The sequence below is a fragment of the Dyella terrae genome (genome assembly GCF_004322705.1).
Classification (GTDB): domain Bacteria; phylum Pseudomonadota; class Gammaproteobacteria; order Xanthomonadales; family Rhodanobacteraceae; genus Dyella_D; species Dyella_D terrae.
In genome coordinates this window covers 801,992-917,334 of the sequence record NZ_SIZZ01000002.1, presented here as the reverse complement: position 1 = coordinate 917,334, position 115,343 = coordinate 801,992, and the positions used below count along the sequence as shown (strand labels likewise).

Annotated in this window: 88 protein-coding genes and 1 tRNA gene (2 of these 89 running past the window's edge); 50 read left to right on the top strand and 39 right to left on the bottom strand. The window is 64.6% G+C overall.

Translation table 11 applies throughout. From position 1 onward, the window contains the following. The 4 genes from EYV96_RS14865 to EYV96_RS14850 form a co-directional block, all read left to right on the top strand. Positions 1–560, top strand: the 3' portion of a protein-coding gene (locus tag EYV96_RS14865; RefSeq protein ID WP_131152309.1) for an AsmA family protein. 520 nt of this gene lie to the left of the window's left edge; the window shows 560 of its 1,080 coding nt (coding positions 521–1,080); the start codon falls outside the window, past its left edge; its stop codon occupies positions 558–560. Further along, complete coding sequence (gene mutY, locus EYV96_RS14860; protein WP_131152308.1) at positions 557–1,603, top strand: A/G-specific adenine glycosylase; 1,047 nt, start codon at positions 557–559, stop codon at positions 1,601–1,603. Before EYV96_RS14865 ends, mutY begins: the two co-directional genes overlap by 4 nt. 9 nt (positions 1,604–1,612) lie before the next feature. After that, positions 1,613–1,891: an oxidative damage protection protein gene (locus tag EYV96_RS14855; RefSeq protein ID WP_131152307.1), complete on the top strand. Its 279-nt coding sequence runs from the start codon at positions 1,613–1,615 to the stop codon at positions 1,889–1,891. 71 nt (positions 1,892–1,962) lie between these two features. Continuing rightward, positions 1,963–2,038: transfer RNA gene (locus EYV96_RS14850), tRNA-Phe, on the top strand. A 75-nt stretch (positions 2,039–2,113) separates the two neighbouring features. Here the strand turns inward: EYV96_RS14850 and EYV96_RS14845 are convergent. Then, positions 2,114–2,452, bottom strand: a complete 339-nt coding sequence (locus EYV96_RS14845) for a hypothetical protein (protein WP_131152306.1) — start codon at positions 2,450–2,452, stop codon at positions 2,114–2,116. A gap of 219 nt (positions 2,453–2,671) precedes the next feature. On the opposite strand from EYV96_RS14845, the gene EYV96_RS14840 reads away from it, so the two are divergent. After that, positions 2,672–3,436, top strand: a complete 765-nt coding sequence (locus tag EYV96_RS14840; RefSeq protein WP_131152305.1) for a bestrophin-like domain — start codon at positions 2,672–2,674, stop codon at positions 3,434–3,436. 8 nt (positions 3,437–3,444) lie between these two features. Here the strand turns inward: EYV96_RS14840 and EYV96_RS14835 are convergent, their stop codons facing one another. Then, positions 3,445–8,097 (bottom strand): dermonecrotic toxin domain-containing protein, encoded by a 4,653-nt coding sequence (locus tag EYV96_RS14835; RefSeq protein WP_131152304.1) that lies wholly within the window; start codon positions 8,095–8,097, stop codon positions 3,445–3,447. Positions 8,098–8,572: 475 nt separating this feature from the next. Between EYV96_RS14835 and EYV96_RS14830 the strand changes: the two genes are divergently transcribed. Continuing rightward, positions 8,573–8,989 (top strand): PepSY domain-containing protein, encoded by a 417-nt coding sequence (locus EYV96_RS14830; protein ID WP_131152303.1) that lies wholly within the window; start codon positions 8,573–8,575, stop codon positions 8,987–8,989. A gap of 117 nt (positions 8,990–9,106) precedes the next feature. Further along, entirely contained in the window at positions 9,107–10,759 is a 1,653-nt protein-coding gene (locus EYV96_RS14825; protein ID WP_131152302.1) for a M28 family metallopeptidase, read from the top strand. Between the two features lie 198 nt (positions 10,760–10,957). On the opposite strand, the gene EYV96_RS19035 is transcribed toward EYV96_RS14825, so the two are convergent. The 4 genes from EYV96_RS19035 to EYV96_RS14805 form a co-directional block, all read right to left on the bottom strand. Then, complete coding sequence (locus tag EYV96_RS19035; RefSeq protein ID WP_276320321.1) at positions 10,958–11,089, bottom strand: hypothetical protein; 132 nt, start codon at positions 11,087–11,089, stop codon at positions 10,958–10,960. Between the two features lie 131 nt (positions 11,090–11,220). Further along, entirely contained in the window at positions 11,221–12,909 is a 1,689-nt protein-coding gene (locus EYV96_RS14815) for a cation:proton antiporter domain-containing protein (RefSeq protein WP_131152300.1), read from the bottom strand. 197 nt (positions 12,910–13,106) lie between these two features. After that, on the bottom strand, positions 13,107–14,924 hold the full coding sequence (gene recQ / locus EYV96_RS14810) for a DNA helicase RecQ (RefSeq protein ID WP_131152299.1): 1,818 nt from the start codon (positions 14,922–14,924) through the stop codon (positions 13,107–13,109). A 90-nt stretch (positions 14,925–15,014) separates the two neighbouring features. Beyond that, a complete protein-coding gene (locus EYV96_RS14805) occupies positions 15,015–15,350 on the bottom strand; it encodes an MGMT family protein (RefSeq protein ID WP_131152298.1) in 336 nt (111 codons plus the stop codon). Between the two features lie 67 nt (positions 15,351–15,417). Between EYV96_RS14805 and EYV96_RS14800 the strand changes: the two genes are divergently transcribed. Then, positions 15,418–15,822: a hypothetical protein gene (locus EYV96_RS14800; protein WP_131152297.1), complete on the top strand. Its 405-nt coding sequence runs from the start codon at positions 15,418–15,420 to the stop codon at positions 15,820–15,822. 40 nt (positions 15,823–15,862) lie between these two features. Here the strand turns inward: EYV96_RS14800 and EYV96_RS14795 are convergent, their stop codons facing one another. Continuing rightward, entirely contained in the window at positions 15,863–16,984 is a 1,122-nt protein-coding gene (locus EYV96_RS14795; protein WP_131152296.1) for an inorganic phosphate transporter, read from the bottom strand. A gap of 10 nt (positions 16,985–16,994) precedes the next feature. Continuing rightward, the gene (locus EYV96_RS14790; protein ID WP_131152295.1) at positions 16,995–17,624 is read right to left on the bottom strand and encodes a DUF47 domain-containing protein; all 630 of its coding nucleotides are present in this window, start codon (positions 17,622–17,624) and stop codon (positions 16,995–16,997) included. Between the two features lie 150 nt (positions 17,625–17,774). On the opposite strand from EYV96_RS14790, the gene EYV96_RS14785 reads away from it, so the two are divergent. Beyond that, positions 17,775–19,094 carry a hemolysin family protein gene (locus EYV96_RS14785; RefSeq protein ID WP_131152294.1) on the top strand — a complete coding sequence of 440 codons (1,320 nt, stop codon included), beginning with the start codon at positions 17,775–17,777 and terminating at the stop codon, positions 19,092–19,094. A 103-nt stretch (positions 19,095–19,197) separates the two neighbouring features. Here EYV96_RS14785 and EYV96_RS14780 read toward each other — a convergent pair whose 3' ends face one another. Beyond that, the gene (locus EYV96_RS14780; RefSeq protein ID WP_131152293.1) at positions 19,198–19,971 is read right to left on the bottom strand and encodes an RNA methyltransferase; all 774 of its coding nucleotides are present in this window, start codon (positions 19,969–19,971) and stop codon (positions 19,198–19,200) included. A 145-nt stretch (positions 19,972–20,116) separates the two neighbouring features. Between EYV96_RS14780 and EYV96_RS14775 the strand changes: the two genes are divergently transcribed. After that, entirely contained in the window at positions 20,117–20,920 is an 804-nt protein-coding gene (locus EYV96_RS14775; protein ID WP_131152292.1) for an inositol monophosphatase family protein, read from the top strand. 73 nt (positions 20,921–20,993) lie between these two features. Here EYV96_RS14775 and hda read toward each other — a convergent pair whose 3' ends face one another. The 4 genes from hda to EYV96_RS14755 all read right to left on the bottom strand — a co-directional run bounded on the left by hda (position 20,994) and on the right by EYV96_RS14755 (position 24,587). After that, positions 20,994–21,695, bottom strand: coding sequence for a DnaA regulatory inactivator Hda (gene hda, locus EYV96_RS14770; RefSeq protein ID WP_131152291.1), 702 nt, complete (start codon positions 21,693–21,695; stop codon positions 20,994–20,996). Next, positions 21,692–22,870, bottom strand: a complete 1,179-nt coding sequence (locus EYV96_RS14765; RefSeq protein WP_131152290.1) for an AI-2E family transporter — start codon at positions 22,868–22,870, stop codon at positions 21,692–21,694. The genes hda and EYV96_RS14765 overlap by 4 nt, the downstream gene beginning before the upstream one ends. 79 nt (positions 22,871–22,949) lie before the next feature. Beyond that, positions 22,950–23,510: a CDP-alcohol phosphatidyltransferase family protein gene (locus EYV96_RS14760; RefSeq protein WP_165488690.1), complete on the bottom strand. Its 561-nt coding sequence runs from the start codon at positions 23,508–23,510 to the stop codon at positions 22,950–22,952. A 27-nt stretch (positions 23,511–23,537) separates the two neighbouring features. Then, the gene (locus EYV96_RS14755) at positions 23,538–24,587 is read right to left on the bottom strand and encodes a DUF2066 domain-containing protein (protein ID WP_240732579.1); all 1,050 of its coding nucleotides are present in this window, start codon (positions 24,585–24,587) and stop codon (positions 23,538–23,540) included. A 143-nt stretch (positions 24,588–24,730) separates the two neighbouring features. Between EYV96_RS14755 and purM the strand changes: the two genes are divergently transcribed. From purM to EYV96_RS14740, 3 genes are all read left to right on the top strand, one after another. Beyond that, on the top strand, positions 24,731–25,759 hold the full coding sequence (gene purM / locus EYV96_RS14750; RefSeq protein WP_131152288.1) for a phosphoribosylformylglycinamidine cyclo-ligase: 1,029 nt from the start codon (positions 24,731–24,733) through the stop codon (positions 25,757–25,759). Between the two features lie 68 nt (positions 25,760–25,827). Then, positions 25,828–26,493 (top strand): phosphoribosylglycinamide formyltransferase, encoded by a 666-nt coding sequence (gene purN, locus EYV96_RS14745; protein ID WP_131152287.1) that lies wholly within the window; start codon positions 25,828–25,830, stop codon positions 26,491–26,493. A 68-nt stretch (positions 26,494–26,561) separates the two neighbouring features. Continuing rightward, positions 26,562–27,275, top strand: a complete 714-nt coding sequence (locus EYV96_RS14740) for a DUF3108 domain-containing protein (RefSeq protein ID WP_131152286.1) — start codon at positions 26,562–26,564, stop codon at positions 27,273–27,275. Positions 27,276–27,422: 147 nt separating this feature from the next. Here the strand turns inward: EYV96_RS14740 and murA are convergent, their stop codons facing one another. Both murA and EYV96_RS14730 read right to left on the bottom strand, forming a co-directional pair. After that, positions 27,423–28,682, bottom strand: a complete 1,260-nt coding sequence (murA, locus tag EYV96_RS14735) for a UDP-N-acetylglucosamine 1-carboxyvinyltransferase (RefSeq protein ID WP_131152285.1) — start codon at positions 28,680–28,682, stop codon at positions 27,423–27,425. Positions 28,683–28,727: 45 nt separating this feature from the next. After that, positions 28,728–28,967: a BolA family protein gene (locus EYV96_RS14730; RefSeq protein WP_131152284.1), complete on the bottom strand. Its 240-nt coding sequence runs from the start codon at positions 28,965–28,967 to the stop codon at positions 28,728–28,730. Positions 28,968–29,211: 244 nt separating this feature from the next. Here EYV96_RS14730 and EYV96_RS14725 point away from each other — a divergent pair, with 244 nt between their 5' ends. The 12 genes from EYV96_RS14725 (at position 29,212) to ptsP (ending at position 39,378) form a co-directional block, all read left to right on the top strand. Beyond that, positions 29,212–30,225 carry a KpsF/GutQ family sugar-phosphate isomerase gene (locus EYV96_RS14725; protein ID WP_131152283.1) on the top strand — a complete coding sequence of 338 codons (1,014 nt, stop codon included), beginning with the start codon at positions 29,212–29,214 and terminating at the stop codon, positions 30,223–30,225. Positions 30,226–30,344: 119 nt separating this feature from the next. Next, positions 30,345–30,887, top strand: coding sequence for a KdsC family phosphatase (locus EYV96_RS14720; protein ID WP_131152282.1), 543 nt, complete (start codon positions 30,345–30,347; stop codon positions 30,885–30,887). After that, the gene (gene lptC, locus EYV96_RS14715) at positions 30,884–31,486 is read left to right on the top strand and encodes an LPS export ABC transporter periplasmic protein LptC (RefSeq protein WP_131152281.1); all 603 of its coding nucleotides are present in this window, start codon (positions 30,884–30,886) and stop codon (positions 31,484–31,486) included. The genes EYV96_RS14720 and lptC overlap by 4 nt, the downstream gene beginning before the upstream one ends. Continuing rightward, positions 31,443–32,030 carry a lipopolysaccharide transport periplasmic protein LptA gene (lptA, locus tag EYV96_RS14710; RefSeq protein WP_131152280.1) on the top strand — a complete coding sequence of 196 codons (588 nt, stop codon included), beginning with the start codon at positions 31,443–31,445 and terminating at the stop codon, positions 32,028–32,030. The genes lptC and lptA overlap by 44 nt, the downstream gene beginning before the upstream one ends. A gap of 3 nt (positions 32,031–32,033) precedes the next feature. Continuing rightward, the gene (lptB, locus tag EYV96_RS14705) at positions 32,034–32,753 is read left to right on the top strand and encodes an LPS export ABC transporter ATP-binding protein (RefSeq protein ID WP_131152279.1); all 720 of its coding nucleotides are present in this window, start codon (positions 32,034–32,036) and stop codon (positions 32,751–32,753) included. A 119-nt stretch (positions 32,754–32,872) separates the two neighbouring features. Further along, complete coding sequence (locus tag EYV96_RS14700) at positions 32,873–34,336, top strand: RNA polymerase factor sigma-54 (protein ID WP_131152278.1); 1,464 nt, start codon at positions 32,873–32,875, stop codon at positions 34,334–34,336. A gap of 169 nt (positions 34,337–34,505) precedes the next feature. After that, positions 34,506–34,829: a ribosome hibernation-promoting factor, HPF/YfiA family gene (gene hpf, locus EYV96_RS14695; RefSeq protein WP_131152277.1), complete on the top strand. Its 324-nt coding sequence runs from the start codon at positions 34,506–34,508 to the stop codon at positions 34,827–34,829. A 145-nt stretch (positions 34,830–34,974) separates the two neighbouring features. After that, entirely contained in the window at positions 34,975–35,925 is a 951-nt protein-coding gene (gene hprK, locus EYV96_RS14690) for an HPr(Ser) kinase/phosphatase (RefSeq protein WP_131152276.1), read from the top strand. Positions 35,926–35,929: 4 nt separating this feature from the next. Further along, on the top strand, positions 35,930–36,832 hold the full coding sequence (rapZ, locus tag EYV96_RS14685) for an RNase adapter RapZ (protein WP_131152275.1): 903 nt from the start codon (positions 35,930–35,932) through the stop codon (positions 36,830–36,832). Continuing rightward, on the top strand, positions 36,832–37,224 hold the full coding sequence (locus EYV96_RS14680) for a PTS sugar transporter subunit IIA (RefSeq protein ID WP_131152274.1): 393 nt from the start codon (positions 36,832–36,834) through the stop codon (positions 37,222–37,224). The genes rapZ and EYV96_RS14680 overlap by 1 nt, the downstream gene beginning before the upstream one ends. Then, entirely contained in the window at positions 37,217–37,486 is a 270-nt protein-coding gene (locus EYV96_RS14675) for an HPr family phosphocarrier protein (protein WP_131152273.1), read from the top strand. The genes EYV96_RS14680 and EYV96_RS14675 overlap by 8 nt, the downstream gene beginning before the upstream one ends. Before the next feature lie 161 nt (positions 37,487–37,647). Next, entirely contained in the window at positions 37,648–39,378 is a 1,731-nt protein-coding gene (gene ptsP / locus EYV96_RS14670; RefSeq protein ID WP_131152272.1) for a phosphoenolpyruvate--protein phosphotransferase, read from the top strand. A gap of 2 nt (positions 39,379–39,380) precedes the next feature. On the opposite strand, the gene EYV96_RS14665 is transcribed toward ptsP, so the two are convergent. Then, positions 39,381–40,265, bottom strand: coding sequence for a LysR substrate-binding domain-containing protein (locus EYV96_RS14665; protein WP_131152271.1), 885 nt, complete (start codon positions 40,263–40,265; stop codon positions 39,381–39,383). 87 nt (positions 40,266–40,352) lie between these two features. On the opposite strand from EYV96_RS14665, the gene EYV96_RS14660 reads away from it, so the two are divergent. Then, the gene (locus tag EYV96_RS14660; RefSeq protein WP_131152270.1) at positions 40,353–41,378 is read left to right on the top strand and encodes a YeiH family protein; all 1,026 of its coding nucleotides are present in this window, start codon (positions 40,353–40,355) and stop codon (positions 41,376–41,378) included. Between the two features lie 11 nt (positions 41,379–41,389). Here the strand turns inward: EYV96_RS14660 and tsaB are convergent, their stop codons facing one another. Beyond that, positions 41,390–42,079, bottom strand: a complete 690-nt coding sequence (gene tsaB / locus EYV96_RS14655; protein WP_131152269.1) for a tRNA (adenosine(37)-N6)-threonylcarbamoyltransferase complex dimerization subunit type 1 TsaB — start codon at positions 42,077–42,079, stop codon at positions 41,390–41,392. Between the two features lie 237 nt (positions 42,080–42,316). Between tsaB and EYV96_RS14650 the strand changes: the two genes are divergently transcribed. The 3 genes from EYV96_RS14650 (at position 42,317) to EYV96_RS14640 (ending at position 44,579) form a co-directional block, all read left to right on the top strand. Then, positions 42,317–42,742, top strand: coding sequence for a YciI family protein (locus EYV96_RS14650; RefSeq protein WP_131152268.1), 426 nt, complete (start codon positions 42,317–42,319; stop codon positions 42,740–42,742). 31 nt (positions 42,743–42,773) lie between these two features. Continuing rightward, positions 42,774–43,196, top strand: coding sequence for a VOC family protein (locus EYV96_RS14645; protein WP_131152267.1), 423 nt, complete (start codon positions 42,774–42,776; stop codon positions 43,194–43,196). A gap of 117 nt (positions 43,197–43,313) precedes the next feature. Next, positions 43,314–44,579, top strand: coding sequence for an RNA polymerase sigma factor (locus EYV96_RS14640; protein ID WP_131152266.1), 1,266 nt, complete (start codon positions 43,314–43,316; stop codon positions 44,577–44,579). 2 nt (positions 44,580–44,581) lie between these two features. On the opposite strand, the gene EYV96_RS14635 is transcribed toward EYV96_RS14640, so the two are convergent. Together EYV96_RS14635 and yoaA are read right to left on the bottom strand one after the other, a co-directional pair. Next, positions 44,582–44,956 carry a VOC family protein gene (locus tag EYV96_RS14635; RefSeq protein WP_131152265.1) on the bottom strand — a complete coding sequence of 125 codons (375 nt, stop codon included), beginning with the start codon at positions 44,954–44,956 and terminating at the stop codon, positions 44,582–44,584. 56 nt (positions 44,957–45,012) lie between these two features. Next, positions 45,013–46,938 (bottom strand): DNA repair helicase YoaA, encoded by a 1,926-nt coding sequence (yoaA, locus tag EYV96_RS14630; RefSeq protein ID WP_131152264.1) that lies wholly within the window; start codon positions 46,936–46,938, stop codon positions 45,013–45,015. Between the two features lie 231 nt (positions 46,939–47,169). On the opposite strand from yoaA, the gene EYV96_RS14625 reads away from it, so the two are divergent. Further along, positions 47,170–48,330, top strand: coding sequence for an amidohydrolase family protein (locus EYV96_RS14625; RefSeq protein WP_131152263.1), 1,161 nt, complete (start codon positions 47,170–47,172; stop codon positions 48,328–48,330). Between the two features lie 34 nt (positions 48,331–48,364). On the opposite strand, the gene EYV96_RS14620 is transcribed toward EYV96_RS14625, so the two are convergent. From EYV96_RS14620 to hrpA, 7 genes are all read right to left on the bottom strand, one after another. Next, on the bottom strand, positions 48,365–49,234 hold the full coding sequence (locus tag EYV96_RS14620; protein ID WP_240732577.1) for a LysR family transcriptional regulator: 870 nt from the start codon (positions 49,232–49,234) through the stop codon (positions 48,365–48,367). Between the two features lie 99 nt (positions 49,235–49,333). Then, complete coding sequence (locus EYV96_RS14615; RefSeq protein WP_131152262.1) at positions 49,334–49,864, bottom strand: tetratricopeptide repeat protein; 531 nt, start codon at positions 49,862–49,864, stop codon at positions 49,334–49,336. Positions 49,865–49,866: 2 nt separating this feature from the next. Then, a complete protein-coding gene (gene mrcB, locus EYV96_RS14610; protein WP_131152261.1) occupies positions 49,867–52,194 on the bottom strand; it encodes a penicillin-binding protein 1B in 2,328 nt (775 codons plus the stop codon). Positions 52,195–52,327: 133 nt separating this feature from the next. After that, positions 52,328–53,185 carry an SDR family oxidoreductase gene (locus EYV96_RS14605; RefSeq protein ID WP_131152260.1) on the bottom strand — a complete coding sequence of 286 codons (858 nt, stop codon included), beginning with the start codon at positions 53,183–53,185 and terminating at the stop codon, positions 52,328–52,330. Between the two features lie 4 nt (positions 53,186–53,189). Continuing rightward, a complete protein-coding gene (locus EYV96_RS14600; protein ID WP_131152259.1) occupies positions 53,190–54,875 on the bottom strand; it encodes a tetratricopeptide repeat protein in 1,686 nt (561 codons plus the stop codon). A gap of 71 nt (positions 54,876–54,946) precedes the next feature. Beyond that, positions 54,947–57,091 carry a RelA/SpoT family protein gene (locus EYV96_RS14595; protein WP_131152258.1) on the bottom strand — a complete coding sequence of 715 codons (2,145 nt, stop codon included), beginning with the start codon at positions 57,089–57,091 and terminating at the stop codon, positions 54,947–54,949. A 77-nt stretch (positions 57,092–57,168) separates the two neighbouring features. Continuing rightward, positions 57,169–61,197 carry an ATP-dependent RNA helicase HrpA gene (gene hrpA / locus EYV96_RS14590; RefSeq protein WP_131152257.1) on the bottom strand — a complete coding sequence of 1,343 codons (4,029 nt, stop codon included), beginning with the start codon at positions 61,195–61,197 and terminating at the stop codon, positions 57,169–57,171. Positions 61,198–61,318: 121 nt separating this feature from the next. Here hrpA and EYV96_RS14585 point away from each other — a divergent pair, with 121 nt between their 5' ends. The 7 genes from EYV96_RS14585 to EYV96_RS14555 all read left to right on the top strand — a co-directional run bounded on the left by EYV96_RS14585 (position 61,319) and on the right by EYV96_RS14555 (position 76,648). Beyond that, the gene (locus EYV96_RS14585) at positions 61,319–61,786 is read left to right on the top strand and encodes a Dps family protein (protein ID WP_131152256.1); all 468 of its coding nucleotides are present in this window, start codon (positions 61,319–61,321) and stop codon (positions 61,784–61,786) included. 203 nt (positions 61,787–61,989) lie between these two features. Beyond that, the gene (locus tag EYV96_RS14580) at positions 61,990–64,587 is read left to right on the top strand and encodes a glycosyltransferase family 2 protein (protein ID WP_131152255.1); all 2,598 of its coding nucleotides are present in this window, start codon (positions 61,990–61,992) and stop codon (positions 64,585–64,587) included. Between the two features lie 211 nt (positions 64,588–64,798). Then, on the top strand, positions 64,799–66,571 hold the full coding sequence (locus EYV96_RS14575) for an autotransporter assembly complex protein TamA (RefSeq protein ID WP_131152254.1): 1,773 nt from the start codon (positions 64,799–64,801) through the stop codon (positions 66,569–66,571). Positions 66,572–66,574: 3 nt separating this feature from the next. Beyond that, positions 66,575–70,363, top strand: a complete 3,789-nt coding sequence (locus tag EYV96_RS14570; RefSeq protein WP_131152253.1) for a translocation/assembly module TamB domain-containing protein — start codon at positions 66,575–66,577, stop codon at positions 70,361–70,363. Positions 70,364–70,492: 129 nt separating this feature from the next. Further along, on the top strand, positions 70,493–73,825 hold the full coding sequence (locus tag EYV96_RS14565) for a GH92 family glycosyl hydrolase (protein WP_131152252.1): 3,333 nt from the start codon (positions 70,493–70,495) through the stop codon (positions 73,823–73,825). 126 nt (positions 73,826–73,951) lie between these two features. Continuing rightward, positions 73,952–76,045, top strand: coding sequence for a M13 family metallopeptidase (locus EYV96_RS14560; protein ID WP_131152251.1), 2,094 nt, complete (start codon positions 73,952–73,954; stop codon positions 76,043–76,045). A 165-nt stretch (positions 76,046–76,210) separates the two neighbouring features. Further along, positions 76,211–76,648, top strand: a complete 438-nt coding sequence (locus EYV96_RS14555) for a universal stress protein (RefSeq protein ID WP_131152250.1) — start codon at positions 76,211–76,213, stop codon at positions 76,646–76,648. Between the two features lie 31 nt (positions 76,649–76,679). On the opposite strand, the gene EYV96_RS14550 is transcribed toward EYV96_RS14555, so the two are convergent. After that, positions 76,680–77,507, bottom strand: coding sequence for a helix-turn-helix transcriptional regulator (locus EYV96_RS14550; protein WP_131152249.1), 828 nt, complete (start codon positions 77,505–77,507; stop codon positions 76,680–76,682). A gap of 131 nt (positions 77,508–77,638) precedes the next feature. Here EYV96_RS14550 and EYV96_RS14545 point away from each other — a divergent pair, with 131 nt between their 5' ends. Then, complete coding sequence (locus tag EYV96_RS14545) at positions 77,639–78,616, top strand: alpha/beta fold hydrolase (protein WP_131152248.1); 978 nt, start codon at positions 77,639–77,641, stop codon at positions 78,614–78,616. A gap of 9 nt (positions 78,617–78,625) precedes the next feature. Here the strand turns inward: EYV96_RS14545 and murD are convergent, their stop codons facing one another. The 4 genes from murD to EYV96_RS14525 form a co-directional block, all read right to left on the bottom strand. Continuing rightward, positions 78,626–79,984: a UDP-N-acetylmuramoyl-L-alanine--D-glutamate ligase gene (gene murD, locus EYV96_RS14540; protein WP_131152247.1), complete on the bottom strand. Its 1,359-nt coding sequence runs from the start codon at positions 79,982–79,984 to the stop codon at positions 78,626–78,628. Between the two features lie 13 nt (positions 79,985–79,997). Continuing rightward, on the bottom strand, positions 79,998–81,341 hold the full coding sequence (gene murL / locus EYV96_RS14535; protein WP_131152246.1) for a UDP-N-acetyl-alpha-D-muramoyl-L-alanyl-L-glutamate epimerase: 1,344 nt from the start codon (positions 81,339–81,341) through the stop codon (positions 79,998–80,000). Positions 81,342–81,531: 190 nt separating this feature from the next. Continuing rightward, positions 81,532–84,219 (bottom strand): bifunctional aspartate kinase/diaminopimelate decarboxylase, encoded by a 2,688-nt coding sequence (locus tag EYV96_RS14530; protein WP_276320320.1) that lies wholly within the window; start codon positions 84,217–84,219, stop codon positions 81,532–81,534. A gap of 93 nt (positions 84,220–84,312) precedes the next feature. Continuing rightward, a complete protein-coding gene (locus EYV96_RS14525; protein ID WP_131152482.1) occupies positions 84,313–85,827 on the bottom strand; it encodes a fumarate hydratase in 1,515 nt (504 codons plus the stop codon). Positions 85,828–86,195: 368 nt separating this feature from the next. Here EYV96_RS14525 and EYV96_RS14520 point away from each other — a divergent pair, with 368 nt between their 5' ends. The 4 genes from EYV96_RS14520 to EYV96_RS14505 all read left to right on the top strand — a co-directional run bounded on the left by EYV96_RS14520 (position 86,196) and on the right by EYV96_RS14505 (position 92,649). Next, entirely contained in the window at positions 86,196–88,127 is a 1,932-nt protein-coding gene (locus EYV96_RS14520) for a S53 family peptidase (protein WP_131152245.1), read from the top strand. A gap of 261 nt (positions 88,128–88,388) precedes the next feature. Continuing rightward, positions 88,389–89,720 (top strand): APC family permease, encoded by a 1,332-nt coding sequence (locus EYV96_RS14515; protein ID WP_131152244.1) that lies wholly within the window; start codon positions 88,389–88,391, stop codon positions 89,718–89,720. Positions 89,721–89,845: 125 nt separating this feature from the next. Then, the gene (locus EYV96_RS14510) at positions 89,846–90,379 is read left to right on the top strand and encodes a (2Fe-2S)-binding protein (RefSeq protein ID WP_131152243.1); all 534 of its coding nucleotides are present in this window, start codon (positions 89,846–89,848) and stop codon (positions 90,377–90,379) included. After that, the gene (locus EYV96_RS14505; RefSeq protein WP_131152242.1) at positions 90,376–92,649 is read left to right on the top strand and encodes a xanthine dehydrogenase family protein molybdopterin-binding subunit; all 2,274 of its coding nucleotides are present in this window, start codon (positions 90,376–90,378) and stop codon (positions 92,647–92,649) included. Before EYV96_RS14510 ends, EYV96_RS14505 begins: the two co-directional genes overlap by 4 nt. A gap of 36 nt (positions 92,650–92,685) precedes the next feature. Here the strand turns inward: EYV96_RS14505 and EYV96_RS14500 are convergent, their stop codons facing one another. Together EYV96_RS14500 and EYV96_RS14495 are read right to left on the bottom strand one after the other, a co-directional pair. Further along, the gene (locus EYV96_RS14500) at positions 92,686–94,614 is read right to left on the bottom strand and encodes a hypothetical protein (RefSeq protein WP_240732575.1); all 1,929 of its coding nucleotides are present in this window, start codon (positions 94,612–94,614) and stop codon (positions 92,686–92,688) included. A gap of 138 nt (positions 94,615–94,752) precedes the next feature. Continuing rightward, entirely contained in the window at positions 94,753–95,754 is a 1,002-nt protein-coding gene (locus EYV96_RS14495; RefSeq protein ID WP_240732573.1) for a hypothetical protein, read from the bottom strand. Positions 95,755–96,017: 263 nt separating this feature from the next. Here EYV96_RS14495 and fusA point away from each other — a divergent pair, with 263 nt between their 5' ends. Together fusA and EYV96_RS14485 are read left to right on the top strand one after the other, a co-directional pair. Beyond that, a complete protein-coding gene (fusA, locus tag EYV96_RS14490; protein WP_131152240.1) occupies positions 96,018–98,057 on the top strand; it encodes an elongation factor G in 2,040 nt (679 codons plus the stop codon). Between the two features lie 69 nt (positions 98,058–98,126). Further along, positions 98,127–98,630, top strand: a complete 504-nt coding sequence (locus EYV96_RS14485; protein ID WP_131152239.1) for a GreA/GreB family elongation factor — start codon at positions 98,127–98,129, stop codon at positions 98,628–98,630. 12 nt (positions 98,631–98,642) lie between these two features. On the opposite strand, the gene EYV96_RS14480 is transcribed toward EYV96_RS14485, so the two are convergent. Then, positions 98,643–99,113 (bottom strand): SET domain-containing protein, encoded by a 471-nt coding sequence (locus EYV96_RS14480; RefSeq protein WP_131152238.1) that lies wholly within the window; start codon positions 99,111–99,113, stop codon positions 98,643–98,645. Positions 99,114–99,423: 310 nt separating this feature from the next. Between EYV96_RS14480 and EYV96_RS14475 the strand changes: the two genes are divergently transcribed. The 3 genes from EYV96_RS14475 to EYV96_RS14465 all read left to right on the top strand — a co-directional run bounded on the left by EYV96_RS14475 (position 99,424) and on the right by EYV96_RS14465 (position 102,322). Next, positions 99,424–99,906 carry a hypothetical protein gene (locus EYV96_RS14475; protein ID WP_131152237.1) on the top strand — a complete coding sequence of 161 codons (483 nt, stop codon included), beginning with the start codon at positions 99,424–99,426 and terminating at the stop codon, positions 99,904–99,906. Positions 99,907–99,948: 42 nt separating this feature from the next. After that, positions 99,949–101,724, top strand: coding sequence for an acyl-CoA dehydrogenase C-terminal domain-containing protein (locus EYV96_RS14470; protein WP_131152236.1), 1,776 nt, complete (start codon positions 99,949–99,951; stop codon positions 101,722–101,724). Between the two features lie 124 nt (positions 101,725–101,848). Continuing rightward, positions 101,849–102,322 carry a GNAT family N-acetyltransferase gene (locus EYV96_RS14465; protein WP_131152235.1) on the top strand — a complete coding sequence of 158 codons (474 nt, stop codon included), beginning with the start codon at positions 101,849–101,851 and terminating at the stop codon, positions 102,320–102,322. 85 nt (positions 102,323–102,407) lie between these two features. On the opposite strand, the gene EYV96_RS14460 is transcribed toward EYV96_RS14465, so the two are convergent. Next, entirely contained in the window at positions 102,408–103,160 is a 753-nt protein-coding gene (locus tag EYV96_RS14460) for a SapC family protein (protein ID WP_131152234.1), read from the bottom strand. A 238-nt stretch (positions 103,161–103,398) separates the two neighbouring features. On the opposite strand from EYV96_RS14460, the gene EYV96_RS14455 reads away from it, so the two are divergent. Beyond that, entirely contained in the window at positions 103,399–104,001 is a 603-nt protein-coding gene (locus tag EYV96_RS14455) for an HNH endonuclease (protein WP_131152233.1), read from the top strand. A gap of 12 nt (positions 104,002–104,013) precedes the next feature. On the opposite strand, the gene EYV96_RS14450 is transcribed toward EYV96_RS14455, so the two are convergent. Continuing rightward, on the bottom strand, positions 104,014–104,454 hold the full coding sequence (locus EYV96_RS14450; protein ID WP_131152232.1) for a low affinity iron permease family protein: 441 nt from the start codon (positions 104,452–104,454) through the stop codon (positions 104,014–104,016). Between the two features lie 184 nt (positions 104,455–104,638). Here EYV96_RS14450 and dxs point away from each other — a divergent pair, with 184 nt between their 5' ends. Then, positions 104,639–106,531, top strand: coding sequence for a 1-deoxy-D-xylulose-5-phosphate synthase (gene dxs / locus EYV96_RS14445; protein WP_131152231.1), 1,893 nt, complete (start codon positions 104,639–104,641; stop codon positions 106,529–106,531). A 57-nt stretch (positions 106,532–106,588) separates the two neighbouring features. Here dxs and prmC read toward each other — a convergent pair whose 3' ends face one another. The 3 genes from prmC to EYV96_RS14430 form a co-directional block, all read right to left on the bottom strand. After that, positions 106,589–107,416 (bottom strand): peptide chain release factor N(5)-glutamine methyltransferase, encoded by an 828-nt coding sequence (gene prmC, locus EYV96_RS14440; protein WP_131152230.1) that lies wholly within the window; start codon positions 107,414–107,416, stop codon positions 106,589–106,591. Beyond that, a complete protein-coding gene (locus tag EYV96_RS14435) occupies positions 107,409–111,518 on the bottom strand; it encodes a DUF2339 domain-containing protein (RefSeq protein WP_131152229.1) in 4,110 nt (1,369 codons plus the stop codon). The genes prmC and EYV96_RS14435 overlap by 8 nt, the downstream gene beginning before the upstream one ends. A gap of 142 nt (positions 111,519–111,660) precedes the next feature. After that, complete coding sequence (locus tag EYV96_RS14430) at positions 111,661–114,345, bottom strand: M1 family metallopeptidase (RefSeq protein WP_131152228.1); 2,685 nt, start codon at positions 114,343–114,345, stop codon at positions 111,661–111,663. A 329-nt stretch (positions 114,346–114,674) separates the two neighbouring features. Between EYV96_RS14430 and oxyR the strand changes: the two genes are divergently transcribed. Beyond that, positions 114,675–115,343, top strand: partial view of a DNA-binding transcriptional regulator OxyR gene (oxyR, locus tag EYV96_RS14425; protein ID WP_131152227.1) — the 5' portion only. It continues 246 nt past the right edge of the window; 669 of the gene's 915 nt are visible here — the first part of the coding sequence; the start codon lies at positions 114,675–114,677; its stop codon lies off the right edge, out of view.

The window sequence follows — 115,343 nt, the reverse complement described above, 5'->3', positions numbered from 1 at the left end:
AGCCCTTCCCTCTGAGCCTGTCCGCCAAGGGCGCGGATGGCACCCCGCTTCAAATGCGCCTCAGCGCGACACCGCGCGTCAAGGGCGACGCGCTTCAACTGAACGATATCGCCCTGCACTTCTCGCAAGGGGCCATCATGACCCTGCAGTTGTCCGGCCAGGCCCGCTGGCACGGCGCCGCCGACGCGTCGCTTAGCCTGGCCGGTACGCTGGATCACGCCGATGCGGGGAGCTACAACACCTCTTTTGTTCTCACCCCGGCCAACGACGTGGATCCGCTCTTGCTGGCGGTGAAGCTGGACGGGCCTGAGAATCACGCCGACCTGCGCATTCCGCCCATCGCGCTGGCCGACTGGTGGAGCCAGCTCGACCATCCCCAGGGCCCGCGCCTGAGCGTCCCGCCCGGTAGCGGTCAGGCCCAGATTGCCAATCTGGACATCGGCGGCATGAACGTCGAGGGCCTGACCATCCAGACCGGCGTTGAGCCCGAGCCGCCCGCCGCCAGCGAAAAAGCTACGACCACCAAGGCCGCGGGCGGCAAGTCGACGAAGAAGCCATGAGCAAGCCAAAGAAGCTTTCCTTCGCCGACCGGTTGCTGGGGTGGTTCGACGTGCACGGTCGCCATGACCTCCCCTGGCAGTCACCACGCGACGCTTATCGCGTCTGGCTGTCGGAGGTGATGCTGCAGCAGACGCAGGTCGCCACTGTCATTCCTTACTTCGATCGCTTCATCAAGGCATTGCCGACCCTGCCGGACCTGGCTGAAGCCGACGAAGACACCGTGCTCGCCCTGTGGTCCGGCCTGGGCTACTACCGCCGAGCCCGCTTTCTGCACGCCGCCGCCAAACAATGCGTTGCCCTGCATGGCGGTGAGCTGCCGCGCGATTACGACGCGCTGGCGGCATTGCCCGGCATTGGTCGCTCCACGGCGGGCGCGATCCTGGCGCAAGCGCATGGCCTGCGTTTTCCGATCCTCGACGGCAACGTCAAGCGCGTCATGACCCGATTCCACGGCATTCATGGCCATCCGGGCCAGAGCGCGATCGAAAAGCAGCTATGGGCGCTGGCGGATAAACACACACCGGCAGCGAGGGCAGCCGACTACACGCAGGCCATCATGGATCTGGGCGCCACGCTGTGCGTACGCAGCCGACCCGCCTGCGAGGAGTGCCCGATGTCGGTCGATTGCGTGGCCTTCCGGGACGATCTCACGGGGCAACTGCCGAGCACGAAACCCGGCAAGGTCACGCCCACGCGCCAGACGGTGATGCTGGTCCTGCGCGATGCGCAGCAGCGCGTCTTGTTGGAACGGCGCGGCGAGCAAGGCGTCTGGGCGGGCTTATGGAGTCTTCCGGAAGCACTCGACAGCGAGGACGCCTGGAAAGCGGCGGAACGCCTCGCGCGCATCGATGACGCGCGCGCGCTGGCGCCCTTCACGCACGTCTTCAGCCACTACAAGCTCAAGGTCGAGCCACTGCTGTTCGATGAGGCGACAGCACATGCTGCCATCGCCGATAATCCCCGCTTGCGCTGGTGCGATACCGGCGACATCGCTGCGCTGGGCCTCCCTGCCCCCGTGCGCAGCCTGCTGCAAAGTCTTTGAGGACACCCCATGAGTCGCATCATTCATTGCGCCAAACTCGGCACTGACGCCGAAGGCCTCGATTTCGCCCCCTGGCCGGGCCCGCTGGGTCAGCGCATCTACGCGGAAATCTCCAAGCCCGCGTGGCAGCAGTGGCTGGCCCACCAGACCATGCTGATCAACGAGTACCGCCTGAACCCGCTCGATCCCAAGGCTCGCCAGTTCCTCAGCGCGGAAATGGAGAAATACCTGTTTGGCGGCGACGTGGCCCAGCCGGCCGGCTACACCGCCCCCGACGCGGAATCTTGACGGCGACCGCCACATCCGGTTTAATGCACGGCTCCACGCGGTAACGATGACCTAAACGGTCATTGGCCCATGGCCGAGTAGCTCAGTTGGTAGAGCAGGGGATTGAAAATCCCCGTGTCGGCGGTTCGATTCCGTCCTCGGCCACCATCGCATTCAACAAAAAAGCCCATCCGACTGGATGGGCTTTTTTGTTGGTCGGCTTCCCGATGCGATGAAGCAGGCTCAAATGCACCCGCGCGCATCTTCGACGAACGCATCGGCCTTGTCCTTGGGCCACGCATCCGAGTGAATGTCTACGTTGGTCAGCGAATCGGTGGTGATCGCATCCAGCGTGGCAGCGGTCTTGCCTTTTGCCGTGACGGTGATGCGCTTGCCATTGGGCGCATCGGCGACCGCGAGGTGCGCCGAGCGTCCCTCCCACTTCGTGGCGACACATTTGACGTAATCGGCAGCCGTCCTGCCCGTCTCGCCGTGATAGATCGACTTCGGCTCGCTGGCCGTGGACGTGACGGAATAGCCGACCAGGGTGATGGCGACGGCCATCGAAATGATGCGGAGCATGTGCACTCTCCCAGAAGTGGATGACGCGCCGGGTCTCGCGAGAAGTTGCGACTCCGGACGGGCGACATATAGCCATCCAAACATCAAATTCAAATGATGATGCGCCACTTTTCACGGCATCCAGTATTTCTACTGATGACTCGACCGTAGTTTGTCGGATCGATGGACGAACATCGTCAGCCAGACTACAGATTGTCGATCCCAAGGCCATGCGTACCCATGCTCGCCCTGCTCATTTCCCTGGCCATCTTTATCGCTGCATGCGCCAGCCTGCACGCTGGCCGGAGCATCGCCGCCCGCATGCCACAGGTTCACCTGACATACGAGGCGCAGAAGTCCGCACAGTTCGGCATTGGCATGATGGCGACACTGATGGCCCTCGTACTGGGCTTCATGGTGACGTCCGCGCGCGCTACGTTCGATCGCGCCAATGAAGATGTCATTGCCGTGGCTACGAACCTCGTGCTCGCCGATCGTGCACTTTCCGGATATGGCGAACAGGCGCAACCCATGCGCGTACAGTTGCGCCATTTTCTGGACACTGCCGCTTCGGGGCTTGAGGCAGATGACAAGACGCGCGGCGTGATCTTCCGCACGCCGCACACCAATCTCAGCCTGATCACGCAACTGCAGGGCAACATTCTCACGCTGGAACCGCACAGCGATGCGCAGCTGTGGTTTCGTGGCCGGGCACTTCAGCTGACCACTGATCTTGCGCACGCACGCGTGCTGACGTCGGAAGACGGGCACTCCTCGGAGCCCGTCCCCCTTCTGTGCGCGATCGGTGTGTGGGTCGTACTGATCTTCATCGGTATCGGCATCTACTCCACTCATAACCGCGCGGTCATGGTCGTGATGTTGTTCTGCGCACTGGCTTATGCAGGCGCGATCTTCCTGATCCTCGAACTGGAAGATCCCTACGGAGGCATCCTGCGGGTTTCGGGTGAACCCCTGTTGCACGCCACGGCTGAGCTGAAGCTCTGATGCCTGCACTATCCGGCGCCGGCCGACGGCGGCGTGGAAGTTTGCGCGAGCTGCCAGTCAAACCTGTCCTCCCTGTTGCGGCTGCGTGGCAGATCGCCACTGACCCGAACGCCCGGAATCGGCTCCCATGGGGTGGCACTCCATACTTCGCCAGGCGCCCAGGGCAAGGCTCCTGCCGGTCCCGCCACGTCGACGGGCACGACAGGCCGCGTAGGTAGCGGCGGCGCATAGCCCCATTGGAATGGATTGTTTGCGGACGTCAGGGCGAGCCACTCCTGATCGACTGGTGAGTACCAGTCATAGCCTCCGACAGATCGTCTGAAGGCGATCTGATGGCCCAGCGCATCGCGGCGATGCATTTCCTGACGGAACCTGTCGCGGTAGCTCGGTGCGGGACAGATGATGTCGAGCCAGGGATCGTAGACAAAAAGGCTCTCCCACCCCGGCTCACCGAACGAGGCGCTTGGCATTCCGGAAGGCACCGCCCCAACCACCACGAAGGTGTGCGCCCCGGGCATTTGCCAGGTCACCGCCGCGCCACCCGCGTCCACAATGGCGCGTGCCGCTGTCAGCGCCAGGTCATCGCAGTTGCCGGCACCCGCGGCCAGGACGATGTCGTAATAGTTTGGACTCCTCTCCCGCGCTTCCAGCGTAGCGGCGTTGGCGCTCCCCGGTGGTCGGTAAAGGATCGAGGCAGCGGGATCGGTGCGTTCCCGATAGATGGCCTGCACAAACAGGACCATCGGCACCGCGCGCGCCTGCCTTGAATCATTCGGACCGCTTCGAATGTTCGCCATGCGTATCCCCGTGGCACGAAGGTGCCCTTCCAGCATCTGACGCGCTCCATTCGCGAAGTGGCTGTTGAAGGCCAACGTGGACGCGCGCGCGCTTTGCGGCGCAGGCGAAATCGCCACCATGTGACTTGGTGAGGCATGCGCGTCGATGTCCATGGGGTGCCAATCCCCGATATGACGAACCAGGGCTTCTCTCGTCACCCGCTCATCCAGGAACCGCGAGTACTCCCATCGAATCCTCTCCACCTGCTGAGGACTCCACCCGCGACTGACCATCAGGTCACGCAGCTCCTGGATTTCAGGAATCCTGATAAACCATTGCGGCATCGGTGCGGCGGAGCGCCCTCTGGACAAGGCATCCCAGAGGTGGACATGCTGGGAGATCATGTCCTGATGTTGCTCCCAGCGTAACCTGCGGAACCTCAGCGTCGTGTGACTCAGGTCGGCCACTGGGGTCGGCGAATCCGGCATCTCGAACTCGCCCTCAAGAAACTCGCCCGGCATCGGCTGACCAACGAGGCGAAACCGGCGTTGACTGATCCAATGACCCGTGAAACGAATGATGCGTTGGTCGTTCACTCCCTCCACGACGCCATCGAGCATCACGGTGACGGTCATCTGCTCGATCTCATTGGCCCACGCCACGGTTCCGGGAACCATGCTCGTCACACGTCCAAAATGCGGCTGGAAGACGATCCGACCTGTAACCACCTCGCGCGGCACAAGCGTTTCGCCACCTCCGGTGGCACCTGGCTGCATTTCGCGCGAAAGGCCGGTGGTGTGATTGATAACGATCAGCCGATGGTTATGTGCGTAAAGCGACCCTTCGGCCATTTGTTGAGGAAGAATGATCTGGTGATTCAGGGACTGGGCAATGTAGTCATCGACGGTCTCGAGATTGTTTCGAATGGCTGTTTGTAGCTGCGTGCACCGTCCATCCCTCCTGATTCGCTCCTGCTCGCAGGTCGCCGCGCCGGTACTCATGAGTGCCGGCTCGCGCGGTTCCTGCAGGGAGCTCCTACGGAAAGCCGGATGGGAAAAGGGAAACAGAACGACGGCGTTTGGTGCAACGAGGTAGATCTCACCCAACTGTGCCATGGACGGCTCACGAGACACCGTGACATGCCGGATGCGCGCATCCACCTGGCGGGCGAGTCCAGCAATCAACTGCTCGGGCGAGGCCTCATACCACGAAGTGACCACATCGCAATGAATCTTCGTCGCCACCTTTTCGAACCCGGGCGGAACCGCGGCCACCAAGCGCATCTGGCGATCTGACCGATACTCAACCAAGGCGACGGCCAGTGCCTGATCATCGGGCAGACGATGCCTCAACGCATGCAGCTGGGCGCGCGTGACCCTGGCCATGTCGACCTCGGTAGAGCGAATCGAAAGCCCGTGATGCTGGGGCCTCCCCTCCGACCTGGTCAGCGCCAGGGGACGCGGCTTCTTCACGAATGAAAAGAGCTCGTCAATCCCTCCTCTGAAACCGGCGTTGCGCATCGCCTTTATGAAAGTAAGCGCATGCGACGCCGACACCTGCGTGCCGGATTCCTCGAAAGCGGCCGTCAATGATGCCACTTCCGTTGTTTCGATCAGGGGCGGTACGTAAGCGGAGCGCGACATCTGAATGGACCACTGTCCGTCACTGCCCCGCGCCATGGGAGGCCCACCGAATCCTGCGCGCCAACCGTCCGCAGACTTGGTCAGCGGCAAATAACCCATGGACGTCTTGAGGACAAACCCGCCATCGATGGCCCGATAGACATCGGGCGTGGATGTCGATGTCAGATGAACCGGATTCATCTCCTTGAAGGCGTGTGCGAACCAATACTGTTCAGCGCGACCGGGGACAAACGTCCAGTTCGGCGGCAGCACCTGCACGGCTTCGCGCGTTGCCCACCTTCCCTTTCCAAGATCCACCAAGGGGCTTCCGAAGGGCCATCCGCCGGGCGTCCTGCTCAGATACGTTTGGTTCCGGTGACGGCATATGGCGACATCTTCCTGATCATTGACCGTTGCGATCCCATCGGAGTCTCGCATCTTGTCCGCTGAAGAATTCCCAGGCTCAAGCTTCCACATGCCCTTCGTGGCAACCAGCGATCCGTCGCCGGACTCGTACGGCAAATGCGGCTCGATATAGTCATCGACGCACGTCGGGCGAGACTTGCCCCCCGTACCGTCGACGATCCATGCATCCCGATCAGAAAAGTAGCGGAAGACCAGGCGCTGCCTGAACTCATAAATGTCGCCCATGACCGGGTTGACCAGACCCACCCCGATCTCTGTCGACGTGCCGTCACGCACGCCCACGCCGAGGTCCCGCCGCCAGGCAGGACGCAAAAGGCGCCCTGCCTCTCGCAGGGCAATGTCTTGCGTCATCGGCACCTTGTCGGCAATCGGCAGCGCCTTGAGGAAATACCTCAGGTATCGCTTTCGCACTTCGGCCGATGGCTCGAATCTCATGATGTGAATGTCCTCCATGACGCGATGCTTCACTTCGCTGGCCGCATGCATGGACCAATCCCCCTCCACGGATTGTGGCGAAACCCTTATCAGCTTGCGCATGCCTTCTTCGCCACTTCGTTTGGCGAATTCAACCAGCATCGAATCGACACTTCTCCACGATATCTCTCGATCCAGAATGCCAAAACTGAGCGCAATCTCCTGGGGCGCGCTCGCAGCCTTCTTCACCACCCATGCCGCCATGTCCTCATGCGACCGGAACTCGATCATGAACTCCCGTGTGTGTGGCGCCACCAACATCAACGTCTTTCCCGCTTCAAACACATAAGCGTCCGTCGCCTGATGGCCGTCGATTTCGAGGTGCCTGACGCCAATAGCGGCATTCGCGAATGCACTCGGACATGCTTCGCCGATCACGGCAAGAACAAGCGTTCGCGCGAGATTGGAAAGCTCATGGCTCGGCTTCTGCTTCACGATGTGGGAAAGCTGCTTCTTCAGATATCCGGCATAACTGGACAGATGATTCGACCAGTATCTTTGAAGATGGATTTCGTACGCTTGAAGAAAATCGCTTTCCCTGAGTTGCCGGATCAGGTCGGCGGCATGGATCTCCTCACGATTTGGATCACCGTAGAAAACCGCATCGTCCGACAGATAAATGCCAGAGAATTTGTTCAAGTTGTCCGTACTTTCTTCGGATGTCTGCGAATCGTGCGTGATGGGCATTTGCCACAGACGTTCGGATCGATCGGGAAAGCCGAAATGGCTCCATACCCCGGGCGCCGAATCATCGAGCTGAGCGTTCTTGAACGTATTGAAGAAGCGCTCCACGGGATCGAGTGTCTGCCCCAGCCGCGCCAAGGCGGATGCTGCGGTTTGATTCGCCAGCGCCTGGATATGGGGAAAGTCGTTCTGGATGTGCTTCAGTGCGTTGATGTACTGACTCGACTTGAGCGGTCCGTCGCGTGGCGGTGGCGCTGCATGCGGAAAGGTGTCGTCGCCGTCCGCGGGACCATCAATGCATCGAAAGTCGACGCCTGCCGTTCCGGTGGAACTCCAGGAATCGGGGCAAATGGAAATCACCGCTTTCGCCTGGGCGGGCTGCCCGTTCTGCCCTTTCCCGGAAGCGAGCGACTGCGCGCCGGACACTGCACCTGGCGTGGATGCATTACGGCGATGGCGCGGCCTGCGTCCCCCACTCAGGGAAATGGGGTCCCGCTCGCCAGGCCAGCCGTAACTGGCATCGGCACGCTTGATGGATCGGATGACGTGGTCGCCCAGTTTATGCAGATGGCCTGACGCAGGCCCCTGCCCGGACACGCTCCTCACCGGAGACATGCCATCCAGGCCCGACTGATTCATCGCCAAGCGCGGTTGATTGAATATCGTGATGGCCGGCACGGGAAGCTCCTTGAAGTAGTGAGGCGTCTTTCATCATTGGCAAGGACTCCTCTTCATCGACTGACTGAATAGCGATGGGGTCCGCTCACAAAGCGTGCCGGGCTGGCCTGTACTGTTTCCGTATCCGGTGTGAGCCCTGCATTGCCTGCGAATGAAGTCCTGGCGCGGCCAACGTTTTGCGCAGCCATGCAGACTCCGCCGACAAGCACGTGCACTTCCATGAGGTACACAACCGGTGCACTCGAAGCCGACCGTTGAGCATCGCCCCTCCATCGGAGTCACGACACATGCGCCATGCCACAGCAAGGCTGGCAACGGTCTGGGGCCAATGATGAACGGCAGCAAGGTCAGCAACCTTCATGCTGAAGGCTTGAGTGAATGTCACGTCAATGCTGGCGCCGCCCGATCGCGGTTCACCGGCCGTTATTTCGCTCGATACGAAACTTCGAAGCCCATTCACGCAAAGGCACCCACTATGAAAACGACGATCGCTTCATTGGCCATCGTTCTTGCCCTGGGGACGTCAACGGTGATGGCGCAGGATGCGCTGACGGAGCGACAGATCAACACGCAGCTTGAGCAGCAGGGTTACACCAAGATCCACGACCTGAAGTTCAAGGATGGTGTGTGGCAGGCCACGGCGCGCAGCGCGGACGGCACCAAGGTGGACGTCAAGGTCGACCCCAAGACCGGCCAGACTTATCCCGAGAAGCAGGTATCTCGCCTGTCCGAGCGCGACGTGAAGGCATCGCTCTCGACGCAGGGATATACGCACGTCCATGACGTGGGCTTCAAGGATGGCGTGTGGCGCGCCAAGGCCGAGAACCCGGCCGGCGCGGATGTGAAGCTGCAGATCGATCCGCAAAGCGGGCGGATCGTCGGCACCAACTGATCGAAGCCCTTGCAACCCCCGGCGCAACGCCGGGGGCTGCTTCATTGCGGTGCAGCTGGACCACAGCGTGAAGGCTTCCTACTATCGGTGGCGGTTTCCCTCATTGAGTACCGCCACGTGAAGCGAATCGCGCTTTCCCTGCTTGCCCTGTCGCTGGGTGCTGCCTTGCACGCCACCGACGCCCCGACGTTCGATCCGCACCGTCTGTCCGAGGACGTCAAGACGCTCTCATCCGACGCCTTCGAAGGTCGCGGCCCGGCCACGGCAGGCGAAACCAAGACCATCGACTACGTGGTGGCGCAGTACAAGGCCGCCGGCCTCGAGCCCGGCGGCGATCTGAAGAACGGCAAGCGCGCCTGGACCCAGGCCGTGCCGCTGCAGCGCGCCGAGATTACCGGCACGCCTTCGCTGGCCATCAACATCAATGGCAAGACGATGGCCCTCACGCAAGGTGACCAGATTGCTGTTCGCGCGTCGATGGACGGCTCGAAGGACGTAAGCATCGCCAGTGCGCCGCTGGTATTCCTCGGCTACGGCGTCAAGGCACCGGAACGCCACTGGGACGACTACAAGGGCGTGGATCTGCACGGCAAGATCGCCGTCATGCTGATCAATGACCCGGACTTCGAGACGGGCCAGGGTGACTTCGGCGGCAAGGCCATGACCTACTACGGCCGCTGGACGTACAAGTTCGAGGAAGCCGCGCGCCAGGGAGCACTCGGCGTGCTCATCGTGCACGAAACCGACCCGGCCTCGTATGGCTGGGCCACGGTGAAGAACTCCAACACCAATGCGATGTTCGACATCGTCCGCAAAAAGCCGTCCGAAGTGCACCCCAAAATCGAGGCGTGGATCCAGCGCGATCTTGCCGTGTCGCTGTTCAAGGATGCGGGCCTCGATTTCGAGGCGCTGAAGAAGCAGGCGCAGACGCGGGACTTCAAGCCCGTGGTACTGAAGGGCGAAACGCTTGCGGCGAAGTTCAAGGTCGACAGCAAGGTCATCACCTCGCACAACATCGTCGGCCGCATTACGGGTAAGTCGCGACCGGATGAGACGGTGATGTACAGCGCTCACTGGGATCACCTGGGCGTCGGCGCACCGGACGCGAAGGGTGATCGCATTTATAACGGCGCCGTCGACAACGCCACCGGCACGGCAGCACTGATCGAACTTGCTCGCGCGTTCAAGAAAGCGCCGCAACCGAATCGCTCGATCGTATTCCTCAATGTCACCGCCGAGGAAAAGGGTCTGCTGGGCTCGGAATACTATGCAGCCAACCCGCTCTACCCGCTCGGCAAAACCGTGGGCGTGCTCAACCTCGATGCACTTGACCCGCACGGCCCGGCACGCAACTTCACCACCTCGGGCAGCGCAAAGCTTGAACTGATCGATCAGCTGATCGATACGGCAAAGAAGTGGAACCTGGCGTACTCACCGGATCCGAAGCCAGAGGCAGGCCACTTCTTCCGCTCCGATCACTTCTCCTTTGCCAAGCGCGGCGTGCCGGCGGTGTCGTTTGGCTCTGGCAATGACTGGGTCGATGGTGGCCTCGCTGCCGGCAAGGCGGCGGAAGACGAGTACACCGACAAGCACTATCACCAGCCCTCGGACGAGTGGCAGGCCGACTGGAGCTTCACCGGCATGGCGCGCGACCTGCAGGTCCTCTACACCGTGGGTAGCGATCTGGCCAATTCGGATCACTGGCCCAATTGGGGCAAGGACTCGGAATTCCGCGCCGCTCGCGATGCCACTGCTGCCGATCGCAAGTAAACGCTTCACGCATTAAAACAACGGCCCGCCAAGTGCGGGCCGTTTGTTTTTTGTAAAGCGCTGTGACGATTCATGACTCGCACATGAGACCGACACAATGCCGACTTATGCGAATCACCGTGCAGTCATCTATCCCGCGCAAAATTCACCAAGAACCGTCCCCCCGGATCTTGCTCCATGCTTGCCCAATACGTTTACTCAGCCAAGGTTGGCTTGTTCCGCATCGTTCGACATGGACGTCGTTGGCGCAGCCTGCTCGACGAACATGAAGTGGACCGTCATGACTCCGCCGAACACGCTCTTGCTGCGCTTCGCCGAAACTGGCCCCATGCGCGGCTACCTGACTGCCTGACCGATTGGCGCTTTGTGCCGGAACTGGCACTCGCCCATTCGCGTGTCTCACGGGAGCCAACCATGCGTTGGCAGGTGGCTGGATAAGCTCCAGCCGCTTTCGATCCAAGCTACAAGACGGACTGGACCGTCGCCTCCGGGCCCAGGCCAGTGATCATCGTGCGTGCCAGCTCTTGTTCACCCTGCACCACCAGGTTGGCACCCTGCTTGAGCAGCAGGTCGCGGCACTCGTCCGAATCCGCGCGGGCAATGATCTGAAGTTGCGGATTGAGCTTGCGCGCCACGCGCACCACTTCGCTGCTTTCAAAGGCCTTGGGTAGCGTGATCAGCAGGGCGCGCGCTTTGGGCAGATTCGCCGCCTCAAGCACCGGATCGGCGCTGGCATTGCCGACGATGGTGTCGATGCCTTTCGCTTTGAGCGCTTCGACATGATCCTTTTCATCGTCGAGCACAAGCAGCGCCTCTCCGCGAGCCTGCACGGCATTTCCGAGCATTTGACCCAGGCGACCGTAGCCTGCCACCACGACGTGATCGTACAGCGCGCTCGGCAGCAGTTCCGCGGGCTCTTCTGTCGCTGCGGCAGGCGTGACGATGACGGGCGCGGCGGCGGCTTCTCGCTCCAGATAGCGATCAAGCATCTTGAACAGCAACGGATTGATCAGGATCGAGACGATGGCGGCCGCCAGCAGCACATCCTGCGCTTCCTTGCTGACCAGATGCTGGGCCACGCCAACGCCAATGAGGATGAAAGAAAACTCGCCGATCTGCGAAAGACTCGTCGCAATCGTCAGCGCCGTCTTCTTGGTTTTGCCAAAGGCGCGCACGATCAGATAGGCCGCCAGTGACTTGCCAAAAACGATGATCAGCAAGGCCGCGAGCACGACCAGCGGCTCGGTCAGCACGACCTGGTAGTTGAACAGCATGCCGATGGACACGAAAAACAGCACGGCAAACGCGTCGCGCAGTGGCAGCGTTTCTTCAGCCGCATCATGTGCCAGCTTTGATTCGCCCATCATCATGCCGGCGAAGAACGCGCCCAGCTCGAAGGACACACCGAATAGTCCCGCCGCGCCAAAAGCGACACCCAGCGCAATGGCGAGCACCGCAAGACGGAACAGCTCACGCGATCCGAACTTGGCGACCGATTGCAGCAGCCAGGGAATCAGGCGACGCCCGATGATCAGCATCACGGCGACGAAGACAACCACCTTTCCGATGGTCCATCCGACCGTCGCTGCGATCTCCCCAAGCCCTGGTACGTCCTGGCCGTCGCCAGCGAGCGATGCGCCAAGCGCCGGCAGCAGCACGAGCGCCAGCACCATGGCGAGGTCTTCCACGATCAGCCAGCCCACCGCAATGCGGCCGCGCTCGGTGTCCATGAGGCGACGCTCTTCCATCGCGCGCAACAGCACCACGGTACTGGCGACCGATAACGCCAGGCCAAACACAAACCCCTGCACCATGGGCCAGCCGAGTGCCCAGCCGAGCAGCATGCCCATGGCCGTGGCGACGGTCATCTGACCGAGGGCACCCGGGATGGCGATGTTCTTGACGGACAGAAGATCCTTCAATGAAAAATGCAGGCCCACGCCAAACATCAGCAACACGACGCCCAGCTCCGCCAGTTGATGGGCGAGATGGCCATCGGCGACATAGCCCGGCGTGAACGGTCCCACCACGACGCCTGCCAGCAGGTAGCCCGCGAGCGCCGGCAGTTTCAGTCGATGCGCGATCGCGGCAAAGATAAAGGCCAATACGATGCCGCTGACGATCGTGGCGATGAGCGGGGCGTCGTGCATGGCGGAAATCCTTGTATGGCGGGGATATACCGGGACGTTTCAACGCCCGGGCCCGAAGGGACGTGCGGATCACTCCGCTCGCTGGGCGCAATATCATTTTGTAAGGGCACAAGCGGCCAAGCACAAGCTGAAATTTGAAGGATAATTCAGGCTTGAATGACTGCCACGGCATCGGACGCATCCGATGCCGTGCGGCTTCATGCCTCCTGGGCGTTGATGACGCGCAGAAAATCCTGACCGTACCGTTTCAGTTTGGCCTCGCCCACACCACTGATGGATGCCAGTTCGGCCTCGTTGGCAGGCAGCGCACGCAGCATGGCCAACAACGTGGCGTCGTGGAAGATCACATACGCCGGAACACCATGCTGCCGTGCCAACTGCGCACGCAGGGCGCGCAAGGCGTCCCACATCGCTTGCTCATAGGCCTCGATACCAAGGCTGCTTCCGGTCACCACCTGGCTGTCGCGACGACGGCGGGACGTACGCGCCGGACGCACGTCCTCACGCAGATGGACGCTCTGGTTGCCAACCAGCACCTCGCGACTGGCCTTGGTCAGACGCAAGGTTCCGTAACCCTCGCCATCGGCTTCGAGCAAACCTGCGGCCAGCATCTGGCGAAACACGGAGCGCCATTGCTTTTCGTCCATATCCGCGCCAATGCCGAACGTGGTCAGGCGATCATGTCCGAGATCGGTCATGCGCTGGCTATCGATGCCACGCAAGATGTCGATCACATGTCCGGAACCGAAACGCTGGCCGCTCCGATACACCGCCGACAAGGCTTTCTGGGCCGGCACTGTTGCGTTCCAGGTCTTTGGTGGTTCGACGCAGTTGTCGCAGTTGCCACAGGACCCTGCGTAGGTTTCGCCGAAAGCGGCAAGCAACAACTCACGGCGACACGCCGTGGCCTCGGCATAGCCGAGCAAGGATTCCAGCTTTTGCCGTTCGATGCGCTTGCGCTCGTCGGCGGACTCGGACTGGGCAATCATCTGGCTCATGGTCACCACGTCCGAGAGACCGTAGATCATCCACGCCTCGGCGGGCAGGCCATCGCGTCCGGCGCGACCGGTTTCCTGGTAGTAGCCTTCCATGCTGCGCGGCAGGTCCAGATGAGCGACGAAACGCACATCCGGCTTGTCGATTCCCATGCCGAAGGCGACCGTCGCCACCATCACCACGCCATCCTCGCGCAGGAAACGCTGCTGGTTAGCGGCACGCGTGGCTGCATCCAGGCCGGCGTGGTACGGCAAGGCGGGAATGCCCGACTCGGCAAGCCACGCCGCAGTCTCGTCAACTTTCTTTCGACTCAGGCAATAGACAATGCCGGCATCGCCCGTATGGGATTCGAGAAAATCCTGGAGCTGTCGACGCGCGTTGTAGCGCAAGCCCACCCGATAGCGAATGTTCGACCGATCAAAACTGGCGACGAATTGCCGCGCATCCTGCAGCGCCAGGCGCTCAACGATTTCATCACGCGTCCGCTCGTCAGCGGTGGCCGTCAGCGCAATGCGCGGCACCGCCGGGAAGCGCTGGTGCAGTATCGCCAGCTCGCGGTATTCGGGACGGAAATCATGGCCCCATTGCGAAACGCAATGCGCCTCGTCGATGGCAAACAGCGCAATTTCCGTCTGTTCGATCAGGCTGAGGAAACGCCCGGTCAACAAGCGTTCCGGCGCAACGTAGAGAAGATTGAGTTCACCGGCGAGAAGCTGGCGCTCGACCGATCGCTGGGTGTCGGCATCCAGGCTGGAGTTGAGGTAGGCAGCAGCCACACCGGCCTCGCGCAGGGCGTCCACCTGGTCCTGCATGAGGGCGATCAGCGGCGATACGACGATGCCGGTGCCCTGACGCAACAACGCAGGCACCTGGTAGCACAGCGACTTGCCGCCACCGGTGGGCATCAGGACGAGCGCATCGCCGCCCTCGGCTACGCGTTCGACGATGGCCTGTTGCTGGCCACGGAAACTCGTGTAGCCGAAAACACTTTGCAGAATGTGGAGGGGCGAGGAAGGCATCCGGCCAATGCTAGCAAATGGGCGCGTCGTTCCCATGTCCGCGGAAGCGCATTCGGATGCCCGCCAGCGACACCGGCGCGCGTAGGATGCTCAGAACATGCCCCAGATCGCCCGGTCGATATCAGCATCCAGGCCGAACCTCGACAGCGGCACGCGTCCGTTCCTGACTTCGACGCCTTCGGCCTTCAGCAGGCGCGATTGCTCGCGAAACCCGCGACTTCCCGCAGGAAACGCGATCTGACCGCTCGCGCGCAGCACGCGGAACCACGGCAGCGTCATGCCGTCTGGCACCTCGCCCATCAATCGACCCACCAGCCGGGCGCGCCCCGGCAACCCCGCGCGTGCGGCAATCGCGCCGTAGCTGGCCACGCGACCCGGCGGAATCGCCAGGATCACGGCATAGACCCGTTCCTGAAATTCATTCATGGCGCAGCGTTAACACCCTGTCGTGTCACAGTACGTGCGGGACCGACCCCGCAGCGGAAACCGCATCATGCGTCATTTTGAAGCCGTGCGTTCTCATATCGGCAGCCTGCACCAGTTGCGGCACAACGACCCGTATCTGATCAGCTTCGATCTGCTGCTTCCCCACGGACGCCACCAGGGCATCTATCTCACGGAACTGGAAGACGAAGGCGGACGCCGGTTCCTGCGCGTCTCCACGCCGGTCGGCCCGTTGGCCGGCGCTGATCCACGTCGTTGCCTGCGCTTCAACTGGGAGCAGCGACTGGGATTCCTGGCGGTCGCCGATCTGGACGGCGCGCCCTTCCTGCATCTGTGCGAGAACCGGCCCTTCGAATTGCTGACAACGGCCGAATTGCAGCGACTGATTACGGAGCTGGGAACCCTGGGAGACCAGCTGGAGCGCGTCGTCGCCGACGGCGGAGACGCGCTCTAGGCAACAGGCGAGGCGGCGTTCCGCCATCGCCCGTCGTCCGTTACCCCACGATAGCCTGTGCAAGCCGCACGCCGACATAGGCGAGCAGTGCCGTGATCGGCAGCGTGAGAATCCACGCCCACACCATGCGCTCGACGACCGACCAGCGGATCGCGTTCCAGCGCTTGGCCGCGCCCACGCCCATGATCGAGGCAGACACGTTGTGCGTGGTGGACACCGGCACGCCCAGCGCCGAGGCAGTAAGGATCACGGCTGCCGAGCTGCCTTCGGCCGCAAAGCCGTTGATCGGATGCAGCTTCACCATCTTGTGACCGAGCGTCTTGATGATGCGCCAGCCGCCGCCGGCGGTACCGGCGGCCATGGTCAGCGCGCACACCACGGCCACCCACGAGGGCACGTCAAAACCGCCATCGGCCGAACCGTTGATGCGCAGGAAATGCAGCCACGACGGGAGCTGATCGAACTGTCCGGCAGCGGTTGCGCCGGCGAGGGCCAGGGCGATGATGCCCATGCTCTTCTGCGCGTCATTCATGCCGTGGGCCAGGCCCATGGCGCTGGCGGACACGATCTGTGCCTTGCCGAAGAAGCTGTTCACGAAAGGCGTGCGACCGAAGCGGCGCAGGAAGCCCTTGCGATTGGAGAACCAGCTGAGCAAGGCGTACAGGCCACCCATCAGCAGGAAACCCATGATGAAACCGAGCAATGGCGACACCACCATCGGCACGATCACCTTGGGCACCACGCCCTTGCCCGTCCACCAGTGGTCGCCACCCTGCATCCAGATGATCGAGTGGAAGTTGTCACCCGAAGACGCAATCGCCGCGCCCACCAGCGCGCCAACCAGCGCGTGACTGGAACTGGACGGCAGGCCCAGCCACCACGTGATCAGGTTCCACACCGTCGCCGAGGCCAGGGCACAGATCAGCAACTGCGAACCGGCGGCCACGACGCTCGTATCGAGCAGCCCAGCGGCGATCGTCTTGGCGACCGCCGTGCCCCACAGGGCACCAATCAGGTTGGTGATCGCCGCCAGCAACACCGCCTGGCCGGGCGTAAGCACCTTGGTCGCCACCACCGTGGCGATGGAGTTGGCGGTGTCGTGAAAACCATTGATGTAGGTGAAGACGAGTGCAATCAGCACTACCGCGACAACCATGCTCATCGCGGTGTCCTCAGGAATTCTTGAGGACGATGGAGTACACGATGTTGCCGACGTCACGGCACTTGTCGATCGCCTTCTCCAGCAGCTCGAAAAGATCCTTCGCCAGCATGGCGCGCATGGCGTCGTTGCCTTCGACGTAGAGCGTGCGATACGGCGCGAGCAGCATGCGGTCACCCTCGGATTCGAGCGTCTGCAGGCGATCCTGCAGCTTCTTCACCGGGTCGATGCGCAGGCCGCGACGCAGTTCGCCGATCATCTCGGAAACCACGCCGGCGGCGCGCTCGAGCACCTGCGCGCGCTGGGCGAAGTCCACACCCTCAAGGCGGGTGGCGACGATCTCGTAGCGCTCGGCGAACTTCTCGATGGTCTTCGGAATCTTGTACAGCGCGGAGTTCAGCGCCTCGATGTCCTCGCGATCCAATGCCGTCACGAAAGTATTGACCAGCTCTTCGCTGATCTGGCCGGCCAGTGCCTTTTCACGGGCGCGCGCCGAGGCGAACGCCGCCATCACCGGGGCGTGGTCCGTATGGGTGACCAGCTCGTGCAGGGCGCGCGCGCTTTCCCGGGCCGCCTCCGCGCTTTGTTCGAGCAGACCGTAGAACTTGTCGCCTTTGCCGAAGATGGTTTGCAGTGAAAACATGCGGGGTGCCTGGGGGTTATCGAGGTCTAAATGACCGATATGTTACAGGACAGCCATCCTGCGCCGCACCAATACCCGCAAGGCCGTATCGTCCAGGGCGTCTCATCAGGCTTTACACTGACCCCACCACCCCGCCCTAGCCCGCCCCCGATGCTCAGCGAAATAGCGACCGTTTTCGTGCTCGCCCTGTTCAACGGTTTCTTTGCCTTGTCCGAAATGGCCCTGGTGGCCTCGCGCAAGAGCCGTCTCAAGCAAATGGCCAAGACCAGCCGGCGCGCCCGCCTGGCCCTGCGCCATGCCGAGGCACCCGAACATTTCCTGTCCACGGTCCAGGTCGGCATGACCCTGGTGATCCTGATCACCGGCGCCCTGGCCGGCGATGCCCTGGGCGACCATATTGCCAATGCCCTGCACGAAGGCCGGGCCGCCTGGCTCGAGCCCTATGCCCACGTCCTGGGCCTGGTGCTGGGCTTTGGCCTGATTTCGTTCCTGCAGATCGTGATCGGCGAGCTGGTGCCCAAGCGGCTGGCCTTGTCGGCGCCGGAAAAGGTCGCCGGCTACGTCGCCATGCCCATGCTCGTGCTTTCGCGGATCACGGCGCCGTTCGTCTGGCTGCTCAACCACACCAGTAGCCTGTTGCTGCGGATGCTGCGGGTCGGCTCGAAGGGTCGCGATGCGGTGACGGAAGAAGAGATCCGCCTGCTCGTCGCCGAGAGCGCCGAGCAGGGCGTGCTCGATGCGGACGAGCACAATATGGTCAATCGCGTGCTGCGACTGGGCGATCGCACGGTGGACAGCGTGATGACGCCACGCACGCGCATCGTGTGGCTCGACGTCGCGGCCACCCAGCATGAGAACGAAGAAATCCTGCGCACCACGCCATATTCGCGCTACCCCGTACTGCGCGGCGGCGAAAACGACGTCGTGGGCGTGGTGGAAGTGAAGAACCTTCTGCGCAACCTCCGCAGCGGTTCGCCCGACCTGTTTGGTCGCATGGCCAAGCCCTTGTTCGTGCCGGCAACGGCGCGTGCACTGGACCTGCTCGAAGAGTTTCGCGACGCGGAAACGCAGCTGGCGCTGGTCGTTGACGAGTACGGCGATATCGACGGCCTGGTAACGCTGAACGACGTGCTCGCCGCCGTCGTCGGGGCAACGCAACTAGGCCAGGGCCGTGTCGAGGATTCACCGATCGTGCCGCGCGAAGACGGCAGCTGGCTGGTCGATGGCTCCCTGTCCTCCGACGACCTGCGCGAGCTCCTTCGCGTCGACCGGCTGCCCGGCGAAGACGAACATGAGTACCGCACGGCGGCAGGCCTGGTCATGGCCGTGCTGGGTCACATCCCGCAGGTGGGCGAAGTCTTTGCCTGGCAGGGCATCCGCTTCGAGGTCGTGGACCTGGACGGTGCACGCATCGACAAGCTGCTGATCACGCCCGCGCCGCAGATCGCGATGGCGGACGACGAACAGTGAGTCAGGAGCGGTGAACGGAGAAACGGTTAACGGTAAACGGTAAACGGTAAACGGAGAAAGCGTGTCGCTTCGAACTAGGGCTGACGCTCTTACTGTTCACTGTTCACTGTTCACCGCTTTTCCCCCGCGCAATTGAGGCCATGCGCTGCGCGTCCGCGAAGATGCCGTGCAACATGCGCAGCTCCCGCTCGTCCATTTGCGCGCGCTGAAAGAGCTTGCGCAGGCGAAGCATGATCGTGGTGGGTGCGCGGCCCTTGTGGAAGTCGATGTCGTCCAGGGTCTGGGCAAGGTGCTCGTAGAAGCGCTCCATCTGCGCAGCGTCGGCCGGCGGCTCGGCATCGGCACGCACCGGTGCGGCCGGTGCCTGGTCGCCCAGCATGGCGATGCGCATTTCGTAAGCCATGACCTGCACGGCCTGCGAAAGGTTCAGCGAGCTGAAGTCGTCGACGCTGGGGATGCGGATCATCGCGTGGCAGCGGGCAAGCTCCTCGTTCTCCAGGCCCGTGCGCTCGTTGCCGAAAACCAGGGCCACTTTTTCGCCGCGGGCCATGGCTGCCAGCGCCCGGGCCACGCCCTCACGCGGTGACAGCTCTTCGAGGTCCACGCCACGCCGGCGCGCGGAAAGGCCCAGCGCCAGGCTGGTGCCGGCCAGGCCGTCGACCAGCCCTGCGTGCAAGGCAGCGTTCTCCAGGACATCGTCCGCGCCCGCCGCCAGGGCCGAGGCCTCGTCATGGGGAAACCGGTGGGGAGCCACCAGGGTCATGCCCGTAAATCCCATGGTCCGCATGGCACGCGCCGCACTGCCGATGTTGCCGGGGTGGGACGTACGGACGAGGACGAAGCGGAGCTGGGATGCGAGTTCGGTCAGATCGGACATGGCGGGGCGGGTGACTGGCAGAGGGGCGCAAGGATACCGGGGTACGGGCCCGAAGGCAGTGACGGGGCCATCCTGACCGACTCAACCCGACCATGGCTCTTCTGCTAGAATCCGCGACCGCCCCGTTCTTTTGAAAGCCGAAGCCATGCCTAGACCCGCCGTCAACGTCGCGGTGCGCGCCGCGCGCGCCGCTGGAAACGTCATCCTGCGCTATATGAACCGCATCGACGGGCTCAATGTCGTCGAAAAGCAGCGCATGGACTTCGCCTCCGAGGTCGACAAGCTGGCCGAGGCCGAAATCGTCAAGGAACTGCGTCGCGCCTACCCGCAGCACGCCATCCTGGCCGAGGAAAGCGGCGCCATTGGCAAGGGTCCCCTGCAGTGGGTCATCGACCCGCTCGACGGCACCCACAACTACCTGCGCGGCATCCCGCATTTTTCCGTGTCCATCGCCATGCTCGACAAGGGTGAGCCGGTGTATGCGGTGGTGTTCGACCCCCTGCGTGACGAGCTTTTCACCGCCAGCAAGGGCGACGGCGCCTACCTCAACGATCGCCGCATCCGCGTCGGCAAGCGCGAAAACATGGGCGGCGCGATGATCGCCACGGGCTTCCCGTACCGCCAGCGCCAGCACCTGGACACCCAGCTGGCCATGACCCGCGCCCTGCTCGGCCAGGCGGAGGACATCCGTCGTTCGGGTTCCGCCGCGCTGGACCTGGCCTATGTGGCCGCCGCCCGCTACGACGGTTATTTCGAGATCGGCCTGAAGCCGTGGGACATGGCCGCCGGCGTTCTGCTGGTGCGTGAAGCCGGTGGTCGCTACTGCGACTTCGCCGGTCGCGAAGGTATCCCGGCCAGCGGCAACATCATCGCCGGCAACCTGAACGTGGCGCAGGCCATGGTCGATGCCATCGGCCAGCAGGCGACGCCGGCTTTGCTGAAAGCCTGATCGTTCGCCGCATGGGCCAAAGAAAAAGGCGACGCCGGGGCGTCGCCTTTTTTATGGCCGCATCCGCCACCGGTCAGCCCTCGTCGGACTCCTTGAGGAAGGTGCGCAGGAACGGCACGGTCACGCGCCGCTGGGCGGCAAGCGATGCCTTGTCCAGACGATCGAGCAGGTCCAGCAGGGCGCCCAGGTCGCGCGCATAGCGGTTGAACAGCCAGTCCAGCACCATGTCGTCCAGTTCGATACCGCGCGCGGCGGCCTGGCTGCGCAGCACTTCGCGACGCTCGGCATTGTCCAGCGGCTTCAGTACGGCCTGCTCGCAGGCACCCAGCCGCGAACGCAGGTCAGGCAGGCCCAGGCCCAGCTGGGTAGGCACGGCATCGGCCGCAAACAGCATCGCAAAGCCGTCCGCACGCGACTGGTTATAGAGATCGAACAGGGCATGCTCGGCCTCGCGATCGCCGGCAATGGCACCTAAGTCGTCCAACGCAAGGAACTGGCTGCCGGCCACGCCGCGAATGACCGTCGCGTGGTCGCGCAAGCCGGCCAAAGGCAGGTACTGAACGGTCCGGCCCGCCTCGCTGGCGGCCTGGCACGCGGCCATCAACAAATGGCTTCGGCCGCTGCCCAAGGGCCCGCTGATGTAGAGCCACGGCGCACCGGGCGTACTCGCCAGCATCTGCACGGAAGCCACCGTCGCGGCATTGGCACCTGCGTGGAAATGCTCGAAGCGCTGGCGGCGCGGCCAGCGCAGGGCAAGTGGAAGCTGCGGAATCATGTACTGCTCTTGTCGTCCTTGCCGTGGGCCTCACCCACGATCACGCTGGTCTCTACGGTCCCCTCGGCCGTGGATACGGCCACCTCCACGTCAGCGATGACGGGATCCTCCCTGCCCTCTTCGGTATACAGCCTGCTGTGACGGTAGCGCTGCGTGAGGTAACGCAGGACCACCAGGATCACCGACGCCGCCGGGAGGGCGAGCAGGATACCGAGGAATCCGAACAGATACCCGCCAGCCAGCACCGCGAAGATCACGGCCACCGGATGCAGGCCGATCTTTTCGCCAACCAGGCGCGGCACGAGCACATAGCCTTCGAGCAGTTGGCCAATGGTGAACAGGCCCACCACCAATGCCACGTGCTGCCAGTCACCGAACTGGACGAGGGCCGCGATGATCGCCGAACCGAAGCCGACGATGAACCCCAGGTAGGGCACGAAACTGAGCAGGCCGGCGACCATGCCGATCAGCGGACCCACGGAGAGGCCGATGAAGGTCAGGCCGGCGCCGTAGAAAATGCCCAGCGCCAGCATCACCAGCAACTGGCCGCGCACGAACGCGCCCAGCACCTGGTCCGACTCACGCGCGAGATGGGCGATCGTCGGTTCGATGGAGCGCGGCAGCATGTCGTCGATCCACGTCACGAGGCGGTCCCAGTCGCGCAGCAAATAGAACGCCACGACCGGGATCAGCACCAGGTTGGTCAGCCACATCACTACGCCGATGCCCGAACGCGTGATCTTGCCCAGAACCGCCGAAACCGCCGATCCGATCGAACCGAGATGGTCCTTCAGGTCGGTCATGATGCGATCGGTGTCAAAGGCCTTCGAATCCAGGTGCAACTTTTCCTGCAGCCATGGCATGGCCGTTTCGCGCACCCAGTCCGCGTAATGCGGCAGGCTCGCCATCAGGTTTTCGATCTGGCGCGAGATCAGCGGAATCAGCAACAGCAACGCACCCACCGCCACCAGCACAAGCACGATGAACACGACGGTGACGGCAAGCGTGCGCCCCATCCCGATGCGTTCGAGCCGGTCGGCCAGCGGATCGCCCAGATAAGCAAGCATGGCGGCGAAGGCGAAAGGCATCAGCACCGGCGCCAGCAACCAAAGCACGTACAGAATGGCCGCAGTGATTGCGAGCATCTGCCAGCGGCGGGAGGAGTCTTGGGTCATCGTCTCGGCTCGTCGGGGGCTTGGGCGAAAGGCTGCCGGGGCGGGCAAAACGGAAGTGTGACGGAAGCCGGACGGTCTGTCAGCGCGAACGCGCCTGGCGCCGCACCCCGCGTGCCCGCCAGGACCAGCGCGTGACGTAATCGAGTCCGCTTGCCGCCGTGAGCACGGCCACCGTGCCCGACAGCCAGGGCAGCAACACGTCTTCGTGCCGCCAGGCCACCAGCAGCGCCGCGAGCAGATACACGATCTGCATCAGCGTGTTCGCCTTGGAAAGCAGACTGGGCTCGGGTTGCACCGGACCGATCCAGGTCCGCCATGCGAAAGCGCCCATGGCAATCACCAGGTCGCGCCCGCATACGAGCAGCGCCAGCCACCAGGTGCACCAACCCACTTCGGCCATGGCGAGAAAACAGGTGACGAGCAACAACTTGTCCGCGATGGCGTCGAGCAAGCCACCGAGCCGGCTCTGCCAGCCGAAATGGCGTGCCAGGAACCCGTCCAGTCCGTCCGACGCGCCCGCCACGGCGATGATCGCCAGGGCCCAGCCGGGGCGTTGCGTGAGGATGGCCCAGCACGCCGGCCCCGTCAGCGCGATGCGAAGGCAGGAAATGACGTTGGGCAGATGACGCCAGCGAGACATTCCCGTGGCCGTCATCCCGGCGCCCTTTCAGTGGACCCAGCGCAGGCTGGCATCAGCGCCTGCGTGCGGTTCGGTCTCGAGGAGGCGCCCCGTTGCAGCAAGGCTGCCGGCCAGATTACCCAACGGCAGGGCCGTCTTCATGCCAAGCATCATGCCGTCATTCTGGGCGCTCAACGTCACGACATTGCGCACCATCGGATCGGCGCGCAAGGTCGCCAACAGCGTTGCGTAATCGGCCGCCGAGGTGACGCCGGTGACCCAGAGTTTTCCGTCGACATTGCCCGAACCAATCACGTTGAGCTGCTTGCCGAGGCGATCGGCCAGCGCATTGCCCGCATCGTTGAACAGCGCACTGTTGTCGCTGCCCGTCGCCGACCACTTCTGCTGCGGCCCGCCGGAGATCAGGTTCCAGTCGGCACCGCCGGTGCGCATTTGACCCAGCAACACGAGGCCCGTCTTGTACTGCTTGGCCAGGTTGAATATCTGCTCCGGATCGGCCGAGGCCACCGACGGGCCGCCCGCGGCTTTGCCCGGATCGGCCAGCACCACGCTGTAACCGCGAGCCGCCACGGCCTGGCTCAACGGCGCCAGCGCCTCCTTGGTCAACACGCTGCCGTCTTCGTCGCGGACCAGCAGGAGAATCGGCGGCTTGCCTGCCGTGCCGGCCACGCCCATCTGCGCGATGGTCCGCTGCACGGCGGCCTGATCGAAGGTCACCTGCAGGGCCAGGCCCGGCCCGGCGGCATTTTTCTGATACTGATACTGCTGCACGATGCCGGCAGCGCCTTTCAGTGCTTCGGCATAACCTGACTTGCCACGCAGGTCCTGACCACCGGACGTGCGAGCCAGTACCTGACTTAGCGCCGTACCAAAGGCCTCATCACGCTGACCTTCGGTGGTGTCGCTGACCGGCACGACCACCGTGTAGGGCGATACCTGGCCCTGTGCATGGGCCGCCTGGAATGCCAGCGAAAGCATCAGGGCCGCCGCCAGCATGCGCAGCCAGCTGGCGAGCCAGTCGCGGGAGGCCGTTGCGACGGTAGTGCGTGCGGCCACGATGTGATCCTGCCTCGACATGAGTTTTCCTTGTGCGGCGCGCAGTTACCGCTCAGTACACGGGGGGACCCGGGGTCGGCGCTGCGAGAAGATGCTGGTCGAAAGTCTGCCCAATCCGGCCCTCAGCGTCTATCATGTCGCGTTTCCCCACGCCGGTTCCTGCCATGTCCGACGCTCTCACCTACCGCGCCGCTGGCGTCGATATCGACGCGGGCAATGCCGTGGTCGAACGCATCAAGCCCCTGGTCAAGCGCACGTTCCGCCCGGAAGTGATGGGCGGCCTGGGTGGTTTCGGCGGCCTGTTCGACCTGGCCGGGCGTTACAAGGAGCCCGTGCTCGTGTCCGGTACCGACGGCGTCGGCACCAAGCTCAAGCTGGCCCAGCAGCTGGGTCGCCACGACACCATCGGCATCGATCTGGTCGGCATGTGCGTGAACGACGTGCTGGTGCAGGGCGCCGAGCCGCTGTTCTTCCTCGACTACTTCGCCACCGGCAAGCTGGACGTGGATACCACCGTGGCTGTGGTTGGCGGCATCGCCAAGGGCTGCGAGCTGGCCGGTTGCGCGCTGATCGGTGGCGAAACCGCCGAAATGCCCGACATGTATCCGCCGGGTGAGTACGACCTCGCCGGGTTCACTGTCGGCGCCGTCGAGAAGTCGCAATTGCTCAGCGGCGAGCGCATCGCCGCGGGCGACGTGATCCTTGGCGTGGCATCGTCGGGCCCGCATTCCAACGGTTATTCGCTGGTGCGCAAGATCGTCGAGCGCGCCGGCAGCCCGATGGATCTGGATATCGGCGGCGTCTCGCTGGCCGACGCGCTGATGGCGCCGACCACCATCTACGTCAAGGCGATGCTGGACCTGCTCAAGTCGCAGCCCGTGCATGGCATGGCGCACATCACCGGCGGCGGCCTGAAGGAAAACATCATCCGCGTTGTGCCGGACGGCCTGGGCATCGCGCTCGAAGCGTCCGCCATCGTGCTGCCGCCCGTGTTCGAGTGGCTGATGCGCGAAGGCAACGTGGCGCGCGAGGAAATGTGGCGCACGTTCAACTGCGGCGTCGGCTTCACCGTGATCCTGCCGCGCGACCAGGTCGCTGCTGCATCGGAACTGCTGTCGCGTCATGGCCTGGCTTCGTCGGTGATCGGCGAAGTCGTGAAGGCCAGCGGCGACGAGCGCGTCCACATCGGTTGATCCCATCAGCGGGGCGCCCTGCCCCGCTCATGCGCTGCGCGTTCCACCTTGCATAAGTTTTGACCGCCATGGCCAAACCCTTTCGCATTGCCGTCCTCGCCTCGGGGCGAGGCAGCAATCTCGCCGCACTGATCCAGGCACATCGGGCCGGGCAACTGCCGGCCGAACTGGCGCTGGTTGGCAGCGACAAGGCCAACGCCGGTGCGCTTGAGCTTGCGGCCGAAGCGGGGATTGAGACCTTCGTACTGCGCCAGCGTGATTTTGATTCGCGCCGCGACTTCGACTTCGCCCTGTTCGATCAGCTGGCCAAGGCGAACATCGACCTGCTGGTGCTCGCCGGTTTCATGCGCATCATCGACGGCGATGCACTGCGGCCCTGGGTCGGCCGGATGATCAACATCCATCCTTCCCTGCTGCCGAAATATCGCGGGCTGCACACTCACCGCCGGGCACTCGAAGCAGGCGATCGGGAGCATGGCGCCAGCGTCCATTACGTGACGGCCGAGCTCGACGGGGGGCCTGTGATCGCGCAGTCCCGCCTGGCGATCGAATCCGGCGACACCGAGCAGACGCTGGCACAACGCCTGCTCGTCCAGGAGCACCAACTGCTTCCCGCCGTCGCCGCATGGATCGCCGAAGGTCGCCTGACCCTCGATCCGCCGGATCGCATTCGCCTCGACGGGGTTGAACTGGCCGCACCACTCCGCCTCGAGGCAGGCCAGCTGGTTCGCTGAACGCCAGCACAGGCAAGTAACTACGCCTCAACAAGGTATTCAGGCGCCGCCGTTAGACTCCTGCGCCTATGGCTAATCTCATTCCCGCACGTTTGCTCGCTGCCGGTCTCGCACTGGCCGTCTCCACCTCGCCCGCCTGGGCCGCCACGCCCGCACCAGCGCCTTTCACCGCGACCTATCAGGTATTGCAGGGCGGCTCAGTCATCGGTGAAGCCGTCGTCAGCCTCAAGGCAACCGGCGACGGACAGTGGGAATACAGCAACCAGACCCGCGGCACCGCCGGCCTGGCCGCCGCGCTCGGCGCCAATACGAGTGACACCACGCGATTTCGCTGGAACAACGGCGCGCCCGAAACGGTGACCTACGATTCTCGCGTCAACGCCTTCAAGGTGAAGCAGCGCCACACCCAGGTCGACTGGAACAGCAAGCAGGTGTCCGTCGACGAAGGCAAAGGTCCGGACACCTACGCTGCCGTTCCCGGCCTGATCGATCGCAACACGACGTCCTACGCCATCGGTCTTGCCCTGCGCGATGGCAAGAAGCAGGTGACCCTGCCCGTCGCCGTGCGCAAGAACGTCGAGAACCAGCAGTACAAAGTGGCCGCCACCGAAAACGTCAACGTCCCCGCCGGCCAGTTCAAGGCCGAACGCGTGGAACGCACCGATACCGACAAGGCGTTCAGTGCGTGGTATGTGCCTGGAAAGTATGTCGTGCCGGTGAAGCTGGCACAGAGCGAAGGCGGTGGCCTGACGCTGCAGCTGGTGAAGTACGAAGGGCGGTGAGTTCGGCGGCTGCGCCGCCTGTGAACGGTAATCGGTAAGAGCCAAAGCAAAAGAGCGGAAGCCTCGCGGCCTCCGCTCTTTTTGTTTACAGGCGACGAAGTCGCCGCCTTCACCGTTTACCGTTCACAGGCGGCGCAGCCGCCGGCCTTACGACGGCAAGCGACGGATCTTCGCGCCCAGCACGCCCAGCTTCTCTTCGATGTTCTCGTAGCCGCGATCGATGTGATACACGCGATCGACGGTCGTATCGCCTTCGGCAACCAGGCCTGCCAGCACCAGACACGCCGACGCACGAAGGTCGGTCGCCATGATCGGGGCGCCGCTCATCTTGGGCACGCCCTGGATGATCGCGGTGTTGCCTTCGAGGCGGATGTCCGCGCCCAGGCGCTGCAGCTCATGCGCGTGCATGAAGCGGTTTTCGAACACCGTCTCGGTGATCACGCCCACGCCTTCGGCCACGCAGTTGAGCGCGGTGAACTGCGCCTGCATGTCGGTCGGGAACGCCGGGTACGGCGCCGTGGTGATGTTGACGGCCTTGGGGCGACGGCCCTGCATGTCCAGTTCGATCCAGTCCGGACCGGTGGAAATGTGAGCGCCAGCTTCCTCGAGCTTCGACAGCACGGCATCCAGCGTATTGGCGCGTGCGTTGCGTGCACGCACCTTGCCGCCGGTCATGGCTGCACCGACAAGGAAGGTGCCGGTTTCGATGCGGTCGGGCAGCACTTCGTACTCGGCGCCGTGCAGGCGCTCGACGCCATGAATGGTGAGCGTGGAGGTGCCGGCGCCTTCGATCTGCGCGCCCATGGCGATCAGGCAGTTGGCCAGATCCACCACTTCCGGTTCCTGCGCGGCGTTTTCGATGATGGTGGTGCCCTGCGCGAGCGCGGCGGCCATCATGATGTTCTCGGTGCCGGTCACGGTGATCATGTCCATGGAGATGCGCGCGCCTTTGAGACGCTTGGCCTTGGCCTTGATGTAGCCATTTTCCACGAGCACTTCGGCACCCAGCGCCTGCAGGCCGCGAATGTGCTGGTCGACCGGACGCGAACCGATGGCGCAACCGCCCGGCAGCGAGACTTCAGCCTGACCGAAACGCGCGACCAGCGGGCCGAGCACCAGGATCGATGCGCGCATGGTGCGCACCAGGTCGTACGGCGCGAAGTGGCGATCGGTGGAACGCGGGTCGATGTGCATCTTCATGCGGTCATCGAGCACCAGCTGCGTCCCCATCTGGCCGAGCAGCTCAATGAACGTGGTGACATCGTGCAGGTGCGGCACGTTGCTGATCGCGACGGGTTCGTCGGCAAGCAGGCAGGACGCGAGAATCGGCAGCACGGCGTTCTTGGCACCGGAGATGCCGACCTCGCCTTGGAGCGGCTCGCCGCCACTGATCAGGATCTTGGCCATGGGTTTCCTTGAAGAGAATGCGTGATGGGAGCCGGGCAGCTGCGCTTAACGGCGCGCCGCGGCTTCCTCGGGGGTGAGGGTCTTGAGGGCGAGCGCGTGGATCGCGCCGCCCATCAGGTCGCCCAGCGTGGCGTAAACAAGACGATGACGCGCCAACGGCAGCTTGCCGGCAAACTGGGTGGCAATGACCTGTGCCTCGAAGTGCACGCCATCGTCCCCGTTTACATCCGCCTGCGCACCGGGCAGTCCGTTTTCGATCATGGCCTGAATGGTGGCAGCGTCCATCGTTTTTCCACTAGCAACTGAAGAGCGGCCGGCCTGGAATCCCGATTGGGCCCATTTGCGCCGACCATGACGGTAAAATGCGAATATGCCATGGTAATGGAAATCCTCTGTCGCAGAAACGACACGGTGGGTCGCCAGCCGCGCGGCGAGGCGCCCCTGGGGCCCGCAAGCGTTTGAATTACCAAGCAATCGCCGAGCCCTGAACGGCCCGGCAGCCATGGCCAGAATGCCATTCCGAGGACGCATGAACGCCCACGTTGCCCCCACCGCCAAGCCCGCTGCCCTGGATGCCGACGCCATCGTGCGCAGTGCACGCACCGTCATCGCCACCGAGGCGGCCGCCATTCGCGCCCTTGAGCCGCGGATCGGGCCCGAGTTCGTCGAGGCCTGCCGTCTGATCCTGGGCTGCGCCGGCCGCGTGGTCGTGATTGGCATGGGCAAGTCCGGCCACGTCGCCCGCAAAATCGCCGCGACCCTCGCCTCCACCGGCACGCCCGCCTTTTTCGTCCACCCGGGCGAAGCCAGCCACGGCGACCTGGGCATGATCCTGCCGCAGGACATCGTGCTGGCACTGTCCAATTCCGGCGAAACGGATGAAGTCCTGTTCATTCTCCCGGTGATCAAGCGTCAGGGCATTCCCCTGATCGCCATCACCGGCAACGAGCGTTCCTCGCTGGCCGAACAGGCCGACCTGCACCTGGATGCCAGCATTTCTGCCGAAGCCTGCCCGCTGGGCCTGGCGCCAACGGCAAGCACCACGGCCGCGCTCGTGATGGGCGATGCCCTGGCGATTGCCCTGCTGGAAGCGCGCGGCTTCACGTCGGAAGACTTCGCCCGCTCGCACCCGGCCGGCAGCCTCGGCCGTCGCCTGCTCCTGCACATCAGCGACGTCATGCACACCGGCGAAGGCATCCCGGCCGTGGCGCCCGATGCGACGCTCACCGAAGCGCTGATGGAAATGACCCGCAAGCACCTGGGCATGACCGCCGTCATCGACAGCAACCGCAAGCTCCTGGGCGTCTTCACCGACGGTGACTTGCGCCGTGCCCTGGACGACGACGGCGTCGATCTTCGCGGCGCCACCGTGGCCGAACTGATGACCCGCGGCCCCAAGACCATCGGCGCCGACAAGCTCGCCATCGAAGCGGCGCAGGTGATGGAGAAGCACCAGATTCATGCCCTGCTGGTGGTTGACGAACAGCAGCGGGTGGTCGGCGCGCTCAACATTCACGACCTGCTCCGTGCACGGGTGGTCTGATCGGCAACGGGTATCCCTGTAAGCGGAAGGAAAGCGGCCTCCTGCCAACCTCCCGCGCCCTCGCCCGTTAATTCGCCCGAAGCCACGGCAAATCCCCCCCACTTCCCACGGTCCCCCTCGTGTCCTATCTCGCCAACGTCCCCGCCGACATCCTCGAACGCGCCGCGAAGATCCGCCTGGCGGTGTTCGACGTGGATGGCACGTTGACCGACGGCCGCCTCTGGTACGCCGAGGACGGTCACGAAACCAAGGTATTCCACGTACACGACGGACTGGGGCTGAAGCTCCTTCAATCGGCAGGGATCCAGGTGGCGATCATCACCGCGCGCATCAGCCATCCGGTCGCCTTGCGCGCCGAAGAGCTGGATATCGCGCACGTCTACCAGGGTCAGAGCGACAAACGCGCCTCGCTGCAGCAGTTGCTCGACGCACTGAACCTGGCGCCGGAACAGGCGGCCTTCATCGGCGACGACCTGCCCGATTTGCCGGCCATGGGCCTGTCAGGCCTGGCCATTGCGGTCGCCAACGCGCATCCGTGGGTGGCCGAACGTGCGCACTGGCAGACCCAGCGCAGCGGCGGCCAGGGTGCGGCGCGCGAAGTGAGCGACCTGCTTCTGCTGGCCCAGGGCCACTGGGATGCGGAAAAGGAGCGCTGGACATGAGCCTGCGCGACTACTTCCGCGACAACCGCCTGCAGGTAGGCATCGTGGTGCTGGGCGTCGCCCTGGTCGCCACCCAGCTGCTGCGCTGGTGGATCGCCCCGGAGCCGAAAGCCAACGAGTTCGTCGGCCCGCCCCGCTCGGGTTATTCGCTGATCAACTTCAAGGGCTTCGTCTACGACCAGGAAGGCCTGCCGAGCTTCCGCGTCTACGGCCCGCGCCTGGATCGCCGCGAAGGGGACGAGTCGCTCTACATCGACCAGCCCCGCTTCGAGCTGCCCTCCAAGAAACCCGGCGTCCCCGCCTGGCAAGGCGAGTCGGTTTACGGCTGGGTCGACAAGAGTGGCACCCTGCTGAAGCTGCAGGGCCAGGTCTACATGCATCGCCCGGCCTATGGCGACACGGCCCAGGCCGAGCTGCACACTTCCGAGGTCACCGCCTGGCCGAAGGAAAATCGGATGGAAACCGCCGAGGCAGCCACGATGACCCAAGGCGACACTACAATGCGCGGCATCGGCATGCGTGCCAACCTCACCGACAATCATCTGGAGCTGCTCGATGACAGCCACGGCTCGTTCCCGCCGCGTAAACGGAAGTCGTAAGTTCGCCCTCGGCGCCTGCGCGCTGGCCCTGGTCGCCCTGGCTCCGGCTGCGGCGCTGGCGAAAAAGGACGATCGCAATCAGCCGATGAATTTCTCGGCGAAGACGACCAATGCCATCAATGCACCCAACTCCGTCACCACTCTGACGGGCAACGTGAAGATCACGCAGGGTACGCTGCTGATCACCGGTGCCAAGGCTGAAATCCATCTCGATGGCGATTCGCAGATCGCGCGCGTGGTCGTTACCGGTGCCCAGGCGCACATCCAGCAGCTGGATGAGAGCAACAACCTGATGCAGGGCGACGCCGACAAGCTCGATTACGACAACATCAATGGCATCGCCGTGCTGACAGGCAACGCCAAGGTCACGCAGCAGGGCCGCGGTCAGTTCAACGGTGACAAGATCACCTACAACACCGACACCAGCGTGATCACCGGCGAGTCCGGCAATGATGGCCTGGTCCACGGCACCTTCCTGCCGAAGCCCAAGCCGGCCGCACCGGCCGCCCCCAAACCCGCCGCAACGCCGGCCGAGGGCAAGTAATCGATGCTGTCAGCCGAAGGTTTGCAAAAGCGGTTTCGTGCGCGCCAGGTCGTGCGCGACTTCGGCTTCTCGATTCGCGAAGGTGAAGTGGTCGGCCTGCTGGGCCCCAACGGCGCCGGCAAGACCACCTGCTTCTACATGGTGGTAGGCCTGATCGAAGCCGATGCCGGCTCGATCAAGCTCGACAAGTACGACATCACCGGCTTGCCCATGCACGCCCGCGCCAAGCTGGGCATCGGCTACCTGCCGCAGGAGCCGTCGGTGTTCCGCCGCCTCACCGTGGCGGACAACATCATGGCCGTGCTCGAACTGCGCGAGAACCTCAGCGCCCGCCAGCGCGCCAATGCACTGGAAAGCCTGCTGGACGAACTGAAAATCTCCCACATCGCCGAACAGAAAGGCATCAGCCTTTCCGGTGGCGAGCGCCGTCGCGTGGAGATTGCCCGCGCCCTGGCGGCCGAGCCGCGCTACATGCTGCTCGACGAACCCTTCGCCGGCGTCGACCCGATCTCGGTTGGCGAAATCCAGCGCATCGTCCGTCACCTGAAGGAACGCGGCATCGGCGTGCTCATCACAGATCACAATGTCCGTGAGACGCTGGGCATTTGTGATCGCGCCTACATCCTCAGCGATGGCGAAGTGCTTTCGCGCGGCACGCCGCAGCACATCCTGGCCGACGAGAAGGTTCGCGAGGTTTACCTGGGCCGCGAGTTCCGCTTGTAGCGCGAGCCGGCCGCAACGCGGCCGACATCACACATTCGGCCATCCGGCCTAACGGCCTGCTATAGCCCCCTCTGACCAAGGGGGTTAGGATGACGGCGAGTTCACCTTACCCACCTGGCATGAAACCCGGACTGCAGTTTCGCCTCAATCAGCAGCTCACTCTGACGCCGCAGCTGCAGCAGGCGATTCGCCTTCTGCAACTTTCGCAGCTGGAGCTCGAGGCTGAGCTGAGGCAGATCGCGGAAGGGAACCCCCTGCTGGAATTCGCCGAGGACAATCCCGGCGAAGGCGACGGCGAAAGCGGCCCCGGCGAAGCGGCGGATTTCCAGGTCGAGGTGGCCGGCTCCAGCAGCAGCGACGGCGATACCGACGACATGTCCGACTGGGCAGAATCCGGCGGCGCAGCCGAGGAGCCGATCGATTTCTCCAGCGGTGGCGCCAGTGGCAGCCGCAACGGCTCGGGGGACGAGGACGGCTTCGAACCGCAAAGCGCCGCCCCGGAAACCCTGCAGGAGCACCTCCTGTGGCAGCTCAACCTGAGCCACATGAGCCTGCGCGAGCGCACGATCGCCGCCATTCTCATCGACGCCCTCAATGCGGATGGCTATCTCACCGAAGGCCTTGATGCGGTGCTGGCCGCCGTACCGGCCGATCTGAAAGCGACGATTGAGGAAGTCGACGCCATCCGGCGCCAGCTTCAGCGATTTGACCCGACAGGCGTGGCCAGCCTCGATCTGCGCGACTGCCTCCGCGCCCAGCTGGAACAGTTTTCGGCGGAGTTGTCCCAGCGTGAACTGGCCCTGCGCATCGTCGATGCCGAGCTGGAACTGCTGGCTCGCAACGACGTCCCCCGGCTGGCGCGCCGTCTGCGCGCGACAGAAGAGGAAACGCACGCTGCAGCCATGCTGATCCGCAGCCTCGATCCGCGTCCGGGCGCCGCCCTCGACGTCACGCCGGTCGAATACGTCGCGCCGGACGTCTATGCGCGCAAGGACAGCGGCCGTTGGCGCGTCAGCCTCAATCCCGACTGCCAGCCGCGCCTGGGCCTCAACCAGCATTACTGCAACCTCATCGCGCAGGCGCGCGGCGACGACGCCAGCTGGATGCGCGGGCAGCTCCAGGAAGCGCGCTGGCTGATCAAGAGCCTCGAGTCGCGTGCCGAGACGCTGCTCAAGGTCGCCGAAGCCATCGTGCGCCGCCAGAGTGCCTTTCTCGACTACGGCCCCGAAGCCATGCACCCGCTGGTGCTGCGCGAGGTGGCCGAGGAAGTGGGCATGCATGAGTCCACCATTTCCCGCGTGACCACGCGCAAATACATTCATACGCCGCGCGGCACCTTCGAACTCAAGCATTTCTTCTCCAGTGGCGTATCCACTGAGGACGGCGGCAGCGCATCCGCCACGGCCATCCAGGCCATGTTGCGCAAACTCGTGGACGCGGAAGATCCACGCAAACCCTTGTCCGACCAGGCCATCGCCGAGGAATTGCACCGCAAGGGCATTCAGGTGGCCCGCCGGACGGTCGCCAAATACCGGGAGGCTATGCGAATTCCCAGCTCCAGCGAGCGCCAGCGAGCCAGCTGAACCTGATTCAGGTCAGTCGTCTGCGCTCAACTTGCACAGTGAGCGGGAACTTGGCGGGACAGAAAGCGTCCCCATACCAAGAGAAGACGATGGTGTGTCGGGGCCGTCACGTGACTGGCACATCGACCCACGCCGCCCGAACCGGCGGCCAGTACCAAGGAGGCGCAACATGCAAGTCCAGCTAAGCGGTCAGCAGATCGAGATCACCCCGGCCCTTCGGGATCGCGTGAACAGTCACCTCGATCGACTTACCCGCCTCGACGGCAAGTCCGTCGGCCTCAGCGTGGTCCTTTCGGTCGACAAGCTCCAGCAACGTGCCGAAGGCACGCTGGGCGTCACCGGTACCTCGCTGCATGCAGAGGCCACTTCGTCGGATATGTACGCCTCAATTGACCAGATGTTCGACAAACTGGTCACCCAGCTTCGCAAGCACCGCGAAAAGGTCTGCGACAAGCACCAGCGTGAAGTACGCGACGAGCGTCAGTACGGCTAATCGCCAGGTACTTCCCAGGCCCACCCCGCCATGGGGTGGGCCTCCCCCGATCCACCCGACGCCATTCGGCGCGGTTCTCCCCAAACTGGCACAATGCCTCCTGTCGCGCCGCTGAATCGTTTCCGCCCGGCGCAAAGGACGAGGCTTGGACCGGCTTACCGCACGACAACTCTACGATGGCGTCCACGAACGCATGGCCCTGCGCTGGGTGTCGGGCATGCGTGGCGAATCGCGCGTCCTCGAGCGCGGCGCCACCACGACGCGCCGGCCCTCGCTGATCGGCTACCTCAACGTCATCTATCCGAACAAGATCCAGATCATCGGCACCGAGGAACTCAACTTCCTCGACAGCCTGGATTCGCGCCAGCGCTGGGAAGTGATCAACAAGATCGCCGCCTACCAGCCGGCCGCCCTGATCGTCACCAAAGACCAGGCCATCCCCGCCGACCTGCGCGAGGTAGCCGAGGAAACCAATACCCCCCTGTGGATCAGCTCCAAGCGCGGCCACGAGCTGCTGACCTGGATGCAGTACCACCTGGCTCGCATGCTGGCGCCGAAGCTGACGCTGCACGGCGTTTTCCTTGAGGTCTTTTCCATCGGCGTACTGATCACCGGCGAATCGGGCTCGGGCAAGAGCGAGCTGGCGCTGGAACTGATCAGCCGCGGCCATCGCCTGGTGGCTGACGACGCTACCGAATTCACCCTGATTGCCCCGGACGTCATCGACGGTGCCTGCCCCGAGCTCCTGCAGGACCTCCTCGAGGTTCGTGGCCTGGGCGTTCTCAACGTGCGTGAGATGTTTGGTCACACGGCCGTCAAGCAGTCGAAGTATCTGCGCCTGCTGATCCATCTCAAACCCATGCGAGAAGGCGAGGACACCGACGGCCTGACGCGCCTCACCGGCGATGTGGGCCACCGCGAGGTGTTCGACGTCCAGGTGCCGATGATTACCATCCCTGTGGCACCCGGTCGCAACCTGGCGGTACTGGTGGAAGCGGCAGTCCGCAACCATATGTTGAAGAGCAAGGGCATCGATCCCGCGCAGACATTCATCGACCGCCAGGCGCACCAGATGCGGCGCCTGCCGCCGTGGTAACACCATGAGTCAAAACGCCAGCACCACCGATATCCAGAACCCCGACGCGATCCACCTGGTCGTTCTCACCGGCATGTCCGGCGGCGGCAAGACCGTCGCCCTGCGTGCGCTGGAAGACCTGGAGTTCTATTGCGTCGACAACCTCCCCACCGCCCTGCTGCCCGAACTGGTGGCGGCGGTGAGCCACGGTGGCGCCGAGGGCAAGCGCCGCAACATCGCCGTGGGCGTGGACGTGCGCAACCGCGGCGAGGACTTCGTGAAGATGCCGCTGATGCTGTCCGAGCTGGCAGCCGCGGGCGTGCAGGTGCACCTGATCTTCCTGGACAGCCGCGACGACGTGCTGATCAAGCGTTATTCGGAAACCCGCCGCCGGCACCCGCTGTCGCCGATGGGGCTGTCGCTGGCCGATGCCATCGCCGAGGAACGGCGCCTGCTGCGTCCGCTGATGGCGATTGCCGAAAAGGTCATCGATTCCAGCGAACTCAACGTGCACCAGCTGCGCCGCCTGGTTGCCACCGGCTATGCCCAGGCCACCGAAGGCCTGACCCTGATGTTCCAGTCGTTCGCGTTCCGGCGCGGCCTGCCGCTGGATGCGGACTTCGTCTTCGACGCGCGCTGCCTGCCGAATCCGCACTGGGAGCCCCGCCTTCGCCCGCTGTCGGGCAAGGACGCACCGGTGCGCGAATACCTCGAAGCCCAGGCGCTGGTCGGCGAGTACTTCGACGACACCGTGCGCTGGCTCGACAACTGGCTGCCCCGCTTCGCCGCCGACGATCGCAGCTACGTCACCATCGCCGTCGGATGTACTGGCGGCCGTCACCGCTCGGTTTACCTGGTCGAACGCCTGGCGGCGTATTACCGCGCACGCCACGAAGGCGCACTCACCTTTCACCGGGAGCTCGAGTGATGAGCGTCGGCATTCTGCTGATGACCCACGAATCCGTGGGCAAGGCGCTGATCTCAGCCGCCCACCACGTGCTGCCCAAGTTGCCGCTGCAGGTGGAGGCCGTCGAGGTGCCGCCGCAGGCCGACCCGGACGTGATGCGCACGTTGACGGCGCGCCATGCCCGCTCGCTGGATTCAGGTGACGGGGTCCTGGTGCTGGCCGATCTCTATGGCGCCACGCCCTGCAATATTGGCCTATCGCTCAGTGCGCTGGGCGTACGCTTGCGCTGCGTCTCCGGGCTTAACCTGCCCATGCTGCTGCGCGTGTTGAACTACGCGGAAAAACCGCTCGACGAACTGGCGGAAATCGCCGCCAGCGGCGGGCGCGGGGGGATATTCATCGATCATGCTTGAGCAAGAGATTGTCGTTTCCAACAAGCTTGGCCTTCACGCTCGCGCGTCCGCCAAGCTGGTGCAGCTGGTGCAGAGTTTCAAATCCACGGTCTGGCTGATCAGCCGGGGTCGCGAGGTCAACGCCCAAAGCATCATGGGCGTAATGATGCTGGCAGCGGGCATGGGTACGCCGCTGACGGTACGCGCCGAAGGCGTGGATGAGGAACTGGCGCTGAGGGCGGTGGTCGAGTTGTTCGACCGCAAGTTCGACGAAGGAGCGTGAATGGGGAGGGCCATGGCTCAGCCATCGTCACGTCATAACGTGACGCATTGCACGTCCGGCAACACGCATGCCGCGATGTGCCGGACAGCCATTGTCAGATTCCAGCCACGCCCCCACTTCGCCGGCTTCCTCCCCTTCGCATCGCGCCACGGAGGGCGCCCATGAGACACCTTCTGTTTGGCACATCCGCTTCACGGGGCATGGCGCTCGGACGTGCACGACTGGTGCAGCCGAGCCGCTATCTGGTCGACACACGCCCGCTCGCCGAAGAAGAAGTCGAAGCCGAGCTCGCGCGCTTGCATCGTGCGCTCGATACCGCGCGCCTGGAACTGCGCGAACTGCGCGGCAAGCTGCACGGCGCCCTGGCCCGCGAGGTCAACGAGTTCATCGATGCGCACTCGCTGCTGCTCGATGACCCGGAGCTGCTGCGCGGCCTGGACGATCTGGTGCGCATCGGCCATTACCGCCCGGGCGCCGCACTGAAGAAGCAGCGCGACCGCCTCGCCGCCGTTTTCGAAGCCATGGACGACCCTTACCTGCGCAGCCGCAAGGAAGATGTCGACCAGGTCATCAACCGCGTGATTTCCGCGCTTCAACGCCAGACCAGCCGCGAAGAACGCAAGCTCGCCGCGCGTGTGGGCGAGATCCTCATCGCCGACACCATCGCGCCGGCTGACATGGCGCATCTGGCCGGCAACGGACTTCTCGGCGTGGTGGCCAGTTCCGGTAGCGCTTACTCGCACAGTGCCATCCTCGCGCGCAGCCTGGACCTGCCCATGCTGGTCGGCGCCCGCGATGCGCTGTCCACGATTCACGATGATGACCTGATCCTGCTCGACGCCGAACGTGGCGAAGCGGTCGTGCATCCCACCGCGCAGGATCTTGCCCGCTATCGCGCATGGCAGCGCGAAGCGCAGCTGGAAGGCCGACGCCTGGCATCGCTGGCCAATGCGCCCACGCGCACCACCGATGGCGTGGACATCCGCCTGCTCGCCAACGCCGAAACGCCAACCGACATCGCCATGGCCCGCGCGCGCGGCGCCGATGGCGTTGGCCTCTATCGCACCGAATTCCTCTTCCTGCGCCACAAGGATCTGCCGTCCGAAGACGAGCAGTTCATCGCCTATCGCGATCTCGTGCTGGGCATGGGTGGACAACCGGTCACCATCCGCACCCTGGACCTGGGCGCCGACAAGGCGGATGCCGCGGGACTGGTGCTTCGCGGCGAAGAAAATCCGGCGCTCGGCGTCCGTGGCGTGCGACTCTCACTGCGGCATCCGGCCGTGTTCACCACGCAGATCCGCGCCATCCTGCGCGCCGCCTGCTATGGCCCGGTGCGCGTGCTCGTGCCCATGGTCACGCAGCCGGATGAACTGATCGCGGTGCGCACGCTGTTCAAGCTCGCCCGGCAGGATTTGAAGCGCGAAAACATCGACCTGCCGGAAAAATTGCCGCTCGGCGCGATGATCGAAGTGCCCGCTGCAGCGATCAATGTCCGCTCGCTGCTCGACCACGCCGACTTCCTCGCCATCGGCACCAACGACCTCGCGCAGTACGTGCTTGCGGCCGATCGCGGCAACGATGCGCTCGATAACATTTACAACCCGCTGCAGCCCGCGCTTCTGCGGCTGATTTCGCACGTGATCTCGGCCGGCCGCCGTGCGCGAAAACCAGTAAGCCTGTGCGGCGAAATCGGCGGCGATACGAAGTTCACGGGTTTGCTGATGGCACTGGGCCTCACTGAGTTCAGCATGCACTCAAGCCAGTTGTTGCACGTGCGCGATCGCATCGCCCAGCTCGATTACCACGAGCTGCGACGCATGGCGCCGTCGATCATCCGCGCACGCACGCACGAAGAAGCCGAAGCGCTGCTGGCGAGTGTCGGCGGCTGACGTCAGTTGAACGCGACATCGCCCAGGAAGGCATCCAGCAATGCGCCGCGGTATTTTTCCCGGTGCAGCAGCAGGAACAGCTTGCGCCGCAAATCCAGGAAGGGGGTTTCCAGCGCCTTGAGGCGCCCGGTGGCAACCGCATCGATCACCGCAATCTGTGGCAAGCACGCGATGCCCATGCCTGCGACGACAGCCTGCTTGATCGCCTCGATCTGATCGAGCTCCAGCACGGTTTCGCCGGGAGGCAATTGCGCTAGCACGCGCTCGCTGGTTGTGCGCGTCGCCGAACCCGGCTCGCGCAGCACCCATCGCGCACCCGCGAAGTCACCGGCCTTCAGGCCGCGCTTGCGCGCCAGCGGATGATCGGGGGGCGCGCACACAACCAGCGCGTCATCACGCCACGGCGTCATCTCCAGCAAAGGGTGCACAACCGGGCCTTCGACACAGCCGACATCCAGTTCGTGATCGAGCATCGCGGCGGCAATGGCGTCGGTGTTGGCGACGCGCAGGCGAATGGCGACCTGCGGATGACTACGCACGAAGCGACCGAGCAGTTCGCCGACGCGGTAGTTGCCAACGGTATTGCTCGCGCCGATGCGCAGTTCACCCGTGAGCGCCTGGACGCCGCCGCGCGCCAGGCGGCCGAACTCTTCGTAGCGTTCGAGCAGCTCCTGGGCGATCGGCAGCAGCTCGCGCCCTTTCGCATTGAGCCTCAGGCGGCCGCGTTCGCGATCGAACACCGGGCCGTCCAGCTGCTTCTCCATTTCCGAGAGCGCCATGCTCGCCGCAGGCTGCGTAAGGTGGAGCCTGTCGGCCGCCGCGCGCACGCTGCCGAGGCGGGCAACCTGGACGAAGACGTCGAGCTGGCGCGGGCTGATGCTAATCATCAGCTCATTTTATACAAACCATAAGTTATATGCAGTTTCATTGATTCATCTCGGGTCGGACAATGCGGCGGTCTCAAGGAGCGTCTCATGGCTGTCACCGCAATCCCCGCCCCTGCCGCACCCACCTTCGGCCAGCGTCTTCCCGGCCTCGCTCTCGCCACGGCCATCGCCCTGCTCGCCCTCGGCCTTGGGCGCCTTGCCCCGCTGATCGGCGGCCCCGTGTTCGGCATCGTGATGGGCATTGCGGTGCGCAACCTGCTGGCCCCGGGCGGCCAGTTCACCCCCGGCATCCAGTTCGCCGGCAAGCAGGTGCTGCAGTGGTCGATCATTGCGCTGGGCTTTGGCCTGAGCCTCAACCAGGTCGCCAAGACAGGCCTGGAGTCGCTGGCGGTCACGCTGGTGACCATGACGGTGGCCTTCCTCGCCGCATGGGGCCTGGGCCGCATGCTGAAGGTGCATGACAAGCTCAAGATCCTGATCGGCGTGGGCACGGCTATCTGCGGCGGCTCGGCCATTGCGGCCGTGACGCCGATCATCAAGCCGGACGAGCACGATACGGCCTTTGCGATCTCCACCATCTTCCTGTTCAACCTGGTCGCCGTGCTGCTGTTCCCGCTGCTGGGCCACCTGCTGCACTTGTCGGACCTCGGCTTTGGCCTGTGGGCGGGTACGGCGATCAACGACACCTCGTCGGTGGTCGCGGCCGGCTACAGCTTCAGCAAGGCTGCGGGCGACTACGCCACGATCGTCAAGCTGACCCGCGCCACGCTGATCATTCCGATCTGCCTGGTCCTGGCCTTCGCCGTCGCCTGGCGCGAAAAGAAGCAGGGCGCGTCGGACTTCAGCCTGCGCCGCATCTTCCCCTGGTTCATCCTGTGGTTCCTGGTGGCCTCGGCGGTGCGCACGGCCGGACTGGTGCCCGAGGTGATCCAGCCGGCGATCCACATGGCCGCGGAATTCCTGATCATCGTCGCGCTGACGGCCATCGGCCTCTCGGCGAACCTGCGCAAGATGGCTGCGACCGGCGCCCGTCCGATCCTGCTGGGACTGGGTGTCTGGGCGGCGGTCTCGGTAAGCAGCTTGTTGGTACAGCTGGTCATCGGGCAGCTGTAAAAGGCGTTCGATCAGGCCTTGCCCTGCTCCACCAGCGTCAGCGCGACCTTGTCACGCAGATACACCGGCAAGGCCAGTTCGGGCGCCAGCAGGTGCCCCGAACGGAACGCCACCGCGGCCAGCTCGGCAATATGTCCGGCCTGCGGGAAGCAGGCGCCATCCGCCGAGCGCAACGTGCCCGTGAGCCGCTCGCGCAAGATGTTCTCGTAGGTCGCCCAACCCGTGCCCACCACGTGCCACTCGGTTTCTGCCGGCAGGGTGAGGTCACCCGGTGCGCACACGCGCTCCTGGTCGAGGGCGATCAGGCCACCCTGGGCATCGCGGCGATAGCAGGCCGCATAGACCTCCCCCATCCGCGCGTCGATCACGGCGAGAATGGCGGCCTCGTCCTCCGGCGCCTCAAGCGCCAGCGCTGCCAGTGACGAGATGGTGATGACCGGGCAATCAAGGGCCAGCGCCATGCCCTGAGCCAGCGACACGCCCAGTCGCACGCCGGTGAAGGCGCCCGGCCCTCGTCCCACGGCAATCGCATCCAGGGCATGACGCCCCAGCCCGGCCTCGGCCAGGAGGCTATCGGCCATGGGCAGCACCAGCTCCGCGTGGCGGCGCGGCGCCACTTCGCTGCGTGCGATGACTTCTTCCCCGTGGACCAGGGCGACCGAGCAGGCTTCGGTAGACGTTTCGATGGCAAGCAGGTTCATAGACGCTCCATGTTACCGGCAGGCGCGACGGCGCGCTTGGGAGGGGGCCAGGGCCAGCTCATCACACCACCCTTCCCGGGCCCGCGTCGTGGCGGCATGAGCCGGTTCACAGGCAAGGCCGGGCGAACCTCAGGCAAGCGAACGACGGGCGTGTCGATTTCCGCCCTGGTCGTTCGTCGCATGCACAGAGGCCGCCTCCGTCGGCCCGCCACCCACATCCAACCGAGGAGAACTGCCATGCGATTCATGGTGATGGTCCGGGCCAACAAGGAATCCGAAGCCGGTGTCATGCCCACCGAGCAGTTGCTGACCGAGATGGGCCAGTTCAATGAGGAGCTGGTGAAGGCCGGCGTCATGCTCGCCGGCGAAGGCCTGCAGCCCAGCTCAAAAGGCGCCCGCATCCGCTATGACGGCAGCAAGCGCACCGTTATCGATGGCCCGTTCGCCGAGTCCAAGGAATTGATTGCCGGCTTCTGGATCATCCAGGTGAAATCGCTCGAAGAAGCCATCGAATGGATGAAGCGCTGCCCGAATCCCTTCGACGGGGAATCGGAAATCGAGATTCGCCAGGTATTCGAAGCCGAAGACTTTGGCGCCGAATTCACGCCGGAACTGCGCGAGCAGGAAGAACGGATTCGCGCCGTCATGGCCCAGCAGAACTGACTCCCACGCATCTTGCCGAAGGCACACGCCCATGACGATCCAGACATACCTGAACTTCGATGGCCGCTGCGACGAAGCGCTTGCGTACTACAAGAAAACGCTCGGCGCCGAAGTGAAACTGCTGATGCGTTTCAAGGACAATCCGCAGCCGCCCCAGGAAGGCCACGCACCCGATCCGGCATACGCCGAGAAGGTGATGCACAGTGAGTTCACCGTCGGCGATACCACCATCATGGCCACCGATGGCTACGCCAAGAGCGACATGAAGTTCGAGGGTTTCCAGCTGGCGTACTCGATGAAGTCCGATGCGGATGCGAAGAAGGCTTTCGACGCGCTCGCCGATGGCGGCGAAGTCTCTCAACCGCTGGCCGAAACCTTCTTCGCCACCAGCTTTGGCATGCTGGCAGATCGATTCGGCGTGCGCTGGATGATCATGGTTCCGCGACCGACGTAACGCGCGCGCTCGCCTCCGCCTGGGCCCGTTGCCGGGGCGGAGCGGCTTGCCAAGGGGGTGTGGCCGTGACCCACGACAGTTGCGTTCCAGGGGCGCGCGGTGATGTGATCGCGCGCTATGACGGCGACCGACATCCATCGCACCATCGACGCCCTGTGGCGCATCGAATCCGCTCGCCTCATTGCCGGCCTGGCGCGCATGGTGCGCGATGTCGGCCTGGCCGAGGAACTGGCCCAGGACGCACTCGTGGTGGCCCTCGAACAATGGCCGCAATCCGGTGTCCCGGATAACCCCGGTGCCTGGCTGATGACGACCGCCAAGCATCGCGCCATCGATCGCCTGCGCCGCAGCAAGCTGATCGAGCGCAAGCATGAAGAGATCACGCGCGAACTCGAAGCCGAACAGGAGTTCGCCTTCACCGAAGTGGAGCTGGCTGCCGACGACCACATCGGTGACGACCTGCTGCGCCTGATTTTCACCGCCTGCCATCCACTCCTGTCGATGGATGCGCGCGTCGCGCTGACCTTGCGCCTGCTTGGCGGCCTGACGACCGATGAAATCGCCCGGGCGTTCCTCGTGCCCGAACCCACCATCGCCCAACGCATCGTGCGCGCCAAGCGCACTTTGTCTGACGCGAAGGTGCCTTTCGAAGTGCCGCGCGGCGAAGAGCTGAACCAGCGCCTCGGTTCGGTTCTCGGTGTTATCTACCTCATCTTCAACGAAGGATATTCCGCGACGACCGGCCAGGACTGGCTGCGCCCCGGCCTGTGCGAAGACGCGCTGCGACTGGGCCGCATCCTCGCCGAGCTGGCCCCGCAGGAACCGGAAGTGCATGGATTGGCGGCACTGATGGAAATCCAGGCATCGCGCAACGCCGCGCGCGTCGGACCGGGCGGCGAGCCCGTGCTTCTGCTGGAACAGAATCGTTCGCGCTGGGATCAGCTGATGATCCACCGCGGCCTGGCCGCCCTCGAACGCGCTGAGAAACTGGCCAGCATCCGCGGCGTATACGCGACGCAAGCCGCCATCGCCGCCTGTCATGCGCGCGCCACCACCGCCGATCAAACCGACTGGCCGCGCATCGTGGCGCTCTATACCGAGCTGGCGCGCAGCTTCCCGTCACCGGTGATCGAGCTCAATCGCGCCGTGGCCGTTTCGATGGCGTACGGCGCGGAAGCCGGCCTGACCATGGTTGATGCACTGCGCGACGAGCCGGCGCTGAAGAACTACCACCTGCTACCGAGTGTCCGCGGCGACCTGCTGTACAAGCTGGGTCGACTGGCTGAAGCACGCACGGAATTCCTGCGCGCATCGGCCATGACACGCAATGCGCAGGAAAAGGCCCTGCTGCAGCGACGCGCCGAATCCTGCGGCCCGGACTGACCTTACGCCGACGCCGGCGGCTCCCACAGCTCCACGCGATGGCCTTCCGGATCGGTGAACCAGCCGAACTTGCCGTACTCGCTCGCCTCGCTCTTGTCATCGACGTCGACACCGGCGCGGCGCAGGTTGATCAGCACGCTGTCCAGGTCATCCACGCGGAAGTTGATCATGAAGGTCTGCGGACCGGCGCCAAAATAGGCCGTGTCCGCCTTGAAGGGCGACCAAAGCGTCTTGCCCGGTCGCGATTCGTCTTCGGTGAACATCGCGCCACCCCACTCCTGGGCGGGCAGGCCCAGGTGTTCGGCGTACCACTTCGACAACGCGATGGGATCGCGCGACTTGAAGAAAATGCCGCCCAGACCGGTGATCTTTGCCATGACCCTGCTCCTGAAACGTGGGAAGCAAGCTAGACCACGCGACGCGAAACTGCCGTCTAGGCGTCCCCGTCATCCGCGAAGAACGCTTGCACGTCCTTCAGGTCCCGGGTGCGCGGCATCGGTGGCAAGCTGTTGAGGAACAGCTTGCCATAGCCCTTGCTGGTCAGACGAGGGTCGCACAGGACCAGTACGCCGCGATCATGGACGTCGCGGATCAGGCGGCCCACGCCCTGCTTGAGGGCAATGACGGCGCTGGGGACCTGCCAGCCCATGAAGGGATTGATACCGGAGTGCTCGAGGGCATCCAGGCGCGCCTGCAGGACGGGGTCATCAGGTGCCGCGAACGGCAGCTTGTCGATCACCACGACGCTGAGCGCTTCCCCGGCCACGTCGACGCCTTCCCAGAAACTGGCTGCGCCGAGCAACACACCGTGGCCACTGGCGCGGAAGTCTTCGAGCAACCGATGCCGCGGCGCCGTGCCCTGGACGAACAACGGCCAGCCCACTCGTCGCGAAAGCGTGTCGGCGGCCAGGCGCAGGGCACGGTGCGAAGTAAACAACAGGAATGCACGACCGTTGGAGGCTTCCAGCACGGGCAGCACGGCGTCGATGACACGCTCCGTGTAATCGCGCATCGCCGGGTCGGGCAAGCCGGCCGGCAGATAGCACAGCGCCTGCTTTTCGTAATCGAACGGACTTTCCAGGCTCAGCGTCTGCGGATACTCAAGCCCAAGCTGCCGGGCGAAGTGCTGGAAGCTACCGGCGACGGACAGGGTCGCCGACGTATGGATCCATGCCGCCTGTGTACGTTCGCGCAGGACGCGCAGTGGCGCCGCCAGGTCCAGCGGCGTGGCATGCAGGGCAAAACCGCGCGGGAACAGTTCGAACCAACGCACATCCTGTTCGTCGGGTTGTTCGACGATGCGATCCAGTCGCTCGGTCATCACGGCCGCGCGCTCGTGCGCATTGGCGAAGCCGCGCGTGCGTTCGGCCTGTGAGGCGAGCACGTCGGCGAACGCCGCCAGCATGTCCTGCAAGTCGCGCAGGCCTTCGCGAATATCGCCGGCCGTCTCGAGCAGGTGAAACGGCCCGCGCTCCGGCAACGGCTGCATGCTGGCGCGCAATTTGCGCACGGTGTCCTGCAGGGCCTCGGCCGGCTCGAGTACGACGCCGATGGCCCCGGTGACCCCATTGCATTCGGCCAGCGCATCCTGTGCCAGCTCAGTGAGCTGACGCGCGCTGATGCTCTGCGAAAAGAACTGACCCGCGAGCTCCGGAATCTGGTGGGCTTCATCGAGGATGAAAGCCTGCGCCCCGGGAAGGATCTCGCCGAAGCCGCCCTGCTTCAGTGCAAGATCGGCAAACAGCAAATGGTGATTGACCACCACCACATCGGCTTCCTGCGCTTCGCGACGTGCCTTCACCACGTGGCAGTCGTCGTAGAACGCACACTCCACGCCCAGGCAATTCTCCGGCGTGGACGTCACGCGTGGCCACATCGGCGATTCTTCCGGCACCTCGGCCAGTTCCATGCGGTCGCCAAAACGCGTGCGCGCGGACCAGGCACGTATGGCCGCCAGTTGCGACGCCTGCGTGTAATCGAAGGTGGCGCCTTCACGCACGGTCTGATCGAGGCGATACAGACACAGGTAGTTCGCCCGACCTTTCAGAAGCGCGGCCTTGAGATGCGCACCGAGCACCGAACGCACGCGCGGAAGATCACGAAAGAACAGCTGATCCTGCAGCGCCTTGGTGCCTGTCGAGACGATCACCCGTTCACCCGACAGCAGCGCCGGAACGAGATACGCGTAAGTCTTGCCCGTACCCGTGCCCGCTTCGGCGATCAGTGTCTCGCGTTCGGCGATCGCATGCTGAACCGCCTGCGCCATCGCCTGCTGGGCGGCGCGCGGAGCGAAATTGGGCAACTCGCGTGCGAACGGGCCGTCCGCGCCGAGCAGCGCAGAGGCGTCGGAGTCGATCATCGGGCAAGTATGGCGGAGATGGAGTTTGGGGGCGAGCGTCCGTCAAAGCGCTGGACGGTCACGACGTCCGGGGCACTCCTGCCGTCACGACCCCGATCATTCGAATCGCGAATGCATGCCAGTAAATCATTTCATTGGCGCATGTTCCGACGCCGCCGTACATTGGCTTCACCTACCTTCCGACCCGCCGTCCGAGTTCGCTCCGGCGCCCCACCCCCATGGAGGTCGACCATGCTCGATCGGATCTTCAACAACGCCGTGAACGTGCACGGCGAGCCCATTCGCCTTGCCGTCAAGGACGGCCGTCTTGTCGACGCCACGGACGCATCCGAGGCCCGCGAAACCATCGACCTCGCCGGGCGGCTCGTCCTGCCGGGCTTCGTCGACGGCCATATTCACCTGGACAAAAGCTTTGTCGGCGACACATGGAGACCACACGTCCCAGCCCACTCGCTGCGTGAACGACTGGCGGCGGAGAAGCAACTCCTGGCGACTGCGCGGCCCATGGTGGAGCGCGCGGACGCGTTGATTGCCCAGGCCGCAAGCTACGGCACGATGGCCATGCGCTGCCACGTCGACGTGGATGCCACGACCGGCCTTTCGCACTTGCATGCGGTCATGGAAGCGCGCAGCCGCTGGCTTGATCGGGTCGATATCGAAATCGTCGCGTTTCCGCAGGCGGGCGTGATGTCTTGTCCCGGCACGGCCGACGTGCTTCATGCCGCCATGCGCGAAGGTGCGACCGTCGTCGGCGGCATCGATCCCACGACGCTCGATGGCGATGCCGAAGGCCAGCTCGACGTGGTGTTCGGCGTGGCCGAACGCCACGACGCCAAGGTGGACATCCATCTGCACGAGCCGGGCATGCAAGGCATCGGGCAACTGCTGCGCATTGCCGCGCGCACGAAAGCGCTCGGCATGGCGGGACGCGTCGCCGTGAGCCATGCCTATGCGCTGGGCGACGTGACGCACGATGTGGTCGATCGCACCGCGCTGGCTCTGTCGGATGCCGGCGTGGCCATCATGACCAATGCGCCTGGCGACCGCGCTTTCCCGCCGGTGCTCCGACTTCGCGCGGCAGGCGTTCACGTTTTCAGCGGCAATGACAACATCCGCGATGCCTGGTGGCCTTACGGCAATGGCGACATGCTGCAGCGAGCCCAGCTTGTCGGCTATCGGTCGGGCTTCTATACGGACAGCGAACTGCTGGTCGCGCTGGACATGGCGACGCATGCCGGTGCCACCGTCATGGGCAAGGAAGGCTACGGCCTTCACGCGGGGAACGAGGCATCGTTCGTGGTTTTCGATGAGCCTAACGGGCCTGCCGCCGTGGCCGGCGCGCGAAGTGATCGGCAGATCGTGCATCGCGGCGAGTTCTGGGAATCACGCTGACGTTCAGCGCGGCCGCGCCGGACCACGCTTGTTTTCACGTCCGATCATCCGCCCCAGCTCGCGCCCGAGCTCCTGCACCATGGGATCGGCCGTTGCGCCGTGGAGCAGCGCGATATCCATGGTGTCGATCGCAGGGCCCCTGGCGACGATGCAACACGATGTGCCCGGCCGTCACTGCTCGCGCGGGCAGCAGGCTGATGCCGAGGCCTGCGGCAACCGCCGCCTGGACACCGGAAAGGCTGGTGCTCGAAAAGCTGATGCGCCAGCGTCGCCCCATGCGCTCAATCGCGCCGATCATGTCATCTCGATAGAGGCCGCGAGGCGGAAACGCTACGAGCGGCAGCGGATCGAGCTGAAAGGCGGGGCTCTTCGCACTGTCGATCCAGCGCATGGGCTCGGGCCAGCGGGCCACGGATTCACGCGAGTCGCGACGAAGCTTGACCAATGCCATATCCAGGTCACCGCGATCATAGGCATCCAGCAGATCGCGGCTCAGGCCTGCACTCACTTCAAGCTTGACGTGCGGATGGCGGCGACTGAAGGTCGCGAGCAACTCAGTCGTGCGGCCTGCAGCGAAATCTTCGGGTACGCCCAGCCGGATCGTCAGCGCGACAGCGGCGCCGGTCAGCGCATCGAGCAATGCATCGTTGAGCGTAAGTTGTCGACGCGCGTACGCCAGCACGGTTTCGCCGGCGTCAGTGGGGCGAACATCACCCTTGCCGCGCGTCAGAAGCACATATCCGGCCGCCTCTTCGAGACGCCGGATCCTCTGGCTCACCGTGGATTGCGTGGAATGCAGGCGAAGTGCTGCTGCTGTGAAGCTCCCACAGTCGGCAACCGTGACCAACGCGCGCAGCAGGTCCAGTTCGAAGAGCACCCTATTCGGTTTCGCACTGGCAGCCATGGATGCATTCACCTTTTGGATGACTGCGGCAGTATCGAACAAGGGCCATCCATCTGCACACGCGCCGTAGCAAGCCCTCGCCCGTGGCCAGGGATTGCCTCAGTAGCGGGGCACGCCCTCGACGTGGCACTGCTTGACCCACTTGTCCGCCGTGGCCGCGCCAGCGTCGTCGCCGGCGTGGAAGCGCAGCTCCTTGATGGTCTGCCAGTTGCGCGCGCACAGCGGGCCCAGGCGCGGCCCCAGCTCCCACGACTTGCGGGCGAGCTGTTCGGCGCGCGGGTAATCCTTCAGGCGAATCGCGACTTCTGCCCGTTCCTGCAGCAGGTCCGGCGAGTTGGGGCTGAGCTTGAGGGCCTGATCGAGCTTGTCCGCAGCGTCCTGGTACGCGCCACGACGCTCGTCGGCACCGGCACCATCCTGCAGCATCGTCACGCCCGGATCGCGCAGTGGGTTCACGTCGATGATCGATTTTTCGCGATCGCCTGCCGCGCGAATCGAAGCAATCATCTGGGCGTCCGACGGCACCGCGCGCGCCGGCTTTTCCGGTTCGGCGATCCTGGTGCACGCGGTGATGGCGAGACCAGCCACGACGGCGGTCAGGAGGACGGTGCGGGCAAGACGGTACGACATGATCAATCTCGGATGGGTTCGGGGTTGGCCGGCGCAGGGGCTTCGGTGTTTTCACCGCCGCCAAACCAGCTCTGCACACGCTGCCAGAAGCAGCCTTCGGTACTTTGCGGAAGTGTGCCTGCAATCACCGGCAATTGCCGCGCATTTCCGCATTGCGGATCCGTGCGCTTGCCGTCGGCGATCCAGGCCATTTCCAGGCCCTGGCCCGGCTCAGCGGGCAAGGCCCGCGTCGGCAGCTTGCGGAACAGCTCCTGCCAGGCGCGCAGGCTGCCGGTGGCGCCGTAGAGCCCGCTTGGCTTGTTGTCGTCGCGACCCATCCAGAACACGGCCAGGTGATCTTCGGTGAAGCCGGCGAACCAGCTGTCACGCATGTCGTTGCTGGTGCCGGTCTTGCCGGCGGCATTGAGATTGCCGAGGCCCGCGCGACCAATCGAGGCGGCCGTACCCGAACGCGCCACCTGCTGCATCGCCCAGGTCACCAGGCGCACCGCACCCTGGTATTCGCCCTGCCCGGTTTTCACTTCATAGCGCTTGATCGTCTGGCCCTTCGCGTCCACCACCCCGCGCACGGCGACGAGCGGCAGCGCATGGCCGTCGGCGGCGATGTACTGATAGAGCTGCGCGGTCTGCAGCGGCGAGAACCCCTGGGCACCCAGCAACAGGGACGGGCTCGGGTTGATATCGGTCATGCCGAACGATTCAAGGAAGGCCTTGATGCGCGGCACGCCGACTTCCAGGCCCAGGTGGATCGTGGCGAGGTTCCACGAATGCACCAGCGCGTCGACCATCGGCACCTCGCCATGCGAGTCGCCTTCGTCATTTTTCGGCGTCCACTGGGTGCCATCGGGCTGGCGCATGCTGATCGGCGAGTCATCGACGAGCGAGCCCAGGTTCCAGCGATCGGGTTGGGCAAGCGCCACCAGGTACACCAGCGGCTTGATCAGCGAGCCGATGGAACGCCGCGAGTCCAGCGCACGGTTGAAGCCCTGGTCACCCGGATCCTTGCTACCGACCACGGCCAGCACGCTGCCTGTCTGTGCCTCCGTGACGACGGCCGCTGCCTGCGCCGCATCACCGCGTTTGCCCAGCGCTTTCATCGTCGTGGCGATGGCCTGCTCGGTGTAGAGCTGCGCGGCGGGGTCGAGCGTGGTGAAGATGCTCAGGTTGCCTTCGCTGAGCGTGGTGTCATCGAAGTCGTTGGTGATCTGTCCGCGTACCAGCTGCATGAAGGCCGGAAAGCGGTTATGCGGCAATTGACCATTGGTGATGATGCCCAGCGGCGTCGCCTGCGCCGCCTTGGCTTCGTCAGCGCTCAACAGGCCCGTTTCGACGAACTGGCCGAGCACCAGGTTGCGACGCGTCAACGCACGGTCCGGATAACGACGCGGATCGTAGAAGCTCGGTCCCTTCACCATGCCGATAAGCAAGGCCATTTCCTGCGGACGCAGGTCTTCGATGCGACGTCCGAAATAGAACTCCGACGCGGCGGCGAAACCGTGCACCGCCTGGCTACCCTGCTGACCGAGGAACACCTCGTTGATGTAAGCCTCGAGGATGCGGCTCTTGTCGTAGTGCGCTTCGATCAGGATCGACATCAGCGCTTCGTTGAATTTGCGCGTGATGTTCTGGTCACGATCGAGGAACAGGTTGCGCACCAGCTGCTGCGTCAGCGTCGAACCGCCCTGCACCGTGTGGCCGGCTCGCAGATTGGCGAACGTCGCGCGCAGGATGGCGGAGAAATCGATGCCGATGTGATGCTTGAAGTCGCGGTCCTCGACCGCCTGCAGCCCCGCGATCAGCAACGGCGGCACGTCGCCGAGATGGACGATGCGGCGCTCTTCCTGTTGCGAGCCATACACCGTGGCGATACGCGCGGGATCCAGATGCGCCGAAGTGATCGCCTTGCCGGTGCCCAGATCCTTGACCGATGACACCTGCCCCTTGGACAGCACCACCTTGATGCGCTTCGGCAGCTCGCCCCCGTCGGGACCGGCATAACCTCGCGAGGAAATCGTGTAGGCCGCGCCGTCCTTCGCAAAGGTGCCGGCGACCTGGCCGTGACCGTCATTGCCGTAACCGGCGAAGGTCAGCTCCAGCTCCAGGGCCGCCGGGGACGTGGGGGCGCCGGGCTCAAGCGCCAGCGGTCGCGCATAAACGCGGGTGGGGACGGCGAAGACCAGATCGTTGAAGCGATCCTGCACGCGCTTGTTGAGCACCAGGGTGTAAGGGAGCACGAAGCCCACGAACAAGCCGAGGCAAATCCAGAACGGGATGCGCACCCAAGGCCAGACGGCGCTAGCGAACGAGCGAAGACGGGTCAGAAAGGCCAAGGCAGAGAATCCTGAACGATAAGGCCGCGATGATAGGGCCTGAAGACCGGCGGGCATCTGAACGCCGGCCCGTCTTCAGGGCGTCCGAAAGGGCCGCAAAATGGCGATTTGCGGGCAGCCCGGGGGGAAGGTGTCACAGGCCCCAGCAGGCGGGGTCGGGACGGAAGGGACGCGGGTGCACGCCCAGGGATGCTTCGAGCACGCTGTTGTCGGCAATCAGGTCACTGTTGAGACGCGCAACCGGCCCCCGCATCCATGGCACCGCCATCGCAATCAGCTCCAGTCCCGCTGCCGGCAAAGGCACAGGCAGCACCGTTCCGGGCACTGTCCGGCGCACGCGATCGAACATCTGTCCGGCCGTCAGGCGCTCACCGCCGCCGATGGGTACCACCTGCCCCGCGCAGGCACCAGTATCGATCGCCGCGAGAACGGCCTGCGCGATGTCATCGGCATGCACCGGCTGGCGAAGGCCTTTGCCCTGCGGCCAGGGAAAGACATGCGTACGCGCGGCGCGGCGGGCGATGGGGGTGAGGCTCTTGTCGCGCGCGGCGCCGTAAACGATGGTCGGGCGAAGAATCGTCCAACGAAAACCCCGGCGCTCGCAGGCTTGCGCCAGCTGCGATTCACCCTCGCGCAGGCGCTGGGCCAGCTCGCGTTCGGCGAGCACCGGCGAATCGATCTTCGTCGCCGCGCTCATGGAACTGGTCGCCACAACAAACGCATCGTCACGCAGCGGCGCCTGTTCCAGCCACGCGGCAAAGGGTGCAAGCGGTCCGAAACTGGCCGCGCAGTCGAATGACTTGTCCAGCGCCGGCGGCGTCCACGGCAGGTCGCCTTCCACCCAGGTGATGCCCGGCTCCGCCGGACGCGCCTTGCGGCTCACCGCGACGACGCCATCCTTGCGTGCCACCAGCCGCTTCAACAGGAAGTAGCCGATCTGGCTGCTGGCACCGAAAACAACGACGTCCCTGCTCGCACTTCCCGACGCCATGAACTCAACCGCCCGCCTGCAGATGCGCGACGACCGACGACAAGCGCGGATTGTCCGGCGCAAGCTTGCGTGCCTTGTCGATGGCCTGAGCGGCACCGGGGCGATTGCCACGCGCCAGTTGCTGCTCGGCCTGATCAAGCCAGGCACCGGCAAGGCGCTGGCGAAGCTCGGCCTGTCCCGCTTCCCCGGGCGAAAGGTCGCCGAGATCGGACAGGCGTTCGCTAGCCTGCGAGAGATTGCCATTGGCGATCGCCTGATTGAACTGGGCGATCGCGACGGCGGGCAGGTTCTGCAGGCCACGGCGTGCCGCTTCATTGTTGCCATCGATCGCCAGCGCACCGCGATACAGGTCGTACGCACTTTCGCCCGGCGGGAGCATGATGTTGCCTTGCCGCGCGGCGGCATCGGCACGCTGCACCATGCGCGCGAGTTCGCCGCTTTGCTGGGCCGTCAGGGGAGGATGGGTGTCTTCGCCTGCCTCCTGCGCAGCCGCGACGGGCTGGTCGGACGACGGGCGCTTGCCGAGATCGGCGAGGTGCGCTCGCGTCGCCGCCAGCTCCGCTGATTTCGGCGCCAGTTCCGCCGCCTGATCGAGCAGCTTTCGCGCCTGCGCTGTGTCGCCACCATCCAGGGCCGCGTTCGCCTGCACGATCAGCGCCTGGGCCACCTGCCCGAGGCCGGCCCTGGCGTCGTCGTTATCCGGATCGATGGCCAGCGCCGATTTGTAATAAGCCAGGGCTGTGTCGTCGCCAGGGCCGGCAATGCGGCCGGCGCGCAAGGCGTCATTGCCCTGCTTGATAGCGTCGGTGACATCGCCCGCATCGGCCTTGCGGTCCTGCACCAGTGCAGCGCGCAGCGACGGCAGCTCGCCGTAACCGGGCAACATCGCGGCAAGCTTGTCGACCTTGGCCTGCGCCGTCGCGCGATCGCCCGCTTCGATGGCCTTGCGTGCATCGCCAGACAACGCCTCGCCCACCTTGTCCAGGCCATGTGTCGCCACGGCATTGCCCGGCTCGGCGGCGAGCACCTTGATATAGAACGCGCCCGCCTCTTCGGCCTTGCCGTCGGCAAGCGCCTGCTGCGCCTGGCTGACCAGGGCATCGGTCTGCGTATTGGCACCACGCGCCTTGGCGATGGCCTGGCTCAGGCGATCCACGTCGCTGCCACCACCCAGGAGTTCGCGTGCGGCGTTGGTCGCCTGATCGGCTTCGTCGATCTTCCCGTTACGCAGCGCGGCATCGGCCCTGGCCACTTCGGCCAGGCCCACCTTGCGCAGGCCGTCGCGCGCACGATCGTTGTCCGGCTCCAGCCCACGCGCCGCTTCGAACAATTCACGGGCGCTGTTGCCGTCGGTGCCATCCAGGCGTCCTTCGGCAAGGGCCTGCTCCGCGCGGCCCAGCACATCATTGAGTTCCGTGGTGGGGACCATGCCGCGCAGGCGATCCTGCTGCAGCCAGAAGGTGACGCCCAGACCCATGACAACAAGCAGCAGGATCGGCCACAGCCAGCCGCGATGGCTGGACGTCTGACGGGGGCGATGCCGCGTCGGCGGTGCGCGGCGGCTTTCCGGATCGAGCGTCAGGGAAGGCAAGCCGTCCTCCGTACGCGACGGCGGCGGCTCGTCCAGGTGATCGATATCACCCAGCGTGGGTTCGGTCCGGTGATCGTGCGGGTCTTTGCGTCCGTTCATAGGCTGGCATCGCTGAATCGACCCACTTTAGCATCCTGAACGAAGGCTGCCGGCCGGGTGCCACCACCCGTTCAGCTGCCGCTGACGCGCCGTGCCTCGACGACGTTGGGCAGGGCGACCAGTCGACTGAGCAGGGTGGAGAGCTGCTCGAAGTCCTTCACCCGCAAGGTAAAGCGCATCTCCACCTCGCCGGTACGCGTAAAGACCCGACTGGACGAGGCAATGATGTTGGTGCCGGCGTTGCTGATGACGGTGGCGACGTCCTTCTGCAAACCCTTGCGATCGTAGCCGTGCAATTCCACGTCCACCTCGTAGGCTTGAGCGGACGCCCTGCCCCATTCCACATCAATGACGCGATCCGGATCGCGGCGGGCCAGCCGCGCCAGGCTCACGCAGTCCGCGCGATGCACCGAGACGCCGCGGCCTCGCGTGACGAATCCCCGCACCGCATCGCCCGGCAAAGGCTGGCAGCAGCGCGCCAGCGTCGTCAGCAGGTTGCCGACGCCTTCAATGCTTAGGGCACTGTGATCGAGCGTCTGGTGCCGCGATGTCACCGGCATCGCCGACTGCGTGACTTCGCTGGGCGCCTGCTGGGCCACCTGGGCCTCCTGCAGCGTGCGCGCGATCTGGCCGGTGGTGATCTCACCCAGCGCCAGCGCCACCATTACCTCGTCCAGGTGCTTGAGGTGGAAATGCGCGGGCAGTTTGGCGATATCCGCGGACGGAAGCGCCAGACGCTTCAGTTCGCGCTCCAGCATGGTGCGACCGGCGGCCAGGTTCGCATCGTGCGCGCTCTTGCGGAACCACGTGCGCACTTTTTCCCTGGCACGCGAGGTCTGCAGATAGCCATGATGCGCCGACAGCCAGTCACGGCTGGGCTCGGCCACCTTGCCGGTGAGGATCTCGATGCGGTCGCCACTGTGCGGCTGATGCGTCAGCGGCACGATACGGCCGTTGACTTTGGCGCCACGGCAGCGATGACCGACTTCCGTGTGCACGTGGTACGCGAAGTCCAGCACGGTGGCGCCGCGCGGCATGTCGATGACTTCGCCGCGAGGTGTCAGCACGTAAACCCGGTCTTCCATCAGCTCCGTATGGAGCTCAGCCGCCAGATCGCCTTCGCTGTCCGCCTTCGGCTCCAGCAATCGACGCATCCAGGCGATTTTTGCCTCGAATTCACTGTCGGCGCTGCCACCTTCCTTGTAGCGCCAGTGCGCCGCCACGCCGAGCTCGTTGACGCGGTGCATGTCGTGCGTGCGGATCTGCACTTCCAGCGTCTTGCCCTGCGGGCCGATCACCGCCGTATGCAGCGAGCGATAGTCGTTGCCTTTCGGGCGCGCGATGTAATCGTCGAACTCACCGGGAAGGTGCGGCCACAGCGCGTGCACGACGCCGAGCGCGCCATAGCAATCGGCGACGGAATTCACCAGCACGCGCACGGCGCGAATGTCGTAGAGGTCGGAAAACTCCAGCGACTTGCGCTGCATCTTTTTCCAGATCGAATAGATGTGCTTCGGACGACCGGCGAGATCGGCCTCGATGCCAGCGGCCTTGAGTGCACGGCGCAGCTCATCCAGCGACTCGCGGATGAACTCCTCGCGATCGGCACGACGCTCATCAAGCAGTTTGGCGATGCGCTTGTAGGTTTCCGGCTGCAGGTGGCGGAACGCCAGGTCCTCCAGCTCCCATTTGAGCTGCCAGATACCCAGGCGGTTGGCGAGCGGTGCGTGGATGTCGCGCGTCAGGCTGGCCAGCTCCCGGCGCTCGTCTTCAGGCAGCTGGCTGGCCCCGCGCATCCGCGCAAGCTGCCGAGCGAGCAGCACGAAGACCACGCGCAGGTCGCGAATGATGGCCAGCAACAAGCGACGCAACCCCTCGGCACTGCCCGGTTGCGTGCGCTGCGCATGCAGGGCCCAAACCTTTTCCGCGGCAAGCTGGCCGGCGACAAGGCGCTGGACGTCCGGGGGCAGCCGTGGCTCGTGCTCGGCCCACACCGCCGGTGCCACGCGCGCCACATCGAACCAGAGCGCCGCCGCCTGGGTCTGCGCATCGCAGCCCAGCATGGCCAGCAGGTCCAGGACGTCGACGCACTCGTGGGCATGGATGCGCTGCTGTTCTGCGACATCCAGCGCCTGCGCCAGCACGGCCGGCACCGATGCCGCGCGGTCACGCCACGCGGCGAGGCTCGAATTGGCGGCGGAAACGGCCTGGATCACGGGCGAAACGTCCTCGAATGCACGCGCATTGTAGTACGGGGGAATGAGCGATCTTGCCCCATGCGGGGCGGAACCGGTCAGGCGGTCAGGGCATCCAGGGCGCGCGCCAGTCGTTTGGCCGACACCGGCTCGGGCGTCTTCATCTCCTGGGCGAATAGCGAAACCCGCCACTCCTCGATCAACCAGCGTAGCTCGGCCAGGTCCGCCGCCGGCGTGCCACCCGCTCGATGACGCAGGTACTCACGCCAGTAGGGCAGCACCTGCAACATGCGCTGCTGGTCCTTGGTGGGGTCCTGACGCAGGCGCTCACCGCGCAGGCGCATGGCCTTCAGGTAGCGCGGAAAATGGGCCAGGCGCGAGGTCGGCAGCTCGCGCAGCACGCCGGGCGTCAGCAGGTTCTCCAGTTGCTCGCGCAGGTCGTCATAGCTGGCCCGGGCAAATCCCATCAGCGGGGGCTCCAGCCAGGGCTTCAGTTCCGCCTGCGCCTCGATGATGGGCTCGGCCAGTTTCAGGCGCTCGACACCCGCACCGAAGATCTCGCGCGCGGCATGCGTACGCAGCGACTCGAACGCGGCCGCGGTACGCACGTTCAGATCATGCCGCTCCAGCAGGTCGGTGAAGCCGCCTTCGGCCAGGTCCTCACGCAGTCCATCCACGCCACCCATCGGCGCATATTTCAGTGCCAGCGGATTGCTGATAGGCAGCCGGCGACGCGCCTGCTTCATGTCCGTGGCAATGGCATGACGAAGCAAGCGCACAACGCCAGCGCGATGGGCTTCGCGGGCTTCATCGCTGCGCTCGAAGACGCGCAATGCGACCGCCTCGCCAAGATCCACCAGCGCAGGGAATGCCATCAGGCCGCCCTCAGAGCGCACTTGCGCGGGAATCTCTTCGAAATCCCACTGCATGACATCTTCACGCGTGAGTTCGATATCGGTCTTGCGCGAAAAAGCTTCGCGCGCCTGGCCCTCCCATTGGCCGCGAAGCACCGACAGATCGCGCCCGGCTCCAAGCGTCCGGCCTTTCTCGTCGTGCAGGCGAAAGCGCATGGCGAAATGTGCGGGCAACTGCGCCGCATCGAACTCCTGAGCCCCCACATCAACACCCGTGGCGCGCTTGAGGAACGACGCCAGGGCTCGCGATAAAGGTTCGTCGCGGGGCACCTCGGCCTCGACAAACGCGCGCGCAAAATCCGGCGCCGGCACAAAGTTGCGGCGGAGTGGCTTGGGCAGCGCACGAATCAGCTCGGCGACTTTCTCAGCCAGCAGCCCGGGCACCAGCCATTCGCAACGCGCCGAGGGCAATGCATTGAGCATGGCCAGCGGCAGGTGAAGGGTCACGCCGTCGGCTTCATCGCCAGGTACGAAGCGATACTCGAGGCGATACCGCTGGGGAGGCAGCTCCAGCCAGGCCGGAAACGCCCTGGGGTCCAGCCCCGCGCCACCGACCAACACATCATCGATGGACCAGCGCAGCGCGGCTTGCTCCGCGGGGCGCGCCTGCCGATACCAGGCATCGAGCGCACGGCCGCTCGCAACATCCTGTGGCAGCTTGCCCTCGAAGAACGCGACAAGATCGTCTTCGTGGCGAATCAGGCCCTCGCGACGCTGTCGGGCCTCGATGCCCTGCGCATCTTCCATCACGCGCTGGTTGGCGCGGATAAAGTCCGCGCGCGCGTCGATGTCGCCGCGCACGAGCGCCTCGCGCAGGAAAATCGCATGGGCGAGCGGTGGATCCTGCAACTGGAAGGTCACCGGGCGACGCTCGACCAATGTCAGCCCGAAAAGGCTCACCTGCTCGTACGCCACCACGGTGCCGCGCTTGCGCGACCAATGCGGATCGCGACAGGCACTGCGCAACAAATGCCCGGCCTGCTGTTCGATCCACACCGGCTCGACGCGGGCGCACATCATGCCCCACACCTTGCCACCCACGTCGAGGATCTGCGCGGCGAAAACCCAGTTCGGCGGCACCTTCGACAGCGACGAACCGGGGAACACCTGGAAGCGGCGCTCGCGCGTGCTTCGATAGATGCCCTTCTCGTCCTTGTGGCCGACCTGCGTCGGGAGACCGGAAAGCAGGCTGCGATGAATCGCTTCGTAGCGAAGATCCTCTTCGCTCACCTTGCCCGTGGAAACGGCGTCGCCAGCCTTCAGGGTAAGCGGCGCCTTTTCACTGGCGGCACCCTTCCTTGCCACGACTGGTTTCCGGGAAGGACGGTCGCCGGGCGGCGGCTCCACGGCGCCGGCCCTGGCCTCCAGCTTCCACCCCAGCTCCTGCACCACCAGCAAGAGCTGCCGATGCAATTCACGCCACTCGCGCATGCGCATGAAACTGAGGAAGTGGCGCGAACACCAGTCGCGCAGCTTCGACTGCGTCAGGTCCTCGTGCGCCTTGTCGTAGTCGCGCCAAAGGTTCAGCACCCCGACAAAATCGGACTTTGGATCGGCAAACGCCGCATGCGCCGCATCGGCCTGCTGACGCGCATCCGCCGGGCGTTCGCGCGGATCCTGGATGCTCAGGAAAGAGACAACGATCAGCACGTCGCGCAGGCTCAGCAGCTTCTGTGCTTCCACCAGCATGCGCGCCAGCTGCACATCGATCGGCAAGCGAGCCAGCGTACGCCCGATGGCAGTGAGATGGCGTTGCTCGTCGATCGCGGAAATCTCCGCCAACCGGCGATATCCATCTGCCACCACGCGCGGATCGGGTGCCTCCAGGAACGGAAACTGATCGACGTCACCCAACTGCAGGCTGAGCATGCGCAGGATGACGTTGGCGAGCGACGAACGCAGCAGCTCCGGATCGGTATATTCGGCGCGGCTGTGGAAATCGGCCTCGTCATAGAGGCGATAGCAGATGCCCGGCCCCACGCGCCCGCAACGGCCCTTGCGCTGATCGGCCGCGGCCTGGGAAACCGGCTCGACATGCAGGCGTTCAAGCTGGCTACGCTGGCTGTAACGTTTGACGCGCGCTTGCCCGCTGTCGATGACGTAGCGGATGCGCGGCACCGTCAGCGAGGTTTCCGCCACGTTGGTGGCAAGCACCACGCGGCGCTTGGTTCCTGGCTTGAAAACACGATCCTGGTCGCCGGCGGACAGGCGCGCGTAGAGCGGCAGGATTTCTGTCTCGCGGTACTGACGTCGCGAAAGCAGCAGATGCGCGTCGCGAATTTCGCGTTCACCCGGCAGGAATACCAGCACGTCGCCGCGCGGGTCGTCGCGCGTGATGTCGTCAAGCACGGCCGCCACATGGTCGGCACTGCCCTGCTGCATGTCGCGGCCAGTGCGCTGGGTCCCCAGCGCCTCCACGGAGCGCCAGCGCACTTCCACCGGATACGTGCGCCCTTCCACCGACACCACCGGTGCATCGCCAAAGTGTTCGGCAAAGCGCTCGGTATCGATCGTGGCCGAGGTGACGATGATTTTGAGATCGGGCCGCTTCACCGCCAGGCGCTTGAGATAGCCCAGCAGGAAATCGATGTTGAGGCTGCGTTCGTGCGCCTCGTCGATGATGATGGTGTCGTAGGCCGACAGCCAGGGATCACCCTGTGTCTCGGCCAGCAGGATGCCGTCGGTCATGAATTTGACGAGGGTGCGATCCGACACCTGATCCGTAAAGCGCACCTGGAAACCGACCTGGTCGCCCAGGTTCGTGCCCAGCTCCTCCGCCACGCGCCGCGCCACCGAATGCGCCGCCAGGCGACGCGGCTGGGTGCAGCCGATCATGCCGGCCTCGCCCCGCCCGGCGGCCAGGCACAGCTTCGGCAATTGCGTCGTCTTGCCCGAACCCGTCTCACCGGCGATGACCACCACCTGGTGTTCGCGGATCAGCTTGACGATGTCCTCGGCCCGCGCGCTGACCGGCAGCGATTCATCGAGCTTGATCGCCGGCTTGGCCTCGGCACGCGCGCGGCGTCTTGTCGCGGACACCTCGATATCGGCGACCAGCGCCTGCAGTTTCTTGTCATCGGGCCGGCGCGACAGCCCGCGCCAGCGACCGAGCAAACGGCCGAAGTCGCGACTGCTGACAGCGTCCAGCGCCTTGCGCAACTCGCGCAGGCGGCGTTCTGACGGGTGATTCGAGGTGGGAGCAGAGTCATTCATGGGACTGGACATGATAGCTGGTGGCTATCGGGAACATCGAAAGGATTCATTTTTCCCTAACGGCTGGCCCGGCTAAGCTCGATCCAGATTCCGCTTTTTCAACCTTGGAAGGAGAAAAACCATGGGTATTTCCATCGGCATCGAGAAAAAGGACCGCGAGAAGATCGCCGGGCAGCTGTCCAAGCTGCTTGCCGACACGTATTCGCTGTACCTGAAGACCCACAGCTTCCACTGGAACATCACCGGCCCGCAGTTCAACAGCCTGCACACGATGTTCGAGACCCAGTACAACGAGCTGTGGCTGGCCGCCGACGAAGTGGCCGAGCGCATCCGCACCCTGGACGTGTTCGCCCCCGGCTCCTACAGCCAGTTCGGCAAGCTGACCACCATCAAGGAAGAATCCGGCGTACCGGAGTGGAAGGACATGGTCGGGCAGCTGGTCGAAGGCCATGAAATCGCCGCCCATACGGCCCGCCAGGTCATCAAGGTGGCCGACGAGGCGGGCGACGAAGGCACGGCCGACATTGTCACCGGCCGCCTGAAAGAGCATGAAAAGACCGCCTGGATGCTGCGCTCGCTCCTCGCGTAAGGCCAGCTCCCGTGAACAGGGGCCGGGAGAGTCTCCGCACCCTTTGCGGCCCTTGCGCACCCGCCGGATCACTTTCGGACACCCCGGCCCCTGACCTCACCCTGACCATCGCCCCAAGGCTTTTCTTGAGCGATTGTCCGTGCCTCGGTAAGCTCCTCGGGCTTTAAGGGCCTCGTGTTGTGAGGCATTCACGGGGATCGTTCTTGAGCGCCAAAGCAGCCAACCAGGATAGCCGGCACCCGCTGCTTGCAGCCTTCCTGCTCGCCATGGTCGTGGCGGCCATGAACATCGCCCTGTGGTGGGGCGGCAATTACCCCCACGGCCCGGATGACTGGAAGGGCCCGATCGGCGGTTTCGCCCTGTCGGCCTTCCAGCGCTATCAGAACCCGCTCAAGAACGACTTCCCCAGCGAAGAGGAAATCGACGGCGACCTGAAGCTGATCAAGCGCTATTCGCCGCGCATCCGCACCTACTCCACGCTGCAGAACCCCCAGGTCTATCGCCTGGCCGAGAAGGAAGGCCTGGACGTCATGGCCGGCGCCTGGATCGACCGCCGCCTGGACAACAACGAGCTGGAACTGGAAGGACTGATCGCCCAGGCCCGCCGTTACCCCAATTCGATTTCCCGCGTGATCGTCGGCAACGAAGTCCTGTTCCGCAACGACATCCCGCCGGAACAGCTGATGGCGTACGCCGACCGTGCCCGCGCGGCGCTGAAACAGCCCGTGTCGATCGCCGAGCCGTGGCATATCTGGGCCAAGTACCCGGAACTGGCCGACCACGTGGACTTCATCACCGTCCACCTTTTCCCCTACTGGAACGGTCGCCCGCGCTCGGAAGGCATCGACGACGCGATGGGCAACTATCGCTATCTGAAGCAGCTGTTCCCGAACAAGCACATCGTCATCGGCGAAATCGGCTGGCCATCGAACGGCGACCGCTTCCAGTACGCCAAGCCGTCGGTATCCGACGAGGCCATCTTCCTGCGCCAGTGGTTCAACAAGGCGAAGGCGGAAGGCATCGACTACTACATCATGGAAGCCTTCGATCAGCCCTGGAAGGAAAAGCTCTCCGGGCGCACCGAGGCTTACTGGGGCGTGTTCAACGCCGATCGCCAGCTCAAGTTCCCGTTCACGGGCCCCGTGACGGAAGACGTCGCATGGCCGTGGAAAGCCCTCGCGGCCAGCCTGCTGGCGCTGGTGCCGATGATCTGGTTTGCGCGTCGTTACAGCCGCTTCAAGCTCACGGGCCGCTTCTTCTTCTGCGCGCTGATCCAGCTGGCTTGCGGCCTGATCGTCTGGTCGGCCACCTTGCCCTTCAACTTCTACCTGAGCTGGATCGACTGGACCATGCTGGTCCTGCTGTTCCCGGCCCAGATCGCCATCCTCGGCATCCTGCTGATCAACGGCTTCGAATTCACCGAGGTGCTGTGGAGCCGTGGCTGGGTGCGCCATGCGGGCATGCTGCGCCCCGATCCGCCGGCCAAGCAGCCGTTCGTGTCGATCCACCTGGCCTGCTACAACGAACCACCGGAGATGGTCTTCGTCACCCTCGACTCCCTGGCGAAGCTCGACTACGAAAACTATGAAGTCCTGGTGCTGGACAACAACACCAAGGACCCGGCCATCTGGAAGCCGGTGCAGGAGTACTGCGAGAAGCTCGGCAGCCGCTTCCGCTTCTTCCACCTGGAACCGTGGCCGGGCTTCAAGGCCGGTGCGCTCAACTTTGGCCTGAAGGAAACCGACCCCAGTGCCGATGTGGTGGCCGTCATCGACGCCGACTACGTGGTGCGCGAAGACTGGCTGTCCACCCTCACCGGCTACTTCCACGACCCGAAGGTGGCCGTGGTGCAGTGTCCGCAGGCCCATCGCGACTTCGAGCACAACCGTTTCCGCCGCATGACCGCATGGGAGTTCGACGGCTTCTTCCGCATCGGCATGCACCATCGCAACGAGCGCAACGCGATCATCCAGCATGGCACCATGACGATGGTCCGCCGCTCCGCGCTGGAAGGCACGGGCGGCTGGTCCGAGTGGACGATCTGCGAAGACGCCGAGCTTGGCCTGCGCCTGATGCACGCCGGCTACGAGCTGGTCTACGTCGACGAGCTCATGGGCAAGGGCCTGACCCCGGCCGACTTCAAGGCCTACAAGAGCCAGCGCTATCGCTGGGCCTTCGGCGCCATGCAGATCCTCAAGGGCCGCTGGGACTGGATGACCAAGAAGGGCCCGCTTTCGGGCGGCCAGCGCTTCCACTTCCTCACCGGCTGGTTCAGCTGGTTCGCCGATGCCCTGCACCTGATATTCACGCTCATGGCCATTTTCTGGACCGCGGGCATGGTGGGCGCGCCGAGCCTGTTCAACCTGCCAATGCAGCTCTTCCTGATCCCGGTCATCGGCTTCTTCTTCGCCAAGGCCATCTTCGGCATCGTGCTCTACCGCGCACGCGTCCCCTGCGGCTGGTACGACACCCTGATGGCCTCCGTGGCCAGCATGGGCCTGTCACACGCCATTGCACGCGGCATCCTGCATGGGTTGACCCGTGAGAAGACCTCGTTCGTGGTGACTGCCAAGAGCCGCCGCATTGGCGGCAGCAACTTCGCGGCCTTCGCTCCGGTGCGCGAAGAGTTGCTGATGGCCTGCGCCCTGATGCTCTGCATCATCGGCATGGCCATGGCTTATGGCTCGGGCTACCTCGAAAGCAAGCTGTGGATGTTCATCCTGGCTGCGCAGTCCATTCCGTACGTCTCGGCTGTCGCCGGTGCCTGGATTGCCCACAAGGCAGGCGATAAGGCGGGGTGAGAGCGGTGAACGGTAAACGGTGAACAGGTAAAAGCGGGCTCCCGCAAGCCTTCTCCGCTCGTCCGCTTACCGTTCACTGTTCCTCCGTTCACCGCTCTTCCAATCCCTATTCCTCACGCACCCATCATCCTTTTGCGGTCCATCCTCTAGCCATTAAGCTGGGAGGCACGGGAATTCCCCCTCCCCGCTGCCCCATTGGACGGATCTGTGCATGCGCTGTAACCCTCGCCTGGGCCTCGTCGCCCTGCCCCTGCTGATGTTGTCTTCGCTCGCGCATGCAGGCGTGCAGTTGGTGGTCGATGGCGTGGACGACACGCTCAAGGCGGCGGTGCTCTCCCAGGTCGAGTTGTCGCAGTACACGACGCGCGAAGTCACCGAGGCGCAGGTGCGGCGCCTGTTCGATCGTGCCGAAGCTCAGGCCGGCCTCGCCTTGCAGCCTTACGGTTACTACGAAGCCAAGGTCACCGGCGAACTGCAGCCGGCCAGCGATGGCAACTGGCGTGTCTCCCTGCACGTCGTCCCGGGCGAACCGGTGATGATTACCGACGTCCAGGTGAAGCTGGACAAGACCGCCATGGATATCGGCCCGATTCGCCGGGCCGAAAAGAACATCGAGGCACTCAAGGGCCAGCAGCTTAATCACGGCACGTACGACCAGCTGCGCGACCAGTTGTCCGGCGCGCTGACCGCCTACGGATTCCTGGATGCGAAGCTGACCGAGCGACGCGTCGAAGTCACGCGCGGCAATCGCAGCGCCGTCGTGAAACTCGCGTGGGAAGCGGGCACGCGCTACAAATTCGGCGAGGTGCACTTCGAAGGCTCGCAGTTCCGCGAGGGCTTCCTCGATCGCTACGTCCCGTTCAAGCACGGCGACTACTTCAACCAGTCGCAATTGCTGTCGCTTCAGCAGGCGCTTAATGGCGCCGACTACTTTTCCGTCGTAAACGTCATGCCCGACGTGGAGTCGAAAGGCGGCGGCGTGGTGAACGTGAAAGTCGAGCTGGCACCGGCCAAGCGCACGGTCTACACCGGCGGCCCCTTCATCGGCACCGACACGGGCGTGGGCTTGCGTGCCAGCATGGAGCGTCGCTGGATCAACGCGCGCGGGCACAAGTGGAAGAACGACCTTGTGCTGGCGCAGAAACTCAAGACCGTGCAGACGCTCTACTCGATTCCCATGCCCGGCGATAACCAGCGTAGCTTCAATTTCGGCGCCAACTATCGTGATTCGGATACCAGCACATCGAAATCCCGGACACTGGGACTGGTCGCCAACGAAACGCGACAGTGGCTGGGATGGACGCGCACCATCGGCATGAACGCCCTGTCGGGCACGTTCACTGTGGGCAAGAAAGGTGGCGAACCGGACAACACGCTGGGCATCGAACACGGCAACAGCACGCTGCTTTATGCCGAAGCCACGTTGTCGCGCAAGAGCGGTGACAATCCCATCTTCGTCCGTCGCGGCTGGTCGCTCACCTTCACCGCACGCAGCACGCTGGGTTCGCTTGCCTCCGATACGCGTTTCAGCCAGGTGATCGCTGACGCCAAATGGATTCGCGCCTTCAACGATGCGCAAGATCGCCTGATCATTCGCGGCACGGCGGGCGCCACCTGGGTGGGTGACTTCAGCGCCCTGCCACCGCAGCTTCGCTTCTTCGCCGGTGGCGACCGGTCGGTGCGCGGTTATGCGTATGAAAGCATCGGACCGCGCAACTCCTATGATCGCGTGATTGGCGGTGAGAACCTGCTGGTTGGCAGCACGGAAGTCGAACACTACTTCACGCGCAACTGGGGCATGGCCGCCTTCGTGGATGCCGGCAACGCGTTCACCGGCACGGATTATCGCCCCCGCGTCGGCGCCGGCCTGGGTGTACGCTGGCTGTCGCCTGTCGGCATGATCCGCGTGGATCTTGGCGTCCCTGTACACGACTCGCAAGAGCACGGCGTGCAGCTGCATCTCGTCATCGGACCGGATCTGTAAACGATGACCGACCACACTCAACAACCCGCTCCCCGTCCGCGCCGTCGCTGGTTGCGCTGGACCTTGCTCTCGCTGCTGGGCTTGCTGGTCGTGCTCGCCTGCTTTGTCGGCTGGTTGATCGGCACATCATCGGGCCTTCGATTCGCGTTGGCCCGCGCGCAGGGCTTCACGGATGGCGCGCTCTCGGTAAAACATGCGCAGGGCCGTCTCGTGGGCCCTCTGGATATCGAGGGCCTGCGATACAACGACGGCAAGGCCGTTGACGTCACCGTTGCCAAAGCACACCTGGATTTGCGCGTTTTGCCGCTCTTGCGCAAAAGCGCCCACGTCCTCGATCTCAACGTCGACGGCGTGGACGTGGCGCTGAAAACCACGCCACCCGAGCCGCCGACGGAAAGCAGCTTTTCGCTCAAGCCGCCGCTTGATTTGATCCTCGACCGCATTCACGTGGGCTCGGTGAAGGTCACGCAGGATGGCGCACCGGTCTTTGCGTCGAACAGTCTCGATCTCGCCGGCAGCTGGACATCGCAAGGCATCGAGCTGCACCAGCTCTCGCTGAAGGCCCCCGATGGCAACGCCGATCTGCAGGGGCAGCTGTCGGCGATGGGTCAGTACAAGGGCCAGGGCAAGGCGGTCTTCGCCTGGCGCGTGGCTGGCACCGACTATGCCGGCGCTCTGGAAGCGCAAGGCGACGGGAAAAACGCCACCGTCACACTCAAGCTCACCCTGCCCATGCCCGCCGAACTGCATTTGCAGTTGCAGCAAAGCGGCGCCTATCCCTGGACGGCCAAACTCGATGCTCCCACCTTCGATCCCAAAGTCTTGCTGGGGGAAAGCTCGCTCAAGCAGCTTGGCGTCAGTTTGCAAGGCAGTGGCGACCGACGCAGCGGCACCGTCAACGGACGCGTCGAACTCAACGACTACCAGCTGGATCTCAAACCGTTGCAAGCTCGCTTCAGCGAGGACCTGAAAACGCTGGAGTTGCAGCAACTGGCCCTGGCATCGCCGCAGTTCACCGGCAGCGCCAACGTGCATGGCACCGTGGCACTAAGTGATCAACCCGTCAGCGCCAACCTCGACGTCTCCTGGGATAACGTGCGACTGCCCGCGACGCTGGTGGGCCAGGATCTCGACACCAAGGGCAAACTCCTTGCACGCGGCAGCGCCGATCGGTTCCACGCCGAAGGTGAAGTCCAGGCCGGCCCGCCCTCGCAGTTGTCGAAGTTCACACTCAACATCGACGGCACGCCCAAACTCATCACGCTTAACTCGCTTGCCATCCAGGGCCCGAAGAGCGGCCACATGGATGCCAAAGGCTCACTCACACTGCAACCGGAGTTCGGCTGGAACCTGCAAGCCCAGGCCGAAAAGCTCGATCCCGGCCAGATCTTCGCCGGCTGGGGCGGCTCGATGGATTTCGACATCGCCACTGAAGGCACCCTGCCGAAGAATCAGCCTGACGCGACGCTGGAGATTCGCAAACTCACCGGCCGACTGCGCGAACGACAACTACGCGGCGAAGGCAAACTGCACCTCGCACCGTCGAACGTCGTCGATGGCAAGCTGCAACTGGCCAGCGGCAGCAGCACCATCACCGTCGAGGCCAAGCCCGGCAAAAGCAACGACATCCAGCTGCAACTGGCCGTCGCCTCGCTCGCCGACTGGCTGCCCAACAGTGGCGGCGCACTCCAGGGCGATTTCCGTGTTCGCGGCCTGTATCCGAAGCTCAGCGTGAATGGTCAGCTGCATGGACGCTCGCTCGGCTATGGCGACGAGAAAGTCGCTGCCCTGCAACTGACGGCCGACGTGCCGGACATCAGCACACCGGGCGGCAAGCTCGATGTCACCGCGACCACCGTTGAAGCTGGCGGCCTGGCTTTCCAGCAGATTTCCCTGCGTGGCGACGGCACCGGCGAGCGCCACAATCTCCATCTGGACGCGCATGGCACCCAGTTGTCCACGCAGATCGCGTTGAACGGTTCGCTGAAGGAGAAAAACTGGAACGGCACCCTGTCCACGCTGACGCTCGAAGCGCAGCATCTCCCGCCGTTCCGCCTCACGGCACCATCGAAGCTTGCCTACAACGATGGGGCCATGAGCCTGTCCGACCTTTGCCTGTCCGGCGGCGAACCGCAGCTTTGCGTCAACGCCAAACAGGACAAGGCCGGCAATCTCGACGCGAGCTACAACCTGCGCTCGCTGCCGCTTGCGCTGATCATGACGATGGTCGAAAGCAAGGACATGCCCATGCGCGCCGATGGCGTGCTCGAAGGCAGCGGCAACATCAAGCGCAACGCCGCCGGCGCACTCAACGGCCAGGCCAGCATCACCTCCACGCAAGGCAGCATCACCCTGGTGCAGCACGCGGATCGACCCATCCTCACCTACCGCAACCTCGCGCTCAACGCGAACCTCACGCCAAACAGCCAGCGGTTCAACATCCACGCCAATCTGAGCAATGACGGCCTGCTCGATGGCCAGATCGGCATCACCGGTGCGCAACAGGCGCTGGATGGACAGGTGCGCCTGCACGTCACCAATCTCGCGCTGGTCGAAATGTTTACCAGCGAACTGGATAACGTGAAGGGTAAGCTGGACGGCGACTTCCTGCTCGGCGGCACCGTGAAACAGCCTGCGATTCGAGGCCAGGCCGTGCTCGACGGATTTGCCACCGAGATTCCCAACGCTGGCCTGAAGCTCAAGGAAGGCCACGTCGCGATCACCACCACCGATGCGCAGAACTTCCGCGTTGACGGCACCGTGCAATCGGGCAAGGGCTCGCTCACCGTCGCCGGCACGGCGCGCCTGGGCGAAGGCGGCAATGCCGCCATCACCGTGAAGGGGAGCCAGTTCACCGCCACCAACATCCCGGCTGCGGTGGTCGTGGTCTCGCCCGACCTCACGCTGGACCAGAACGAAAAAGGCATCACCGTGGGCGGGTCCGTCACGCTCGACAGCGCCGATATCGATGTGGACAAACTACCCGGTGGCGGCGCGACGCAGGCCTCGCCCGACGTCGTCATCGTCGACGAAGATCAACAGGCTGAGAAGGCCTCGAAGCTGCCGATCATGGCCGACATCGCGGTCAACCTGGGCAACAAGACGCATCTCGTCGGCATGGGCCTGGACGGCAACCTCAGCGGCCAGCTGCGCGTTCGCGAACGCCCCGGCACGGCCACCACCGGCCAGGGGCAGATCACCGTCGACGGTACCTATCGCGCGCACGGCCAGAACCTGCATATCGAGCAGGGACGCCTGCTGTTCGCGACCACGCCCATCGACAACCCCGGCCTGGATATCCGCGCGGTACGCAACCTCAATCCGAACGCCACCATCGACGAAGGCCAGAAAGTGGGCCTGCAGATCACCGGCACGGCCAAGCGTCCCGTGCTGACGGTGTTCTCCAATCCCGTCATGGAGCAATCCGACGCCCTCTCCTACCTCATCACGGGCAAGCCGCTGTCGCAGGTGAAAGGCGGCGAAGGCAGCGCCGTGGGCGCGGCAGCTCAGGCACTGGGCTCGGCCGCCGGAGACATGCTGGCCAAGACCATCGGCGCCAGGATGGGCGTGGACGACATCGGCGTGCAGGCGAATGATGCGATCGGCGGCGGCTCCGCCTTCACCGTCGGCAAGTACCTCTCGCCCCGCCTGTACCTGAGCTACGGCGTCGGCCTGTTTGATCCGGGCCAGGTGATCACGCTGCGCTACATCTTCAATCACCGCTGGAACTTCGAGGCGCTCAATGCCACGGATTTCAACCGGGCAAGCCTGAACTACCGCATCGAAAAGTGAGCCCAGCCCTCTGCGGCATGCTGCACCGCCATTTGACAGCGTCAATTTAGAACGATTTAAATCGGGGAAAACTTGCCGAGACAGGTCCCTTTGAGCGGGCCTGCCGACCACCGAGGGGATGACAGGCGCATGGCTCGAGTTTGGGGATATACGGCCCTTGTGGCTGCCGTAGCGGCCGGACTGGCCCTGGCCTGCGCGGCGAAGGCGTTCGCGCCCTCAGCCGATCTGTTCTTTTCCTTCGAGAAGCCGGCCTCCGACCCCGCCGAACATGGCAACGCCCAGTTCGGCGTGGCCATCGCGGGGGGCCCTTCCACGAAAGTCGCACTAACCGCCAAGCCCGGCGTCGGCTTCGACGGTCTGCATTCGCTCCACTACATGGGTAACCAGGAAGGCGAGCAGCGCATTCGTCTTTACGACATCCCTGACCGGTCGGGCGATTACCTGCGCCTGAGCTATGTCGTATTCCCGCAGTCCGTGCCGGGCGACCTGCGCAACCTCGCCAACTACATTGCCGTCGATCTGCTGTTCGACGACGGCACGCGCCTGTCCGGTATGGGCACCAAAGATCAACACCGTGTCGCCCTGGACGCCAGGGCACAGGGCGATGCACGCGTGCTCTACCCCGACCAGTGGAACTACGTCAGCGTCGATTTGGGAAGGATGCCGGAGGGCAGGCGTCTCCGCGCCGTGGAACTGGTGCACAACGGGCCAGCGGGCGCCTTTGAGGGCTATATCGACAGCATCCGGATCGAGATGTTCGCGCCTGCCAATACCGTCCGTCGTCCCAGCGACCGGGTAAACACCCTGCGCGGCACTAACTCCAACGGCAACTTCTCCCGCGGCAACAACTTCCCCGCAACGGCCCTGCCCCACGGCTTCAACTTCTGGACCCCAGTCACCAACGCCGGCGCGAACTGGATCTACCAGTACCAGGAACGCAATAACGACCAGAACCGGCCACGCCTTGAAGCGCTGGCGCTGTCCCACGAACCCAGTCCGTGGATGGGTGACCGCCAGACGTTCCAGCTGATGCCTGCGGCCGTCGAACAAGGTGCGCCATCGGCCAATCGGGAAAAACGCGCGCTGTCGTTTTCCCACGACATGGAAGACGCGCACCCCTATGTCTATCGCGTTCAGTTCGACAACGGTATCCGGGCAGAAGTGACGCCGACGGATCACGCGGCCATGTTCCGCTTTCGATTCGAGGGAAACCGCTCGCAGTTGATCCTGGACAACCGCGACAACCATGGCAGCGTCACCATCGATGCCGCGTCCAACAGCTTCAGCGGCTACTCGGACGTCAAGAGCCGACTGTCCACCGGCGCCACGCGCCTGTTCTTCTATGCCGTGGCCGACCAGCCCATACGCGAGAGCGGCCGCCTGACGGGAGAAGGTCGCGATGCCGTCACGGCATGGATCGGTTTCGATACGCGCAAGACCAAAGAGGTCACGCTGCGCGTCGCGACGTCACTGCTCAGCATCGATCAGGCACGCAGGAATCTCGAACTGGAAATCGCTGCCAGCGACACGTTCGATACCGTCAAAGACCGTGCCCAGAAGATCTGGGACGAGCAACTGGGCATCGTCGAGGTCAAGGGCGCCAGCGATGATGAGCTGACGACGCTCTACTCCAACCTCTACCGTCTGTTCCTGTACCCGAACTCCGCCTCCGAGAACACGGGCACCGCCGACGCGCCTGCCTGGAAGTACGCCAGCCCGTTCTCACCCGCGACCAGCCAGGACACCCCGACCGCCACAGGCGCCCACGTGCTCGACGGCAAGGTTTACGTCAACAACGGCTTCTGGGATACCTATCGCACCGCGTGGCCGGCTTACACCCTGCTCACGCCGCACAAAGCCGGTGAGATGATCGACGGATTCGTGCAGCAATACCGCGATGGCGGCTGGATCGCGCGCTGGTCGTCACCGGGCTATGCGGACCTGATGGTCGGCACCAGTTCGGATGTCGCGTTTGCCGATGCGTGGCTCAAGGGCGTGCGCAACTTCGACGTGCAGTCGTTCTACGACTCGGCCATCCGCGACGCCTCTGTCGTCAGCCCGATCAAGGGCACGGGCCGCAAGGGCATCAAACGCGCCAACTTCAATGGCTATACCGACACCGCAGTGAACGAGGGGCTGTCGTGGTCGATGGATGGCTATATCAACGACTTCGCCATCGGCAATCTGGCGAAGTCGCTCACCGCCTCATCGGGCGACACGGCGCGCTATGAAGCTGACGCGACGTACTACGGCAACCGCGCGCTTGGATACGTCCACCTCTTCCATCCCGAACTGAAATTCTTCATCGGACGCGATGCCAAGGGTGCGTGGCGTTACGACCGTAGCAACTTCAACCCGGAACGCTGGGGCGGCGACTACACCGAAACCAACGCCTGGAACATGGCGTTCCACGCACCACAGGATGGCGCCGGCCTCGCGGCGCTTTACGGTGGCCGCGACAAGCTTGCTGCCAAGATTGACCAGTTCTTCGCCACGCCCGGCAATTTTGATGTTGGCAGCTACGGCGAAGTCATCCACGAGATGCTCGAGGCGCGCGATGTGCGCATGGGGCAGTACGGTCACAGCAACCAGCCGTCGCATCACATCATCTACATGTACGACGAAGCCGGACAGCCCTGGAAAACGCAGGACAAGGTGCGTGACGTGTTGTCGCGGCTCTATGTCGGCAGCGAAATTGGCCAGGGCTATCCCGGCGACGAAGACAACGGCGAAATGTCCGCGTGGTGGATTTTCAGCGCGGCAGGTTTCTATCCGCTGCGCATGGGTACGCCGGAATATGTCATCGGCGCGCCGTATTTCCCGCACATGGATATCCGGCTTGAGAACGGCGCACATATCGTGATCGATGCGCCCAAGGTGAGCGATACGAACCGTTATGTGCAAAGCCTGCGCGTCAACGGCCAGGCGTGGAACAGCCTGACCTTGCCGCATGCGCTGCTCGCCAAAGGCGCGACGCTTGAGTTCGACATGGGTCCCAAACCGTCGAAATGGGGAACCGGAACCAAGGCACTGCCGGCATCGATCACGCGCGAAGGCGAACGCCCGGCGCCGATGACCGACCTGCTTGACGGTCATGCCGATGCCCTGTCCACGTCGGTCAATGTGGCTCTCGCGCCACTGGTCGACAACGATGCGACGACAACGGTCTCCCTGCCTGCGGGCGCCAGCATCCAATGGCAGGCGAGCACGGCCGAACAGGTTGCGATGTACACGCTGACCTCCGGCGATCACCAGCGCGCTCCGGCCGCGTGGCGACTCGAAGGCTCGCGAGACGGCAAGCAATGGAGCCTGCTCGACGAACGCTCGGGTGAGCGCTTTGCCTGGGATCGCCAGACGCGTCCGTTCCTGATCGCGCACCCTGATCGCTACCGCTATTACCGACTCACCTTGTCTTCGGCCGTCGAACTGGCCGAACTGGAACTGCTCGGCGCAAAGCACTGACGCCGAAGCGCCGGCATCGCAAGAAAACGCGATGCCGGCGCTAGCCCATTGGTCATACCCAAACTCTTGCGGGCTGCCGCTATCGTGGGCGCACCTTTGACCCCAACCTTCCGCAAGGGGAGCCCCATGGACCGCGCTCGTCGTCTTCTTTCCGTTGCCATCCTGGCTGCACTTACCAGCGTCACGGCCTACGCCGCCACGCCTGCCGCACAACCCAACGCGCCCGCCAAGCAGGAGGCCCGTTCGGCTTCCGGCATTGATCTCGCCGGCATCGACAAGGCGGTCAAGCCGGGCGACGACTTCGACAAGTACGCCAACGGCACCTGGGCCAAGACGGCGCAGATCCCGGCCGACCGCGCCAGCACGGGCATCTTCCTGCAGGTTTATGAGAAGGCCGAGAAGCGCAACGCGGAACTGATCCGCGACATGGGCAAGGGCAATCCGGCCGCCGGCACCGACGCGCGCAAGATTGCCGATTACTACGCCGCCTTCATGGACGATGCGACCATCGAAAAGCGCGGCCTGGAACCGGTCAAGCCGGCCCTCGCCAAGATCGACGCCATCAAGAATGCCGGCGAACTTTCCAGCGCCCTGGGCAGCACGCTCCGAGCCGACGTCGATCCGGTCAACGCCACCAACTGGTGGACGCAGAACCTGTTCGGCCTGTTTGTGACGCAGGGCCTGACCGACTTCGAGCACAACGTCCCGTACCTGCTGCAGGGCGGCCTGGGCCTGCCCAACCGCGACTACTACCTGTCCAATGACAAGGACATGGTTGCCATCCGTGAAAAGTATCAGGCCTATATCGCCGACCTGATGAAGCAGGGTGGCATCGCCGATGCGGACAAGAAGGCCAAGGCCGTCTTCGATCTCGAAACCAAGATCGCCAAGGCGCAGGCGAGCATTGTCGACAGCGAAGACGTGCATAAGGCCAACAATCCGTGGAATCTCGCCGACTTCTCGAAGAAGGCGCCGGGACTGGACTGGAATGCCTACTTCAAGGCTGCCGGACTGGATGGCCAGAAGCAGATCACCGTGTGGCAGCCGGATGCCATCAAGGGCTTGTCCGCACTGGTTGCCAGCGAGCCGCTGCAGACCTGGAAGGATTACCTCGACTTCCACGTGCTCAATGAATCCGCCGGCCTGCTGCCGAAGTCCATCGCGACGGCCCAGTTCGAGTTCTACGGCCACACCCTCAACGGCACGCCCAAGCAGCGCGATCGCTGGAAGCGCGGCATCAGTGCCACCAATGGCGCGCTCGGCGATGCCGTCGGCCAGATTTACGTGAAGCGTTACTTCCCTGCGTCGTCCAAGAAGCAGGTGCAGGACATGGTCAGCAACATCATGGCCGCGTTCAACGATCACGTGGACACGTTGGACTGGATGACGCCGGCCACCAAGCAGAAGGCCAAGGAAAAGATCACCACGCTCAAGGTGGGCGTCGGTTACCCCGAAACCTGGCGCAATTACGCATCGCTCGATATCAAGCCGGACGATGCCGTGGGCAACCACCTGCGCGCCGAGGAGTTTGAGTATCGCTACCAGCTATCCAAGCTGGGCAAGCCGATCGATCGCGCTGAGTGGTGGATGACGCCGCAGACGGTGAACGCGGTGAACCTGCCGCTGCAGAACGCGCTCAACTTCCCGGCCGCGATCCTCGAAGCGCCGTTCTTCGATCCGCATGCTGACGCGGCCGCCAACTATGGTTCGATCGGCGCCGTCATCGGTCACGAGATCAGTCATAGCTTCGACAACACCGGCGCCGAGTTCGATGCGCAAGGGCGCCTGCGCAACTGGTGGACACCGGAAGATCAGGCGCACTTCAAGGCCGCGGGCCAGAAGCTGGTCGAGCAGTACAACGCCTATGAAGTGCTGCCCGGCCTGCACATCAACGGCCAGCAGACACTGGGCGAGAACATCGCCGACGTCTCGGGCCTCGCCATCGCTTATGCGGCGTACCAGAAGTCACTCGGTGGCAAACCGGCACCCGTGATTGACGGACTCACGGGCGACCAGCGTTTCTTCCTCGCCTTCGCACAGTCGTGGCGTGAAAAGACCCGCGATTCCGCGCTGCGCCAGCAGGTGGTGACCGACGGCCACTCGCCGGGCCAGTTCCGCGCACAGACGGTGCGCAACCTCGACGCCTGGTATGACACGTTCAAGCCGGCGCCGGGCGAAAAGCTGTACCTCGCGCCCAAGGATCGCGTGAAGATCTGGTAATACCCGGGCTACATGGGTTTATCGACAGGGCCGCACTCGCAGGGGTGCGGCCTTTTTTCGCGCCTGCGGCTTCTTCACTTGCTAAAGGGCCATAATCGAAAGACAGCGGTCGGCCATAGCCCGCGCGGCCACGGCACGAGCGCCATTACCGCAAAGGGAGAACACATGTTCAGGCACATCCTCATCCCCACCGACGGTTCGGAGCTCTCCATGCGCGGCGTGCGCATGGGCATCGACCTGGCCAAGACCGATGGCGCGCGCGTGACCGCCATCCATGTCGTTCCGCCGTTTCATTCGGTGACCTATATGGCGGAGATGCTGGCCGCCAGCGAAGCCAATTACGTGCTGGAATCGGCTGAGCGCGCAAAGAAGTACCTCGAAGACGTGAAGAAACTTGCCACCGAGGCCGGCGTCGCGTGCCAGACGCTGACCGTCGAAAGCGACCGTCCCGACGAGGTCATCACGCAGGCGGCCCAGGACCAGGGTTGCGATGTGATCGTCATCGCTTCGCATGGCTGGCGTGGATTGACCAAGCTGCTGCTGGGCAGCGTTACGCAGAAGGTGCTGCTCTCCAGTCCCGTACCGGTGCTGGTTTGCCGCTGATGAACAAGGGCCGCTGACAGCGGCCCTTTCTTCAGGCGTCAGCGGCAAGCGATCGACACAGGGCCGCCGTCGCGTCATCCACAGGGAAGCAACACTCCACGTGGATATCGTCCAGCGTGACGTCGCGCGGGGTGCCAAAGGTCGTGATGGTCGAGAAGAACCGCAGTTCGTGCTCGTCGCGTCGCAGCACCGTGGTGAGCAGCGGCGATGGCGCCGCACCGAGGTCACGCACGCGCATGCGCGCAGGCACGTCCGGGTAAGCCAGCACCTCATCGAGCAAGGCGCGTGCACGCGCATCGGATGGCGATGCCGCTACCTCGTTGTGCAGGTGATGGATCAGGTTGCCGGCCACCTCGTCCCAATTGGCTACCACCTGGCGGAAGTCCAGGGGATCGAAGAACTGTCGCAGCATGTTGGCGTGCGCACTCTCCTTGCCGCGCATGACGAAGCGATTCACGCGCAGTGCCGCATCATTGGCCATCAGGATGTCCCAGTGGCGGTTCAGCAGGAAGGCCGGATAAGGCTCCTGTTGCCGCAGGATGGCTTCAATGGCACCGCGCACCTGGCTCATCGCCGGCGTGCGTATATCCGATTCCGGATAGACCGGCGCGAAGCCCGCCGCCACCAGCAAAGCATTGTGTTCGCGCAGCGGCATGTCCAGCACGTGCGCCAGGCGCGCCAGCAGTTCGCGACTGGGCTGGGCCTTGCCGGTTTCCACGCAACTGAGATGGCGCGTGGATATGTCCGCTTCCAGCGCGAGATCCAGCTGGCTGAGGCGACGGGACGCCCGCCATTCACGGAGGAGGACCCCGACATGCGAGGCGGCGGGGGGCGACAGCGAGGCAGCAGTCCGGTTCATGCCGCGAGCATACGGCCCGTCGATAACTGAAACCATGACCTGCCAGGTCAAGCCGACATGACCTGGCACGTCATTGAGCGCATGACCCGACCGGCGAAAGATGGCGCCACCTTCTGCCCAGGAGTTCCATCATGTTCCGTCGTCAGTTTCTTGGCCTCGCCGCAGGCACCGTCGCCGGGGGCCTGTTTGCCTCGTTCGCACGCCCCGCCCTGGCGCTGGCATCGGCAAGCGCCGCCCAGCCCTACGATGCCCTGGCGCACCACGCGGCCCGCCGCTACGTACGCACGCCACAAGGCAACATTGCCTACGTCGAACGCGGCCAGGGTCCGGCCGCCCTTTTCCTGCACGGATTCCCGCTCAACAGCTTCCAATGGCGTGATGCGCTGGCGCGTCTGTCGCCGTATCGACGCTGCATTGCGCCGGACTGGCTTGGCCTCGGCTATACGCAGGTAGCCGCGGGCCAGCCCGTGACGCCCGCCGCCCAGGTCGACATGCTCGCCGCCCTGCTCGATCGTCTGGACGTCCAAACGGTCGACGTGGTTGCCAATGACAGCGGCGGCGCTGTCGCGCAAATGTTTGCCACACGCTTTCCCCAGCGAGTGCGCACCTTGCTGCTCACCAATTGCGACGTGGAGGAAGATTGCCCTCCGCCCGCCGTACTGCCCGTGATCGAACTCGCGCGCAAGGGTCGCTACGCCGAGGAGTGGCTGGTGCCGTGGGTGGCCGACAAGGACCTTGCACGATCGGACAAGGGGCTAGGCGGGCTGACCTTCACCTTTCCCGACAAGCTCGCCGACGAGACCATCGACATGTATCTCGCACCACTCGTGGCGTCGCCGGCCCGCAAGCAACTGACCGACGCGTATGCGATGGGCCTGGCGCCCAATCCGATGACGGGCGTCGATGCAAAGCTGCGCTCACTGCAGGTGCCGACGCGCATCCTTTGGGGGACCGGCGATGACATCTTCGCCGCGGACAGCCCGAAGCATCTGGATCGCGTCCTGCCCAAATCGCGCGGCGTGCGTTACATCCATGGTGCGAAGCTGTTCTTCCCGGAAGAGTTCCCGGACATCATCGCCGAAGAGGCAAGGCGATTGTGGGGCGTCTGACAGCGCGCATCACTGCACGCCCAGGCCCTCGATACCCGTGATGGCGTGGCCGTCGAAGCCGGCCAGATCAGCAAAGTGGCGGCCGCGATCGGCGTAGTCGTGGAACTGGTCGAAGCTGGGGGCACCCGGCGAGAGCAGAATGCAGCCTGACAGCGGCGTGATATCGCGCGCGAGGGTGACGGCTTCGTCCAAAGTGGATCGCAGTTCGACGCGCGCCTGTACCTTCGCAGCCAACAAGGCCTCGGCAATGCGAGGGCCATTGGCACCGCTGCACACGATGGCGTGCGGCGGTGACACCAGAACGCCGTCAACGAATGCCGACCAGTCCAGCCCGCGATCATGGCCGCCCACGAGTACCGTCACGTCGCGACCCTTCAGGCTGTCCAGTGCGGCCAGGGTGGCCAGGGGGGTGGTGCTGATCGAATCGTTGATCCAGTCGAAACCGTCGTGCGAGCCCAGTGGTTGCAGACGATGCGGCAGCGGTCGGAAGGTCGAAAGCGCGGGCACGGCGGCGCGTGCGTCGTAGCCCATGGCCTCCAGCGACGCCAGCGCGGCACAGGCATTGAGAGCGTTGTGCTGCCCCGGTACCGAGAGCGCGCTCACCGCCACGATGCGCTCGCTGCCACGGTAAATGGCCCCATCCTGGACATGCCAGCCGGAAGGCGTACCAAAGAGCTCGCGCTGCGGATGCTGCGCCGTGCGTTCCAGCAGCGCCGACTGCCATCCATTGACCAGAAGGCGGCGCGACACATCGGCCAGCTTGAGCTTGTCCGACACATAACGCTCGCGCGAGCCGTGCCAGTCGAGATGTTCCTCGTAAAGACTGGTGATCACGCCCAGGTCCACCGGACCGGCTTCGCCCGTCTGGAAACTCGACAGCTCGATGCACCACAGCTCCGCCTGGGCGTCGAGCAGTTCGAGCAACGGCATCCCGATGTTGCCGGCCAGCGCCGTGCGCACGCCCAGTGAACGCGCAAGATGAGCCAGCAACGCCGTCGTCGTGCTCTTGCCTTTCGTACCCGTGATGGCGATGACGCGGGCTTTCGGATGTTCGCCAAACCAAAGGGCGGTGCCGGAGGTGACCTGCGCGCCGGCTTCAAGTGCTGCCAGCAAGGCCGGCTTGTAGGCCGACACGCCCGGCGATTTCACCACTATGTCGAATGCACTCAGCTCTGCTGCGTCCGGCTCGTGCCCTGCGACTGTGAGCGCAGCATCGAATGCGTGCGCGGCATCGTTTTCATCAGCGGCGCAGAAAAGCGTCATGGCAAGGCCCGGCAGTCGCTGGCGCAAGCTTGCGATAGCGAGCCGTCCTTCGCGGCCAAAGCCCCAGATGGCGACCCGTTTACCGGCCAGATCCGCGATGCGCATGCCTCAACGATCCTTAGTCGAAGAACGCCAGCGCCGACAGCAGGCGCGCGGGAATACGCTGTTCCGGCGACGGCTTGAGCCACGGCTCGAGCGACAACTCCGCCGGATCCAGCTGCGGCAGGATCTCGTGGCGGAAGCGTGCGATCAGCGTGTCTTCCTGCCATTCGGAACGCTGGCTCAGCGCATACATCGCGGCGCGTGCCTCGGCACCCTCGCCGACGCATTCGAAAGGCTTGTGGTCCTGGTACTCCAGCAGCGCGTCGAAACCTGCCGCCTGATTCTCGTCGTCAAGCAAGTTGCGCCCGAAGATCTGCAGCACGCGCGGCTTGCTCAGGAACGGCGCCAGCGCGAGGAAGACGAAATGGCACTTCGGGCACTGACCGCACCAGCGATCGGCCGGCTTCGGACCCAGGATGCGGAAGTTGCGATTGCAGCTGGAGAAGGCGTCGAAGTACTGCGTGAGTTTGGAGAACGTGCGCGTGATGGCCAGCTCGGAGAACGGTCGCAGCAGCGAGCAGTAATCCAGGTCGGCGGCCACGTGCGCATGCAGCCAGTCGCTGAGCAACTGCTCGAAGGCGTAGCCCTTGCTCCACTGATGATTCACGGCCTGCCCGTCGTATTCGAGCGTGGCGGCCGAGGCCGAGCGCTCGTTGGCAAAGGCGATGCTGTCGTAACCGTAGATCAGCGCAGCCACCACCAGGATCGCGGAGTTCACCGCTGTCACCGGGATGTGGCCGTTCCAGGCACCCACGCGATTGAGATCGAACAACTGCGGCGCCAACTCGCGCTTGATGTTGAGCGTCGGCAAGCCCGTGCGCTCGGCACACGCGGCGATCAACTCGGAGTTGCCCACCCACACGGCCGTCGCTTCGCCACCGATGGACTTGATCGCCTCCACCGCTACCAGCGAATCCTTGCCACCGCCGATGGGCACGAGCGTGCGCTTGGGCAAGCTCAACGCATGCGGCTTCGCCACCGGCGCGCCGCCACGCGGGAAGTTGATGCGGCCACGCAGGTCCAGCCCGTTGCGATAGGCAAACTCAGCCAGGCCGTGCAGGTAAAGCGCATCGAGCAGATCGGCCGTGCCGTCATCCAGCGGACCAGCGACTACTTCGATCCTCGGCGGCACGCCGGCCTTGTAGTAACTGACGCCCGCGACCAGGTGCAGCAGCTTGAGCGCGCGCTCGAATGCCTGCTGGTACGGCGGCGCAATCGCCGGTGCGTTCGGGAACGTCACGCGCTCGACCAGCTCCTCGCCATGATCGAACGCGTACACCAGCTCGGCCACGCCATCGGCATAGCTGCAGCGCACGAAGCGGAAAGCCTGGGTCATGCGGGGTTGGATGCTGGTGCTCACTCGTCTGCTCCGTCACGGCACCTTGCCATGGTCGCATGGCGGAAAGCTGCCTTGAATCTGTCTTGCGGGGGCTTGTATCGCCAGGCATTGCCCAGGCACGCCCCGCGGAAACGGCCTTCTCCCAACCAGGGGAGAAGGCATCTTGCCTGCGTCTCGCACCCCGGCCTGGCGGGCCGGGGTGCGGTGGACATCAGCCGAGGATGATCTCCTCGGCGTCGTCGCGCATGTTGTACGGCGAGGACATCACCTTGCCGTAGGCACCGGCCTGGGCAATAAGCATGACGTCACCTTCCAGCGGTTCCGGCAGGCGGCGGTCCGAGCCGAGCACGTCGCCGCTTTCGCAGATCGGGCCCACTACCTGGAACAGGCCATCAGCCGGCTCGTCCAGACGGGTCAGGTTGACGATCTCGTGCCACGCTTCGTACAGCGCCGGGCGGATGAGGCTGTTCATGCCGGTATCCACGCCGAGATATCGCCAGCTGCCCTTGCCCTTCTGCTGCGTGACCGAGGTCAGCAGCACGCCGGCATCGGCGACCAGATAGCGACCAGGCTCCATCCACAGTTTGTAGTGCGGATAGGCGGCTTTGACGCCCCGAAGGACGCGATCCAGCGCCGCGATATCCAGACGCGCTTCGCCCGGATGCGACGGCACGCCGAGGCCACCGCCGATATCCAGGTATTCCACGCTGCCGATGCGCTCGGCGATGCTGGCCAGCTGGCCGTACACCTCACCCCAATGGCTGTCGTCGAGAATGCCCGAGCCCAGGTGCGCGTGCAGGCCGCGCACGGTGACGCCGTGTGCGTCCGCCAGACGGAGGAAGGTATCGAGCAGCTCGACGGGCAAGCCGAACTTGCTGCCGCTACCGCCCGTGCGCACCTTTTCGTGGTGACCCAGGCCGCGACCGAGATCGAGGCGCAGCACAATCTCGCGGCCGCGGAACGTCTCACCCCAATGCTCCAGCGGGTAGAGCGAATCCAGCGACACCGTTGCACGCGTGGTCAGGGCCCAGGCGTAGTCTTCGTGCGGCGCGAAGTTCGGCGTGAACAACAGCGGGCACGATTCGGGCACCGCGGCCATCACGGCCTTCATTTCGCCGGGCGAGACGCATTCGAAGCCAAACCCCTCCTCGGCGAGTGCCTTGAGGATGGCCGGATGCGTATTGGCCTTCACCGCGTAATGCAGGCGATCCACCGCACCAAGCGTTTTCAGATCACGCGCCTGCTGACGCACGGTCGGCAGGTTGTAGACGTAACGCGGTGTGCCCTTTGCGGCGATGGCCAGCAATTCGTCGCGACGCTCCGAACGCCACCACGACGCAGCCGGAACGATCGCTTCGCCGGTGCCATACAGCGTTTGCCAGCTCGGACCGAACAAGGCGCTGTCATCGGTGCGCAAAGCCCCCGCGGCGATCAGCAGCTCATGCAGATGCGGCAGCAGGTCGTCGACGACGTTCTCGTCCACCACGAAGGTGAGGTTGAGGTTGTTGGACGACTGCGAGATCAGGTGCACGCGCAGCTGACCAAATTCCGCCAGCACGCCCGACAGCGTATGCAGCATCGAACGCATGCCACGACCGACCAGCGTGATCGCCGCGCACGGCGCGATCACCTTGACGCGACACACCTTCGCCAGATCGCTGGCAAGCGCCGCAATGGCGTCGGAATCGAGCAGGTTTTCCGTGGGATCCAGCGACACGGTGACGTTCGTCTCTGCCGAACCGATGAGGTCCACCGACAAGCCATGCTGCTTGAACTGCGCAAACACGTCGGCAAGAAAACCGACCTGCTGCCACATGCCCACCGACTCCATCGACACCAGCGTCAGCCCCTTGCGGGCACTGATCGCCTTGACGCTCGGCGCATGCTCGCGCACTTCCGGGCCGATGACGGTGCCTTCGAGTTCCGGACGATTGGTGTCCTTGATGAGCATCGGCACGCGCGGTTCGCGCAGCGGCGAAAGGCAACGCGGATGCAGCACCTTGGCACCGGTCGAAGCGATTTCCTGGGCTTCTTCGTAGTCCAGTCGCTGCAGCAGGCGGGCACCGGTGACCTGGCGCGGATTGGCGGTGAACATGCCGGCCACGTCCGTCCAGATTTCCACGCGCTGCGCTTTCAGCAACGCACCAAAGTACGACGCCGACGTATCCGAACCACCGCGACCGAGCAGCACGGTGCGACCGTGTTCTTCACGCGCGATGAAGCCCTGCGTGATGAAAACGTCGCCCTGCTGCGCGAGGCGCGCATTCAACGACGGATCCGGCTTGGCCTCGACCATCGCCGAGAGCAACTTGGTGCGCTCGTTCTGGTTGGGCAGCGCCACGGCGGCGAGGCATTCGCGCGCGTCGACCCACTGCGTGGTGAGGCCGCTGTGCGTGAGGAACGCCGCGCCCAGCGTGCTGCTGAGCAGCTCGCCATGCGCCTGCACCAGCGCCGACCACGCAAGCTCGCCCAGTACGGACGGGCCCTGCTCGGCAAGGATCGCGAGTTCGCCCAGGCGGGCGTCGAGGTTTGCCGGAACCGCCAGCTGCATGTGATCGAGCAGGTCATAGTGACGCTGAGCGATCGCCTTGGCAGCCTCGATACGTTTGCCCTTGTCTTCCTGTGCGCACATTTGTTTGAGTGCGTCGGTGATGCCGGAGAGTGCCGAAACGACAACAAGCACGCGGGCGCCTTCGGCGCGGCGGCTGGCTACCAGCTCCAGAATGTTCTGCCAGCGCGGCAGGGTGGCGACACTGGTGCCGCCAAACTTCATCACGATCCAGGATGCGTCGGCAGGAAGCGACGCGGGGCTTTGCGGGTTCACGGATACCTTCGACAGGTGGTTGGGGAAGACAATCGGGTGAGTGTTGCGCCGCAGCAGGCGGATTGCAACGGGCATTCGAGCGCCGGCACCCGCTGAAACAGGTGCCGGCACATCACGAAGGGAAAAGGCTGGCGGTCAGACGGACGTCCGCGCCAGCCGGGGCAGCCATCAGGCAACGACCACGGGGATCTTGCCGATGCGGGCCTGCCATTCCTTCGGGCCGGTCTGGTGCACCGAGGTGCCGGCCGAGTCGACGGCCACAGTGACCGGCATGTCCTTCACTTCGAATTCGTAGATGGCTTCCATGCCCAGGTCGGCGAAACCGACGACGCGGCTGGCCTTGATGGCCTTGGACACCAGGTAGGCGGCACCGCCCACGGCCATCAGGTACACGGACTGGTGTTTCTTGATGGCCTCGATGGCGGCCGGGCCACGCTCGGCCTTGCCCACCATGCCCAGCAGGCCGGTCTGGGCCAGCACCTGCTCGGTGAACTTGTCCATGCGGGTGGCCGTGGTCGGGCCGGCAGGGCCGACGACCTCGTCGCGCACCGGATCGACCGGGCCAACGTAGTAGATGAAGCGACCCTTGAAGTCGACCGGCAGCGGCTCGCCCTTGTTGAGCATGTCGACCATGCGCTTGTGCGCGGCATCGCGGCCGGTGAGCAGCTTGCCGTTGAGCAGCAGCACTTCGCCCGGCTTCCAGCTGGCGACGTCGGCCGGCGTGACGGTATCCAGATCCACGCGACGGCCCTTGGAGGCGTCATAGGTGAGCTTGGGCCAGTCTTCCAGCGACGGCGGATCGAGCATGACGGGGCCGGAGCCGTCGAGGGTGAAATGCGCATGGCGGGTGGCCGCGCAATTCGGAATCATCGCCACCGGGAGGTTGGCCGCGTGGGTCGGATAATCCTTGACCTTGATGTCGAGGACGGTGGTCAGGCCACCCAGGCCCTGCGCGCCGATACCCAGCGCGTTGACCTTCTCGTACAGCTCCAGGCGCAGCTCTTCGGCGCGATTGCTCGGGCCGCGGGCGATCAGGTCCTGGATGTCGATGGGCTCCATCAACGATTCCTTGGCCAGCAGCATGGCCTTCTCGGCCGTACCGCCGATACCGATGCCCAGCATGCCCGGCGGGCACCAGCCGGCGCCCATGGTCGGCACGGTCTTGAGCACCCAGTCGACGATGGAGTCGGACGGGTTGAGCATGGCGAACTTGGACTTCGCTTCCGAGCCGCCGCCCTTGGCCGCGACGATGACCTCGACCGTGTCGCCGGGCACGATCGAGACATTGATCACCGCCGGGGTGTTGTCTTTCGTGTTCTGGCGCTTGCCGGCCGGATCGGCCAGCACGCTGGCGCGCAGCTTGTTGTCCGGATGGTTGTAGGCGCGACGGACGCCCTCGTTGACCATGTCTTCGAGCGACATGGTGGCGTCCCAGCGGACGTTCATGCCGACTTCGAGGAAGACCGTGACGATGCCGGTGTCCTGGCACAGCGGGCGATGGCCTTCGGCCGCCATGCGTGAGTTGATGAGGATCTGAGCCATCGCGTCCTTGGCGGCCGGTGACTCCTCGCGCTCATAGGCGGCGGCGAGGTTCTTGATGTAGTCGACCGGGTGGTAGTAGCTGATGTACTGCAGGGCGTCGGCGACGGACTGGATCAGATCGTCTTGCTTGATGGTGGTCATTGGCGGCAGCTTGGACTGGATGGAAACCCACGCCACGGACCATCTGTTCGCGGCGCACAACCGGTCTATTGTGCCGCAAGCCGGTCTCAACCTGAAAAACGGGCCTTCACGACGCCCTCCCCGCCCCGCTGAAACGGCCCAGCCAAGCCATTCCCGGCTATCGCAAGAACTTGCTCGCGAACCGCGCTACCGTCCGCCAACCGGCGCGCGGATCTTCAGGGGGTACCGCCCTCCGGTTTTGGGGAATGATTTGAGATCACACGGTTTGTTGACTCGCTTGACGGCCTGGCCGGAAGCGGGACAGCGACGTAGCAGTCCGCCGCTGCCACACCTCCTGCGCCAGAGTCTCCATCCACGGAGGAACTCTCATGCTTGCGAAGTTGCATCGTACGGCCCTTGCAGCATCCCTGACGCTGATGCTCAGCACCGTATCCACGTTCGCTTTCGCCGCGAACGACATCAAGCCCGCCACCGACCTCGGCACGGCCGATAACGCCAAGACGGTGAACGTCCTGCTGGTACTCAAGCTGCGTAACCAGCCCGACCTCGAGGATTACATCCAGCAGACGATCACGCCCGGAAGTCGCAACTACCATCAGTTCCTCACCACCGCACAATTCGCGAGCAAGTACGGCGCCACGGACGCGCAGATCGCCCAGGTACAGTCGTTCCTCAAGCAGCAGGGCCTGACTGGCACCGTGCTCGATAACAAGATGGCCATCCGCGCGAGCGGCACGCTGGCTCAGTTCAGTACCGCCTTCAAAACCCCCATCCATACCTTCGTATCACCGGATACCGGTCGCCGCTATCACAAGCCGACCCAGGATCTGGTGCTGCCGGTGAACATCTCCGGCAGCGTGCTTGGCGCCACGGGCCTCAACACCGAACGGAAGTACATCTCGCATCGCATGCAATCACCCAAGGCCGCGCAACCGCAGCCGCAGATGAACGCGATGGCACGCGCGGCGACGGCACCTGCTGCCAAACCGAGTGGCAACCCCACTGCGACAGGCGTGCCGGGTGAGTACACGGTCGGCGACGTCGCCAACCTGTACAACATCAACCCGCTGTACAACCGCGGCGTGACCGGCAAGGGCTCGACGCTCGCTATCGTCACCCTGTCGAACTTCTATCCGCAGGACGCGTACGACTACTGGAACGGCATTGGCCTGGCCACCAAGCCCAATCGCATCACGCAGATCCATGTCGACGGCGGTGGCGCCTTCGATGACGGCAGCGGCGAAACCTCGCTCGACGTCGAACAGTCCGGCGGCCTGGCACCGTTTGCCGATGTGCTGGTCTATGACGCACCCAATGCCGGCGACAGCTTCACCAATGCCTTCATGCAGGCGGTGGTGGACAACAAGGCCGACACGATCTCCACCAGCTGGGGTCTGCCGGAGATCTACAACTTCGCGGCGCTCAATGTGGACGGTGCCCCCGTCAACGACACCACGGATGTCGGCGATCTCCAGATCTGGCACCAGATCCTGATGGAAGCGGCCGTACAGGGTCAGTCGGCGTTCGCGGCGAGCGGTGACTCCGGCGCCTACGACACCGTGCGCGGCCTCGGCTATGGCACGACGCCCGGCACGTTCAATGCGCCGCTGACCGTCGATTCACCCGCCTCCGATCCGTACATGACCGCGGCCGGCGGCACCACCGTGCCCTTCAGCTACGCGTTCCGCACCGGTCCGACCGAGTCGATCAAGAAGGAGCGCGTCTGGGCCTGGGATTACATCCAGGATTACTTCGACAAGTACGTCGGCAAGGGCACGCTCGATCTGTTCTCGGTCGGCGGTGGCGGTGGCGTGAGCGTGTACTGGCGCACCCCGCTGTATCAGCTGTTCACCCAGGGCATCAAGACCAGCGAGAAGAAGCAGACGCTGGCCTTCAACACCAGCTCCGGGCCGGAAGTGTTGCTGCAGCTGCCCGGCGGGTTCTATGGCCGCAATGTGCCTGACATCTCGCTCAATGCCGATCCGGAAACCGGCTACATCGTGGTGTCCACCGTCGACGGCGGCGTGATCACCGGCTACGGCGGCACCAGCTTCGTCGCCCCGCAGCTCAACGGCATCAGCGCGTTGCTGAGGCAGAGCACCGGCCACCGCGTCGGCTTCTGGAATCCGCAGGTCTATTTCCTGCAGAACATCTTCAGCTATGGCAGCTGGTCCGGCTTCGGTGACATCAAGGACGGCGACAACTGGTTCTACAAGGGCAAGCAGGGTTATGACCAGGGTTCGGGCATCGGCACGTTGAACGTGGCGAATCTCGACGCGTATCTGCGCGCTGGGCTCTGATCCGGCTTGAAGCATGAGGCGCCGGCTCCCTGTAGGGGGCCGGCGCTTTCTTTGAGTCAGGAAGAAACGTGGAATATCCCGAAAAGGCGACCGGCGATGTCCTGATGTCGGAACGCACCGAAACCTGAGGGCCCTACGGCACGCGCCGGCTGGCCCACTGGCACGGCATCGCCCCACCCTTTCCGGCCCTCACCGGCCACTCTTGCCCGATCCGCCGCGACCCGCCATTCTGGCCGTCAACTTCACGCGGCGACCACATCCATGAGTGACACCCCCAATCCCAGCGGCTACGTCCGGCGCCTGAGCCTGTGGGACGCAGCCATGATCGTGGTGGGCGGCATCATTGGTGGCGGCATCTTCCTCAACCCCGGCATTGCCGCGCAGCGCACCGGGTCGGGTCTGACGCTGTTGATGATGTGGGTCGGCGCGGGCCTGCTCACGCTGATCGGCGCCCTGTGTTACGCGGAGCTGGGCGCGCGCCGGCCCCACGCGGGCGGCAGCTATGTTTACCTGCGCGAAGCCTTCGGCTCACTCGCCGGCTTCCTGTTCGGCTGGACCATGTTGCTGGTGATCTACTCGGGCTCAAGCGCGGCGGTGGCGACGATCTTTGCCAGCTACGCCACGTCCGTGTTCGGCCTGCCCAAGGACATGATTGCGCCGCTTGCCGCCGGCGCACTGATCTTCGTCGCTGGCATAAACCTGTTTGGCCTTCGACTCGGCGCGCAGATCCAGAATCTGTTTACCCTGCTGAAACTGCTGGCCGTCGCCGTGCTCGTGGTGTGCGGATTGTTTCTTGCCGGCGCCGGACAGACGGGCGTGCTGGCGGCAGATCCGGCGCGCGCGGACGTGGGCTTCATGGGCGCCGCCTTGCCGGTGCTGTTCGCGTATTCGGGCTTCACCTACCTCAACAATCTCGCCGGCGAGGTGCGCGATCCGCAGCGGACGCTGCCGCGTGCCCTCTTCGTGGGCATGTTGCTGGTCATCGCCGTCTACGCGCTGGTCAATGTCGCCTACCTGGCCGTGCTCGGCCATGACGGCCTGGCCAACAGCACCACGCCCGCTGCTGACGTCATGAGCCGCGTCTTCGGGCCCATCGGCGGCAAGGTCATCGCCATCGGCATCGCCATCTCCACGCTCGGCTTCTGCAACATCACCCTGGTCGCCGGCGCACGCGTGCTGCAGGTGATGGGCGAGGATGGCCTGTTCTTCCGCAGCGTGGCGCTGCTGCACGCCAAACACCGGACGCCCAACGTCGCGCTGATCCTGCTCTCGGGCTGGGCGGTGGTGCTGGCGGTCTCCGGCAGCTACGGCCAGTTGCTCGATTACGCTACCTTCGGCGACTGGCTGGCCTGCGCGCTCGGTGTCGCCACGCTGTTCTGGTATCGCCGGCGCCAGGGTGCGTCGGCCAGCTTCCGCGTGCCGGGCTATCCGCTGCTGCCGTTGATCTTCGTTGGCGTGGTCGCCTGGGTCGTCGTTGAAACGATGCTCAGCAATCCCGTCAACGCGGGCATGGGCCTGCTGATCATGGCCGCGGGCGCGCCGGTGTACTTCATCTGGCGGCGTTTCTTCCCGGTGACCCAGCCGGCGCCCTGAGGGTCCGGAATCGCGGCGTCGAAGGCGCGTGAAGCCGCGCCCTGCATGAACCGCCGCCCAGCCGGCGCTCCCATCGCGGGGGCCGGCAATGCCACAATGCGCGGATACGCACGGAGAGTTTCCCCATGGCGCAAGCCCAGGGCCTGGATGTCACCCCGGCCAACAAAATCACGCCAGAGAAGATTCGCGAAGGCATCGACGTCGAGATCAACGGGCGCGCCTTCCGGCACACCGGCGATCCGGAGATGCCCTTGCTGTGGTATCTGCGCGACGTCCTTCGCCTGACGGGCACCAAGTTCAGTGGCGAACACGGCCTGGGTGGCGCGGACCTTGTCCTGGTGAACAACAAGCTCGTCGCCGCCGTCACGGTTGCCGTGAAGACGCTGCAGGGCAAGAAGGTCACCACCGTCGAGGGCCTGGCGGCCCCCGACGGCAAGCTGCATCCGCTGCAGCAGGCCTTTGTCGACGAAGACGCCATCGGCTGCGGCTACTGCACCCCGGGCTGGCTGATGGCGTCGGTGGATCTGCTCAACCGCCATCCGCAACCCAATGACAACGACATCGACCAGCTCCCCAACCTGTGTCGCTGCGGTTGCCAGACGCGCGTGCGCCGCGCCATCAAGCGCGCTGCGATGGCCATCGCCGGAGGCAAGGCATGAGCGCGCACCGTCACGATGATCCCGCGCTGCCGTCGCGCCGCCAGTTCCTGAAAATCCTTACCTGCGCTACCGGTGCCCTGATTGTCGGCGTGCCGCTCGTCGCCCGTGCGGGGGAACCGCCCGTCCCGGCAGCCCTCCTGGGCGATGCCCTGTACGGCCTGGGCGCGTACGTTCGGATCGATCCCGATGGCAGCATCCTGATCGGTGCGCGCGACCCGGACACCGGCACGGGCACGTCCACGGCCCTCCCCCGCATCATCGCCGACGAACTGGATGCCGACTGGACGCGCGTGAGCGTGGTCCAGCTGGGCCTTGGTGTCGAAAATGGCAATGGCGAGGCGCGCTGGACCTACGGCCACCAGTTGGGTGGCATGGGTGATTCGATCCCCGCCGCGTGGGCGGATCTGCGTCAGGCCGGTGCGCTGGCGCGCTGGCTGCTGATGCAGGCGGCCGCACGCCGGCTCGGCATTCAGGCCGACCGCCTGCGCACCCAGTCGAGCATGGTCATCGCGCCCGACGGTCGCCGCTTCGATTATGGCTCCCTCGCCGAGGCTGCTTCGAAAGTCGCCCCGCCCACCACGACGGTGGGCCTGAAAGCACCTGATCGATTCACGCTCATCGGCCAGCCTGCGGGCGACGTCGACGCGCGCGGCATGGTGACGGGCCAAACACAGTTCGCCGTGGATCACTTTTATGGCGACGCCCTGGTCGCCGTGCTGCTGCGCTGCCCGTGGAACGATGGCAGCGTCGCGAGCAAGGATTTCAAGGACGCCGAAGCCATCAAGGGCGTCGTCAAGGTCGTCGAGCTCAAGCCTGAAGCGGGTGTCCTGCCGGGCCAGACCGTGCAGGCGCCGTCCATCGCGGTCATCGCCGAAAACACCTGGGCCGCGCTGCAAGGCCGCGACAAACTCAAGGTGGAATGGAAGCCTGGCGCCAGCGGCTCGGAAAGCAGTGCCGTCCTGGAGCAACAGGCGTTCGATGCGCTCAACGCCAAGGATTTTGCGCCCACCACGCGCGTGCGCAACGACGGCGATGTCGATGCCGAAGCGAAGAAAGCCGCGCGGCGCGTCGATGCCAGTTACGTGCAGCCGTGGCTGGCGCATGCCACGTCCGAACCGATGAACTGCCTTGCCCGCGTCGACAAGGAGCGCGCCACCCTCGTGGTGCCGACCCAGGCACCGCAACAGGCTTGGTCCGTTGTGCAGCGCCTGACCGGCTTCAAGCCGGATCAGATCGATATCCGCGTACCGCGCGTCGGTGGCGGTTACGGGCGTCGCCTCGATCATGACTTCGTTGCCGAGGCCGTGATGCTGGCCCAGTTGGTGGAGAAGCCCGTGCGCGTGCTGTGGACGCGCGAGGACGATCTCGGCCACGACTTCTACCGCTCCGGCTGCGTGCACAAGCTCAACGCCACGCTCGACCGCAAGCGCAACATCGTCACCTGGAACCAGCGCATGGCGAGCGCCTCGTCGCTGGCGCAGCGCCAGACGCCGCAGGACAAGCTCTGGACGTCTGAAGTGGACGTCAACCAGCTGCCCGCCGGCCTTGTACCGAACTACCGCAGCGACTGGTATGCGCAGCAATCGTTGCTAGCGCGCGGCCCGCATCGCGGCATGCCGTACGTCAACAATGCGTTCGCGGTCGAGAGCTTCATCGATGAAATCGCGCATGCGTTGAAGGAAAATCCGCTCGACACGCGCCTGCGCCTGCTCGGCGAGGCTCGCCAGGTGGCACTGCAGGGTGGTGGCCAGCTTGATACCGGCCGACTCATCAACGTGCTCAAGCTGGTGGCCGATCGCATCGAGTGGAAGAACTGGCTGCGCACCGTCAATGGACTGGGCATCGCCTGCTGGCATGTCAACGGTGCGTACGTCGCGCATGCGATCGAAACGTCACTTGCTGCCGATAAGCTCAACATCGAGCGCGTGGTGTGCGCCGTCGACGTCGGTCGCGTCATCAATCCTACCGGCCTGGAAGGCCAGGTCGCAGGAGCGACGCTGGACGCGCTGGGTGCTGCGATGAACCTCGCGGTTACATTCAGGGATGGCCAGCCGCAGCAGCATTCGCTTAAGGATTATCCGCTGGCGAGCATGGCCCAGCTTCCCGACAGCGTGGAAGTGATCACCGTGCAGGACGATCGACCACCCACGGGCGCCAGCTTCCTGGCCATGCCCAGCGCGGCACCGGCACTGGCCAATGCCGTGTTCCGCGTGAGTGCGGTACGCGTGCGTCGATTGCCGTTGATGCGCGAGCTGCTGCGCCTGCTCTGACGCGTTGCGCGAGGGCCTCGCGCAACGCGTTTCCCATCAGAACTTATCGCTGGCCGGTACCCACGACGTGGGTACCGTGCTGGATTTCGCGGGTGCCGCGGGTGACGGGCGACCTGCGGGCAAGGTGTCGTTGATACAACCTGGCGGCAGCGGGCCGCCGGAAACGCGTGCGGTCGCGCATGCCGCGGCGTTGTCGAGCTTCACAGGCGATGCCGCCGCGGTGCTACTGCCCGGCGCAGGCGGGACCAGCGGATTGCTCGGCGCCATCGTCATGCGTTCATAGACCTTCTCGTCCACGGGCTTGGGCGGCGGATTGCCGTCACCGCAACCGAACAGCGCGACGGGCAGCAGCGGCATGATCACGCACTCCACGCGTACGCCACGCGGGAGATGGAAGGTGTGGCGAACGGTGGTCTTTTCGACCGCGCGCCGCAAAGCCGTATCGATCGAGCTTTCGCCTTCGGGGGTCCAGTCCTTCTCGAAACGCGTTGCCTTGTAGCCGATGTTCGGCGTGCCGTGGGACATCACTTCAGTGTTGCCGCGCGGAACCAGCTGAACGTAGGTGCCGTTGACACCACCGTTTTCGCTGCCCGCGCCGGCACCTGCGCCTGCACCAGGATTGGCGCCCTTGCCCCCACCGGGCGGCAGCGACAGATTCAGTCCACCGGGCTTGCCATTGTTTGCCGTCGATCGTTCGCTGCCGTTGGGCTGGCCCGGCGTGCCGGTCTCGCTGCCCTGCGGCGTGGCGTTGGGCGCGCTGCTCTTGCCTTCGCCGGGCTGCTTGCTTGCTTCGGCGGCGTTGGCCGTAGCGTTGGCGCTGGACGCGCTGGCCTGGCTCGATGCTTCGCTCGGCGCCGAGGCCTGCGACTTCGACGGCTCGGCATTCGCGCTGGCGGGTTCGGGGGTGATCTGGGGACGTTCGAGTGTCGGCTTCTGGTCGAGTGCGATCGACTTGGGCGCGGCGGTCTCGAGCTTGGGCGCCTGCGGCTTCTCCATGCTCGGCTGGACCTGCTCGGGCAACGGCACGGCTTCGAGCTCTGCCTCGGCGACGGTGATCGATGGCGCCTGCACGGTCTGTTTTTCGCGCGGCACGATGGCCGTCGTCGTGGAGGTCGGTGCCTGGACGTTCACCGCCGGTGCCGCATCCGCCGGCAGCGGAACCGCCGCCAGCTCGGGCTCCGGCGGCGCCGACACCACATCCGCACGGGTGATCTGCGGCAGGCTCGCCACGGTCGGCTTGGGCACGGCCTTTTCCATCGCCATGGTCGGCGCTTCGACCGTGGGCGCCGACTGCGGCGGCACTTCCGGCATCGCCAGCGAGGCTGGCGGCGTGACCGGAGCGGTGCCTTCGAGCTGCGGTTTGCGGATGGGTTCCGGCTGGAACTTCGGCGGCACCGGCTGCGGGACCGGCGGCGTCGGCAAGCTGACCTGCGGTGGCTCGACGGAGGTGGGCACCGGCGCCATCTCCGGAGCGGGCGCCGGCTTGGGCACGGTCACCGTGGGCTTGGGGGCGGCGGCGATTTGCGGCTTCTCCGCGGCCGGCTTCGCCTTGACCACGATCACCGGGGTTTCCAGCGCAGGCACCGGTACCGGAGCCAGATCGGCGTCGGTGCGTGCGGACGCCGCGTTGGTGCGCGTCACGCGGCGAGCCGTCGGGTTGCTGCTGCCGCGATGCACCGGCCCCACTTCCTTGGGCGGCGTACCCCGCACCGGCGGTTGTGGCGGCGGCTCTTCCGGCTTCTTTTCGATCAGCCGCACGACCATCGGCGGCACGTTCTCTTCTTCGTGCTCATCCAGCTCATAGGCGGGGCCGAGGATCACGCCGATCAGAAAGATCAGGTGGATGAAGAAGGTGCCGACCAGGCCGAGGATGCGCAGCCAGCGCTCGCGCTTCGTGTCACGTCCGCGCTGCCGCCGATAGATAGTCGCCAACTGCGCCGCCTCGCGCGGCGAGGGCAGCCACACAGTCGTTCGGGGTGTGCGGGTCGGTTCCGTGGGCGGCTGTGGCATGCGCGAAGTGTAGCGGGCTAACCGCGCCCAAAGGCTACTGCCCGGCCCTAAGGCTTATTCCGAGACATGGCCGCACACTGGATGCCATGCAAGTCACCGCCCGACAGCGGCCTTTTCCTGCAGCTCTGCGTCGACCGAGCGATTGGGCGTGTCCACCGGACAGCCGTGCGGCAGGGGTTGGTTGGCCCGATAGATGGCGATGCATTCATCCACGCCTGGCGGCTCAGGTGGGGGCTCGCCCGGAGCGGCCAGCGCCGCGGTCGGCGCCATGCTGAGCCGTTCGTCGCCGACTTTGGCCGACGCCCTGGATGGTGGATCCGCAGCACCACAACCGCCGGCCAGCGCAGCGAACGAGATGCCGCACTTGATGCGCACGCCCGGCGCCACGTGGAAGGTGTGCGTGACCGAGGTCTTTTCCACGGCCTTGCGCAAGGCGCTGTCGAAGAGGTTGTCGCTTTTCTCCCAGTGCTTTTCGAAGCGGGTTTCCTTATAGGTGATGGTGGTTTTGTGCTGCATGACCCCGGCATCGCCCTGGGGTCCGTTCTGCACGTAGCCGGGCGCATTGCCCGCGGCAGCGGATCCTGGCAGGAGCGGCTGCCCGTTCGCGTCGAAGAGCAGTGGCTGCGGCGCCACGGTCGCCGCACTCGCCGGCAAGCTCACTGTCATCGCGTTGGGGGATGGCGCTTCACGCACCGGCCTGGGTCGGGGCGGTGGAGGTGGTGCAGGCGGCGCCAACGGCGCGGGAGGGGGTGGCGCCGACGCGGTTTCAGCGCGAGGAATCAGACGCACCTGCAACGCTTCGGTGCGATGCGTCGTAACAGTCTCTTCACCCGGGCGCGGCTGCATCTCCCACCAGGTACCGGCGACGAACAGCAGGTGCAGCAGCAGAGCGAGCACCCAGCCAGCCCACGAACGACCGCGCTCGCGCAACGGGTGGCGCCAGCGAAGCTGGTGGAGCATCGCAAGCGTGGGACCATCGATGGGCTGCAAGCCCCGGTGACGGTCGGTTTCAGCAGGCGGTTGCCAACGATGCGGGTCGGTGGGCTCCAGGCGTTCGATGATGCGTCCCTGTGAATGACGTGTAGGAGATGTCACGCGATCTTCCCGATCGCGACGGCAGTTCTTCAGACAAAACCTACACACCGAGGTTCCCTCGCCCCGCAGTGCAACTTGACCCGCGCCCCGGATCGCTCAAAGCTGGAGGAACGGCGCCCCGCGCCGCTCCCGCCATGACCGCCCCCGCGTTCCGACGCCCGGACGACCATGACGGCCCGCCATGGTCAGTCGCTATGCGCGACGCGTGCGGCGCCGCAGGTCGACGTCAGCACGACTCGCGCCTTCGAAGGGAGGGTCGCATCGTGTCGTACAACACGGAAAACATCCGCAATATCGCGCTCGCCGGACACGCCGGCACGGGCAAGACCACGCTGTTCGAAGCCCTGCTGCACGCAGGGGGCACCATCCAGACCGAAGGCTCCATCGAGCGCGGCACCACGCAGTCGGATACCGACGCGCAAGAGAAAGAACGCGGCCATTCCATCGACAGCTGCATCGCGAGCATCGATCGCGCCGGCTGCCATATCAATCTCATCGACACGGCCGGCTACGCGGATTTTCGCGGCGGCACGCTATCAGCACTCGCCGCGGTGGAAACCGTCGCCATCGTGGTCAGCGCTGGCAACGGCATTGAACATGGCACGCGCCGGATGATGGAGCATGCGCGCGAGCGCGGCCTGGCACGCATTCTGGTGGTCAACAAGATCGACAGCGACGCCAACAAGCTGCGCGCACTAGTTGATGCCCTGCGCGATGAGTTCGGCACGGAGTGTCTTCCCGTGAACCTGCCTGCGCAGGACGGCAAGCATGTGCTCGACTGCTTTTTCCATCGCGATGGCGCAACCGACTTTTCCTCACTCGAGGAGGCGCACCAGCGCATCATCGATCAGGTGGTCGAGATCAACGAGTCAGTGATGGGCACGTACCTCGATGCGGGCGAGTCATCACTGTCTCCGCAGCAATTGCATGACGCGTTCGAGCAATGCCTGCGCGAAGGTCACCTGGTGCCGATCTGTTTCGTCAGTGCGCGCACAGGCGTCGGCGTGCAGGAATGGCTCGATATCGCCGACAAGCTGCTGCCCAATCCTTCGGAAGGCAACGCCCCGCCCTTCCTCGACACCGACGGCGACCGTGTGATCGCCACGCCCGACCCGACCCTGCATGCCATCGCCGATGTGTTCAAGATCGTCAACGACCCCTTCGTCGGCAAGCTGGGCATTTTCCGCGTTTGGCAAGGCACGATCCGGCGCGACTCGCAGCTGTTCATCGACGACAGTCGCAAGGCCTTCAAGGTCGGCCATCTGTTCCGGGTGAATGCGAAGCAACACGTGGAGATCGATCACGCCATCCCCGGCGACATCGCCGCCATCGCCAAGGTCGAGGAGATCCATTTCGACGCGGTGCTGCACGATTCGCACGATGAGGACCGCATCCACCTGGCGCCGATGCATTTCCCGCAACCCATGTTCGGGCTGGCGCTCGAGCCCAGGCACAAGGGGCAGGAACAGAAGCTGTCCCAGGCCTTGCTGCGCCTGGCCGAAGAAGATCCGTGCTTTCGCGTTGAACACCACAAGGAACTCAACGAGACCGTCATTCGCGGCCTGTCCGAATTGCACCTGAAAGTGATGCTCGAACGCATGAGGGAGCGCTACGGCGTCGAAGTCGTGACGCATCCGCCACGCATCGCGTATCGCGAAACGATTGCCGGCAAGGCCGAAGGCCATCACCGTCACAAGAAGCAGACCGGCGGCGCGGGCCAGTTCGGCGAGGTGTTTTTGCGCGTCGAACCGCTGGAGCGCGGCACCGGCTTCGAGTTCGTCGACGAAGTGAAGGGTGGCGTCATTCCCAATCAGTTCCTTCCGGCCATCGAGAAGGGCGTCCGGCAGGCCATGGAGCACGGTGCGGTCGCCGGATATCCCCTGCAGGACCTGCGCGTCACTGTCTATGACGGCAAATACCATCCGGTTGATTCCAAGGAAGTGGCCTTCATCAGTGCCGGCAAGAAAGCGTTCCTCGACGCCATCGGCAAGGCCAGACCCGTCGTGCTCGAGCCCATCGTCGACGTCGAAGTGGCCATTCCCGAAGCCAACGTCGGCGATGTCACCGGCGGCCTCGCCGGCAAGCGCGCGCGGATCATGGGCACGGACACCCATCGCGGCGGTGAACTGGTGATCAAGGCGCAGGCGCCACTGGCCGAGCTCACCGACTATCCCACGGAGCTCAAGGCGATGACGGGCGGGCGCGGGCGCTACAGCCTCGACCTGAGTCATTACGAGCCGGTGCCCCCACCGGTTCAGAAGCAGCTGAGCGAGGCGTGGAAACCAAAGGTGGAAGACGATTGACCAAGGCACACTTGAGTCGCCGGTCCGGATCGCCATCTCAATCAACGTAGCCGCATCAAGGAGTCCACCATGAGTCGGGCCTTCGTCAAGGACGCCGACGAGAATGCCGACGGCAAACTGCCGGACATTCCGCTGAGCGAACATCCCAATTATGTGACGCCCCACGGGCTGGAGCTGCTCCGTGCGCGCCTTCGCGATGTCGAGTCGCGACGCGAGGCGCTGGCGGGCGCCGAGGAAACGCTGGGACATCAGGCGGAACTGGCCGCGCTCGATCGTGACCTGCGCTGGCTCAAAGCCCGCGTATCGAGCGCGATCGAGATCGATCTCGCGCAGCAGCCGCGCGACCGCATCGCGTTCGGCGCGGAAGTGGTGACGGATTCGGATGAAGGTGAAATGCGCTACCGGATCGTCGGCGAAGACGAAGCCGACGCGGAGCACCACCTGGTGAGTTATGTCTCACCACTGGCGCGCGCCCTGATCGGCGCGCGCGTGGGTGAAGAAGTGCTCTGGCATCGTCCGGCTGGCGACCTGCGCCTTGAAGTCATGTCCTTCGACTACGGCGACGACACCTGAGACACAAGCGACTTACCTGGCCTTGGGCTTCAACATCGTGCCAATGCACTTGGGGGAGCCACAACGGCAGGCCCAGACCTTCTTCATGCGCGCGGTGTGCGGCACATCGAGCGTAATGCCGTAGTCGTAGGTGAGTTCTTCGCCGGGCTTGATGTTGCGGATGGCTTCGATCAGCACGCGATCCTTGCGCGGATTGCCGCTGTCGTTTTCCTCGATCAGGGCCTGGCAGTTCGGATCGCAGCTGTGATTGATCCAGCGCGCCGTGTTGCCCTTGCGGTTGGCGTCGATCAGGTAATCGTCGTTCAGCGTGAACAGGAAGGTGTGACCGGTTTCGCCGCCATCGCCGTAGAGGTCGTCCGCCTCTTCGTGGGTCATCAGCGTGCCCTTGTACTCGATGATCTCTTCGCCCTTCTTGATGGGCGCGGCGGCGAATACGCCGTTGCCGTGGATCGGAGAGCGGCGGGCAATGATGCGTCGGGTCATGGGGAAAGGCATGTGCAGTAAGGGAAGCCGGGGATGATGCATGGTTAGGCGTGGGATGGGAATGTTTGGGGCATGGGAAGGGTCTCTGTTCCCCAATCACATGTGCTCTAACCCGACAGGCCCACACTGCCCACCTGAAACCCATGCATGAACCCAAAATCCCGCCTCCACGCCAGACACCTCATAAAACGCACCCCGCCCCGGACTCCCCCTTCACTGTTCCCCCCGTTCACTGTTCCCCGTTCCCAAAGCCCCTTCCCCCTCCCCCCATCCTCCCGCTATATTCAAACAATCGTTTGAGAGACATTCCATGAGATCACTGCTTCGCTGTATCGCGCTCGGTGCCCTGATGATCGTCCTCGCCGCCTGCGGGCCGGCGCGCAAGAGCGTGTTCCCGCCGGCCATCAGCATCCAGGAGATGACGGTGCGGCCCGACGGCCAGTGGCAGCTCACCGTACGCATCCAGAACAACAGCTACGGCGGGATGGGCTTCAGCGCCATCGACGGCGAGCTGCGCGTGGCCGAGCTGGTGCCGGTGCGCCTGCACAGCAGCTTCGACCTCGATATCCCCGCCTTCGCCGGCGACGTGACCCAGGTCCGGATCCTTCCGACGGCCGAAATGACAGCCGCGCTGAAAGCGGCGGCCGCCAAGGGCAGCAGCGGTTCGGTGCCCTACGCCGTGTCGGGCCATGCCGTCGCCAAGCCGGAGCAGGAAGACAAGCCCCGCGATTTCCCTTTCCATGGCAATGACTGGCTCTCTCCGGTGCCAGGCATCGCCAACACCTGGCGCTGAGTCAACGCGCCGCCACCCTTTAACTCACGCAGGAACTTCGCCATGACGATCTACAAGGCCCCGCTCGACGACCAGCGCTTCGCCCTTTTCGACGTGCTGGACGCCGAATCCATCCTCACCAGGCTGCAGGGCGGCGAAGGCCATACGCGTGATCTGCTCGACGCCGTGATCGAGGAAGCCGGCCGCCTGAGCGAAGCCGTGCTCGCCCCGTTCAACGCCAGCGGCGACGAGGAAGGCTGCCATTTCGACAAGGCCACGCACACGGTGACGACGCCCAAGGGCTTCAAGGAAGCCTTCAAGGCCTTCTCCGAAGGCGGCTGGACCGGCCTGACCCAGGGTGAGGAGTTCGGTGGCCAGGGCCTGCCGAACACCATCGGCACCGCCACGACGGAAGTGTTCCAGTCGGGCAACCTGTCCTGGAGCCTCTACCCGCTGCTTTCCGAAGGCGCCTGCCACGCAATGGAGCTGCACGGCACCAAGGAGCAGCAGGACACCTACCTGAAGCCGATCGTCGAGGGTCGCTGGACCGGCACGATGTGCCTGACCGAGCCCCAGGCGGGCTCCGACCTGGGCCTGCTCAAGACGCGTGCGGAACCGGGCGACAACGGCAGCTGGAAAATCACCGGCACCAAGATCTTCATCAGCGCCGGCGAGCATGACCTGGCCGAAAACATCATCCACCTGGTGCTGGCCCGCCTGCCCGACGCACCGGCCGGCAGCCGCGGCATCTCGATGTTCATCGTGCCGAAGTTCAAGGTGAACGCCGACGGCTCGCTGGGCGAGCGCAATGCCGTTGCCGCCGGCGCCATCGAGCACAAGATGGGCCTGCGCGGCTCGGCCACCTGCGTGATGAACTTCGATGCCGCCGAGGGTTATCTGATCGGCGCGCCGCACAAGGGCCTGGCTGCGATGTTCACCATGATGAATGCCGCGCGCCTTGGCGTCGGCGTGCAGGGCCTGGCGCTGTCCGAGCGCGCGCTGCAGAACAGCGTCAACTATGCACGCGAACGCCTGCAGGGCCGTTCGCTCACCGGCGCGAAGTTCCCGGACAAGGTCGCTGACAACCTGCTGGTGCAGCCGGACGTGCGTCGCATGCTGCTGACGCAGCGCGCCATCGTCGAAGGTTCGCGCGCGCTGCTGCTGTACACCTCGCTGCAGACCGACGTCGAAGCGCGTGCGGCCGATGAAGCCGAGCGCAAGTCGGCAAGCGATCTCGTGGCCTTCCTGATTCCGATCGCCAAGGGCCTGGTCACCGAGCTGGCCCAGGAGTCGACCAAGGAAGCGCTGCAGGTGTACGGCGGTCACGGCTACATCGCCGAGAACGGCGTTGAGCAGTTCGTGCGCGATGCCCGCATCATCACCTTGTACGAAGGCACCACCGGCATCCAGGCGGCGGATCTCCTGGGTCGCAAGATCCTCCAGCTGCAGGGCGCGGGATTCAAGCTGTTCCTCAAGGAAATCCAGGCCTTCTGCCAGCAGCATGCACAGGACGCCGCACTGGCCAGCCTGATCGGCCCGCTGGCCACGCACGCCAAGGAGTGGGTGGACCTCACCTTGTCCCTTGCCCAGCGCGTGCAGGGCAACCCGGAAGAACTGGGCGCCGCGGCGAACGACTACCTGTATTACTCCGGCTACATCACGCTGGCGTACATGTGGGCACGCAGCGTGGCGGCTCTCGCCAAAAGCCCCCAGCAGGAAGCGTTCAAGCGGGCCAAGCGCGACACGGCGACGTTCTACTTCAGCCGCATCCTGCCGCGTTGCCTGATGCACAAGGCGGCCATCGAGGCCGGCGTGGACACCATCCCCGCCATCGCCTGATCGTCCTTACCGGACGCGAGCAAAAAGCCCGGCGCAAGCCGGGCTTTTTGTTGGGCGGGACTTCCCCCGGCCACGCCACCGGGTGTAGAACCCGCCTCAGGCCCCCCACCGACGTCCCAAGCGCATGAGCGACACTACGTTTCTTATCCGCCTCGCCGAAGATGACGACGATTTCATCCTCGGCCTCACGCCCCGCTTCGCCGAATTCCCGCTGCCTGCATGGCGCAAACGCGTCGAATGCATCGACGGGATTCGTCGCGACCTGGTCCGGCATCTGGATGACGAACCGGCCAACAGCTACCTGTTCGTTGCCGAAGATGAAGAGGGCGACACCGTCGGCTTTATCCATTTGCAGAAGACGCAGGACTACTTCACGGGCAAGAGCAATTGCCACGTCAACGACCTCGGCGTCGCCAAGTCGCACGAAGGCCGTGGCGTCGGGCGCGCACTGATGGATCATGCCGAGAACTGGGCACGTGAGCATCGCTGTTACCTGCTGACGCTGGCCGTCTTTCCCGGCAATGAACGCGCGCGCGAGCTCTACGAAAAGCTGGGCTACGGCACCGACCTGGTGCGCATGGCCAAGCCCGTTCGCTGAATGACGCGCAAAAAAAGGACGGCACGCATGCCGTCCTTTTTCGTCGATCCGGATCATGCGCCACGAAAACGGCGCATCGGCGGGATCAGTTCTTGGTCGCGACAGCCGACTCGCGCGTGTCCAGACGCTGGGCCACGCGATCGATGTTGGCCAGCGACAGCAGGTGCGCGTAGATCCAGCCGAACACGCCCTCGCGCAGGAATTCCAGCGAGGTCTTTTCGTCCAGCTTGCGCAGCTTCTCTTCACTGATGACGTACAGGCCATTGAGATTGATGACCTTGCCGTCCTTCTCGAGGCGGATGTTGCGCGGCTCGAGCAGGTCGTGCTTGCGGATCTGTTCCATGAACCACTGAGTACGACCGACGTGGTTCTGGAATTCGCCGAGGAAGTTCACGGCGTTGGCCAGCATCTCGCTGTCGGTGCCGTCTTCCTTGAACAGGCGCTCGCCGTCTTCCTGACCGAAGCCTTCGTAGGCTTCATCGAGGAACACGGTGAAATCGTCGCCTTCCTGGTCGGCGGGCTTTTCAGCCAGCACGAACGGATAGCGGCGCACGAAGGCCGGCACGTAGATGTTCGGCGCCCACTGACCGTCGGCATCGACGAACAGGTTTTCGTCCTGGCGCAGGCCCAGCAGGGCCATCGGGCCGGCTTCCTGCATGCTGGAGCCAGCGAACAGGATCGGCAGGTCACGCGCGGCGGCCGGGAACTCGACGCCGGTCAGCGGAACGGAGTGGACCTTCGCCGCGAAACTCAGGCTCGGAATGCCCTTGAGGCGCAGATCCTTGTGTTCGGTACGGTTGAGCGGCACAGGGCGCTCGTAGAAAAGAACTTCAGCCACGTTACTTACCTCTGCCCCGCCGTGCCGGGGTCGCCACCCAGGCTTCCCCTCCCAAACCCGGCGTCGGGTCTACAGATGAACGGTCACTATATCAGCGCCGGGCCGCCTGCGGAATCCACCCCAACTTTCAGGTTTGACAAGCATTTGCACGCGTTCTGAAACGAATTTGGACTATGCTGGGCCAAATCCGAGCACCGTTGCACCGTCTGAACGCCAATTCTTCCGCGAAGGAAATTGCATGCTGATGGAAGCTTCAAACCGGGTCGCCGATCTTCATTCGACCCGCGTGCTGTCCCTGGATGCCGCTGGCCGCATCCTTGACTGGATCAGTTGGCAGGACGCCGTATGCCTGTACGTCCGCGAGGCCGTGGCCTGGACGCTCGGTGACCCCTGCCTGACCGTCCACGGCGGCCACAACCGCACCCTCGGCGTGCAGAGCCAGCTCCAGCTTCACCCGATCATCGCCAGCACCGGCCACTGCCGCGACCACGCGATCGACCCGGCCCCGGCCCTGACCAACACCGCCCTGTTCGCCCGCGACCGCTTTCTGTGCCTGTATTGCGGCGACCATTTCAGCCGGGGTGAACTGACCCGTGACCACGTCCTGCCCATCTCCAAGCGCGGCAAGGACGAATGGGAAAACGTGGTCAGTGCCTGCCTCGCCTGCAACCTGAAGAAAAGCAACCGCACCCCGCAGCAGGCCAACATGCCCCTGCTGGCCGTGCCCTACCGCCCCAGCTGGGTGGAGCACCTGATCTTGTCGAACCGCAACATCCTGGCCGACCAGATGGAGTTCCTGGTAAGCCACCTGCCGCGCGACCGTCGCGCCATCATGAGCTGAGGCGCGTCGCGCTCAGCTCGCGTTTTCCGGGTCTCTCGACTTCGGGGCCGCACGCTTCTCCACCCGCTCCTCGAACTGCGCCAGATCCTGGCGCGCCTGCTCCGCCAGCCTGATGTAGTGATTGCGGATGCGCTCCAGCCGCTGGTCATCCAGTTCTTCCAGGTTCAACAAGGCGTTATGGGCATCGCTGCTGCATATCAGCTCATCGAGCTTGATCTGAAGGGCCGCCGTATCGCGGTTCTGCGTGTTCTGGATCAGGAACACCATGAGGAAGGTGATGATGGTCGTGCCGGTGTTGATCACCAGCTGCCAGGTATCGCCGAAATGGAACATGGGCCCGGTCGACGCCCACACAATCACCAGCAGGCTGGCGCACATAAAGGCAGCCGGCTTGCCCGCGTAGCGGGCCGTCGCCTCGGCGAAGCGGCGGAACAGGGAGCGCTGGGAACCCATGGGAGACTCCTCGTGACATCCTTCCCAGCCTTAACGCCGCCTCTGTATGCGAAACGTATCGGCAGCGCCAAGGCCGCCGGAACCAGTCAGCAGGCGCTCATCCGGCCCGAGACGAAGCGCGTCGTCCCGTCCGCTCCACATCGCCGCCCTTGCTCCGCCCCGCCACCCGCCAGACAATACGCAGATGAACGATCTGTCCCGATTCCCCCACCTGGCGCCCATCGAAACGCCGGCCGATCTGCGCCGCGTACCCGACGACGAGCTTCCCGCCGTCGCGGATGAGTTGCGCCAGTACCTGATCGAAGCGGTAGCCAGCTCCGGCGGCCATTTCGGCGCGGGACTGGGCGTGGTGGAACTGACCGTGGCCCTGCACCATGTGTTCGACACACCCACGGACCGCCTGGTCTGGGACGTCGGCCACCAGTGCTACCCCCACAAGATTCTCACTGGCCGCCGCGATCGCATCACCACGATCAAGAAGAAGGACGGCCTGGCCCCCTTCCCGCGTCGCGAGGAAAGCGAGTACGACACGTTCGGCGTGGGCCATTCGTCCACCTCGATCTCAGCCGCACTGGGTATGGCGATCGCCGCGCAGCGCAAGGGTGATCCACGCAAGTTCGTGGCCGTCATCGGCGACGGCGCGATGACCGCCGGCATGGCCTTCGAAGCACTCAATCACGGCGGCGATGTCGAGCCAAACATGCTGGTCGTGTTCAACGACAACGGCATGTCGATCAGCGAAAATGTCGGCGCGCTGACCAAGATGGCCGCGCGCGCGATGTCCAGCCGCACGCTCAACCAGTGGCGCGAGCGCGCCAAGCGCGCCATTCCGAAGCAGTCGTTCTTCGGCCGCTTCTTCAAGCGCTGGGAGGAGCACGCCAAGGGCATGTTCGTGCCCAGCACGCTGTTCGAGGAACTGGGTTTCCACTACACCGGTCCCATCGACGGCCACAACATCCCGCAACTGCTCGCCGCCCTGCGCACGGTCAAGGACCTGCCCGGCCCGCAGCTGCTGCACGTGATCACCACCAAGGGCAAGGGTTACGCTCCCGCCGAGCAGGCGCAGATCGAATACCACGCCGTGGGTCCGTTCGATCCGCAGGCCGGTCTCGTGAAAAAGAGTGGCCCCGCCAAGCAGACCTACACCGATATTTTCAGCGACTGGCTGTGCGATCAGGCGGCCGCCGATGAGCGCCTGCTGGGCATCACGCCGGCCATGCGTGAAGGTTCGGGTCTCGTGCGTTTCTCCAAGGAATACCCGCAGCGCTACTTCGACGTTGCGATCGCCGAGCAGCATGCGGTGACGCTGGCGGCCGGCATGGCCTGCGAAGGCGCCAAGCCGGTGGTGGCGATCTATTCCACCTTCCTGCAGCGCGCTTACGACCAGGCCATCCACGACGTGGCCCTGCAGAACCTCGACGTCACCTTCGCGATCGATCGCGCCGGTGTCGTGGGCCCCGACGGCGCAACGCATGCCGGCAGCTTCGATCTGTCCTTCCTGCGCTGCCTGCCGAACATGGTGATCATGGCGCCGGCGGACGAAAACGAATGCCGCATGATGCTGAGCACGGGCTTCGATTACCCGGGCCCCGCCGCCGTGCGCTATCCGCGCGGTACCGGCCCAGGCGTGCCGTTGCAGAAGGAACTGGAGACGCTACCGATCGGCAAGGCCGAGATGCGCCGTCGCGGTCGTCGTTTGGCGCTACTGAGCTTCGGCGCGATGCTGGCACCTGCGTCCGAAATTGCTGCGGAAGTGGACGCCACTCTGGTCAACATGCGCTTCGTCAAACCGCTCGACGAAGCGATGATCCTCGAACTGGCGCGCACGCACGAAGCCTTCGTCACGCTGGAAGACAACGCCGTGGCCGGTGGCGCGGGTTCGGCCGTCGCCGAGTGTCTGGCCGCACATGGCATCGCCTTGCCGATCCTGCACCTGGGTCTGCCTGACGTGTACCTCGAACACGGTTCGCGTGAGGAAGTGCTGTCGATGGCGGGCCTCGACCTGCCCGGCATCCGCAACGCGATTCGCGCACGCTTTCCGCAGCTGGTGAATGCCGCGGTGACCAGCGTCAGCTAAAGGGGCGAAAGCTCCCCATGAGAAAAGCCCGCCGTCTGGCGGGTTTTTTTTGCGCGATCAGCCCGGACTGCGCCCGCCCGAAACGCGATCGCGCCCTTCGAGATCGCGATACGTAGCGACGTCCTCGTAACCCGCGTCACGCAACAACTGTCGAATATCCGGCCCCTGATTCCAGCCGTGCTCCATCAGCAGCCACTTTCCAGGGCGCAGATAACCCGGGGCCTTGCTGATCAGTTCGCGGATGGCATCGAGGCCATCGGTGCCGGAGGCCAACGCGTTGGCAGGCTCGAAACGCAGATCGCCCTGTATCAGATGCGGATCCGCCGCTTCGATGTAAGGCGGGTTGGAAACGATGAGGTCCATGGGCTCGCCAAGCACCGGCTCGAACCAGCTGCCCTGTGCGAAACAGATGTTGCGCACACCGAGTTCCACCGCGTTGCGCGTCGCAACTTCAAGCGCGGCACCGCTGATGTCCACCGCCGTCACGCGCGCACGCTGGCGCTCATGCGCAATCGCCAATGCAATGGCGCCGCTGCCGGTGCCAAGATCCAGCACGTTCGTCACGGCACCCTTCGGCAACCGCTCGAGCGCCAACTCAACCAGCAGCTCGGTTTCCGGACGCGGGATCAGCGTCGCGGGCGACACCTGCAAATCGAACTTCCAGAACCCACGACGGCCGGTGATGTAAGCCACCGGCTCACCGCCCGCACGACGCTCGATCAGGGCATCAAGAGCCGCGCTCGTTGCATCGTCGAGTACATCCGTATCGTGCGCAATCAACCAGCTGCGTGGCTTGCCCACCACGTGCAGCAACAGCAGTTCAGCATCCACGCGCTCGCCGAGCCTTCGGGTGGCCTCGGCGAGCGCTTGTCGTATATCAGGCATGGGGGACAGATTCCGGTGGCGGCGGTGGCGTCGACTTGGCCTCGCGCTTGCGCCAGTACCCGCCATGCGACCACGCCTGGAACACCCAGCGCAACCATCCCAGCAAAGCATTGGCCAGCCACAGGGCCCAGGCGAGCATGGCCACCTTGTACACCCATAGAGGCACGCTGAAAACGCCGCCCTGGGGCACGGCGTCACGCGCCTGATCGGCGAACCAGGCCAGGTCCGCACCGGACATAGCGTTGCCTTCGACGTGCATATCCGGAACACCCAGCAACCCTTGCGGCACCGCACCGACCAGCACGACAAGCGCCGCCACCGTCAGCACGGCCAGGAGCACCTGGGCCAGATTGAACATCCAGCGACGCAATGAAGTCATGTCGCAACGCTGACGCAAGCCGAAAACGATCAACCAGGCAACGACCAGGGCATAGGCGCTCCACGCGAACGCGGAGAAACCCAGGCCAAGCAGCAACCAGTGATGGGAGCGAAGCGGCGTGGGCGCAAATCGACCAAGCAGCCAGGCAACGATCAGCAAGACGATCAACTGGGACCAGTACAACACGGCAGGTCCCATCGAAGGTCCCCATGCCCAGAGCAACCAACGATCCTTGGGCAGGTCCAGTTCCAGCGACAAGTTGGCGGTGGGCGCACCCACCACCAGCGGCATGGTACGCACGATGCCAGACACGCCTTGCGCCAGCCTCAACTTCACCGTGTAGATATGCGTACCTGGCAACAGTGGAAGACCGAGCTTGTCGTCGCGCAGGGCCAGACTAAGCGTATCGTCGTCGCGATCCACCTCAAGCAACTCGGCTCCCTTGGGCAGCGCCAGGAAGTGCTCGCCACCACGGGTACTTCGCGCTGTCAGCTCCAGCGTCACGCTGGTCGCACGGTCACCGACCTCGCTGTATACGCGCAGGTGATCGATGGCCAGGCTGTCGCCGTCGATGGCCTTTGGCTCGCTGACGGCCAGTTGCAATGTTTCACCCGGCAATGGGTGAAAGACCTGCGCGCCGTTCGCGATCTCCACCGGTACACCCTTCGCATCCACGTGCCATGAAGGCGACGCTTGCACATCCCAGGTCTCAGTGCGCTCGCCAAGCGCCGGCGCAGTCAAAGCGATGGACACCGCGCGATCGAGGCGACTGGTCCAGGTGACCTCGTATTGTTGTGCGCTGAACGTTGCGGTGATAAGCCCATCGTGCACGCGGGACTCGTCGACCAGCGGATGCTCGCCCGGAATCAGCGGTATGCCGGTCGTGAAGCCACCGCTCTTGGGCGCGATGCGCTCCACCGTGGTTTCCATCGTCCATTCCGGCCCGAGCAGCAAAGTTCGAACGACACGCACGTAGGACGGAAAGACCTGGGTTCCAATGGTGACTTCCTTGCCATCGCCACTGGACTGAATGCGGGACAGCGACAAGGTATTACCCAGTGCGCGTCCCTGCTCGACACCGTCCATCTTCCATCCCTGTCCGCTGAAGCCGACATGTTCCGGTCGAAGGTGAAATTCCAGGGTAGCCTCGTCGTTGCCGAACGCTCGATAGCGCGCGGTCACGCGATGCACGCCGCGATCCACGCGAACCGAAGTACCTGCGTCGCGATTGAGAGAGGCTGACTTGCCATCCACCACGACGTCCTGCAATGCAAGCGCGTCGCGCACCTGCGGCAGCGGAACGGACACGGCAGTACCTGCGTGATACTCCAGATCGAGCGTGATCTGGTCAGCATTGGCCGATACCTGCAGAGCGGCGAGTTTTGCGCAGTTCGGCGCGCACGTGGGCGGCTGTGTCAATTGCGTGCGCAGCTGATCCAGCACTGTCTGGTCGGGCACCGCCTGTGCGTGTGCCACGTGTGGCAGGGCGCAGGCAAAGATCAGTGCGACGGCACCGAACCGAAGGCCTGCGACTCCCATCGGGCGCATGGCCTTCCAGAGCAGACGCGTCAGATTGGCCAACAACAGACCCAAAGTCACCAACATCAGTACCCGAAGCAGGCGAACCATCCAGGAAGGCGCAATCACCAGCCTGAAGGACTCCTCGTTCGTTACGGGCCCGGTCCACGCCATGCGGTAGTTCGGACCATTGAACCATGCGGGCTTGCCGTTTCCGGCCTGCACGATGCTGCGCTTTCCGATCTCGTTGGCCAGCTTGTTGCCGCTGGGCGCATGCGGTGCCACCACAGCCAACCCTGCGAGGCTTTGTGCCTTTTCTTCATCGGGCGACTCCGGCGCTGCGGCGCCGCTAGTCCTTGCATAGCCGCCGGTGAGGAAACCGTCACGTGCCATCGTTGCGGGGGCAGCGGGTGGCGGTGGCGCCGGCGGTGCCGGGATGTCGTTGGTGCTCGCCTCTTCGACAGCAGGCATCAGACCCGGGGGCGGCGGCAATCCAGCCTCGGCCTGCGTGCTCAATTCACCACCTACTTCGAGTTGCGGATGCAGCGCGTACTTCAACTGCAACGCTGCAAACGGCAATGTCCAGAGAAACGTCAGGACCAGCACGGCGCCGGCAACCGCGCGGGAAATCGACTGCAGTTTCCCATCGCCCAACGCCCGCGCCAGGACTGACAGCGCCAGCACCAGGGCCAGGGTCCAGCGCGGCGCATTTGACTCGTGCTGGGATAGCACGAGGAACACGGCGGCAATCACCGCCCAGCGCCAGCCGAGCAGTCGACCGGCGAGCAATGTCATCAGCGCAACCACGAACAAGTCCAGCAGGCTCCAGTGCGCCACCCAGGAATCCGGCGATACATCCGTACCGGGCGCACCGATCAGCCGATATCCCGGTGGCAGATGCAGCTGGGCGGTGACGTTGCTCAAGGGCAACTGCCAGCCGGTCGCCGGAAGTGAGCCGCCACGCGGAATCTGGAGACCCGAATTCAGATTGATGATGGACTGACGCACTTCCACACCCGAACGCCCATCAGCGCCCTGGGTAATCAATAAGGGCGTATCGCCCACGGAAGCGCTCTGCAGTTGCCAGGGTGCAGCAACATCCAGGCGCAGGCTTCGGTACAGCGCGCCCCACAGTTGATCGCTGACGGAGTAATGCCCTCCGTCAAAGCTCAACCAGATGTCGTGGTGAAGATGCACGTCATCGCTTCGACCACCTTCCCCGGCGCGACTGCCTGCGTCGATGGTCAGACCGTGGTCCTGATCCAGCATGAAGGCCGGAAGATCGCTAAAGATGCTCGGCACGCCTGACTGCGTCGGATCGACACCCTCGCCTTCGGCGTGCGAATTGCGATCGGATTCTGCCGCGTAGCTCCATATTTCCTGACGCGGCCAGGGCGCGGGTGGTAGCGAGAGCGCGATCTTGCCAAGTGGTTCAAGACTCCGCGCATCGAGCCGTATGGTCCATTCGCCGGGACGAAGCTGAACGCGCATGCGCCCGTCGCTTTCGAGCCTCGCGGGCAAATTGCTTTCCATGTTAGTGGCGACGAATCCCTTGGGCAGGACGGGCCCGAGCCACTGCTCGCGCGCGCTGCCTGTCACATTGACGATGATGCGCGTCTCGAGGTTCGCCGGGAGGCCGTCCCATACGCCGCGATAGACGCGGACGCTCAGGGCGTCGGCCTGCCGCTGCGTGGCAGCCGCCTCACCGAGCGTAAGTACGGCTCCATGACGCTCCAGACGCGTAACCGCTGCGCCATCAATGCGCATGTCCACGAGCACGAGGTCCGCGGAAACATGCAAGCCAGTGGGTCGTGTCGTCCACGGCAGGTCGCCACGCAGCCCGTAGCTGCCGGCCTCAAGCCAGATCGCCGGCTCGTTGCCGCGCTCAAGTACGGCGACAGGCTTGCCATCGACGGTTACGCCTTGCGGCCACGCGCGCGCGTCCCCGGGAAGCTTGACCCACGAAGGCGCATCCACCCGCACATCGAATGCGAAATGCGCGCCATCCTTCTGGACGTCCAAATGGACAGGTCCTGCCCATGTACAAGATCGCTTATTGCCGCCACTGGCCAGCAACGGACACGCCTGCGTCGGCGCATCGCGCAACACCCACCCCTGCCAATCCTTCAATGCCGGTGGGATGTCCTGCGCACTTGCCGTCACCGCCACCAGCCAACCCAGACACAGCCATCCCCAACGACGCATGCCCGCTCCCCGTTCCATTCGGTTTGGCCCGAGTGTATCGGGCTTGGCGAGACGCGTCGCGTTTTCCTGCGATGGGTAACATCCGCGCACAAAAAAGCCGGGCGGATCGCTCCGCCCGGCTTCGGACCATCAAAGGGATGGCTTACTTCAGGATGGCAGCCGGATCCTGCTTGGCCTTCAGCGCGGCGCAGAGCTTCATCGCTTCGCTGTTCTGGGCCAGGCCGCGTTCGGCACCGGAGACTTCCTTGGCGCGGGTCTTGAAGAAGTCTTCCAGACGCTGCGCTTCTTCGGTGGAGCAACCGCCACCGCCCATCAGCGACGGCAGGCGACCGCCGGAGAAGCTGCCGGTGCGGGCCACGATCTTGTCGTAGTTCGCCACCGACCACTTCCACACGTCGTCACGACCGGCCTTGGTGTCGCGGTTGCCCGAGAGCAGCGCACCCATCTCACCGACCTTCACGTTCTTGTCGAGCGAGAAGTCGCGGACCTGGTTGGCCAGGGCCGGATCGGAGGCTTCGGACAGGCCCGCCAGGATGGCGTTGCGCTGGGCCGGGTCGCTGGTCTTCGGCAGTTCGGCGATCAGCTGGTCGACGACCGGCTTGCCATGTTCCTGCACGGACACGCCCAGGGCGGCACCCAGCAGGTTGGAGTCGGCGGCGGCGTAGTTCAGGCGACCATCGGCACCCGGCTTGAGCACGGCGTCACCCTGCTTGAGCAGCGCGGCGCGCACTTCCGGCACCTTCATGTCCAGGCCGAGGAACGAAGCCAGCGTGGCGCGCTGCAGCGAATCGCTGTCGGCCTCGCCGTCCTTCTTGGTGTAGCCCAGGCGCTGCATGGCCGGCAGGTAGGACGAGGTCGCCCATGCCTTGAGCTTGGCGCGCTGTGCGTCGGTGGTGGCCAGCTGGTAGTTGATCCAGTTGAACGTGCCCATCGGCGCGGTCGAGACTTCGCTCACCTTCGAGCCGGTCAGCGGCTTGAGCGCGGCGAGTGCCGAACCGGCGTCGACGTCACCACGGCGGAAGGCCGCATTGATGGCATCGGCGTAGGCCAGCTGCTCGGCATCGTCCAGCTTGCTGATCTGCTTACCGAGGTTGGCGAGGTCCGCCTTGTCCATGCTGAAGCGGTAGTAGCCGGTGCCATTGGCGTTCGGCATCACCCACGACTTGGCAGTGGCGCCCGGCAGCACGATGGAGCCGGTGGCCTTGCTCAGCAGTTCGCAGGCGACCTTGCTGCCGTCAGCGGTGCCGTAACGCACGCACACCGGCACGCCCCACACCTTGTTCGCATCACCGGTGCTGCCGGCCGGCAGGTAGCGGCTCTGGCTCAGCTGCAGCACGGTCTTGCCGTTTTCCTGCGCCAGCTTGGTCTGCACGTACGGCACGCCCGGCTGGTTGAGGAAGCTCATGAACGCCTGCTTGAAGTCGTCGCCCTTGTCGGCGGCCTTGGCGATCGAGTCGACCAGGTCTTCGGCGGTGGCGTTGGCGAACTTGTGCTCCTGGATGTAACCACGCATGCCCTTCTGGAACACCGGCTCCGTCACGAAGCCTTCGAACATGCCGAGCACGGCCGCACCCTTCTGGTAGGTGATGCCGTCGAACGCGGTTTCGATGTCGCCGTTGCCGGTGATCGGCTGGCGGATCTTGCGCGTGGTGACCATGCTGTCACCGCTCATCGCGCCCTGCGCACCGCGCACGCGATCGAGATCGGCGCGATATTCCGGGTGCACCTTCTGCGTCACCTTCTGCTGCATCCAGGTGGCGAAGGCTTCGTTGAGCCACAGGTCATCCCACCAGCCCATGGTCACGGTGTCGCCGGTCCACTGGTGAGCCAGCTCGTGCGCCGTCACGTTGAAGGAGCCACGCACGTATTTGGCGGCGGAATCCTTGTCGAGCAGCAGCAGCCAGTCACGGAACGTGACCAGGCCCGGGTTTTCCATCGCGCCGGCGGAGAAGTCCGGGGCAGCGAGCAGGTCGAGCTTGTCGAACGGATAGCCGAAGCCGTAGTAGTCCTCGAGCGCCTTGATGATGCTGGGCGTTTCGCCGAGCACGTGCTCCATGCGATGACCTTCGCCGTTGGCGGCGATGCCGCGCAGCTCGGTCGGATCCTTGCGGAATTCCGAAGCGGGGATCGTCGGGCCCTTCACCACGTCCCACGGACCCACGCCGAACGCAACGAGGTAGGTCGGCAGCGGCGGGGTTTCGGAGAAGGTCAGCGTCTTCCAGCCCGTGCCAGCCTTTTCTTCCTTCACCTGCTTGGTGTTGGCCACGCCCACTTCGTCAGTGGGGATGGTCAGCTTGATCTGGAACGGCGTCTTGAACGACGGTTCGTCGAAGCCCGGGAAAGCGAAGCGCGCGCTGATGGGTTCCATCTGCGTCATCGCGTACGGCTTGCCCTCGTGGCTCACCTTGTACAGACCCTGCAGCTGCTGGTTCAGCGGCGCGGAGTAGTCGATGACCAGCGTGATGTCCTGCGGCTGCAGCGTGGCGCCCAGCTCGATCTTGACCACGCCTTCCTTCGGCGCGACGTCGTCGTACTTGCCGACCGACTTCTTGCCCTTGGCGTTGATCACCGTGACCTTGCTGACCTTCAGCTCGCGACCATGCATCCAGATATGGTCGGTGGCCTGGGTGAGCTTGATCTTGATGGTGGTGGTGCCGGAGAAGTCCTGCTGCTTCGGGTCCACCTTGAAAGCCAGCTGATACGACTCGGGCATGGCCCAGCGCGGCAGCTTGCCTTGCGGCTGGTCGGAGTCAGGAGTGGCGGCCATCGCGATACCGCACGAAGCGGCCAACGCGGTCAGCAGAAGCGGACGAACAAGACGACGCATGTGGTGTTTCCCCAGTGTCACAAAGAGGACCAACGCTAGGGCTGGGGGTGACTTTGGGCACGTGCCAGAAGGCACGCTTGCTTTGGCGGGGAGGCCGGGCGCTGCGCGCCCTGTGGGGCCGCACGCTGCGCGGGCTGTGGGGCCGCGCCTGCGGCGCTGTAAACGGTGAACAGTAAGAGCGGGACTCAGGCTTGCCGGGACCTGCTCTTCCCTGTTTACCGTTTACAGCCCGCGCAGCGGGCGGCTTCACAGGCGGCGCCAGCCGCCGGCTTCACGCCATACATTGTCGGAACGGATAGAATCAGGGAAATTCATAGCCGAAGCCTATTATGAACCTGCGCGACCTCCAGTACCTCGTCGCTCTGGCAGAGCACCGCCACTTCGGTCGGGCCGCCGAGGCGAGCTTCGTGAGCCAGCCGACGCTGTCCACGCAGATCAAAAAGCTCGAGGACGAACTGGGTGTCGCCCTGGTCGAGCGGACGCCACGCAAGGTGCTGCTCACCGAAACGGGTCGCGAGATCGCGCGCCGGGCCAAGGGGGTGCTGTCGGAGATCGACGAGATCAAGGCCATCGCGCAGCGTACGCGTGATCCGGAATCGGGCACCTTGCGCCTCGGCATCTTTCCGACCCTGGGGCCGTATCTTCTGCCGCACCTCGTGCCACTCGTGCGCTCCCAGTTTCCCCGGCTTGAACTGCTGCTGGTCGAAGAGAAAACCGAGCAGATCATCCGCATGCTGCGCGAAGGTTCGCTGGATGTCGGCATCCTCGCCCTGCCCCTGCACGAGGACAGCCTGCATGAGGAATTCCTGTTCGAGGAACCGTTCGTGCTGGCCGTGCCCGATGCCCATCCGCTCGCGCAAAAGCAGCGGGGCCTGAAACTGGCCGATCTCGAAGACCAGAACCTGCTGTTGCTGGAAGACGGGCACTGCATGCGTGACCAGGCGCTGGAGGTTTGCCACATGGCTGGCGCCGGCGAGAAAGCGGGTTTCCGCGCTACC

What these genes read in the sequence shown, in the direction of transcription:
- EYV96_RS14650 (WP_131152268.1), top strand. Translation starts at nt 42,317, where the DNA reads ATGCGATTCATGGTGATGGTCCGGGCCAACAAGGAATCCGAAGCCGGT.
- EYV96_RS14520 (WP_131152245.1), top strand. Translation starts at nt 86,196, where the DNA reads ATGCTTGCGAAGTTGCATCGTACGGCCCTTGCAGCATCCCTGACGCTG.
- hpf (WP_131152277.1), top strand. Translation starts at nt 34,506, where the DNA reads ATGCAAGTCCAGCTAAGCGGTCAGCAGATCGAGATCACCCCGGCCCTT.
- EYV96_RS14470 (WP_131152236.1), top strand. Translation starts at nt 99,949, where the DNA reads ATGACGATCTACAAGGCCCCGCTCGACGACCAGCGCTTCGCCCTTTTC.
- mutY (WP_131152308.1), top strand. Translation starts at nt 557, where the DNA reads ATGAGCAAGCCAAAGAAGCTTTCCTTCGCCGACCGGTTGCTGGGGTGG.
- EYV96_RS14435 (WP_131152229.1), bottom strand. Translation starts at nt 111,518, where the DNA reads ATGCGTCGTTGGGGATGGCTGTGTCTGGGTTGGCTGGTGGCGGTGACG.
- EYV96_RS14805 (WP_131152298.1), bottom strand. Translation starts at nt 15,350, where the DNA reads ATGAATGAATTTCAGGAACGGGTCTATGCCGTGATCCTGGCGATTCCG.
- EYV96_RS14585 (WP_131152256.1), top strand. Translation starts at nt 61,319, where the DNA reads ATGGGTATTTCCATCGGCATCGAGAAAAAGGACCGCGAGAAGATCGCC.
- EYV96_RS14505 (WP_131152242.1), top strand. Translation starts at nt 90,376, where the DNA reads ATGAGCGCGCACCGTCACGATGATCCCGCGCTGCCGTCGCGCCGCCAG.
- EYV96_RS14855 (WP_131152307.1), top strand. Translation starts at nt 1,613, where the DNA reads ATGAGTCGCATCATTCATTGCGCCAAACTCGGCACTGACGCCGAAGGC.
- EYV96_RS14795 (WP_131152296.1), bottom strand. Translation starts at nt 16,984, where the DNA reads ATGAGCATGGTTGTCGCGGTAGTGCTGATTGCACTCGTCTTCACCTAC.
- EYV96_RS14605 (WP_131152260.1), bottom strand. Translation starts at nt 53,185, where the DNA reads ATGGCGTCGGGAAGTGCGAGCAGGGACGTCGTTGTTTTCGGTGCCAGC.
- EYV96_RS14640 (WP_131152266.1), top strand. Translation starts at nt 43,314, where the DNA reads ATGACGGCGACCGACATCCATCGCACCATCGACGCCCTGTGGCGCATC.
- EYV96_RS14570 (WP_131152253.1), top strand. Translation starts at nt 66,575, where the DNA reads ATGACCGACCACACTCAACAACCCGCTCCCCGTCCGCGCCGTCGCTGG.
- EYV96_RS14830 (WP_131152303.1), top strand. Translation starts at nt 8,573, where the DNA reads ATGAAAACGACGATCGCTTCATTGGCCATCGTTCTTGCCCTGGGGACG.
- EYV96_RS14660 (WP_131152270.1), top strand. Translation starts at nt 40,353, where the DNA reads ATGGCTGTCACCGCAATCCCCGCCCCTGCCGCACCCACCTTCGGCCAG.
- EYV96_RS14775 (WP_131152292.1), top strand. Translation starts at nt 20,117, where the DNA reads ATGCCTAGACCCGCCGTCAACGTCGCGGTGCGCGCCGCGCGCGCCGCT.
- EYV96_RS14645 (WP_131152267.1), top strand. Translation starts at nt 42,774, where the DNA reads ATGACGATCCAGACATACCTGAACTTCGATGGCCGCTGCGACGAAGCG.
- EYV96_RS14450 (WP_131152232.1), bottom strand. Translation starts at nt 104,454, where the DNA reads ATGGGTTCCCAGCGCTCCCTGTTCCGCCGCTTCGCCGAGGCGACGGCC.
- EYV96_RS14485 (WP_131152239.1), top strand. Translation starts at nt 98,127, where the DNA reads ATGAGTCGGGCCTTCGTCAAGGACGCCGACGAGAATGCCGACGGCAAA.
- EYV96_RS14510 (WP_131152243.1), top strand. Translation starts at nt 89,846, where the DNA reads ATGGCGCAAGCCCAGGGCCTGGATGTCACCCCGGCCAACAAAATCACG.
- EYV96_RS14525 (WP_131152482.1), bottom strand. Translation starts at nt 85,827, where the DNA reads ATGACCACCATCAAGCAAGACGATCTGATCCAGTCCGTCGCCGACGCC.
- EYV96_RS14560 (WP_131152251.1), top strand. Translation starts at nt 73,952, where the DNA reads ATGGACCGCGCTCGTCGTCTTCTTTCCGTTGCCATCCTGGCTGCACTT.
- EYV96_RS14845 (WP_131152306.1), bottom strand. Translation starts at nt 2,452, where the DNA reads ATGCTCCGCATCATTTCGATGGCCGTCGCCATCACCCTGGTCGGCTAT.
- lptA (WP_131152280.1), top strand. Translation starts at nt 31,443, where the DNA reads ATGACAGCCACGGCTCGTTCCCGCCGCGTAAACGGAAGTCGTAAGTTC.
- EYV96_RS14455 (WP_131152233.1), top strand. Translation starts at nt 103,399, where the DNA reads ATGCTGATGGAAGCTTCAAACCGGGTCGCCGATCTTCATTCGACCCGC.
- EYV96_RS14530 (WP_276320320.1), bottom strand. Translation starts at nt 84,219, where the DNA reads ATGCCCGTTGCAATCCGCCTGCTGCGGCGCAACACTCACCCGATTGTC.
- EYV96_RS14625 (WP_131152263.1), top strand. Translation starts at nt 47,170, where the DNA reads ATGCTCGATCGGATCTTCAACAACGCCGTGAACGTGCACGGCGAGCCC.
- dxs (WP_131152231.1), top strand. Translation starts at nt 104,639, where the DNA reads ATGAACGATCTGTCCCGATTCCCCCACCTGGCGCCCATCGAAACGCCG.
- EYV96_RS14665 (WP_131152271.1), bottom strand. Translation starts at nt 40,265, where the DNA reads ATGATTAGCATCAGCCCGCGCCAGCTCGACGTCTTCGTCCAGGTTGCC.
- purN (WP_131152287.1), top strand. Translation starts at nt 25,828, where the DNA reads ATGGCCAAACCCTTTCGCATTGCCGTCCTCGCCTCGGGGCGAGGCAGC.
- yoaA (WP_131152264.1), bottom strand. Translation starts at nt 46,938, where the DNA reads ATGATCGACTCCGACGCCTCTGCGCTGCTCGGCGCGGACGGCCCGTTC.
- EYV96_RS14765 (WP_131152290.1), bottom strand. Translation starts at nt 22,870, where the DNA reads ATGACCCAAGACTCCTCCCGCCGCTGGCAGATGCTCGCAATCACTGCG.
- prmC (WP_131152230.1), bottom strand. Translation starts at nt 107,416, where the DNA reads ATGCCTGATATACGACAAGCGCTCGCCGAGGCCACCCGAAGGCTCGGC.
- murD (WP_131152247.1), bottom strand. Translation starts at nt 79,984, where the DNA reads ATGCGCATCGCGGATCTGGCCGGTAAACGGGTCGCCATCTGGGGCTTT.
- EYV96_RS14555 (WP_131152250.1), top strand. Translation starts at nt 76,211, where the DNA reads ATGTTCAGGCACATCCTCATCCCCACCGACGGTTCGGAGCTCTCCATG.
- EYV96_RS14465 (WP_131152235.1), top strand. Translation starts at nt 101,849, where the DNA reads ATGAGCGACACTACGTTTCTTATCCGCCTCGCCGAAGATGACGACGAT.
- EYV96_RS14760 (WP_165488690.1), bottom strand. Translation starts at nt 23,510, where the DNA reads ATGTCTCGCTGGCGTCATCTGCCCAACGTCATTTCCTGCCTTCGCATC.
- EYV96_RS14800 (WP_131152297.1), top strand. Translation starts at nt 15,418, where the DNA reads ATGCGTCATTTTGAAGCCGTGCGTTCTCATATCGGCAGCCTGCACCAG.
- EYV96_RS14815 (WP_131152300.1), bottom strand. Translation starts at nt 12,909, where the DNA reads ATGCACGACGCCCCGCTCATCGCCACGATCGTCAGCGGCATCGTATTG.
- EYV96_RS14515 (WP_131152244.1), top strand. Translation starts at nt 88,389, where the DNA reads ATGAGTGACACCCCCAATCCCAGCGGCTACGTCCGGCGCCTGAGCCTG.
- EYV96_RS14480 (WP_131152238.1), bottom strand. Translation starts at nt 99,113, where the DNA reads ATGACCCGACGCATCATTGCCCGCCGCTCTCCGATCCACGGCAACGGC.
- EYV96_RS14740 (WP_131152286.1), top strand. Translation starts at nt 26,562, where the DNA reads ATGGCTAATCTCATTCCCGCACGTTTGCTCGCTGCCGGTCTCGCACTG.
- EYV96_RS19035 (WP_276320321.1), bottom strand. Translation starts at nt 11,089, where the DNA reads ATGGGGCCAGTTTCGGCGAAGCGCAGCAAGAGCGTGTTCGGCGGAGTC.
- ptsP (WP_131152272.1), top strand. Translation starts at nt 37,648, where the DNA reads ATGAGACACCTTCTGTTTGGCACATCCGCTTCACGGGGCATGGCGCTC.
- EYV96_RS14755 (WP_240732579.1), bottom strand. Translation starts at nt 24,587, where the DNA reads ATGTCGAGGCAGGATCACATCGTGGCCGCACGCACTACCGTCGCAACG.
- EYV96_RS14550 (WP_131152249.1), bottom strand. Translation starts at nt 77,507, where the DNA reads ATGAACCGGACTGCTGCCTCGCTGTCGCCCCCCGCCGCCTCGCATGTC.
- murA (WP_131152285.1), bottom strand. Translation starts at nt 28,682, where the DNA reads ATGGCCAAGATCCTGATCAGTGGCGGCGAGCCGCTCCAAGGCGAGGTC.
- EYV96_RS14730 (WP_131152284.1), bottom strand. Translation starts at nt 28,967, where the DNA reads ATGGACGCTGCCACCATTCAGGCCATGATCGAAAACGGACTGCCCGGT.
- hda (WP_131152291.1), bottom strand. Translation starts at nt 21,695, where the DNA reads ATGATTCCGCAGCTTCCACTTGCCCTGCGCTGGCCGCGCCGCCAGCGC.
- EYV96_RS14785 (WP_131152294.1), top strand. Translation starts at nt 17,775, where the DNA reads ATGCTCAGCGAAATAGCGACCGTTTTCGTGCTCGCCCTGTTCAACGGT.
- recQ (WP_131152299.1), bottom strand. Translation starts at nt 14,924, where the DNA reads ATGCCTTCCTCGCCCCTCCACATTCTGCAAAGTGTTTTCGGCTACACG.
- EYV96_RS14620 (WP_240732577.1), bottom strand. Translation starts at nt 49,234, where the DNA reads ATGGCTGCCAGTGCGAAACCGAATAGGGTGCTCTTCGAACTGGACCTG.
- EYV96_RS14475 (WP_131152237.1), top strand. Translation starts at nt 99,424, where the DNA reads ATGAGATCACTGCTTCGCTGTATCGCGCTCGGTGCCCTGATGATCGTC.
- EYV96_RS14840 (WP_131152305.1), top strand. Translation starts at nt 2,672, where the DNA reads ATGCTCGCCCTGCTCATTTCCCTGGCCATCTTTATCGCTGCATGCGCC.
- rapZ (WP_131152275.1), top strand. Translation starts at nt 35,930, where the DNA reads ATGAGTCAAAACGCCAGCACCACCGATATCCAGAACCCCGACGCGATC.
- EYV96_RS14635 (WP_131152265.1), bottom strand. Translation starts at nt 44,956, where the DNA reads ATGGCAAAGATCACCGGTCTGGGCGGCATTTTCTTCAAGTCGCGCGAT.
- lptC (WP_131152281.1), top strand. Translation starts at nt 30,884, where the DNA reads ATGAGCCTGCGCGACTACTTCCGCGACAACCGCCTGCAGGTAGGCATC.
- tsaB (WP_131152269.1), bottom strand. Translation starts at nt 42,079, where the DNA reads ATGAACCTGCTTGCCATCGAAACGTCTACCGAAGCCTGCTCGGTCGCC.
- EYV96_RS14565 (WP_131152252.1), top strand. Translation starts at nt 70,493, where the DNA reads ATGGCTCGAGTTTGGGGATATACGGCCCTTGTGGCTGCCGTAGCGGCC.
- lptB (WP_131152279.1), top strand. Translation starts at nt 32,034, where the DNA reads ATGCTGTCAGCCGAAGGTTTGCAAAAGCGGTTTCGTGCGCGCCAGGTC.
- EYV96_RS14545 (WP_131152248.1), top strand. Translation starts at nt 77,639, where the DNA reads ATGTTCCGTCGTCAGTTTCTTGGCCTCGCCGCAGGCACCGTCGCCGGG.
- hrpA (WP_131152257.1), bottom strand. Translation starts at nt 61,197, where the DNA reads ATGAATGACTCTGCTCCCACCTCGAATCACCCGTCAGAACGCCGCCTG.
- EYV96_RS14725 (WP_131152283.1), top strand. Translation starts at nt 29,212, where the DNA reads ATGAACGCCCACGTTGCCCCCACCGCCAAGCCCGCTGCCCTGGATGCC.
- EYV96_RS14790 (WP_131152295.1), bottom strand. Translation starts at nt 17,624, where the DNA reads ATGTTTTCACTGCAAACCATCTTCGGCAAAGGCGACAAGTTCTACGGT.
- purM (WP_131152288.1), top strand. Translation starts at nt 24,731, where the DNA reads ATGTCCGACGCTCTCACCTACCGCGCCGCTGGCGTCGATATCGACGCG.
- EYV96_RS14675 (WP_131152273.1), top strand. Translation starts at nt 37,217, where the DNA reads ATGCTTGAGCAAGAGATTGTCGTTTCCAACAAGCTTGGCCTTCACGCT.
- EYV96_RS14615 (WP_131152262.1), bottom strand. Translation starts at nt 49,864, where the DNA reads ATGTCGTACCGTCTTGCCCGCACCGTCCTCCTGACCGCCGTCGTGGCT.
- EYV96_RS14700 (WP_131152278.1), top strand. Translation starts at nt 32,873, where the DNA reads ATGAAACCCGGACTGCAGTTTCGCCTCAATCAGCAGCTCACTCTGACG.
- EYV96_RS14575 (WP_131152254.1), top strand. Translation starts at nt 64,799, where the DNA reads ATGCGCTGTAACCCTCGCCTGGGCCTCGTCGCCCTGCCCCTGCTGATG.
- EYV96_RS14780 (WP_131152293.1), bottom strand. Translation starts at nt 19,971, where the DNA reads ATGTCCGATCTGACCGAACTCGCATCCCAGCTCCGCTTCGTCCTCGTC.
- EYV96_RS14600 (WP_131152259.1), bottom strand. Translation starts at nt 54,875, where the DNA reads ATGAACGGACGCAAAGACCCGCACGATCACCGGACCGAACCCACGCTG.
- EYV96_RS14430 (WP_131152228.1), bottom strand. Translation starts at nt 114,345, where the DNA reads ATGCGTCGTCTTGTTCGTCCGCTTCTGCTGACCGCGTTGGCCGCTTCG.
- EYV96_RS14680 (WP_131152274.1), top strand. Translation starts at nt 36,832, where the DNA reads ATGAGCGTCGGCATTCTGCTGATGACCCACGAATCCGTGGGCAAGGCG.